This window comes from Streptomyces sp. NPDC005483 (assembly GCF_040606035.1).
GTDB lineage: Bacteria > Actinomycetota > Actinomycetes > Streptomycetales > Streptomycetaceae > Streptomyces.
Genome location: NZ_JBEXEA010000004.1, coordinates 1 through 115,343, shown reverse-complemented (window position 1 = coordinate 115,343; position 115,343 = coordinate 1). Strand labels below are relative to the sequence as shown.

Annotated in this window: 98 protein-coding genes and 5 pseudogenes (1 of these 103 running past the window's edge); 55 read left to right on the top strand and 48 right to left on the bottom strand. The window is 70.8% G+C overall.

The annotated features are described in order from the left end of the window. Both ABZT06_RS09490 and ABZT06_RS09485 read left to right on the top strand, forming a co-directional pair. Window positions 1–37 carry the 3' end of a beta-galactosidase gene (locus tag ABZT06_RS09490; protein ID WP_355737355.1) on the top strand. The gene continues 2,951 nt to the left of window position 1, outside the view, so the window shows 37 of its 2,988 coding nt (coding positions 2,952–2,988); its start codon lies beyond the left edge, outside the window; the stop codon is at window positions 35–37. A gap of 50 nt (window positions 38–87) precedes the next feature. Next, window positions 88–1,860, top strand: a complete 1,773-nt coding sequence (locus ABZT06_RS09485) for an endo alpha-1,4 polygalactosaminidase (RefSeq protein WP_355737352.1) — start codon at window positions 88–90, stop codon at window positions 1,858–1,860. Window positions 1,861–1,878: 18 nt separating this feature from the next. On the opposite strand, the gene ABZT06_RS09480 is transcribed toward ABZT06_RS09485, so the two are convergent. The 5 genes from ABZT06_RS09480 to ABZT06_RS09460 all read right to left on the bottom strand — a co-directional run bounded on the left by ABZT06_RS09480 (window position 1,879) and on the right by ABZT06_RS09460 (window position 7,991). Then, on the bottom strand, window positions 1,879–3,399 hold the full coding sequence (locus ABZT06_RS09480) for an alpha-N-arabinofuranosidase (RefSeq protein WP_355737349.1): 1,521 nt from the start codon (window positions 3,397–3,399) through the stop codon (window positions 1,879–1,881). 21 nt (window positions 3,400–3,420) lie between these two features. Next, a complete protein-coding gene (locus ABZT06_RS09475) occupies window positions 3,421–4,386 on the bottom strand; it encodes an arabinan endo-1,5-alpha-L-arabinosidase (RefSeq protein ID WP_355737346.1) in 966 nt (321 codons plus the stop codon). 460 nt (window positions 4,387–4,846) lie between these two features. Continuing rightward, a complete protein-coding gene (locus ABZT06_RS09470; protein ID WP_355737344.1) occupies window positions 4,847–5,710 on the bottom strand; it encodes a carbohydrate ABC transporter permease in 864 nt (287 codons plus the stop codon). Then, window positions 5,707–6,645, bottom strand: coding sequence for a sugar ABC transporter permease (locus ABZT06_RS09465; RefSeq protein ID WP_355737341.1), 939 nt, complete (start codon window positions 6,643–6,645; stop codon window positions 5,707–5,709). The genes ABZT06_RS09470 and ABZT06_RS09465 overlap by 4 nt, the downstream gene beginning before the upstream one ends. After that, entirely contained in the window at window positions 6,642–7,991 is a 1,350-nt protein-coding gene (locus ABZT06_RS09460) for an extracellular solute-binding protein (protein ID WP_355737338.1), read from the bottom strand. The genes ABZT06_RS09465 and ABZT06_RS09460 overlap by 4 nt, the downstream gene beginning before the upstream one ends. 179 nt (window positions 7,992–8,170) lie before the next feature. Between ABZT06_RS09460 and ABZT06_RS09455 the strand changes: the two genes are divergently transcribed. The 3 genes from ABZT06_RS09455 to ABZT06_RS09445 are packed head-to-tail and all read left to right on the top strand — an operon-like array spanning window position 8,171 to window position 11,389. Further along, complete coding sequence (locus ABZT06_RS09455; RefSeq protein ID WP_355737335.1) at window positions 8,171–8,767, top strand: toxin-antitoxin system, toxin component family protein; 597 nt, start codon at window positions 8,171–8,173, stop codon at window positions 8,765–8,767. Beyond that, the gene (locus ABZT06_RS09450; RefSeq protein ID WP_355737332.1) at window positions 8,764–9,996 is read left to right on the top strand and encodes an MAB_1171c family putative transporter; all 1,233 of its coding nucleotides are present in this window, start codon (window positions 8,764–8,766) and stop codon (window positions 9,994–9,996) included. The genes ABZT06_RS09455 and ABZT06_RS09450 overlap by 4 nt, the downstream gene beginning before the upstream one ends. Then, a complete protein-coding gene (locus tag ABZT06_RS09445; RefSeq protein WP_355737329.1) occupies window positions 9,989–11,389 on the top strand; it encodes an FAD-dependent oxidoreductase in 1,401 nt (466 codons plus the stop codon). The genes ABZT06_RS09450 and ABZT06_RS09445 overlap by 8 nt, the downstream gene beginning before the upstream one ends. On the opposite strand, the gene ABZT06_RS09440 is transcribed toward ABZT06_RS09445, so the two are convergent. From ABZT06_RS09440 to ABZT06_RS09425, 4 genes are all read right to left on the bottom strand, one after another. Continuing rightward, window positions 11,390–12,238, bottom strand: coding sequence for an SMP-30/gluconolactonase/LRE family protein (locus tag ABZT06_RS09440; RefSeq protein WP_355737326.1), 849 nt, complete (start codon window positions 12,236–12,238; stop codon window positions 11,390–11,392). It abuts the gene before it with no gap. After that, window positions 12,235–13,008 carry an IclR family transcriptional regulator gene (locus ABZT06_RS09435; protein ID WP_355737323.1) on the bottom strand — a complete coding sequence of 258 codons (774 nt, stop codon included), beginning with the start codon at window positions 13,006–13,008 and terminating at the stop codon, window positions 12,235–12,237. Before ABZT06_RS09435 ends, ABZT06_RS09440 begins: the two co-directional genes overlap by 4 nt. 174 nt (window positions 13,009–13,182) lie before the next feature. Continuing rightward, a complete protein-coding gene (locus ABZT06_RS09430) occupies window positions 13,183–14,406 on the bottom strand; it encodes a helix-turn-helix domain-containing protein (RefSeq protein WP_355737321.1) in 1,224 nt (407 codons plus the stop codon). Window positions 14,407–14,409: 3 nt separating this feature from the next. After that, window positions 14,410–14,562, bottom strand: coding sequence for a hypothetical protein (locus ABZT06_RS09425; RefSeq protein ID WP_020116177.1), 153 nt, complete (start codon window positions 14,560–14,562; stop codon window positions 14,410–14,412). A gap of 395 nt (window positions 14,563–14,957) precedes the next feature. On the opposite strand from ABZT06_RS09425, the gene ABZT06_RS09420 reads away from it, so the two are divergent. The 10 genes from ABZT06_RS09420 (at window position 14,958) to ABZT06_RS09375 (ending at window position 26,953) form a co-directional block, all read left to right on the top strand. Continuing rightward, window positions 14,958–15,947, top strand: a complete 990-nt coding sequence (locus ABZT06_RS09420; protein WP_355737317.1) for a DUF3068 domain-containing protein — start codon at window positions 14,958–14,960, stop codon at window positions 15,945–15,947. A gap of 193 nt (window positions 15,948–16,140) precedes the next feature. After that, on the top strand, window positions 16,141–17,325 hold the full coding sequence (locus ABZT06_RS09415) for a glycosyltransferase family 4 protein (protein WP_355737314.1): 1,185 nt from the start codon (window positions 16,141–16,143) through the stop codon (window positions 17,323–17,325). 11 nt (window positions 17,326–17,336) lie between these two features. Beyond that, on the top strand, window positions 17,337–18,062 hold the full coding sequence (locus ABZT06_RS09410) for a class I SAM-dependent methyltransferase (RefSeq protein ID WP_355737311.1): 726 nt from the start codon (window positions 17,337–17,339) through the stop codon (window positions 18,060–18,062). Further along, window positions 18,059–22,255: an alpha-(1->3)-arabinofuranosyltransferase family protein gene (locus tag ABZT06_RS09405; protein WP_355737308.1), complete on the top strand. Its 4,197-nt coding sequence runs from the start codon at window positions 18,059–18,061 to the stop codon at window positions 22,253–22,255. Before ABZT06_RS09410 ends, ABZT06_RS09405 begins: the two co-directional genes overlap by 4 nt. After that, window positions 22,252–23,640: a condensation protein gene (locus ABZT06_RS09400; protein WP_355737305.1), complete on the top strand. Its 1,389-nt coding sequence runs from the start codon at window positions 22,252–22,254 to the stop codon at window positions 23,638–23,640. Before ABZT06_RS09405 ends, ABZT06_RS09400 begins: the two co-directional genes overlap by 4 nt. After that, window positions 23,637–24,374, top strand: coding sequence for a class I SAM-dependent methyltransferase (locus tag ABZT06_RS09395; RefSeq protein ID WP_355737302.1), 738 nt, complete (start codon window positions 23,637–23,639; stop codon window positions 24,372–24,374). Before ABZT06_RS09400 ends, ABZT06_RS09395 begins: the two co-directional genes overlap by 4 nt. A 24-nt stretch (window positions 24,375–24,398) precedes the next feature. Continuing rightward, the gene (locus ABZT06_RS09390) at window positions 24,399–25,304 is read left to right on the top strand and encodes a hypothetical protein (protein ID WP_355738258.1); all 906 of its coding nucleotides are present in this window, start codon (window positions 24,399–24,401) and stop codon (window positions 25,302–25,304) included. Then, window positions 25,301–25,558, top strand: a complete 258-nt coding sequence (locus ABZT06_RS09385; RefSeq protein WP_355737300.1) for a Trm112 family protein — start codon at window positions 25,301–25,303, stop codon at window positions 25,556–25,558. The genes ABZT06_RS09390 and ABZT06_RS09385 overlap by 4 nt, the downstream gene beginning before the upstream one ends. Continuing rightward, window positions 25,555–26,388, top strand: a complete 834-nt coding sequence (locus ABZT06_RS09380; protein ID WP_355737297.1) for an FkbM family methyltransferase — start codon at window positions 25,555–25,557, stop codon at window positions 26,386–26,388. Before ABZT06_RS09385 ends, ABZT06_RS09380 begins: the two co-directional genes overlap by 4 nt. Further along, window positions 26,354–26,953, top strand: coding sequence for a hypothetical protein (locus tag ABZT06_RS09375; protein ID WP_355737294.1), 600 nt, complete (start codon window positions 26,354–26,356; stop codon window positions 26,951–26,953). The genes ABZT06_RS09380 and ABZT06_RS09375 overlap by 35 nt, the downstream gene beginning before the upstream one ends. 26 nt (window positions 26,954–26,979) lie before the next feature. Here the strand turns inward: ABZT06_RS09375 and ABZT06_RS09370 are convergent, their stop codons facing one another. Then, a complete protein-coding gene (locus tag ABZT06_RS09370; RefSeq protein ID WP_355737291.1) occupies window positions 26,980–28,032 on the bottom strand; it encodes a MerR family transcriptional regulator in 1,053 nt (350 codons plus the stop codon). Window positions 28,033–28,160: 128 nt separating this feature from the next. Here ABZT06_RS09370 and ABZT06_RS09365 point away from each other — a divergent pair, with 128 nt between their 5' ends. Both ABZT06_RS09365 and ABZT06_RS09360 read left to right on the top strand, forming a co-directional pair. Further along, window positions 28,161–29,033 (top strand): hypothetical protein, encoded by an 873-nt coding sequence (locus tag ABZT06_RS09365; protein ID WP_355737288.1) that lies wholly within the window; start codon window positions 28,161–28,163, stop codon window positions 29,031–29,033. Between the two features lie 80 nt (window positions 29,034–29,113). Beyond that, complete coding sequence (locus ABZT06_RS09360) at window positions 29,114–30,559, top strand: acyl-CoA synthetase (RefSeq protein WP_355737284.1); 1,446 nt, start codon at window positions 29,114–29,116, stop codon at window positions 30,557–30,559. Between the two features lie 225 nt (window positions 30,560–30,784). Here ABZT06_RS09360 and ABZT06_RS09355 read toward each other — a convergent pair whose 3' ends face one another. Further along, window positions 30,785–32,014, bottom strand: coding sequence for a transposase (locus ABZT06_RS09355; RefSeq protein WP_355737281.1), 1,230 nt, complete (start codon window positions 32,012–32,014; stop codon window positions 30,785–30,787). Between the two features lie 419 nt (window positions 32,015–32,433). On the opposite strand from ABZT06_RS09355, the gene ABZT06_RS09350 reads away from it, so the two are divergent. Next, on the top strand, window positions 32,434–33,471 hold the full coding sequence (locus tag ABZT06_RS09350; RefSeq protein ID WP_355737278.1) for a rod shape-determining protein: 1,038 nt from the start codon (window positions 32,434–32,436) through the stop codon (window positions 33,469–33,471). 48 nt (window positions 33,472–33,519) lie between these two features. On the opposite strand, the gene ABZT06_RS09345 is transcribed toward ABZT06_RS09350, so the two are convergent. Then, entirely contained in the window at window positions 33,520–34,149 is a 630-nt protein-coding gene (locus ABZT06_RS09345; RefSeq protein ID WP_355737275.1) for a ScbR family autoregulator-binding transcription factor, read from the bottom strand. A 131-nt stretch (window positions 34,150–34,280) separates the two neighbouring features. Here ABZT06_RS09345 and ABZT06_RS09340 point away from each other — a divergent pair, with 131 nt between their 5' ends. Then, window positions 34,281–35,375 (top strand): Gfo/Idh/MocA family oxidoreductase, encoded by a 1,095-nt coding sequence (locus ABZT06_RS09340; RefSeq protein ID WP_355737272.1) that lies wholly within the window; start codon window positions 34,281–34,283, stop codon window positions 35,373–35,375. Window positions 35,376–35,526: 151 nt separating this feature from the next. Further along, entirely contained in the window at window positions 35,527–36,021 is a 495-nt protein-coding gene (locus ABZT06_RS09335; RefSeq protein WP_355737270.1) for a hypothetical protein, read from the top strand. A 21-nt stretch (window positions 36,022–36,042) separates the two neighbouring features. On the opposite strand, the gene ABZT06_RS09330 is transcribed toward ABZT06_RS09335, so the two are convergent. Next, a complete protein-coding gene (locus tag ABZT06_RS09330; protein ID WP_355737267.1) occupies window positions 36,043–36,957 on the bottom strand; it encodes a DUF4231 domain-containing protein in 915 nt (304 codons plus the stop codon). 202 nt (window positions 36,958–37,159) lie between these two features. Between ABZT06_RS09330 and ABZT06_RS09325 the strand changes: the two genes are divergently transcribed. From ABZT06_RS09325 to fxsT, 5 genes are all read left to right on the top strand, one after another. Further along, window positions 37,160–37,312, top strand: a complete 153-nt coding sequence (locus ABZT06_RS09325) for a hypothetical protein (RefSeq protein WP_355737264.1) — start codon at window positions 37,160–37,162, stop codon at window positions 37,310–37,312. A 156-nt stretch (window positions 37,313–37,468) separates the two neighbouring features. Further along, entirely contained in the window at window positions 37,469–39,658 is a 2,190-nt protein-coding gene (fxsB, locus tag ABZT06_RS09320) for a radical SAM/SPASM protein FxsB, inactivated metallohydrolase extension form (protein WP_355737261.1), read from the top strand. Beyond that, window positions 39,655–40,668 carry an AAC(3) family N-acetyltransferase gene (locus ABZT06_RS09315; RefSeq protein WP_355737258.1) on the top strand — a complete coding sequence of 338 codons (1,014 nt, stop codon included), beginning with the start codon at window positions 39,655–39,657 and terminating at the stop codon, window positions 40,666–40,668. Before fxsB ends, ABZT06_RS09315 begins: the two co-directional genes overlap by 4 nt. Before the next feature lie 86 nt (window positions 40,669–40,754). Then, window positions 40,755–42,086 carry a TIR-like protein FxsC gene (locus tag ABZT06_RS09310; RefSeq protein ID WP_355737255.1) on the top strand — a complete coding sequence of 444 codons (1,332 nt, stop codon included), beginning with the start codon at window positions 40,755–40,757 and terminating at the stop codon, window positions 42,084–42,086. Next, window positions 42,083–46,003, top strand: coding sequence for an FxSxx-COOH system tetratricopeptide repeat protein (gene fxsT, locus ABZT06_RS09305; RefSeq protein WP_355737252.1), 3,921 nt, complete (start codon window positions 42,083–42,085; stop codon window positions 46,001–46,003). Before ABZT06_RS09310 ends, fxsT begins: the two co-directional genes overlap by 4 nt. A gap of 125 nt (window positions 46,004–46,128) precedes the next feature. On the opposite strand, the gene ABZT06_RS09300 is transcribed toward fxsT, so the two are convergent. Together ABZT06_RS09300 and ABZT06_RS09295 are read right to left on the bottom strand one after the other, a co-directional pair. Further along, on the bottom strand, window positions 46,129–47,007 hold the full coding sequence (locus ABZT06_RS09300) for an alpha/beta hydrolase (protein WP_355737249.1): 879 nt from the start codon (window positions 47,005–47,007) through the stop codon (window positions 46,129–46,131). 158 nt (window positions 47,008–47,165) lie between these two features. Beyond that, entirely contained in the window at window positions 47,166–48,095 is a 930-nt protein-coding gene (locus ABZT06_RS09295; RefSeq protein ID WP_355737247.1) for an anti-sigma factor RsbA family regulatory protein, read from the bottom strand. A 343-nt stretch (window positions 48,096–48,438) separates the two neighbouring features. Between ABZT06_RS09295 and ABZT06_RS09290 the strand changes: the two genes are divergently transcribed. The 6 genes from ABZT06_RS09290 to ABZT06_RS09265 all read left to right on the top strand — a co-directional run bounded on the left by ABZT06_RS09290 (window position 48,439) and on the right by ABZT06_RS09265 (window position 57,277). Continuing rightward, window positions 48,439–49,110, top strand: a complete 672-nt coding sequence (locus ABZT06_RS09290) for an ANTAR domain-containing protein (RefSeq protein WP_355737244.1) — start codon at window positions 48,439–48,441, stop codon at window positions 49,108–49,110. Window positions 49,111–49,603: 493 nt separating this feature from the next. Further along, a complete protein-coding gene (locus ABZT06_RS09285; protein WP_355737241.1) occupies window positions 49,604–50,197 on the top strand; it encodes a hypothetical protein in 594 nt (197 codons plus the stop codon). Between the two features lie 152 nt (window positions 50,198–50,349). After that, window positions 50,350–51,882 (top strand): APC family permease, encoded by a 1,533-nt coding sequence (locus ABZT06_RS09280; protein ID WP_355737238.1) that lies wholly within the window; start codon window positions 50,350–50,352, stop codon window positions 51,880–51,882. Between the two features lie 104 nt (window positions 51,883–51,986). After that, window positions 51,987–55,736 (top strand): helix-turn-helix domain-containing protein, encoded by a 3,750-nt coding sequence (locus ABZT06_RS09275; protein WP_355737235.1) that lies wholly within the window; start codon window positions 51,987–51,989, stop codon window positions 55,734–55,736. Window positions 55,737–55,832: 96 nt separating this feature from the next. Further along, on the top strand, window positions 55,833–57,146 hold the full coding sequence (locus ABZT06_RS09270) for a polysaccharide deacetylase family protein (protein WP_355737232.1): 1,314 nt from the start codon (window positions 55,833–55,835) through the stop codon (window positions 57,144–57,146). Then, window positions 57,143–57,277: a hypothetical protein gene (locus ABZT06_RS09265; RefSeq protein ID WP_355737229.1), complete on the top strand. Its 135-nt coding sequence runs from the start codon at window positions 57,143–57,145 to the stop codon at window positions 57,275–57,277. Before ABZT06_RS09270 ends, ABZT06_RS09265 begins: the two co-directional genes overlap by 4 nt. 37 nt (window positions 57,278–57,314) lie before the next feature. Here ABZT06_RS09265 and ABZT06_RS09260 read toward each other — a convergent pair whose 3' ends face one another. Continuing rightward, on the bottom strand, window positions 57,315–58,007 hold the full coding sequence (locus ABZT06_RS09260; RefSeq protein WP_355737226.1) for a hypothetical protein: 693 nt from the start codon (window positions 58,005–58,007) through the stop codon (window positions 57,315–57,317). After that, complete coding sequence (locus ABZT06_RS09255; protein ID WP_355737223.1) at window positions 58,004–58,552, bottom strand: SigE family RNA polymerase sigma factor; 549 nt, start codon at window positions 58,550–58,552, stop codon at window positions 58,004–58,006. The genes ABZT06_RS09260 and ABZT06_RS09255 overlap by 4 nt, the downstream gene beginning before the upstream one ends. Window positions 58,553–58,705: 153 nt before the next feature. On the opposite strand from ABZT06_RS09255, the gene ABZT06_RS09250 reads away from it, so the two are divergent. Then, window positions 58,706–59,062 carry a PRC-barrel domain-containing protein gene (locus ABZT06_RS09250; RefSeq protein ID WP_355737220.1) on the top strand — a complete coding sequence of 119 codons (357 nt, stop codon included), beginning with the start codon at window positions 58,706–58,708 and terminating at the stop codon, window positions 59,060–59,062. 30 nt (window positions 59,063–59,092) lie between these two features. Next, on the top strand, window positions 59,093–59,257 hold the full coding sequence (locus ABZT06_RS09245) for a hypothetical protein (protein WP_355737218.1): 165 nt from the start codon (window positions 59,093–59,095) through the stop codon (window positions 59,255–59,257). Between the two features lie 51 nt (window positions 59,258–59,308). Here ABZT06_RS09245 and ABZT06_RS09240 read toward each other — a convergent pair whose 3' ends face one another. Both ABZT06_RS09240 and ABZT06_RS09235 read right to left on the bottom strand, forming a co-directional pair. Next, window positions 59,309–60,532, bottom strand: coding sequence for a PP2C family protein-serine/threonine phosphatase (locus ABZT06_RS09240; protein WP_355738256.1), 1,224 nt, complete (start codon window positions 60,530–60,532; stop codon window positions 59,309–59,311). 287 nt (window positions 60,533–60,819) lie between these two features. Continuing rightward, window positions 60,820–61,686, bottom strand: coding sequence for a UbiA family prenyltransferase (locus ABZT06_RS09235; RefSeq protein WP_355737215.1), 867 nt, complete (start codon window positions 61,684–61,686; stop codon window positions 60,820–60,822). Between the two features lie 148 nt (window positions 61,687–61,834). Between ABZT06_RS09235 and ABZT06_RS09230 the strand changes: the two genes are divergently transcribed. The 4 genes from ABZT06_RS09230 (at window position 61,835) to ABZT06_RS09215 (ending at window position 65,185) form a co-directional block, all read left to right on the top strand. Then, the gene (locus ABZT06_RS09230; protein WP_355737212.1) at window positions 61,835–62,893 is read left to right on the top strand and encodes a 3-oxoacyl-[acyl-carrier-protein] synthase III C-terminal domain-containing protein; all 1,059 of its coding nucleotides are present in this window, start codon (window positions 61,835–61,837) and stop codon (window positions 62,891–62,893) included. A gap of 24 nt (window positions 62,894–62,917) precedes the next feature. Continuing rightward, entirely contained in the window at window positions 62,918–63,466 is a 549-nt protein-coding gene (locus ABZT06_RS09225; protein WP_355737210.1) for an isoprenylcysteine carboxyl methyltransferase family protein, read from the top strand. Next, entirely contained in the window at window positions 63,463–64,479 is a 1,017-nt protein-coding gene (locus ABZT06_RS09220; protein ID WP_355737207.1) for an FAD-dependent monooxygenase, read from the top strand. The genes ABZT06_RS09225 and ABZT06_RS09220 overlap by 4 nt, the downstream gene beginning before the upstream one ends. 154 nt (window positions 64,480–64,633) lie before the next feature. Beyond that, window positions 64,634–65,185, top strand: a complete 552-nt coding sequence (locus ABZT06_RS09215) for a hypothetical protein (protein WP_355737204.1) — start codon at window positions 64,634–64,636, stop codon at window positions 65,183–65,185. Between the two features lie 82 nt (window positions 65,186–65,267). Here the strand turns inward: ABZT06_RS09215 and ABZT06_RS09210 are convergent, their stop codons facing one another. Then, a complete protein-coding gene (locus tag ABZT06_RS09210) occupies window positions 65,268–66,752 on the bottom strand; it encodes a ricin-type beta-trefoil lectin domain protein (protein WP_355737201.1) in 1,485 nt (494 codons plus the stop codon). 346 nt (window positions 66,753–67,098) lie between these two features. Further along, window positions 67,099–68,559, bottom strand: a complete 1,461-nt coding sequence (locus ABZT06_RS09205; RefSeq protein ID WP_355737199.1) for a benzaldehyde dehydrogenase — start codon at window positions 68,557–68,559, stop codon at window positions 67,099–67,101. Between the two features lie 148 nt (window positions 68,560–68,707). On the opposite strand from ABZT06_RS09205, the gene ABZT06_RS09200 reads away from it, so the two are divergent. Beyond that, window positions 68,708–71,152: a SpoIIE family protein phosphatase gene (locus ABZT06_RS09200; protein WP_355737197.1), complete on the top strand. Its 2,445-nt coding sequence runs from the start codon at window positions 68,708–68,710 to the stop codon at window positions 71,150–71,152. Between the two features lie 227 nt (window positions 71,153–71,379). Here the strand turns inward: ABZT06_RS09200 and ABZT06_RS09195 are convergent, their stop codons facing one another. Together ABZT06_RS09195 and ABZT06_RS09190 are read right to left on the bottom strand one after the other, a co-directional pair. Beyond that, window positions 71,380–73,029, bottom strand: coding sequence for an alkaline phosphatase family protein (locus ABZT06_RS09195; protein ID WP_355737194.1), 1,650 nt, complete (start codon window positions 73,027–73,029; stop codon window positions 71,380–71,382). Window positions 73,030–73,273: 244 nt separating this feature from the next. Continuing rightward, a complete protein-coding gene (locus ABZT06_RS09190) occupies window positions 73,274–73,678 on the bottom strand; it encodes a DUF4345 domain-containing protein (RefSeq protein ID WP_355737191.1) in 405 nt (134 codons plus the stop codon). Between the two features lie 16 nt (window positions 73,679–73,694). On the opposite strand from ABZT06_RS09190, the gene ABZT06_RS09185 reads away from it, so the two are divergent. Beyond that, window positions 73,695–74,351, top strand: a complete 657-nt coding sequence (locus ABZT06_RS09185; RefSeq protein ID WP_355737188.1) for an alpha/beta fold hydrolase — start codon at window positions 73,695–73,697, stop codon at window positions 74,349–74,351. Here the strand turns inward: ABZT06_RS09185 and ABZT06_RS09180 are convergent. Then, window positions 74,338–75,792 carry an amino acid permease gene (locus ABZT06_RS09180; protein WP_355737185.1) on the bottom strand — a complete coding sequence of 485 codons (1,455 nt, stop codon included), beginning with the start codon at window positions 75,790–75,792 and terminating at the stop codon, window positions 74,338–74,340. The two genes, ABZT06_RS09185 and ABZT06_RS09180, sit on opposite strands and share 14 nt — an antisense overlap. A gap of 831 nt (window positions 75,793–76,623) precedes the next feature. Between ABZT06_RS09180 and ABZT06_RS09175 the strand changes: the two genes are divergently transcribed. Together ABZT06_RS09175 and ABZT06_RS09170 are read left to right on the top strand one after the other, a co-directional pair. Further along, window positions 76,624–77,358 (top strand): GntR family transcriptional regulator, encoded by a 735-nt coding sequence (locus ABZT06_RS09175; protein WP_355737183.1) that lies wholly within the window; start codon window positions 76,624–76,626, stop codon window positions 77,356–77,358. 61 nt (window positions 77,359–77,419) lie between these two features. Next, window positions 77,420–78,889 carry an APC family permease gene (locus ABZT06_RS09170; protein ID WP_355737180.1) on the top strand — a complete coding sequence of 490 codons (1,470 nt, stop codon included), beginning with the start codon at window positions 77,420–77,422 and terminating at the stop codon, window positions 78,887–78,889. A gap of 144 nt (window positions 78,890–79,033) precedes the next feature. Here the strand turns inward: ABZT06_RS09170 and ABZT06_RS09165 are convergent. Then, window positions 79,034–79,218, bottom strand: a pseudogene (locus ABZT06_RS09165) (VapC toxin family PIN domain ribonuclease); the annotation flags it as partial. Between ABZT06_RS09165 and ABZT06_RS09160 the strand changes: the two are divergent. Next, window positions 79,197–79,583, top strand: coding sequence for an esterase-like activity of phytase family protein (locus ABZT06_RS09160; RefSeq protein WP_355737177.1), 387 nt, complete (start codon window positions 79,197–79,199; stop codon window positions 79,581–79,583). The pseudogene ABZT06_RS09165 and the gene ABZT06_RS09160 sit on opposite strands and share 22 nt — an antisense overlap. 140 nt (window positions 79,584–79,723) lie before the next feature. On the opposite strand, the gene urtE is transcribed toward ABZT06_RS09160, so the two are convergent. From urtE to urtA, 5 genes are all read right to left on the bottom strand, one after another. Next, window positions 79,724–80,416, bottom strand: a complete 693-nt coding sequence (urtE, locus tag ABZT06_RS09155; protein ID WP_355737174.1) for an urea ABC transporter ATP-binding subunit UrtE — start codon at window positions 80,414–80,416, stop codon at window positions 79,724–79,726. Between the two features lie 5 nt (window positions 80,417–80,421). Beyond that, on the bottom strand, window positions 80,422–81,222 hold the full coding sequence (urtD, locus tag ABZT06_RS09150) for an urea ABC transporter ATP-binding protein UrtD (protein ID WP_355737171.1): 801 nt from the start codon (window positions 81,220–81,222) through the stop codon (window positions 80,422–80,424). Continuing rightward, window positions 81,219–82,352 (bottom strand): urea ABC transporter permease subunit UrtC, encoded by a 1,134-nt coding sequence (gene urtC / locus ABZT06_RS09145; protein ID WP_355737168.1) that lies wholly within the window; start codon window positions 82,350–82,352, stop codon window positions 81,219–81,221. The genes urtD and urtC overlap by 4 nt, the downstream gene beginning before the upstream one ends. Continuing rightward, a complete protein-coding gene (gene urtB, locus ABZT06_RS09140; RefSeq protein WP_037717241.1) occupies window positions 82,349–83,233 on the bottom strand; it encodes an urea ABC transporter permease subunit UrtB in 885 nt (294 codons plus the stop codon). Before urtB ends, urtC begins: the two co-directional genes overlap by 4 nt. A 107-nt stretch (window positions 83,234–83,340) precedes the next feature. Further along, window positions 83,341–84,594 (bottom strand): urea ABC transporter substrate-binding protein, encoded by a 1,254-nt coding sequence (gene urtA / locus ABZT06_RS09135; protein WP_355737163.1) that lies wholly within the window; start codon window positions 84,592–84,594, stop codon window positions 83,341–83,343. A gap of 401 nt (window positions 84,595–84,995) precedes the next feature. Here urtA and ABZT06_RS09130 point away from each other — a divergent pair, with 401 nt between their 5' ends. Beyond that, window positions 84,996–85,493 carry a MarR family transcriptional regulator gene (locus ABZT06_RS09130; RefSeq protein WP_355737160.1) on the top strand — a complete coding sequence of 166 codons (498 nt, stop codon included), beginning with the start codon at window positions 84,996–84,998 and terminating at the stop codon, window positions 85,491–85,493. Here ABZT06_RS09130 and ABZT06_RS09125 read toward each other — a convergent pair. Beyond that, window positions 85,450–86,568: a substrate-binding domain-containing protein gene (locus ABZT06_RS09125; protein WP_355737157.1), complete on the bottom strand. Its 1,119-nt coding sequence runs from the start codon at window positions 86,566–86,568 to the stop codon at window positions 85,450–85,452. The genes ABZT06_RS09130 and ABZT06_RS09125 overlap by 44 nt on opposite strands. Before the next feature lie 406 nt (window positions 86,569–86,974). After that, window positions 86,975–87,208 (bottom strand): annotated as a pseudogene (locus ABZT06_RS09120) (HoxN/HupN/NixA family nickel/cobalt transporter); the annotation flags it as partial. Between ABZT06_RS09120 and ABZT06_RS09115 the strand changes: the two are divergent. Then, window positions 87,198–87,281 (top strand): annotated as a pseudogene (locus ABZT06_RS09115) (ABC transporter permease); the annotation flags it as partial. The pseudogenes ABZT06_RS09120 and ABZT06_RS09115 sit on opposite strands and share 11 nt — an antisense overlap. Window positions 87,282–87,325: 44 nt before the next feature. On the opposite strand, the gene ABZT06_RS09110 reads toward ABZT06_RS09115, so the two are convergent. Further along, window positions 87,326–88,318, bottom strand: a complete 993-nt coding sequence (locus tag ABZT06_RS09110; RefSeq protein WP_355737155.1) for an aldo/keto reductase — start codon at window positions 88,316–88,318, stop codon at window positions 87,326–87,328. A gap of 122 nt (window positions 88,319–88,440) precedes the next feature. Here ABZT06_RS09110 and ABZT06_RS09105 point away from each other — a divergent pair, with 122 nt between their 5' ends. Continuing rightward, complete coding sequence (locus ABZT06_RS09105; RefSeq protein WP_355737153.1) at window positions 88,441–89,061, top strand: TetR family transcriptional regulator; 621 nt, start codon at window positions 88,441–88,443, stop codon at window positions 89,059–89,061. 369 nt (window positions 89,062–89,430) lie between these two features. Further along, window positions 89,431–89,640, top strand: coding sequence for a hypothetical protein (locus ABZT06_RS09100; protein WP_355737151.1), 210 nt, complete (start codon window positions 89,431–89,433; stop codon window positions 89,638–89,640). Window positions 89,641–90,021: 381 nt separating this feature from the next. Here ABZT06_RS09100 and ABZT06_RS09095 read toward each other — a convergent pair whose 3' ends face one another. Next, window positions 90,022–90,645: an NAD(P)-binding domain-containing protein gene (locus ABZT06_RS09095; RefSeq protein ID WP_355737149.1), complete on the bottom strand. Its 624-nt coding sequence runs from the start codon at window positions 90,643–90,645 to the stop codon at window positions 90,022–90,024. A 33-nt stretch (window positions 90,646–90,678) separates the two neighbouring features. Then, window positions 90,679–91,413, bottom strand: a complete 735-nt coding sequence (locus tag ABZT06_RS09090; protein ID WP_355737147.1) for an SDR family oxidoreductase — start codon at window positions 91,411–91,413, stop codon at window positions 90,679–90,681. 142 nt (window positions 91,414–91,555) lie between these two features. On the opposite strand from ABZT06_RS09090, the gene ABZT06_RS09085 reads away from it, so the two are divergent. Further along, window positions 91,556–92,167, top strand: coding sequence for a helix-turn-helix domain-containing protein (locus tag ABZT06_RS09085; protein ID WP_355737144.1), 612 nt, complete (start codon window positions 91,556–91,558; stop codon window positions 92,165–92,167). 1,071 nt (window positions 92,168–93,238) lie between these two features. Here ABZT06_RS09085 and ABZT06_RS09080 read toward each other — a convergent pair. From ABZT06_RS09080 to ABZT06_RS09070, 3 genes are all read right to left on the bottom strand, one after another. Beyond that, window positions 93,239–93,577 (bottom strand): hypothetical protein, encoded by a 339-nt coding sequence (locus tag ABZT06_RS09080; protein WP_355737141.1) that lies wholly within the window; start codon window positions 93,575–93,577, stop codon window positions 93,239–93,241. A 494-nt stretch (window positions 93,578–94,071) separates the two neighbouring features. Beyond that, window positions 94,072–94,470 (bottom strand): PIN domain-containing protein, encoded by a 399-nt coding sequence (locus ABZT06_RS09075; RefSeq protein ID WP_355737139.1) that lies wholly within the window; start codon window positions 94,468–94,470, stop codon window positions 94,072–94,074. Continuing rightward, a complete protein-coding gene (locus tag ABZT06_RS09070) occupies window positions 94,458–94,709 on the bottom strand; it encodes a type II toxin-antitoxin system Phd/YefM family antitoxin (RefSeq protein ID WP_355737136.1) in 252 nt (83 codons plus the stop codon). The genes ABZT06_RS09075 and ABZT06_RS09070 overlap by 13 nt, the downstream gene beginning before the upstream one ends. A gap of 1,105 nt (window positions 94,710–95,814) precedes the next feature. On the opposite strand from ABZT06_RS09070, the pseudogene ABZT06_RS09065 reads away from it, so the two are divergent. Further along, window positions 95,815–96,917, top strand: a pseudogene (locus tag ABZT06_RS09065) (IS630 family transposase). An 87-nt stretch (window positions 96,918–97,004) separates the two neighbouring features. Then, the gene (locus ABZT06_RS09060; protein WP_355737134.1) at window positions 97,005–97,466 is read left to right on the top strand and encodes a S1 RNA-binding domain-containing protein; all 462 of its coding nucleotides are present in this window, start codon (window positions 97,005–97,007) and stop codon (window positions 97,464–97,466) included. An 838-nt stretch (window positions 97,467–98,304) separates the two neighbouring features. On the opposite strand, the gene ABZT06_RS09055 is transcribed toward ABZT06_RS09060, so the two are convergent. Together ABZT06_RS09055 and ABZT06_RS09050 are read right to left on the bottom strand one after the other, a co-directional pair. Continuing rightward, on the bottom strand, window positions 98,305–99,135 hold the full coding sequence (locus ABZT06_RS09055; RefSeq protein WP_355737131.1) for a hypothetical protein: 831 nt from the start codon (window positions 99,133–99,135) through the stop codon (window positions 98,305–98,307). A gap of 157 nt (window positions 99,136–99,292) precedes the next feature. Next, window positions 99,293–100,648 (bottom strand): hypothetical protein, encoded by a 1,356-nt coding sequence (locus tag ABZT06_RS09050; protein WP_355737128.1) that lies wholly within the window; start codon window positions 100,646–100,648, stop codon window positions 99,293–99,295. 821 nt (window positions 100,649–101,469) lie between these two features. Between ABZT06_RS09050 and ABZT06_RS09045 the strand changes: the two genes are divergently transcribed. Both ABZT06_RS09045 and ABZT06_RS09040 read left to right on the top strand, forming a co-directional pair. Further along, the gene (locus tag ABZT06_RS09045; protein WP_355737126.1) at window positions 101,470–102,216 is read left to right on the top strand and encodes an IPT/TIG domain-containing protein; all 747 of its coding nucleotides are present in this window, start codon (window positions 101,470–101,472) and stop codon (window positions 102,214–102,216) included. A gap of 160 nt (window positions 102,217–102,376) precedes the next feature. Further along, window positions 102,377–103,657 carry an IPT/TIG domain-containing protein gene (locus ABZT06_RS09040; RefSeq protein ID WP_355737123.1) on the top strand — a complete coding sequence of 427 codons (1,281 nt, stop codon included), beginning with the start codon at window positions 102,377–102,379 and terminating at the stop codon, window positions 103,655–103,657. A 183-nt stretch (window positions 103,658–103,840) separates the two neighbouring features. Here ABZT06_RS09040 and ABZT06_RS09035 read toward each other — a convergent pair whose 3' ends face one another. Next, on the bottom strand, window positions 103,841–104,080 hold the full coding sequence (locus ABZT06_RS09035; protein WP_355737120.1) for a hypothetical protein: 240 nt from the start codon (window positions 104,078–104,080) through the stop codon (window positions 103,841–103,843). A gap of 345 nt (window positions 104,081–104,425) precedes the next feature. Here ABZT06_RS09035 and ABZT06_RS09030 point away from each other — a divergent pair, with 345 nt between their 5' ends. After that, window positions 104,426–104,662, top strand: coding sequence for a hypothetical protein (locus tag ABZT06_RS09030; protein WP_355737118.1), 237 nt, complete (start codon window positions 104,426–104,428; stop codon window positions 104,660–104,662). Between the two features lie 355 nt (window positions 104,663–105,017). Here ABZT06_RS09030 and ABZT06_RS09025 read toward each other — a convergent pair whose 3' ends face one another. Genes ABZT06_RS09025 through ABZT06_RS09015 form a run of 3 tightly spaced genes read right to left on the bottom strand, consistent with a single transcriptional unit; the run spans window position 105,018 to window position 108,225 of the window. After that, the gene (locus tag ABZT06_RS09025) at window positions 105,018–105,701 is read right to left on the bottom strand and encodes a response regulator transcription factor (protein WP_355737116.1); all 684 of its coding nucleotides are present in this window, start codon (window positions 105,699–105,701) and stop codon (window positions 105,018–105,020) included. Window positions 105,702–105,753: 52 nt separating this feature from the next. Further along, window positions 105,754–106,956: a sensor histidine kinase gene (locus ABZT06_RS09020; RefSeq protein ID WP_355737113.1), complete on the bottom strand. Its 1,203-nt coding sequence runs from the start codon at window positions 106,954–106,956 to the stop codon at window positions 105,754–105,756. A 60-nt stretch (window positions 106,957–107,016) separates the two neighbouring features. Continuing rightward, entirely contained in the window at window positions 107,017–108,225 is a 1,209-nt protein-coding gene (locus tag ABZT06_RS09015) for a sensor histidine kinase (RefSeq protein WP_355737110.1), read from the bottom strand. 209 nt (window positions 108,226–108,434) lie between these two features. Between ABZT06_RS09015 and ABZT06_RS09010 the strand changes: the two genes are divergently transcribed. From ABZT06_RS09010 to ABZT06_RS09000, 3 genes are all read left to right on the top strand, one after another. Beyond that, window positions 108,435–108,836 carry a hypothetical protein gene (locus tag ABZT06_RS09010; protein ID WP_355737107.1) on the top strand — a complete coding sequence of 134 codons (402 nt, stop codon included), beginning with the start codon at window positions 108,435–108,437 and terminating at the stop codon, window positions 108,834–108,836. Window positions 108,837–109,175: 339 nt separating this feature from the next. Further along, complete coding sequence (locus ABZT06_RS09005; protein ID WP_355737104.1) at window positions 109,176–110,504, top strand: hypothetical protein; 1,329 nt, start codon at window positions 109,176–109,178, stop codon at window positions 110,502–110,504. 261 nt (window positions 110,505–110,765) lie between these two features. Next, window positions 110,766–111,494 (top strand): DUF4232 domain-containing protein, encoded by a 729-nt coding sequence (locus tag ABZT06_RS09000; protein WP_355737101.1) that lies wholly within the window; start codon window positions 110,766–110,768, stop codon window positions 111,492–111,494. A 648-nt stretch (window positions 111,495–112,142) separates the two neighbouring features. Here the strand turns inward: ABZT06_RS09000 and ABZT06_RS08995 are convergent. The 4 genes and pseudogenes from ABZT06_RS08995 to ABZT06_RS08980 all read right to left on the bottom strand — a co-directional run. After that, window positions 112,143–113,132, bottom strand: a complete 990-nt coding sequence (locus ABZT06_RS08995) for a magnesium and cobalt transport protein CorA (RefSeq protein WP_355737099.1) — start codon at window positions 113,130–113,132, stop codon at window positions 112,143–112,145. 440 nt (window positions 113,133–113,572) lie between these two features. Then, window positions 113,573–114,058, bottom strand: a complete 486-nt coding sequence (locus ABZT06_RS08990) for a DUF3618 domain-containing protein (protein WP_355737096.1) — start codon at window positions 114,056–114,058, stop codon at window positions 113,573–113,575. Next, complete coding sequence (locus ABZT06_RS08985; protein WP_355738253.1) at window positions 114,055–114,417, bottom strand: phage holin family protein; 363 nt, start codon at window positions 114,415–114,417, stop codon at window positions 114,055–114,057. The genes ABZT06_RS08990 and ABZT06_RS08985 overlap by 4 nt, the downstream gene beginning before the upstream one ends. Window positions 114,418–114,984: 567 nt before the next feature. Further along, window positions 114,985–115,343, bottom strand: a pseudogene (locus ABZT06_RS08980) (carboxylesterase/lipase family protein); the annotation flags it as partial.

Sequence of the window (115,343 nt, the reverse complement as noted above, 5' to 3'; positions counted from 1 at the left end):
AGTGCCGGTGACACCGGTGGACTCCCCCGGCCGCTAGCCTGATGTCCTTGAACTTTCGACCACCCGTACTCGGGAAGGGTGACCGCGATGCCGCTGAGCCCCGGCGATCCGGAGTCCATCGGCGGCTACGCGCTGGTCGACCGGCTCGGCAGCGGCGGCATGGGGGTCGTCTACCTCGGCCGTTCGGAATCCGGGCGGCAGGTCGCGGTCAAGCTCGTGCATCCGGCGTACGCGCTGGACGAGGAGTTCCGCACCCGCTTCCGGCAGGAGGTCGCGGCGGCCCGCCGGGTGAGCGGGGCGTTCACGGCCCCGGTGGTGGACGCGGACCCGGACGCCGCGCAGCCGTGGATGGCGACGCTGTACGTCCCGGGCCGCACCCTCGCGGACGTCGTGGCCCAGGACGGCCCGCTGCGCGGAAGCGCGCTGCGGGTGCTCGCGCTGGGCCTCGTCGAGGCGCTGCGGGACATCCACCGGGTCGGCATGGTGCACCGGGACCTCAAGCCGAGCAACGTCCTGATGGCCGAGGACGGGCCCCGGGTCATCGACTTCGGCATCTCGTACGCCGTCGACAACGAGGCGCTCACCGTGACCGGGCGGCTGATCGGCACCCCGCCCTTCATGTCCCCGGAGCAGTTCGCCGCGCCGCGCGAGGTCACCGCCGCCTCGGACGTCTTCTCCCTGGGGTCGCTGCTGGTGTACGCGGCCACCGGCAGCCGCCCGTTCGACGGCAGCAGCCCGTATCTGACGGGTTACCAGGTGATGTACGAGCCGCCGGCCCTGGACGGGGTCGCGGAACCGTTGCGCGGCATCGCCGTACGCTGCCTGGACAAGGCCCCGTCAGCCCGGCCGGAACTCGGTGAACTGCACGAGCTGCTGCGGGCGTTGCCGGACACCGACGCGTCGGCCGGGTCGGTCGCGCCGGCCGCACCGGTGCCGCCGGGCCCGTCCGGCTCCGCGGCGACCCATCACCAGCTCTCCCCGGCCCGCTCCGGCCCACCCCGCCGAGGGCTCCGGCGGCGCGTCCTCGTCGGTCTCGTCGCGGCCCTGGCCGTCACCGGGCTGAGCATCGCGGCGGTGCGGGCCGGTTCGGACCCCGAGAGCGCGTCCCCGTCACCGAGCGAGCCGGCAACCACCGCCACGGCCCCCGCCGCCGTGACGCTCCCGCCCCGGCACGTGCCCTGGGACTACCAGATCGGCGGCGCGTACCCTCCGGCGGCCGGTGTCCGGGTGGTGAGCCGCAGCTATGAGGACGCGCCCGCGCCCGGGCTCTACAACATCTGCAACATCAACGCCTTCCAGGCGGAGTCGGACGCGGAGCGCGACTGGGACGCCGACCTGCTGCTGCGCGCCGCCGACGGGAAGGTCGTCCACGACACGGACTGGGACGAGGCGGTCCTGGACATCCGTACGGCCGCACAGCGAGAGCGCATCGCCGCCAGGCTGGACACCTGGATCGACACCTGCGCGGCCAAGGGCTACCGGGCCGTGGAGCCGGACAACTACGACTCCTTCACCCGCTTCCCGTCGTACCTCAAGGCCGCCCAGGCCGAGGCCCTGATGAAGCTGCTGGTGGCGCACGCCCATGCCAAGGGGCTGGCGGTCGCGCAGAAGAACACCGCGGAGCTCGTCTCCGACCGTGCCTCGCTGGGCGTGGACTTCGCCATCGTGGAGGAGTGCGCGGAGTACGACGAGTGCGGCACCTTCGCCGACGCCTTCGACGACAACGTCCTCGTGGTCGAGTACACGAAGAAGGGCCTGACCACGGCGTGCGCCGACTGGAGCGGGACCCTCAGCGTGGTGCGCCGGGACGAGGAGGTCGCCCCCGAGGGCGCCGACGGGTTCCTGCGCGAAACCTGCTGACGCCCTCGGGAACCCCGCTCAGCTCAGCCGGATCACGTTCCAGGACAGCGGCTCCAGTACGGCGGTGAGGGTGCCGTCCGTCAGCGCGGTGCCCTCGGCCGCGTGCGGGGCGACCCGGTCGGGGGCGTCGAGGGTGTTGCGGGCGTCCGGGTCGGCGTCGGCGAGGACGCTGTGCTCGACGACGCTCGTCAGGTCGAGCCCGTTCAGGGCGACTTCGAGCGGCAGCGCGTCGTTCTGGCTGCGGTTGACGGCGAAGACGGTGACCGTGCCGTCCTCGGCGCGCACGGCCGTGGCGTGCAGGAGGTCCGTCTCGCCGTACTTCCTCGTCTCGTACGTCGGCGAGTCGACCCGAACGTCGAGGACCTCGCCGCGGCCGTACCGCGAGGCCTGGGCGAACGGGAAGAAGGTCGTCTGGCGCCAGGCCGGGCCGCCCGGCTCGGTCATGATCGGGGCGATCACGTTGACCAGCTGGGCGAGGCAGGCGACGGTGACGCGGTCGGCGTGCCGCAGCAGGGCGATGAGGAGCGAGCCGAAGACGACCGCGTCCAGGACGCTGTAGTTGTCCTCCAGGAGGCGGGGCGCCTCGGGCCAGTCGTCGCGCTCGAACTCCTTGGCGCGCTGCTCCCACTCGGGCAGGTACCAGACGTTCCACTCGTCGAAGGAGAGGTTGATCTTCTTCTTCGACTTGAGCTTCGCGCCCACGTGGTCCGCGGTCGCGACAACGTTGGCTATGAACGACTCCATGTCGACGGCGGAGGCGAGGAAGGAGTCGGTGTCACCGTCCTCGGGCCAGTAGTAGGCGTGCAGGGAGACGTAGTCGACCAGGTCGTACGTCTCCTCCAGGACCTTCGCCTCCCACTCGGCGAAGGTCGGCATGGACTGGCTGGAGGAGCCGCAGGCGACGAGTTCGACGCCGGGATCGATCTGCCGCATGGCCCTGGCCGTCTCCGCGGCGATCCGGCCGTACTCCTCGGCTGTCTTGTGGCCGGTCTGCCAGGGACCGTCCATCTCGTTGCCGAGGCACCAGAGCTTGATGCCGAAGGGGTCCTTGTCGCCGTGGGCGACTCGGAGGTCCGACAGGGCGGTGCCCTCGGAGTGGTTGGCGTACTCCTGGAGTTCGAGGGCCTCGGCGACGCCCCTGGTGCCGAGGTTCACGGCCATCATGGGCTCGGCCTGGGGGCCGACCTTGCGGAGGAAGTCGATGTACTCGGAGAGGCCGAAGCGGTTGGTCTCGGTGGAGTGCCAGGCGAGGTCCAGGCGGCGCGGGCGGTTCCCGACGGGGCCGACCGAGTCCTCCCACTTGTAGCCCGAGACGAAGTTGCCGCCGGGGTAGCGCAGGGCGGTGACGCCGAGTTCGCGGACGAGTTCCAGGACGTCCTTGCGCAGGCCCTTGTCGTCCGCGGTCGGGTGGTCCGGTTCGAAGATGCCGGTGTAGACGCAGCGGCCGAGGTGCTCGACGAAGGAGCCGAAGAGACGGGGGTTCACTTCGCCGACGGTGAAGGCGGGGTCGAGGGTGAAGCGGGCGGTGGGCTTGCTCATGGAGACCTTTCAGAAACGGAATTACTTGACAACCGGCCAGTCACGCACCCAGCCGAGCCTGTTCAGGCCCAGCTTCGGTGTGCCGTTGTCCTCTGCGTCGTAGTAGTGGTACGCCAGCCAGTCCTGGCCGCGGGTGCGGAAGACCGACTCGCCTCCCGTGCCGATGTACCTCCCGTGTCCTGCCAGCAGCAGGTCGCCGCCGCCCTCCAGCAGCGGCGTGCCCGTGCTGTCGACGTACGGGCCCGTGACCGTGGTGGATCTTCCGACCCTGATCTTGTACGTGGAGTTCACTCCGGCACAACAGGCGTCGTAGGAGGCGAAGAGGTAGTAGAAGCGGCCGTGCTTCACGATGGACGGGCCCTCGATCGCGTACGGGGCGTCGGGGCGGGTGGCCAGGTGGTGGACGGTGGCTCCCGGGAGGGCCTTTCCGGTGGCCGGGCTGAGCTCGACCATGCGGATGCCGGTCCAGTACGAGCCGAACGACATCCACAGCCTGCCGTCCGCCCGGATGACCGCCGGGTCGATGGCGTTCCAGGAGTCGGTGGTCTCGGAGGTGAAGACCTTGCCCTGGTCGGTCCAGGTGCCGGGGAGGCCGGACGGGGAGGTGGCCACGCCGATCGCGGAGTGGTTGGTGCCCCAGGACGAGAGGGCGTAGTAGAGCCAGTAACGTCCCGCGCGGTAGGAGAGGTCGGGCGCCCAGGGGTCACCGGTGTCGTTGTACTCGTACCACCAACTCGGCGGCTCGACGAAGGCGTTGCCGGCGTCGGTCCAGTGCGTGAGGTCCTTGGACAGCCGGGCGCCGATGATCCCGCCGGTCGAATAGGCCACGTAGCCGCCGGACTTGAGCGGGATGACGCTCGGGTCGTGGATGATCTGCTGACCGGTGATCGGTCGGGGGTCGGGATAACTGGTGTCCGCCTGTGCCGTGGCCGGCACGAGTGCGATGAGTGCGGCGGTCAGCACGGTGGCAAGTCTGAGGCACTTCAACTGGGGCTCCCTACGTGGGTGACGGCCTGCTGGGACCGGGTGCGGCGCGGCGTCCCGGGGGGCGCGGGACCACCCCGGGAACCGGAAGCGGCGGCCCCGACCAGGACCGCCACCAGGCCACGGCCGGCGACGGGCTCCGAGACGCGCCGCGACGGGGGCACCGGGCCGCAGCGGCGCCAGGCGGCGGACACGGCCCTGGCCCCTCGCCTGCAGCCGCGAAACGACCATCCCGCCGCCACCGCCAAGTCACGGCCGGTGACGAGCTCCGACGCGCGAGACGGGAGCACCGGCTCGCACGCAGCCGAAGCGGCCATGTCCCCTCGGCGGCCGCCGAGAAACGACCACCCGCCGTCTGTCACCGGCACGCCGATGCCGGAGGTGGCCGATGCGGCCATGGCTCCTCGGTGTCCGCCAGGGCGTAACCGCCCCGTCGCCCCCGCCCCGCGAGCGCAGTGCGCCGTCACTGGCCCGCCAGGCCCGTGTGGGCCACGCCTGCCACTATCTGGCGTTGGAAGAAGACGAACACGATGATCAGGGGGAGGCCCGCCATGAGGCCGCCGGCCATGAGCTGGGCCCACTGGATGCCGTAGGAGTTCATGACGGTCGCGATGCCGTTCGGCATGGTCATCAGGTCGGGGTTGTTGGTCACCATGTAGGGCCACAGGAAGTTGTTCCAGGAGGCGATGAAGGTGAAGATGCCCACCGCCGCCAAAGACGGCCTCGCCAGGGGGACCACGATCGTGAAGAAGACCCGCCAGCGGCCCGCCCCGTCGATGAAGGCCGCCTCCTCCAGCTCGCGCGGGACGCCCTGGAAGAACTTGTAGAGGATGTAGACCATGGCGGCGGGGGCGCACTGGGGGAGGATCATGCCCCAGTAGGTGTCGACCATCCCCATCTGCTGGACGGTGGTGAAGAGGGGCACGCCGAGGACCGCCGGGGAGATCATCAGGCCCGACATGACGATGCCCATGAGGACGTTCTTGCCGCGGAACTCGGTGCGGGCGAAGCCGTATCCGGCGAGGGCGCTGACCGTCAGCACCACGGAGGTGACGCAGACCGACACCACCAGCGAGTTGATGAACCAGTTGGTGATGTTGCCGGTCTCCCACAGCGCCTTCCACGCCTGGACCGTCCAGACCTTCGGCAGCCAGTGCGGCGGGATCTCGGCCGCCTCCGCCTCGGACTTGAGCGAGGTGAACAGCGCGGCCGCGATCGGCGCCACGAACACGGCGGAGACGGCGACGCCGAGCAGCGTGAGGATGATCTGGCTCGGTGTCCACGGCTTGCGGGGGCTCTTGCGGACCTGTACGGCGGTGGTGGTCATCGGCCGCCCTCCTCACGGTTGCGCAGCAGCCACATCCGCGCCAGCGCGACGACTGCGATGATCACGAAGAAGATGATGGACATCGCGGAGGCGTAGCCCACGCGGTAACTGGTGAAGCCCTGTTCGAGGGTGTACTGGACGAAGGAGCGGGTGCTGACCTCAGGACCCGGCCCGAAGTCCATCATCACCACGGCCTGGTCGAAGAGTTGCAGCGAGGCGAGGATCTGCAGCGCGATCACCAGGCCGGTGATGTTGCGCAGCATCGGCAGCGTGATGTGGACCATGCGGTGCCAGGCGTTGGCGCCGTCCAGCTTCGCGGCCTCGTAGAGGTGGTCGGGGATGCCCTGGAGGGCGGCGAGGTAGAGCAGGAAGCTGAAGCCGACGGTCCACCACAGGGTCTCGATGACGATGGCGAGCATCGCGTACGACTTGTCGGTCAGCCAGGGCGTGTCGATCCCGAAGGTCTCGTTGATCAGGCCGATGCCCTGGGTGAACAGCCACTGGAACATGTTGGCGGCGACCGTCGAGGGCAGCAGGAACGGCACGAAGAAGCACAGCCGCCACAGCCACTTGGCGCGCTCGATGTTGTGGGCCAGCATCGCGAGCAGGAAGGCGAGGACCGTGATGCAGGGGACGACCAGCAGCGTGAAGTACGCGCTGTGGCCGAGCGCGTCCCACATCGCCTGGTCGTGCAGGGCCTCGCGGTAGTTGTCGAGGCCGACGAAACTCGCGGCGTCCCCGGAGATGTTGGCGTCCGTGAAGCTGAGGTAGACGCCGCGCAGCAGCGGCCAGATCACGAACAGCACGAAGAGGGCGAGGAACGGGGCGACGAACCAACCCCCGTGCTGGAAGCCCTGCTTGCGGCGGACGGTCGCCGTCGCGGTGGCGGTCCTGGCGCGTGCGCCCGGGAGAACGGTCTGAGCGCTGGTCGTCATGCGACCGCACCTCCCTGCGCGGCGGTCCTGCCGTCCATCGGGTTCTTCGAGGCGAGGAGCTTGGTGAGGTGTTTCTTCATCGTCTGCGCGACCGACGCGGGCTTCGCGGAGCCCATCGTCGAGGAGACGACGACCGGGCCGAGGTCCTGGGCGAGCACACCGGTGGAGCCCGCGAACCACACCTTCGGCTCGGTGGCCTGGTGGTCCATGGCGCTCACGTACTCGTTCTGCGGGGTGAGCTTCTTGTACGCGGCCGTGGAGAGCGTCGGCGTGTACGCGGGGATGTGTCCGCCGGCCGCCCACTGCAGGGCGTGGGTGACGACGTACGCGGCGAGTTGGTGGGCGCCCTCGTTGGTGGCGCCCCCGCGGTTCGCCTGGTGGGGCAGGACGAAGGCGTGCGACTCGGCGTGGGTGGCCGGCTTGCCGAAGACGGGCGGCAGCGGGGTCGCGCCGTAGCCGAGCTTGGCGCCGGAGAAGACCGGCACGGACCAGTTGCCCTCCCAGGTGAAGGGGGCGCCGTTGATGAACTGTTCGCCGGTGGGGGCGCCGGGGATGACGTATCCGTCGGTGACGTGCTTGCGGAGGAACTCCAGCACCTGGGTGGCCTTGTCGGGGTCGAAGAGGACCTCGGTGTTGTCGGCGTTGAACCACGTGCCGCCGAGCTGGGTGTAGAAGGCGACGAAGAACCACCACTGGAAGTTCTGGTCGTTGGTCCACAGCCCGATCGTCTGGAGGCCCTTCTTCTGGGCCGCCTTGGCCTTCTTCAGGACGTCGAACCACTCGTCGGTGGAGGTGACCGGGATCATCCGGCCGTCGTCACCGAGCAGGTCGGCCTTCTTCAGCACGTCCTTGCGGTAGAAGCAGAGCTGGACGTGGATGTCGAGCGGCAGGGCGTAGAGCTTGCCGTCGATGACGCCGCGCTTCCACAGCGCGGGGTTGTAGTCCTGCTCCCGTACGCCGTACTTGGCGAGCAGGTCGACGTCCCACGGGTCGAGGAGGCGGCCGGGCGAGAAGCCGGTGACCCGGCCCATGTGCATGACGCCGAGGTCGGGTGCGCGGTTGCCCGCGGCCGCCATGGCGAGCTTGGTGTAGAAGGGGTTGCCCCACTGGAGGGTGGAGTCCTTCACGTCGATGTCCGGATGGGCCTTTCGGAAGGCGTCCAGCATCGCGATCATGTTGGCGCCGTCGCCGCCGCTGAAGAGGTTCCAGTAGCGCACCCGGGTGTCCGCGCCGGAGGCGAGCGCGTCGGCGCCGGTGCCGAGGGCGGCGAAGCCGAAACTCGCCGCGACGGTCAATCCGCCGGCCGCGGTGAGAAGTTGCCTGCGGCTCAGGTCAGGTCGTCCCATTCCCTGCCCCATCTGTTCGAGATCTCGAATTGCGCTCGTAACTTCGAACGGGACCGTAGGCAGGAAGCGCTTTCCAGTCAATGGGGTACGCAGCAAAATCAGATCGGATGACGGGACCGGACGGGGCGCGTAGTCTCGAACAGCCCGTCCTACGGCGGCGGGAGAGCTCAGGGGGTGGGATGGACATCGCGGGCGCGCGCAGGAGTGCGGCCCGGATCGCCTCGGCGCTACGGCGCACCCGTGCGACCCCGGCCATGCGCGATCTGGTCTCCGACCTCACCGACGCGGTCCGGGCCGGCCCCCGCCCCCCGGCCGACGTGCCCGAGCTGTGCCGCATCCTGTGCCGGGAGATGAGCGCGCGCCGCGGCGGGCGCCCCGTCGACCTGCGGTTCGAGCGGTTCCCCGACGAGATCGCGGTGACCGGACTGTGGGTCGAGTTCGAGGACTTCGACCTCGTCATCGTCGAGGAGCGGGCCGAGGAGATGCAGCAACTGGTCATCCTGGGCCATGAGTTGTGGCACCTGCACGCGGGCCACGCCCATCATCACGCGGCCGCCGCGGACGCGCTCGCCGGCCGGCCCGGCTGGGACTCCGTCGCCCTGACCGTCGCCGCCCGCAACGGCTCCCGGGAGGCGGACGAGGCCGAGGCCGACGACTTCGGGCACCGGCTCGCGGCCGCCTTCCGGCAGGTGGCGACGGGACGAGGCGGCAGCGCCCGCCCCGACCCGGTCCAGCGGTCGCTCGGCTACCGGGGACGCGGAGGCGGGGCGCTGTGACACCTCAGCACCTGGCCGAGGGACCGACCGCGTTCTTCACCGGCCTGTACATCTCCTTCTGGCTCCCGGGCCTGGTCCTCGGCGCGGCCCTGGCGATCAAACTGCCCAGCATCGTCAAGCTGTGGCGGGACCCGCTGCTGCGTGCCGTCGGCGGCCTGCTGGTGCTGGCGTGCGCGGTGTTCGTCTTCGCGGCCCCGAACACCATCGCCTGGACCAACCGGGTCACCGGCGTCCCGAACATCGCGGCCCCCTGGGTGTACTCCCTGATCACCGCGCTGTCCGCGTCCTGGCTGCTGCTGGTCGTGCACTGGCGCAACGGCCACACCGACCGCCGCGAGCAGACCCGGCGGGCGACCCGCTGGGTGGTCAGCCTCTACACGGCCGTGGTGGTCGCGCTGTGGGTCCTGTTCGCGCTCGCCGACGTACCGGTGGAGAAGATCCGCGACCTGGACACGTACTACGCCACCACGCCCTTCATGCGCGAGGAGATCCTCCTCTACCTGATCGTGCACACCGCGGCCTGTCTGATCACCGCCCGACTCATCTGGACCTGGATCCGCACCGACGGACTCGACGGCTGGCTGCGCTGGGGCCTGCGGTTCCTGAGCGTCGGCTACGTCACCAACCTCCTGTTCAGCGCGGCCAAGTTCACCGCCATCGTGGCCCGCTGGACCGGGCACGACCTGGACTGGCTCAACACCAACATCGCGCCGTCCGCCGCCTGTATCGGCGCCACCATGGTCGCGACCGGCGTCATCGTCCCGCACGCCGGGCAGTACCTCCAGGAGCGCTGGCTGGTCCGCCGCCGGCGCCGGAACCTCAAGCCGCTGGCCCGGCTGCTGCGGGCCGTCCCGGGCCGCCGCGAGCCCCTCGCCCTGCAGGCCACCCCGGAGATCCGCCTGATCCGCCGCGAGACCTACATCCGCGACGCGCTCCTGCAGCTCTCCCGCCACCTCGACGAGGACCTGCGCCGCCGCTCCTACGACGCCGCCCTCGCCCTGGGTGCCGAACCGGGCCGGGCCCGGGCCCTCGCCGCCGCCGTGACGATCCTGGACGCCGTGGAGACCGAGCGGCACGTCGCGGACGGCGAGGACACGACGGCTCTCGACACCGCATACCTGCTGCAGGAGATCCACGCCGTGTCCGCGGCCCTGCGCAGCCCCGACGAGATCACGGCGGTGCGCGCCCGCGCGGCCGTCCCGGCAGAGAGCATGTCCGCGCATGACTGAACGCCCCTCCCCCGCCAGAGTCGCCGTCGTCCTCGGGGGGTCCCACACCGGCATGCTCGCGGCAGCCGCCCTGGCCGGGCTCGCCGACCGGGTGATCGTCGTGGAACGCGATGTGCTGCCCTCGGGAACCGCGCCCCGCAGGGGACTTCCGCAGGCCCGCCACGTCCACCAGCTGTGGTCCGGCGGGGCGGTCGCGCTGGAGGAACTGCTGCCAGGGGTCACGGGACGACTGCGGGCGGCGGGGGCGCACCGGCTGCCGGTGACCACGGACATGGTGGCGCTGTCGGCACGGGGCTGGTTCCGCCGCTGGGCCGAGTCTCACTTCATGCTGCTGTCGAGCAGGGACCTGCTGGACGCCGCGGTGCGTGCCCAGGTGCTGGCCGACGACCGGATCGAGCTGCTGGAAGGCGCCGAGGTGCTCGGGCTCGACGGCACGGGTGCGGCGGTCACCGGCGTCCGGGTCCGGACGGACGGCGCCGAACGCACCCTGCGCGCCGACCTGGTGGTCGACGCGACGGGCCGCGCCTCCCGCACCCCGCACTGGCTGGCCGAGCTCGGCCTGCCCTCCCCCCGCAGCCGCACCGTCGACTCCGGCCTCACCTACGCCAGCCGCCGCTACCGCGCCCCCGAGCCGGCCCGCGACGGCTACCCCGTCGTCAGCGTCCAGCCCGACGCGCGCGCCGGGCGGCCCGGACGCGGCGGTGTGCTGCTGCCGATCGAGGACGGGCAGTGGCTGGTGACGCTGTACGGCACCCGCGGTGGCGAACCCGCCGCCGACACCGCCGACTTCGCCCGTTACGCCCGCGTGGAGCTGCGCCACCCCGTCATCGCCGACCTCCTCGACCAGGCCGAGCCGCTGACGGACGTGGCCCTCACCCGTACGACGGCCAACCGCCGCCACTTCTACGAGCGGATGCCGGCCTGGCCGGAGAACTTCGCCGTGCTGGGCGACGCCGTCGCCGCGTTCAACCCGGTGTACGGGCACGGGATGTCGGTGGCGGCGCAGGGCGCGGTGGCCCTCCGGGCGGTGGTACGACGGCACGGCTGGGGTTCGCCCGGTCTGTCCCGCCGTATCCAGAAGGCGGTCGCCGGGCCGGTCGGGGCCGCGTGGGACCTGGCGATCGGGCAGGACGTGTTCTACCCGGGCGCCACGCAGGACGGGCCGACGCTGCGGGACCGCCTGGTGGCCGCGTACGTCGACCGGTTGATGTACACGGCCACCGGGAACGGGCGGATCGCCCGCCGCGTCACCGACGTGACGTCGTTGGAGCGGCGGGCGGAGGTGCTGCTGGCGCCGGCTGTCCTGCTGGCGGCGGTGGTGGGGCCGTTGAAGCCGCCGCTCACCGAACCGCCTCTGACCGCCGAGGAGTTGAAGAGGGCGGGGCTGGAGTAGTCAGCCCACGAACGGCTGTTGCGGTACGCCCTTCCCGGCGCCCGGTATCACGAGCAGGGAGCCCGCCACCGGGTGCGGGGCGGCCAGTCCCACCCGGGCGGTCGTGATGTAGAGGTCGGTCAGGTCCGGGCCGCCGAACGCGCACGCGGTGACGCGCGGGGTCGGGAGGGTGATCACCCGGTCCAGCTCGCCGTCGGGCGTGTACCGGCGGACCGCTCCCCCGTCCCACAGCGCGACCCACACACATCCGTCGGCGTCGACCGTGAGGCCGTCGGGGAACCCGGCGCCGTCCTCGATGGCGACGAAGGTCCGGCGGTCGTCGATGTGCCCGTCGTGGTGGTCGAAGACGTCGACGCGGCGGGTCGGTGAGTCGATGTAGTACATGAGGCGGCCGTCCGGGCTCCACCCGGTGCCGTTGCTGACGGCCACGTCGGCGAGGACGGTGTGGTGCGTGCCGTCGGCCGTGATCCGGGACAGGGTGCCGCCGCCCGGTGCCTCGTCGTAGCGCATGGTGCCGGCCCACAGCGAACCGTCGGGGGCCACGGCGGCGTCGTTGGCCCGGCGGCCGGGGACGGGCTCGTGGTGCAGCCAGCGGAAGGAGCCGTCGGGGTCGAGCAGGGCCACGCCGTCCCGCAGGTTGACGACGAGTCCGCCGCCCGCGCGCGGCTTGACGGCACCGATGTGCTGGTCGAGGGCGCGGACCGTGCGGTGGCCGGAGACCGGGTCGTAGGTGTGCAGCCGGGCGCCGAGGATGTCGATCCACAGCAGCCGCTCGCCGTCCCAGGTGGGCCCCTCGCCGAGGGTGGCCTCGGCGCGTACCGCGACCTCGAACTTCGTGTGGCGGGTCATCCCACGCTCCGGTGACCGAGGCGCTCGGACAGCTCGGCGGCGCCCTTGGCGGCCAGCTGCTCCAGCTCACCGAGGCGGTCGTCGCTCCAGCGGATCATCGGCACGGAGATGGAGAGCGCGGCGACGACCTGCCCGGTGCGGTCGCGGACCGGGGCGGCCACGCAGGAGACGTCCGGGTTGGATTCACGGTTCTCGACGGCGATCCCGCGCTGCCGGATCTCGTCGAGGGCCTCGCGCAGGGCGCCGGGGTCGGTGATGCTGTTGGGCGTCATGCCGACGAGCGGAGTGTCCTCCGGAATACGGGAGGCGAGCTGCGGCTCGGGAAGGGAGGCGAGGAGCATCTTGCCCACGGAGGTGCAGTGCGCGGGCAGGCGCCGGCCGGCGGCCGACACCATCCGCACCGCGTGCGTCGAGTCGACCTTGGCGATGTAGATGACGTCGGTGCCCTCCAGGATCGCCACGTGCACGGTCTCGTCACAGGTCTCGGCGACGGACCGCGCGACCTGCTGGCCCTCGGCGGCGAGGTCGAGCTGCTCGGCGTAGCGGCTGCCGAGCTGGTACGGCCGCACCCCGAGCCGGTAGCGTCCCGGCTGGCCGGGGACCTGGACGATGTACGACCGGGCGGCGAGAGTGGTCACCAGCTCGTGCACGGTGGTGCGCGGCAGCTGGAGTCTGCGCACGATGTCGGGGGCGGAGAGCGTCCCGTCTCCGTCGAGGAAGAGCTCGAGAATGTCGAGAGCCCGGGTCACGGCAGGTACGAGGCGTCCCACAACCGGCCCCCTCCCTTTGCGTCTAAGGCGTCTGCGTTCGAAATTTCAACAGACGATCGGAATGACGAACACAGGCTAGCGACAGGCGGTTTCCTCCGGCAATGGTCATGCTGTGTTCGTGTGCGACACGTCACATTGCGTGGCGGGTGTGAAGGCGGCCGGGGCGGCCGTCTCTCACGCCAGTTCCCCCCGCAACCGCCGCGCCCGCAGCACCAGCTCCAGTTCGAAGCGGCGGTCCGGGTCGTCGATCTCGTCGCCCCACAGTTCCCGGATCTGGCGGAGGCGGTAGCGGACGGTCTGGGGGTGGACGCCCAGGCGGGCCGCCACCTCCGGGGCCCCGCCCCGCGTCTCCAGCCAGGCGAGCAGGGTTTCGGCGAGGCGGCGGCCGTGGGTGGGGCCGCAGTGGCGCAGGGGGGCCAGACAGCGCAGGGCCAGGTCGTCGATCAGTTCCTCGGGCTGGAGCAGGACCAGCGCCTCGGTGTGTTCGGTGCAGTAGAGGACCTCCCCGGCGGGGAGCAGGTCGCGTTCCATGAGGCGTACGGCGGCTTCGGCCCAGCGCAGGGACTTGGCCGCGTCGGCGAGGGGGACCGGGGGGCCGATCGCGCCCGCCCAGCCGGTCAGGGCCCGGTGCAGGAGTTCGGGGCGGCCCGCCGCGTCCGGTTCCGGGACGACCATGCGGGGCTGTTCGTAGTCCATGTCCAGCAGGACGCCCTGGCCCACCGCGGGGGGCACCGCCTCACGGGCCGGACGCAGGAGGACGCCGACCGCCACCTTCTTCGGGAGGGCCCAGCCGATGCGGGCCGCGCGTTCCGTCAGGGCGTCCGCCGGGTCGCCCCGGTGGCGTTCGGCCAGCAGTAACTCCATCAGGCGGCGCTGGAGACGCAGGCGCTCGCCCGCCTGCCTCGCCGCCGCCTCCGCGTAGCCCCGGACCGACTGGTCGACCAGGCCGTCCAGGTACTCGTAGCCCGCGTCCACCAGCTCGTACATCGCCGGCGGCGGGATCTCCACGCGCTGGCCGATGTCGGCGAAACGGCGCCAGGCCAGGCGTACGCCCATCCGGTAGATCGCCTGGAGGGAGTCGAGGCTGCGGCCGTTCAGGCCCTCGCCGCGGCCGAACTCCTGGAAGACGCCCGGCGGGACCGTGGGACGTCCCTCGGCCGTCTCCAGGTGCTGGACGAAGACCTCGATCGCGCGGCGGATGCCGACCAGGGCCATCGGCTCGCCGGACTCGTCCAGGACGACCGGCAGGTGCGGGTACTCGCGGCGGATCTCGCGCAGGATCTCCTCCGCGAGGGCCGGCGCCTCGGACAGGGCGATGGCCGCGAAGCGGCGGACCTGGAGACGGGGAACGTCGTGCCAGGCCGAACGGGAGTTCACGGCTGCCGGGCGGGCGGCCACGGGTCAACTCCCCTGGTCGGTCTGCTCGTAGGTGATCAGGGGTGTGTTGGGCTGCTCGGGCGTCGCCTCCAGCAGCGCGACGATGCCGAGCGCGGCACCGAGGGCGAGCAGGGCGGCGACCACGACGGTCAGTGCGGCGGCGAGCAGTCTGGACATCGCAGGGGCAGCCTCTCTCGAGCGGCTCGATCCGGCGTACGTCCCCACCCGGAACGTGGAATCCGTCGGGATTCCGACCCGGTACCCACCTGCCTGTCGGCCCAGTGTCGACAAGACCCTGATGCCCCGTCAAGACGTTGACACTCCGTCAATGAACGCCTACGGTTCCCGGCCCAAGGGCCCTGTCGTCACACTCCCGCCTGCCGAGCGACGCCTGGCACGCCCATCTGCGGCGTTGTCGTCGGTTGCCGACGCTCCGCGTCGACGCCCTCCTCCGCCTTGCAGCTGCACGCACCAGACGCCGCTCGGCCCGCCCTACGGGCGGACGACGGGAGTGTGACGACAGAGCCCAGAGCGGCCCGAACTCCGTCATCTCACGCCCCAGGAGTGTCCGGATGCGCCGTACAGCCTCTCCAATCTCCCTGATTCTGCTGGGACTCGGCACGTTTTTGCTGGTACTGGCGCCACTGCTCGCCTGGTACGTGACCCCACGCGCGGCTGTGAACCCGATCAACATCGACCAGACCGCGGTCTACCGCGGCACGGGCAGCGTCTTCGACACCGAGGAACTGGAGACGGTTCCCGGTCAGCGGATCACCGTCACCCAGCGGGTGCGCGGAAACGTCGAGGACAGTGAGCGCAGCGGCCGGGCCGCGGTGTGGGACGTCACCACCACCGTCGACACCGACAAGTCGCTGCCGGCCTCCGACCCGCACGACGCCCTGGAGTTCGTCCCGCACCGCTGGGTGATGGACCGCAGGACGACCAAGCCGGTGCACTGCTGCGGCGAGAAGCCGTACATCGAGGGCGAGGCCTATCTGAAGTTCCCCTTCGACGTGCAGCGACGCTCCTACCAGTGGTGGGACAACTCCCTCGGCTCGACGGTGACGCTGCGTTACCAGGGTACGAAGAAGGTTCAGGGGTACACGGGTTACAGGTTCACCGGCACGGTCGCCCCGGCGAAGGTCGGGACGCGGCTCGTGCCGGGCACGATCGTGGGCGAGCCCGGGCGGCCGCAGGTGCTGGCCGAGGAGTGGTACTCCAACCACGGCATCGAGCTGGTCGTCGACCAGCGCACCGGCCGGGTGGTCTACGCACAGGTGGGTCCGAAGCGCACCCTTCGGGCGCCCGGCGCGAAGAAGGACGCCGTGGTCCTGCTGGACAGCCGCAAGATCGCGTTCACCACCGCGACCCAGAAGGACGCGGTACGGCTGGCCGAGCGGGACAGCGACCAACTGCGCGCGGTGGGCCAGACGTTGCCCATCGGGGCGGCTGTGGCCGGATTCGTACTGGCTGCCGTGGGGGGCGTTTTGGTGGTACGGGGGCGCAGGCGTCCCGAGTCCACCGATATGAGCGATACGCCCGAGCCCGTTCTCACGATGTGACTGGACGTCAGCTCTAATAAGCCCGGAAATTGTCACGTGGGTGAGTAGCCACGGCGTACGGGTGGGCGAAAACTGTGCCACCCCACCCGAGCACAACCCGTCCACACCCCCCTCCTAGGAAGCACTCAGTCCCCCCACAACCAGCCTGAAAGACCCTGCTGAGTTCCGCACCCTGAGACGAGTTGGAGCACCCATGCCCCAGCACGTGCCCCACCGGCTGCGTGCCGCGCTTCCCCAGGCGTCGCAGCTGCAACCCTCATCGCACAGCCCGCAACACCCTTCGGCGCTCCCCCCACCTCCGCGCCGAATCGTTTTTCTCGCCCATCGTGACCTCGACAATCCGGCCGCCGGCGGCTCCGAGCTCCTCGTCGACCGGCTCGCCGACGGACTGACCCGGCTCGGCCACCAGGTGACCCTGCTGTGCGGCGGGCCCGCCTCCTACCGGGACTACCGGGTCGTGTCGGCCGGCGGCGAGTTCGGCCACTACCTGCGCGCCCGTACGGCCTTCGCCCGCCAGGTCGGCGAGACCGACCTGCTGGTCGAGGTCTGCAACGGCATGCCGTACCTCGCGCCCCTGTGGCACCACGGACCCACCCTGTGCCTGGTCAACCACGTGCACACCGACCTGTGGAAGATGCGGTTCGGCGGGCCCCTGGCCCCGGCGGCCCGGATCGGCCGAAGACTCGAACACTGGGCGCTGGCCGGTGCGGCGGCCCGGCACCGGAGTCTGCTGGTCGCCGTGTCCCCGTCGACCGCGCACGCCCTGCGCGCGATCGGTGTCGAGCGGGACCGCATCCGCGTCGTGCACAACGGCGTCGAGGACCCCGAGCCCCTGGTCCGCCGCTCGCCGGAACCCCTCTTCGTGGCCGTGGGCCGGCTCGTCGAGTACAAGCGGATCGATCTGCTGCTGAGACTGTGGGAGCGGGTGCGGCCGGTGACCGGTGGCCGGCTGGTGATCGTCGGGGACGGTCCCGAGCGGCCCCGCCTGGAGCAACTCGCCGGTCCTGGCGTGGAGTTCGCCGGGCACGTCTCCGAGGCCGAGAAGCACCGGCTGCTGTGTGAGGCCTGGCTGCTGCTTCATCCGTCCGCCGTGGAGGGATGGGGCCTGGTCGTCACCGAGGCCGCCACCCGCAAGACGCCGACCATCGCCTTCGACGTGCCCGGACTGCGGGACTCCGTCGTCGACGGGGAGACGGGAGTTCTGGCGCAGGGTGAGTCCTCGTTCGCCGCGGCCTGGTGCACGCTCGCCCTGTCGGGGCATCGCCGTGAGCTGATGGGCAAGGCGGCTCAGGACCGGGCGGCCCGTTATCGCTGGCACCGGACCGTCAGACAGTTCCGGGCCGTTGCCGCCGAGGCGGTGAGGGGCTGGGGGCCGTGACGCGGCCCCGGATGAAGGACCCTTCCCTGCAGCGCTCGCTCACTCTCTTCCGCGCCTTCCTGCACGAGCAGGACGACCCCGAGTCCTGCTACGCGCTCCTCGCCCGTGACGCAGTCGACCAGGTCGAGGCGTACGACGGTCCCGTCGCCGGCCGTACCGTCGTCGACGTCGGCGGCGGCAGCGGGTACTTCACCGAGGAGTTCCGCAGACGGGGCGCCGACGCATTCCTCTTCGAGCCCGATCCCACCGAACTCGGGGAGAAACCACCCGACTCCACCGTGATCGCCGACGGCTACCTGCTCCCCCTGCGGGACGCCGCCGCCGACGTCACCTTCTCCTCCAACGTGCTGGAGCACGTGGCCGACCCGGAGATCTTCCTCAGCGAGCTCGTACGGGTCACCCGGCCCGGTGGGCTGATCTACGTGTCGTTCACCAACTGGCTGTCCCCATGGGGCGGTCACGAGTGGGCGCCCTGGCACTACCTGGGTGCCGAGCGGGCCCGCGCCCGCTACCGGCGCCGTACCGGAAGGGCCGCCAAGCACACCCTCGGCGAGAACCTGTTCGCCGTGCACATCGGCCCGACCCTGCGGCAGGTGCGTGCCCGGGACGACGTCACGGTCGTCTCGGCGCGCTCCCGCTACTGGCCCTTCCTCGCGGAGACCGTCGTCCGGGTCCCCGGCATCCGCGAGGTCGCCACCTGGAACCTCCTCCTCATCCTCCGGCGGTGTCCACCATGACGACGTCCACGGTCCAGGCCCCTCCACCGGCAGCCGTCCCCACCACCGCGACCATGCCGGGCCCCCCGGAGGGCCCGCGGTCGCGGAGCTGGCTGCTGGGGTTCTGGGCCGTGGTCCTCGTGCTGTTCCTGGCGGTGCACCCGGGCCGGCAGACCTTCGACACCAAGCTGGGGGTCACCACGGACCCCGGGCGGTTCCTCGCCGATCTCGGGCAGCTCTGGCACGACCAGGGCTCCTTCGGCGGGATCCAGGACCAGTACGTCGGCTATCTGTGGCCGATGCTGCCGTTCTACTGGCTGGGCCACGCCCTCCAGCTGCCGGTGTGGCTGGTGGAGCGGCTGTGGCTGTCGCTGATCGTGTCGGTGGCCTTCTGGGGCGCGCTCAGGCTGGCCGAGCGGCTGCGGATCGGCAACGGCCCAGGCAGGCTGCTCGCCGCCGTCGCGTACGCGCTGTGGCCGACCTTCACCATCGTCGTCGGCTCCACCTCCGCCGCCGCCCTGCCCGGTGCCTTCCTGCCGTGGGTGCTGCTGCCGCTGACGAACGAGCGGTACAGCGCCCGCGTCGCCGCCCTGCGCTCGGCGCTGGTCATCCCGTTCATGGGCGGTGTGAACGCGGCCTCCACCCTGGCCTGTCTGCTCCCCGTCGGGCTGTACCTCCTGTCCCGGCCGCCCGGACCCCGGCAGCGCAAGCTGATCGCCTGGTGGGTGCCGGGCGTGATCCTGGCGACCGCCTGGTGGGTGATCCCGCTGCTGCTGCTCGGGTTCTACGGCGAGAACTTCCTGCCGTACGTCGAGAGCGCGCGGACCACCACCGACCCGATGTCGGCGACGGAGGCGCTGCGCGGGGCCGGGAACTGGGTCGCCTATCTGCACCTCGTGGAGGCGTGGCTGCCGGCCGGCTGGACCGTGGCGTCCTCGGTGATCGTGATCCTCTGCTCGGCGTTCGCCGCCGGGCTCGGTCTCGCGGGCCTGGCGCGGCGGGACATGCCGGAGCGGCGGTGGCTGGTGCTGACCGTGCTGACGGCCGTCCTGGTGCTGCTCGCCGGGTACGGCGGCGCGTTCGGCGCCCCCTTCCACGGGCTGGTGCAGGACTGGCTGAACGGCGGCCTCGCCCCCTTCCGCAACATCTACAAGTTCCAGCCGGGGCTGGCGCTCGCCCTGGTGCTGGGCCTCGCCCATCTGGTGGGGGTGGCCGCCGAGCCGCGCGGGGCGAGAGAGATCAGGGGCCGCCGGTACGCCCCGCTGATCGCGGCCGTCCTCATCCTCCCCGGGCTGATGTGGCCGTACCTCAACGGCTCGATCCTGAACCCGGGTTCCTTCCAGCAGCTGCCCAAGTACTGGCACACCACGGCCGACTGGCTGGACAAGTACTCCCCCGACTCGCGCGCCCTCGTCGTCCCCGCGACCGCGCACGGCATCTACACCTGGGGCTCCCCCATCGACCAGCCCCTCGACGTCCTCGCCGAGTCCCGCTGGGCACAACGCGACTACGTCCCCTTCGGCACCCCCGGCAACCGGCGCGCGACGGACGCGGTCGAGCAGGCGCTGATGACCGGCGGCGAGATCCCGGGACTGGCCGACTACCTGAGCCGGGCCGGCGTCTACTACGTCGTCGTCCGCAACGACCTCGACCCCGACCAGATCGGCACCGTGTCGTCCTCGGTCGTCAAGCGGGCCCTGGAACAGTCCGGCTACGAGCGGGTGACGGGGCTCGGGCCGCTCATGACGGGCGGGAAGATCGCGCACGACACCCCGCTCCAGATCGAGGGGCTGTACCCGAGGCAGCGGGCGGTGGAGATCTACCGTCCGGTGGAGTCCTCGGGGGTACCCCGGCCCGGACAAGCCGGTCTGCTGCCGGTCGCCGACACCGCCCAGGTGTCCGGCGGCCCCGAGTCCCTGCTGCCCCTGGCAAGCGAACTGCGGGGCCGGGCAACGGTGTTGACCGGCGACAACCACCCCGGGCTCGGCACCCCGTCGCTCCAGATCGTCGGCGACGGACTGCGGCGCGCCGACACCCGCTTCGGGCTCGTCAATGCGAACACCTCGTACACGTACACCAGCGACGAGCGGAACGCCTCCGGGGCCGCCCAGGACGCCGGAGAGAAACCGCACCAGATCCTGCCGACGACGGGCCAGGACCATCAGACGGTGGCGGAACTGCGCGGCGCCCGCTCGGTGACGGCCTCGTCGTACGGCAACTGGCTGTTCCACCTCCCGCAGTTCGACCCGGTCAACGCCTTCGACGGCAACCCGGACACCGCCTGGGCGGAGGGCGTCGCGGGTTCACCCGACGGGCAGTGGCTGCGGATCGGCCTCTCCGATCCCGCGTACGACATGCCGTCGTCGTTCAAGGTCACGCCCTTGCCGCAGGAGAGCGTGCGGTCGGCGGCGACCAAGGTGCGGGTGGAGACGGAGAGGGGAACACGGACCAGCTTCCTGCGGGCGGACGGATCGACGCAGAACGTCAAGGCGCCGCCCGGGGCGACGAGCTGGATGAAACTCACCATCGTCGACTCGGTCGCGCGGCGGACCGGGCTCGCCGGGGCCGGGTTCTCCGAGATCGACCTGCCGCACGTGCAGGTGACCCGGCTGCTGCGGCTGCCGACCGACGCCGACGGCACGGACTCCACCGCCGAGGTGGTCTCCCTTCACCGGGTCCCCGACCCGGCCGGGATCTCCCCGACCGGCACCGAGGCCGGCCTGCACCGCCGCTTCACCACGGACGCCTCGGGAACGTACTCGGTGCGGGCGAGCGCGGTGCCGGTGAGCGGGGAGGAGCTCGACAGGCTGCTGTACGAGGTCGCCCCCGACCAGCGCAACCGCATCACCGCGACCGCCGACTCCACGGCCGGCCTCGGCACCGGCCTGTCCGCCCGCAACCTCACCGACGGCGACCTCACGACGGCCTGGATCGCGGGCGACCGTCCCACCGTCCACCTCAGCTGGAACGGCAAACAGCCCGTGTCCGAGCTGGTGCTGGCGCCCGCCGGCGGCCTCTCCACCCGGCCCACCGAGGTGGACATCACCTCACCCGACGGCGCGACCGTAGCCGGGGTCGACGAGAACGGCGCGGTGCGCTTCCCCGCGATCACCACGGACCGCCTCGACATCACGATCACCAAAACGGCCCCGCTGGTCCTGCACAACCCGGTCGCGGACGAGGACCTTCAACTGCCGGTGGGACTCACGGAGGCCTACCTCCCGGCCCTCGACCAGTACCGGACCCCGCAGCCGAAGGCCGCCCGGAAGTTCTCCCTGCCCTGCGGCAAGGGACCGGTGCTGGCGATCGACGGCAAGCTCTACCAGACAGGCGTATCGGGCCGGATCCGCGACCTGACCGACCGCCGCGAGCTGACGGTGGCGCTCTGCCAGCAAGGCCGCTCGGGCGCCGAGTTGTCCCTCGCCGCCGGGGAGCACGTCGTCGAGGGTGGCGACGCCGGACCGCTCGCCCTGACCGACCTCACCCTGACCCGCGGCACGATCGCCGAACCGACCTCGCTCACAAGGGAGTTGCGGATACAGGACTGGCTGGGCGACCGGCGCGAGGTGACCGTGGGATCGGGCGCCGCCTCGTACCTCACGACCTACGAGAACTACAACGACGGCTGGAAGGCCACGCTGAACGGCAAGTCCCTCTCCCCGCTGCGGCTCGACGGCTGGCAGCAGGGCTGGCGCGTCCCCGCCGGGGCAGGCGGCACGGTGAAGCTGTCGTACGAGCCCGCGACGACGTACGACGGCGCGCTGATCGGCAGCGCGGTCGCCCTGGCGGTGCTGGTGGGCCTGGTGCTGTGGCGCAGGCGCTCCCCGAACCCCGACGAGCCGCAGCCGGTGCCTCCGGCACCGGGGCTGTGGCTGGGGGTGGTGGCGCTGACTCTGGTGGGCGTGGTGATCGCCGGCTGGCTCGCGCTGCTGGTCCCGGCGCTGGCGCTGCTCGCGTCCCGACGCCATGACCTCCTGGTGCCGATCGCCTTCGTGGCGTTGGCGGGAGGGGGGATCGCCGCGGCGGTGGGGGCGGGTGAACCGGTGGGCGCGGCGGACGGCGCCTTCGGGCACGCGGCCCAACTGCTCGCGCTCATCGGGTTGTTCGCGGCACTGGTAGGTGTCCGGGAGCCGGATACACCTCCCGAGTCCGAGGCACCTACGCAGCAACTCCCGCCGGTCCAGGCGGAAAAGGGAAGGGGCGAACCGGCATGACGCCTCCCGCACGGATCCCGTTCCCGGTCGTGGACGAGGTCTCCCGCCACTGCCTCCAGGAGGAGGAACCGGAGACGGTCCACATCGAGGTGCATCTGCCGGGGCCGCTGGATCAGGCCCGGCTTCGGAAGGCGTTCCTGGAGGCACTGCACCGCCACCCGCGGATTCTGATGCGGGAGGCCCCGGGGGGTTGGTACCGCCGCCGCTATGAATGGGAGCTGACGTCGGAACCGGATGTGGAGGTGGTGAGCTTTTCGGAGCCAGGAAGAGATGCGTTGCGGGACGCGCGCACGCGAGCACTGATGGAGGCACCCCCACTCTCACTGTCCCCACCGATACGACTGGAGGTGGTGGAGGGATCGGGCCCAGTAGAAGGTAGCGAGGCTTCGGACATAGTCGGCCTGCACCCACCTGCTTGGGGCCGCGGGGCTGCATCAATCAGCGGCTCCGCCGCGGGGCGCGACCAGCCCCCACCGGCCCGCACCCGAAACTCAACCGTCCTCTTCCTCACCATCAACCACACAGCCCTGGACGGCCCCGCCTGCCTCCGCATCCTCGCCACGGCGGCCGAAATCTACGGCGGCAAGGACAACTCCCCCACCCCGGCCCCCACCCGTACGCCGGACCCCCCGCAAACCCCGGAAACGCCCTCCAACTGGACCCGCCCGGCCCGCGTAGCACCCGGCACCCCGGAGAACTCCCCCGGCAACGGCCTCCTCGTCACCGAACTCCCCCTCCCCCACCGCCCCAAGGGCTCCCCCTACACGGTCAACGACCAGCTCATGGTCGCCACCGCCCTGACGATCGCCCACTGGAACAGGGAGCACGGAGAAACCCCCCGCCCCCTGCGCATCACGATGCCCGTGGACGACCGCCCGAGGGACACGTCGATGCCGATAGGAAACGGCACCCGCCTGGTGGAAGTCCCGTTCGCTTCAGCGGAGTTGACCGGCGACCCGCACGAGATGCCCGACTTCCTGCGCCGCACGGCCCAGCGGACCCGTGCCCTCAAATCCCTCCCCCGCCCCCAACTCGGCCACGGCGCAGGGCTGCTGACCGCCCCGGTCACCCCGGTGGCCTGGCGCGCGGCGCTCACCCGGGGCCTGCGCAGAGCCGCCGCCCCCTGGACCTCGACCACGCTCCTCAGCAACATCGGCCGCGTCCCGTACCCCTTGGACTTCGGTGAGGAGGCCGGCCGCGCGCACGCCGTGTGGTTCTCGGCACCCGCGAGGATGCCCCGCGGCCTCACGGTCACGACCGCCTCGACCGCGGGCCGGCTGCACCTCGCCCTGCGCTGGTCGCGGGCGCTGCTCGGCCACGGCGACGGTGCCCACCTGAGGGACCTGTTCGAGCATTACCTGCACACCACGGAGGTGGCCCCGTGAACACCACCGCGCCCCCGCGCCGCGGCGGCCTCAGGGACTTCTACGAGGACCCGGCCGTCCCGGTCGCCTCCGGCACGCCCCGTTCCCTGCGCCAGGCCCGCATGCTGGCCACGGCGCTCGGAGCCCCGGGGGAGACCGCGCACACCGTTCTCGACATCGGCTGCGGCGACGGCACCGCCGCCGCCACCGCCGCCCCGCTCCTCACCGGTCACCGGATCGTCGGCGTCGACTGGTCCCAGGACGCCCTGGAGCGCGCCCGCACCAGGCTGCCGTACGCGGTCCGCGGTGAACTCAGTGGTGCGGGGCTGCCGTTCAAGGACGGTTCCGTCGACGCCGTGCTGTTCAGCGAAGTCGTCGAGCATCTCGTCGACCCGGATGCCGCGCTGGACGAGATCCGCCGCATCCTGCGCCCGGGAGGTCATCTCATGCTGTCCACACCGAACCTGGCCGCCTGGTACAACCGCGGACTGCTGCTGGCCGGCGTCCAGCCGGTGTTCTCGGAGGTGAGTCTGCGGGCGATCCACGGGCGGCCGGGCCGGGAGGTCGTGGGGCATCTGCGGCTGTACACGGCGCGGGCGCTGCGGGAGTTCGTCGCGGCGGCCGGCTTCAAGGTCGTACGACTGGAGGGGGCGCCCTTCCACGGTGTGCCGCGTCCGCTGCGCGCACTGGACCGGCTGGCGTGCGCCAGACCCTCACTCGCGTCGATCCTGCTGCTGCACGCGCGTAAGACCTAGGGGGCGTGGACCATGTGGTGGGGAGTGGCGGCGGCCCTGTTGGCGAACACCCTGTACAGCGTCGGATTCGTCCTGGAGAAACGTGCGCTCACCTCCCTGCCGGAGGTGACGATCCGTCAACCCGCGCGGTTGCTGGGGCTGGTGCTGAGGAGTCCGCTGTGGATCGGCGGCTCGCTCTCGCTCGCCGCCGGGTTCGGGGCGCAGCTCGCGGTCTACCGGACGCTGCCGATCGCGGCCGCGCAGGGCATCTTCGTCTCCGGCCTGGTGCTGCTCGTCCTGCTGTCGGCGCGGCTGCTGGGCGAGCGGACGACCGGGCGGGAACGGTACGCCCTGGGCGCCATCCTCGCCGCGCTCCTCATGGTCGTCCTGTCGCTGAAGGAGGGTTCGGACCAGGTCAGCCGGGACGCCCCCTACCAGCTGATCCTGCTGGTGTGCGTGCCGTCGCTGGCGGCGGGAGTGTGGCTGTACGGGTCCGCCGAGCGGCGCACGAGACACCGGCACCGCATGCCCACGACCGGCGTCGAGTACGGCGTGGCGGTGGGCCTGCTGTACGGGGTCAGCTCGCTCGCGATCAAGGGTGTGTCGAGTTATCTGACATCAAGTGGGCTCGGCGGCGCGGTAGTTGAGCTGTTGGGCTCTCCGTATCCGTATCTCCTGTTGTTCACCGGGGCCTTCGGCCTGGTGATGTCGCAGGCGGCGCTGCAGCGCTGCCGGGCCTCGCTGATCGTGCCGGTGTGCACGACGGTGACCTGCCTGTACACCGCGGTGCTCGGCACGCTCTCGTTCGGCGAGTCCCTGCCCCACGACCCGCTGCGGCTCGCGCTGCGCCTCGCGGGCACGGTGCTCGCCGTCGGCGTACTGCTGAGCATGCCCAAGCACGATCCGGCGCCCCAACCTCCCATTCCTGCCAAGGAGTTGACGCCCCCGTGAACCCCGACGACCCGCTGCTGCAGATCCTGGCCTGCCCGCTCGACAAGGGGCCCCTGCGTCTCATACCGCCGGACGAGGCGCTGTCCGTCGAGGAGGCCCTGTACAACCCCCGGCTGCGGCGCCGCTATCCGATCGTCGACGGCATCCCGCAGTTGCTGCCGGACTCCGGCGAGCAGGTGACGGACGACGAGCACGAAGACCTTCTGCTGCGCTGCACCGGGGGTTCCCCCCAAACCCCCGGGACGACTCCATGACCGGACCGGCTCGCACCTGGGCGGCGAGAGTCGCCCCCCTGCTGCCCACCCGCCTCGTCGCGGCGGCCGCCCGGGCCGTGTACCCGCGCTTCGAGCCGGAGCTGGCACGCCTGGCCGACCTGTGCCCGGCGGACTGCGGGACGGCGGTGGACGTGGGCGGCTGGTACGGGCCGTGGACGCGCCGGCTGGCCGGGCGGGCGCGGCAGGTGGTGACCGTCGAACCGGTCCCCCATCTGGCCCGGCTGCTGACCTCGGCGGCCCCGGCCAACGTCCAGGTCGTCCAGGCCGCCGCCACCGACCGCCCGGGCACCGCCCGGCTGTGGCTGCCGCCCGGCGACGAGGGCGACCGGGGGGTGTCCTCCCTGGTCCGGCGCGACATCCACGGCCGGGCGGTGGACGTCCGCTGCGTCACGCTGGACGAACTGGGCCTGAAGGACGTCGGCTTCATCAAGATCGACGTGGACGGCAGCGAACTGGCGGTGCTGCGCGGGGCGACCGGAGTCCTCGCGCGCGACCGGCCCGCCCTCTTCGTCGAACTGGAGTCCCGGATCCAGCCGATCGCACCGGTGGTGACCTACCTCGCCCTCCTCGGCTACGACGGCTGGGTCCTGCCCCGCGCCACCTGGGTCCCGCTGTCCGGCTTCCCCCTGGAGGCCCACCAGGAGACGGCCTCGTACGTCGTCAGCCAGGGCCTGCTCCGGCGGGTCCTGCCCTTCCTCGACCGCCCCCGCTACATCAACTCGGTGCTCTTCCTCCCCGACGGCCGCCGCCCCGGTGTCAGTGCGGTCGGGGACGATGGGGACCATGCCCTCCGGAAAGCCCCCGGCTAGCCCCTTCACCGTCCACGACTTCCAGCTGGTCCTGCTGCGCCGCATGGCCGACCACAACCCCGGCCTGGTCGAGGACGCCCGGCACACGCTGGGCGTGTCGATCGCGGACATGCGGGAGGCCAACAGGCGCTGGCAGGCGATGGTCCGCTCCCCTCGGGCCCGCGCCGCCGCGTCCCGGTACCGCTCGGTCCTCGGTGCCCCGGAGACCGTCCTGACCCGCAAGGTGGGCGACCTGGAGTGCGAGGCCTGGCTCTGGCCCGTCCCGCTCTGGCCCGACCTCCGCTTCGAGGCACTCCTGGCCCCGAACGGCTCGACGGTGTGGAACGAATGGCTGGTCAGAGCACCGGAAGCCGAGGGCCCCGACCTGCGCACCCTCGCCGACCTCACCCCCTGGTCGTGCACGGTCGACGAGGCGGCCCGGGCCTTCCCCCCGGCCCGCCCCTTGGAGGGCACGGCCCCGACCCGCTGGGGCCTGGCGTTCGCGGCCCCGGACGAGACGGGCGTACGGCGAGAGGTGGTCGCCGAGTTCACGTGGGGTCTGCTGCAGCGGCTGACGGTGCGCTGACCGGCCGGCGGCCGGCCTGCGGCGGATCAGGCCGCCGTCTGCACCACGTCCGCCACCACACAGCTGACGTTGTCCGGGCCGCCCGCGGTGTTCGCCGCGTCGACCAGGGTGTGCACGGCCGTATCGGGGGCGGGGGCGGTGGTGAGCAGGTCGCGGATGGTGGAGTCGGGGACGACGGCGGAGAGGCCGTCGGAGCACAGGAGATAGCGGTCGCCCGGCTCCGCGTCGTGCAGTTTCAGGTCCGGCGTGCCGGTCGTCAGGGCCTTGAGGAGCAGGGCCCGCCGGGGGTGGGTGACGGCCTCCTCCGCGGTCAGCCGGCCCTCGTCGACCAGCGACTGGACCACCGTGTGGTCGTGGGTGATGCGGAAGAGGGCGCCACCGCGCAGGAGGTAGGCGCGCGAGTCGCCGATGTGGACCAGGGCGAGCCGGGAGCCGGTCCACAGCAGGGCGGTCAGGGTGGTGCTGCTCTCGTCGGCCCCGGCGGCCACGTCCCGTACCGCCTCGCTCGCCCCGTGCACGGCGTCCGCCAGGAGGTTGAGGACGTTGCCGGCCGGGAGTTCGTCGGTGTCCAGGGACCGCAGCGCCGCCACGGCCGCGCTGCTGGCGGGGGCGCCCGCCGGGCCGTAGCCGTCGGCGACCGCGAGGAGGCGGGCGCCCGCGTAGGCCGTGTCCTGGTTGGCGGGGCGGACCCGGCCGGGGTCCGAGTGGGCGCAGTAACGCAGTTCGAGCATGGTGGGGTCCTTCCTCGGTGCTGCCGTCAGCTCGTCGACGAGGAACGCGGCGAGGTCACGCCGTACGGCCGTCTCCGCCTCGACCCCCGCCCAGTACGCGCGGATCTCGCCGGCGGCGGCAGCGGGCGGGAGCGCGCACACCGTGCGGATGCGGGCCAGCGGCATGCCCAGCCGCCGCAGCCACGCCACCAGCCGGGCCTGTTCCAGCTGGGCCGGGGCGTAGTAGCGGTAGCCCGTCTCCGCGTCGACGCGCGCCGGAACCAGCAGCTCCAGCTCGTCGTAGAGCCGCAACGCCTTCGGGGACAGCCGGCACGCCCGCGCGAAGGCCCCGATCGTCAGCCACTCCATACGGCCTCCTCCGTTCCTCGCCTCGATGGTGGGGCTTCACCGAGGGGGAAGGTAAAGCGGTTGCCGAGGTTGCCTCCGCCGCGGTTAGCCTGCCCGTCGAGCCGAGCCGTATCGGAAAGGAATCCGCCGTGCCCCGAGTCGCCCTCGTCACCTACGACCCCCAGCCGGAGCCCAGCAAGGACGCCGACCTGCCCGTGCTGGTGGCGGCGCTGCGCGAGGCCGGTGCCGACGCGCAGGCCGTGTTCTGGGACGACGCCGACGTCGACTGGGCCGGCTACGACCTGGCCGTCATCCGCTCCACCTGGGACTACAGCTGGCGGGCGGCCGAGTTCGTGGCGTGGGCGGAGCGGTGCGGCAAGGTGACGCGGCTCGCCAACCCGGCGGAGGTCGTGCGCTGGAACACCGACAAGCGCTACCTCGGGGAGCTCGCGGAGGCGGGCGTGCCGGTGGTGCCGACCCGCTATCTCGCGCCCGGCGACCCGGCCGACCTGCCCGGCGACCACGAGTACGTCGTCAAGCCCACCTCCGGGGCGGGCGCTCGGTACGCCGCGCGGTACACGCCAGAGCAGCACGGGAGTGCCGTACGGCAGCTGGAGCGCATGCACGAGGAGGGGCTGACCGCGATGGTGCAGCCGTACATGCGGGGCATCGACGCGGGCGGTGAGCGGGCGCTGCAGTTCTTCGGGGGCCGGCTGCTGCACGCCAGCCGCAAGCGGGCCGTCCTCGCTCCCGGTACGGCCTTCGACGCGGCCAAGGTCGCCCACCCGGGCCTGGAGCCCTGGACGCCGACCCCGGCCGAACACGCCGTCGCCGAGCGCGCCCTGGCCGCCGTACCGAATGCGCCGGAACTGCTGTACGCGCGCGTGGACCTCGTCGACGGGGAGGACGGACAGCCGCGGGTCATGGAACTGGAGCTGGTCGAACCGAACCTCTTCCTGTTCCTGCATCCCGGGTCGCTGCGGCCGGTGGTGAAGGCGGTGCTGGCGGCCGCCGGGCGGTAGGGCGAGCACCGGCCCTGGTGATGGTCGTGCCGGGGTTCGGGTAGGACCGACGGGCGACGACAAGTTAGGAGTTGTGAAGCGTGACCTCTCTCTTCCCGGCCCTCAGGGGCACCACGGCAGATCGCCCCGCCCTGCGGTTCGGCGACCGCTCACTCACCTACGCGCAACTCGCCGCGGCGACCGGCGCCCTGGCCGGCCGCCTCGCACGATACGACCGCGTGGCCGTCTGGGCGACGCCGGAACTGGAGACCGCGGTGGCCGTGGTGGCGACGCTGGAGGCCGGTGTCGCCGCGGTGCCGCTCAACCCGAAGTCCGGCGAGAAGGAGCTCGGGCACATCCTGAACGACAGCGCGCCCGGACTGCTGCTCGCGGCGCCGGGTGTCGAACTTCCCTCGGCGGTCGCGGACTTGGAGCGCCAAGACATCGACGTGCACGGCACCGGTGGCACCATCCCCGAGAGCCGGGCCCAGGACGAGGACCCCGCCCTGGTCGTCTACACCTCCGGCACCACCGGCCCCCCGAAGGGCGCCGTGATCCCCCGCCGTGCCGTCGCCACCACCCTGGACGCCCTCGCGGACGCCTGGCAGTGGACGTCGGCCGACGTCCTGGTGCACGGTCTGCCCCTCTTCCATGTGCACGGCCTGGTGCTGGGCATCCTCGGCCCGCTCCGCCGGGGCGGCTCGGTCCGTCACCTCGGCCGTTTCAGCACGGACGGGGTGGCCCGTGAGCTGAACGACGGCGCGACCATGCTGTTCGGCGTCCCCACGATGTACCACCGCATCGCCGAAACCCTGCCGGGTGACCCGGAGTTGGTGAAGGCGCTGAGCGGTGCCCGGCTCCTCGTCTCCGGCTCGGCGGCGCTCCCCGTGCACGACCACGAGCGCATCACGGCCACGACCGGCCGCCGGGTCGTCGAGCGGTACGGCATGACGGAGACCCTCATGAACACCAGCGTGCGCGCGGACGGCGAGCCCCGCGCCGGGACCGTGGGCGTACCACTGCCGGGCGTGGAGCTGCGGCTGGTGGAGGAGGACGGGTCGCCGATCACCTCGTACGACGGCGAGACGGTGGGCGAGATCCAGGTGCGCGGACCCAACCTGTTCACCGAGTACCTCAACCGGCCCGACGCGACGGCGGCCGCGTTCACGGCGGACGGCTGGTTCCGTACGGGGGACATGGCGGTGCGGGACGCGGACGGGTACGTCCGGATCGTGGGCCGGAAGGCCACCGACCTGATCAAGAGCGGGGGTTACAAGATCGGGGCGGGCGAGATCGAGAACGCGTTGCTGGAGCACCCGGGGGTGCGGGAGGCGGCGGTGACCGGGGAGCCGGACCCGGACCTGGGCGAGCGGATCGTGGCGTGGATCGTGCCGACGGACCCCCAAGCACCCCCGCAGCTCGGCGAGTTGGCGGATCACGTGGCCGGGCGCCTGGCCCCCCACAAGCGCCCCCGGGTCGTCCACCATCTCACCGCCCTCCCCCGCAACGACATGGGGAAGATCATGAAGCGGGCGCTGCATGACTGAGCGCCCGCCCCGACGCGGAGGCCTAGCGCCAGGGCGCGGGCGCGGCATCTCTGACCTGTTCACCACAGCCGCCCCCGTCCGCACCCCGATCGCCTCACTCCTCATCGGCGAGGGCTGCTCCGGCGGCGCACTGGCCTTGGAGGCACCCGAAGCCACGTAACCCACAACACCGGACAGCTACTTCTCCTTGAATCCTCCCCCTCGTGAACGAGGGGGATTCCTGGCTCAGGCTGCCTGGCGGAACAGCGTCCCACCAGGTCTTACGCCATCAGCACCAGCCGGGTTGAGACCAGCCCGGGCCAGCATCACGCGGGCGGAGTTCTTGTCTCTGGGCGAGACGGTTCCGCACGCGGCACAGGCATAGGTTCGTTCCGAAAGTGGTAGTGCGTGCTTGGTTCTCGCTCCGCACTGGGCGCAGTCCATCGTGGTATGCGCGGGATAGACCAGGTGCACGATCCTGCCGTGCTTGCGGGCCATCTCCAACAAAGCTTTCTTGGTGGCGCCGATGGCGGCATCGGCTGCTTTCCTCGCCATGGTCGACTTCGCCAGGAACTTCGGACGGAAGTCCTCCACAGCAATGACGTCGTGGTCGGCCACCACGCGCTTGGCCCATTTGCGGCCTGTGTCCTGGCGTTGCCGCGACACCTTCTTGTACGTCTTGGCCCGCAGCTTCTTCGCCTCGCGGTAGCCGTTGGAGGCTGCCTGCCCCCTGGCGGGTTTGCGGCGGGCCATCATGCGGTCGTACCGCGAAAGCTTCGCCTGGGCCTTCTTCCCGTGCCGTGCGTGGGGGAGATCGTGGGTGTCGCTGGTGGTGGTCGCGGTCTCCCTGACACCCCAGTCGATCCCGATCACCTGGCCAGTTGCTGGCAGCGGCTGGACTTCGGCGGGCACGACGAACGAGGCGTACCAGTGCCCGAGGCTGTCACGGTACACACGCACCGAGGACGGTCCGGCGGGAAGCTCCCGCGACCACACGACCGTCAAAACGATGTTCCCGGCGAGGTGCAGACGGCCGTCCTTGAGCCGGAAGCCACGCTTGGTGTAGTTCAGGCTCGGGACGGCCTCGCGCTTCTTCTTGTACGTCGGCATCCCGGCCCGGCGCTGCTGCAGCGGACGTTCGCGGATGTCCTTGTGCGCCTTCGCGCGGGACTTGCCGAAGTCACGGATGATCTGCTGCTGCGGCACCGACGAGCCCTCACGCTGCCACGGCGTCCTCGCCCGGGCTTCGGTCAACATCGTGTCGAGCCGCGCCGGACCACACGTCGCCTTGTCCATGCCTTCGGGGCGGTCCATGTTCCACAGATGGGTCTGCCTGGACTTGGCGACACACTCGTTCCAGATCCACCGGCAACGGTCCCACTCCGCCCGCAACGCCCGCTCGGCGCTCGACGACACCCGCAGCCGGAACGCCCACCGGGCATGCCCGGCGTCCGCGTCCTCCTTCACCCCCGACACGAAATCCCCCCACGCCCCACCCACTCCCCAAGCTTCGACGGAGAGACCGTACGTGCGACACACGCCCACCCGTACCCCACTACGGCAAAGCCACCCCCACCAGCGAACATGGGAACACCCATTCGCTTTTCGGTTCCCCCTTAGGCGTCTTCGCGGGCACTCCGCGCCCCAAGGCACCGGACACGGCGACGCTCAGGTGATCGCGCCGGAACCCCTTAATCCGCCCCCCGAGTCCGCCCCTGACCCCGAATCAGGCAGACTTATGAAAAACCTACATAGGATGTAGGTCACAAAACCCCCATTCGGCCGCACCCCACCCGGCCCCCTAATGAAGGCGCCCCCTCCCCGACCCCCGCACGATGCCACTAAGCCCGCCACCCGGCGCGGCCTCACGGTCTGTGCTCTCGGGAGGACCTGCGATGACCGCCAGTCTGGAGCAGTTGCGCCGCTGCCACTTCGCCGTCGACCTGGGCGCGGCGAGGACACGGGTGTACGTGAAGGGGGCCGGGCTCGTCGTCGACCAGCCGTCGGCCGCCGCCCTGAACACCAGGACCGGCGCGCTGATCGCGGTCGGCGAGTTCGCCGAGAAGATGATGGGACGTACGCCCGACTACATCCGGGTCGTGCGGCCCGTCTCCGGCGGCACCGTCGTCGACATCGAGATGGCCCAGCGCATGCTGCGCCATCTGCTCGGCGACAAGATCCGCCGCGCGCTGCGCCGCAAGCCCATCCTGCGGGCCGCCGCCTGCACCCCGCACGACGCCGATCCGCTGGCCCAGCGCGCCGCCATCGAGACGCTGGTCGGCCTCGGCGCCCGCCGCGTCGAGCTGGTCGACACCCTCATCGCCGCCGCCGTCGGCTGCGGACTGCCCGTGGAGCAGCCCGAGGCCACCATGATCATGGTGTGCGGGGCCGCCGCCACCCAGGTCGCCGTGCTCTCCCTCGGGTCGATCGTGACCGCCGAGCGCATTCCGGTCGGCGGCGAGGCCGTGGACCACGCGATCGTCCAGCACCTGCGCCACGAGCATGAACTGATGCTGCCCAGCCAGTCCGTACGACCGCTGCAGCTCGCCCTGTCCGGCAACGGCCTCACCTCGCAGGGCCCCGCCTCCACGGAGATCCACGGCCGGGACGTCGCCACCGGCCTCGCGCGTTCCGTGCAGGTCGACACCGCCGCCGTGCGGGACGCGATCGAGACCCCGCTGACCGCCGTCCTGGACGGCATCGGCCGGGTGCTGCGCAACTGCCCGCCCGACCTGGTGGCCGACCTCGCCGACCGCGGCATCATGATGGTCGGCGGCTCCGCCCTGCTCCCCGGCCTCGACCAGATGCTGCGGCACGCCACCGGGATGCCGGTGAACATCGCCGAGCGGCCGGACGTCTGCGCCGTACAGGGACTGGGGTACATGCTGGAGGGCCGGATCGAGCCGCTGACGCTCGACCCGCTGGCCACCTGAGCCACGACGGGGCCCACCGGCCTCGGCCCAGGCGCTCATGAGGCCCCGTCAGACCGTCTCGGGCACCCGGGCGCTGCCCTCGGGGTGGAAGCGTTCCAGCCGTCTCGGCGGCACGATGCTCGGCAGCAGCATCTCCCACATGAGGGTGGTCTCCTCGGTCAGGTCGGCCCGCCCGCTGAGGACCTGGGAGCTGAGCTGCAGTCCGGTCCAGGAGCCGACGATCAGCCGGGCCACCCGCCCGGGGTCGAGGTCCGCCTTGACGTCCCCACGCTGCTGCGCCTGGACGAGGCACTCCCGGAAGAGCTCGATCCACCGGGTGTACGGCTCGCTGACGATGCCCGTCTTGGAGCTCTGGTCGATGACCAGGCGGATACCGGCCCGCACCCGGACGTCCGCCACCAGCCGCCGGGCCATGGAGTGCACGATGTCGATGACGGTCTGCACCCCGGGCTTTACCGTCTCCGTGACCGGTTCCAGGGCGGAGAACTGCTCGTCGACGAGGGCCTGGGCGAGCTCCTCCTTCGAGCCGAAGTGAAAGTACAGCGCGCCCTTCGTCACCCCGGCCTCCTTGACGATGTCCCCGAGCGACGTCCCGTGGTACCCCTCGGCGTCGAAGGCGCGGGCCGCCCCGTCGAGGATGGCCGACCGGGTGACCTCGGCGCGTTCCTGCCTGACCATGCGTCCAACCCCTGCCTGTGTCACGACGAGCTCTCGGGGATCAGTTTGCCTCCCCGGCCATAAAAAAACCAACCGACTGGTACTTTTCTCGACGGAACAGGGAAACGCCCTGGAAATCGAGGGGAGTTCACGTGGCGGACAGGATCCGGGTGGGGGTTGTCGGCGCGCACGCCGAGCGAGGATGGGGTCGCAACATCCATCTCCCGGCGCTCACGGCGCTAAACGATTTTGAGGTCACGGCCGTCGCCGGCACGACCTCCGCGTCGGCGCGGGACGCCGCCGAGGTGTGGGGCGCGCAGAGGTCGTACGACGACGCCCGCGCGCTGATGGCCGACCCGGACGTCGATCTGGTCACCGTCGCGGTCCAGCTCCCCTCCCGGGACGGGCTGGTGGAGGCGGCGATCGCCGCGGGCCGGCATGTCTACAGCGAGTGGCCGCTGGCCCCCGACGCGGCGACCGCCGAGCGCTTCGCGTCGGCGGCGCGGGCGGCGGGCGTACGTCACGCGGTGGGGCTGCAGAGCCGCCACCACCCCGAAGTGCGGCTGCTGCGGCAGGTGTTGGCCCAGGGGCTGATCGGTGAGGTGCTGTCGGCGTCCCTGCTGTACTCGCTCTCGACGCCCGAGGTGTGGTCGACGCGGTACGCGGCGCTGTTCGACGCGACGAAGGGGGTCAACCATCTCGCCGTGGTGGGCGGGCACTCGCTGGACATGTTCCAGTACGCGGTGGGGGACTTCACCGAGATCTCGGCGACCCTGGCGACCCGGATCGACCGGATCACCATGGAGGAGACCGGCGAGCCGATCGAGGTGACCTCGCCGGACCAGATCGTGCTGGGCGGCCTGCTGGAGTCCGGTGCGGCGGCCTCGGCGCACTTCATGACAGGCGGCCCGCGCGGCGACGGCTTCCGCATCGAGGTGCACGGGCGGACGGGCCGGCTGGTCCTGGTCTCCTCCGACGACTCGCTTGTGGGACCCCGCTTCACGCTGACCCACGCACCGGCCGACGGCTCCCCCGCCCGGCAGCTCACCGTCCCCGACGCGCACCGCCCCCTGCTCGGCACCCCGTCCCCGGTCAGCAATGTCGCCCAGGTGTACACGGACCTCGCCCGCGCGATCCGCACGGGTGACGGCTTCGGGCCGGACTTCACGACCGCCGTCCGGGTGCACCGGCTGCTGGACGCGGTCAAGTCGTCGGCACGCAGCGGCAGTCGGGTGCGACTGGGCTGAGTCGACGCCCTCCGGCGAGCCCGGTGTGAGCAGGTGCGCCCCTGCGTGCTCCCCCGCCGAGCGCGCTACGGTGGAGTTTCCGACGGCTGTGGGAGGCTCTCTGGTGACGAGCGGAACCGCGACGACGCGACAGGCCGGAACCTCATCCACCGTGACGGCCCTCACCTCCGTCACCCGGATCGGTGTGACGGGGCACCGCTCCATTCCGGGCTCGGTCCTGCCGGGCGTGCGGGCGGAGATGCGCAGACTTCTCGGCGGCGGTGCCCTGGAGGCCTTCACCTGTCTCGCGGCCGGCGCCGACCAGCTGTTCGCGGACATCGCCCTGGACTGCGGCGTCCCGGTGACGGCGGTGATCCCGGGCATGGACTACGAGGCCCACCTCGACGACGACGCGGCACGCGACGGGTACCGGAGAATCCTGCGCGCCTGCGTGCACCGCGTCGAGCTGCCGCCCGAGCCGACGCACGAGGAGGCGTACTTCGCGGCGGGCCGCTGGATCGTCGACCACTGCGACCGGCTGATCGCCGTGTGGGACGGCCGCCCGGCCCGGGGCCTGGGAGGCACCGGCGACGTGGTGGCCTACGCGCGAAGGACCGGCGTTCCGGTGAGCGTCCTGTGGGAGCCGGACGTGCGCCGCGAGCCCTGACACCCGTACCCTGACGGTCAGTCAACTGCCGAATCTACCCAGCCAGTCGGAGTGCTGCGGCGACACCAGCCGTTCCGCCTCCGCCACCGCGCGGGCCCACCGGTCCTCGGTCACGGTCGTGCTCATCTCGACCCGCAGGGTCTCCAGATCCTGCTCGACGAGCGAGTGCGCGTAGGTCAGCGGCCGGTGCCGGCGCACCTCCTGCCACGCCACCCCGGCCGCCGCGGACGCACTGAACACCCCGGTCAGGTCCCAGCCGCCGAGCATCCCGGCCGCCCTGAGCACGGCGGCGAGCAGGGCCAGCAGGGTCAGTACGGCGGTGACGGACGACCACTGCGCGGAGGCGCGGTGGGCCTGAGCGGCGCGGCGCCGGTACCAGGCGTGCTGCTCCAGTAATCGCTCCCGCAGATAGACGTCCCGCCGCACCGAGAACGCCTTGGCCCGCACATGCCGCATCACCGGCGTGATCTGGCCCTCGCCGCGCGCGCGAGCGCCGTTCCTGGAGTCCTCCCAGCCCACCTTGCGCATCTCCCGGAGCCGCTCCTCGACCCGTTCCGCGAACAGCGCGTCGGCGTTGGCCACCTGGGAGTGGAAGACGCCGCCGTGCACCATGTACTGCCACGCCAGGGACTTCAGCATCTCGGCGACAGCACGATGGGTCTGCCAGCGGGCCCGGGCACGGCGGCGCGTGGTGTGCAGTCCGATGCCGATGGTCAGGGCGTACAGCAGTGCGGCCAGGAGCGCCGGGACATGGCTGTCCAGGCGTTCGGCCAGCATCGCCGAGGTCGTGGCCGCCAGCAGGACGACCAGCTGGGCGCGGACGGCGCGGAACGATTCACTCTGATGGGTGATCGCGAGTTGATCGTTAACGCGAAAGAGCGGGGGCAGATCGTCGTCGTTCCACGTGACACCCGGCCCCGGAATTCCGACCCCCATGGCCCACCCCCGACAACAGGCTCCCCCGGACATCCGAGTATGGGCGCGCACGCGCCCCCTAGCCATGCTCCGGAGCCCTTCGACTGAGGTATCGTCCGCCTAAAACCGGGTTGTCTCTGTCTCATGGTTCGAATTCCGACACCGGGCCTCTGGTCTTTGGGCTGGGGACACGCCGGTCCCCATGAAAGGAGACATCAGACAGATGAAGGCACAGACGGTCACGGAACGCGCTACGGCCGCCGGTTCCGCCCCCCAGGGTCAGCACACCCCGCTGGGCGCGATCGACTCCACTGCCACGACGAAGGCCGCTGACCGGGTCACGGGTGGCCCGGGAAGGTTCAACTCTGCGCTGTAGGGCGGACGGTCCGGCCGCGACCGCGCACGCCGTCCACGACGGCGCGCGCGGTCGATCCGCCGGAGGTTCGGTGTAATACCACAACACACGTGTGCAGTAACCCAATTGGCCGATTCAGGGCGTGCGGTAGTGACCGTGCGCGGTAGCGTGTGCTAGGTGACCGTTCTTCTGGGGGAACACCCACTCCAGCAACTCGTTCTGAAGATCCACAGTCGATGTGATCTGGCGTGCGACCACTGCTATGTGTACGAGCACGCGGACAAGAGCTGGAAGACCCGCCCGGTCGTGATCGGTCAGGACACGGTCCGTCGGACCGCGGCCCGGTTCGCCACGTACGCGCACGAGCACGACCTCGCCTCGGTCACCGTCATCCTGCACGGCGGGGAGCCGCTGCTGGCCGGTCCCGCCCGACTGCGCGCCATCTGCGACGAGTTCAGCAGGGCGTTCGCCGGTGTCGGCGAGCTCGAGCTGAAGATCCACACCAACGGTGTGCAGCTGAGCCGCCGCCATCTGGACATCTTCCGGGAGTACGGCGTCCTCGTGAGCGTCTCGCTCGACGGCGACCAGGCCGCCAACGACCGCCACCGGCTCGACCGCAGGTACCGGAGCAGCTATCACCGCGTCCTGCGCGGGATCGACCTGCTGCGCTCCGAGGAGTACCGCCACCTGTTCGGCGGACTGCTCTGCACCGTGGACGTGGCGAACGACCCCGTCGCCGTGCACGACGCACTGTCCGCGCTCTCGCCGCCCCGAATCGACTACCTGCTGCCCCACTCCACCTGGGACACCCCGCCGCCGCGCGGCTCCTCCGGTTCGGCGACGCCGTACGCCGACTGGCTGCTGGCCGTGTTCGACCGCTGGACGGAGCAAGGCCGCAAGGTGCGGGTGCGGACCTTCGACTCGGTGCTCAGCACCCTGCGGGGCGGGCCCAGCCTGACCGAGGCGATGGGCCTGGCCCCCTCCGACCTGGCGGTCGTGGAGACGGACGGCTCCTTCGAACAGGTGGACTCGCTCAAGACGGCCTACGACGGAGCGCCCGCCACGGGATACCACGTCGACGACCACACGTTTGAGCAAGTGGCCCGGCATCCCGGCGTGCAGGCCCGGCAACGGGGCCTGCTGGGCCTTTCCAAGACCTGCCGGGAATGCCCGGTCGTCCAGTCCTGCGGCGGCGGCCTCTACGCCCACCGATATAGCAGCGAAAGAGAGTTCGATAGCCCCTCGGTGTTCTGCGAGGACCTCCGCGCCCTCGTCGACGGGATTGCCGAGCGGATCACCGACCGCTCCCTCTCGCCCGCCGTCCTCGACCCCGAGGCACTGCGGTTCGCCCAGCAGGAGCTGGACCGGACCCTGCTCGCCTACGCCAACGAGCGGCTGGCCGGGCACCCCGACTGGGACGCGACCTGGCTGGGCCTGCTCCGACTGGACGCGGACCGGACCACCGCGGAGCACCTCAACCGGGTGCTGTCCCACCCCTACCTGCGGGCCGCCCTTCGTCATGCCGAGGCGGCCCATATCACCGCCGCCCGCTTCGCCCGCGTCGCCGTGGCGGCGGCCGTGCACGCGCACGCCCCGCTGCGGCTCACCTGGGATCAGCCGGACCGGGAGCTGCACCTGCCGACGCTGGGCACCCTGACCCTGCCCGCGCCGGGGCGGGTGGAGGCCGTCGTGAGCGCGCGGGGTCTCGATGTCCGCACCGCCGACGGGACTCGGCTCACCCTCGGTGATCAACCCAACGACGCGTGGCGGCCGTTGACGGTACTGAAGGTGGCGGCCACCGAACCGCTGCTCATCGACGACGCCGACCCCCGCCGTGCGGTCTACCCCGCCCCCGTCACCGCCCCGCTGGACCCGGACGACCTCGCCGCGTTCCGCGAGCGGCTGCGGACCGCCTATGAGCTCCGGGCCGAGCAGGGGTCCGCGGCGGACGACGACCGCAACGCCCTGCGGGTCGACGCCGTCACTCCGCTCGTCGCCGGGGCCGGGGTGCGGCTCGCCACCGACGGTCTGGGCGGTCTCGGCGTCGCCGTCGACTTCGAACCCGCCGCGTTCGTCCGGGAGTTGCCGCGTCTCGGACGCCGTGCCCGGCTGGCCGCACTGCGCGCGACGACCGATCTGCATGTGCTGGGCAACCAGGCCGGCCGGCTGCTCACCGAGGCGGTCGAGGGACTGGGTGACGTGACGTACTGGGGCCGCGAGACCCCCGAGGGCGTCCAGGCCCTGGCCCGGGCCGGCCGCGCCCTGGCCGCCCTGAGCGAGCTGCCCGGCCGCGACCTCACCGAGAGCGGCGAGGTACTGGCGGCGGAGCTACGGGCGGAGTGGACGGCGATCGCGGGCCGACCGTGACGAAGCCGGCTGTCCCGGCGGACGCGGCCGCCCCGACCGACACTCCGCCCCGCCAACTCACCGACTGCTACAGCGGATTACCGACCGCGCCGCGCATCGGGCACCCCGAGTCCAGACTGTCCAGCCCGATCGCCTGGCACACCGGCGTCTTCCCGGCCGACCCGGCGACGAGACGCCCGTACACCCCCCGGCCCGCGATGACCGATGGGCCCGCGAGCAGCCCCCGCCATCCGACGAGCGGCGGTCAACTGGCCGACCTCCTGGCCGAGTTACCCATCCGCCCCGAAGCCCCCCTCATGGTCCACGCCTCCCTGAGCGGTACCGGCCTCTCCCCCACCCAGGTCCGTGACGCGCTGCTCGATGTGCTCGGTCCCCTGGGGACGCTCGTCGTGCCTGCCTTCACCCCCGAGAACTCGGACACCTCGCGCGCCCACCGGGCCCTCGTCGCGCACCTGAGCGTGGCGGAGGCCGAGGACTTCCGTGAGTCGATGCCCCCCTTCGAACCGGACGCCACCCCCTGCCCGTCGATGGGCGCGCTGGCCGAGTGCGTGCGGACCACTCCGGGAGCCGTGCGCAGTGACCACCCGCAGACCTCGCTGGCCGCGATCGGCTCACGGGCGGGCGAGTTACTGGCCGGGCACGACCCGCACTGCCACCTCGGCGAACGCTCGCCCCTCGCCCGGCTGTACGCCGCTGATGCCCAAGTGCTGTTGCTGCGCGTGGGATTCGAGGTATGCAGCGCCTTCCATCTCGCCGAGTACCGCATGACCCCGAGACCGCCTCAAAGGCTGTACCGCTGCGTGGTGGGCGACAAGGGAAACTGGATCACGTACGCGGATCTGACCTTGGACGACGGTGACTTCGCGGAGGCCGGCGCACGGCTTCCGGACGAACTCCTCGCACGGCGGAAGTGGGCCGGGAAACCGGTCACGCTCTTCGGAATGCGGGCCGCCGTCGACGACGTACGCGATCAACTGTCCAGATATCGCCTCCGAAACGACCTGAATTGAGTGAACCGCCCGGGCCCTTGGTCAGGCACATTGTTGTTCCGGTTCCAGGTGGCTCCGGCTACGGGGTCATCGACGCGCAGGGGGGCGTGTTGGACACACCTGACGGAGAGTGGGGGCAGGCCCCGGCCGAGGGGCAGCCCTATTTCTTCCTCAGCTACGCCCACACCCCGCCCTGGGGGTCGGGCGGCGGCGACCCCGACCACTGGGTGCACCAGCTCTACCGGGACCTGTGCAACCACATCATGGCACTGACCGATCTGCCCGCCGGTGCCGAAGTCGGCTTCATAGACCGGGAGATGGGTTCCGGCGTGGGCTGGCCGCGCAAGCTCAGCGAGAACCTGGCCCGCTGCCGGGTCTTCGTACCGCTGCTTTCACCGCGCTACTTCACCAGCGAGATGTGCGGCCGGGAACTGTTCGCGTTCAACGAGCGGCTCCTGCACGCCAAGGCCGCCGGGGGACGCGAGGTCTCCGCCATCGTCCCGGCCCTGTGGACGCGCGTCGACTTCCACCAACTGCCGGACTCCATACGCCACATACACCTCGACCGGACGACCTTCGGCGACCGTTACGCGACCAACGGCTTCTACGGGCTCATCAAACTCAGCAGACTGCGCGACGAGTACGAGGAGACCGTGCTCACCCTCGCCCAGCGCATCGTCCAGGTGGCCGAGGAGTGGCCACTGCCGCCCGGCCGGCTGCGTGACTACGAGTCCACCCCGAGCGCGTTCCGGCCGCGCGGCGAGGAACCCCGGCACATCCATCTGACGGTGGCCGCGCCCACCCTCGACACCGTGCCCGAGGACCGGGATTCGCGCCCGTACGGCGAGGACCCGCTGGACTGGAACCCGTACCACTCCGAGTCGACCCGCCCGCTGCCCGCCCTGGCGGAGGAGCTGATCCGCTCGCTGGACTATCGGCCCACGATCTCCTCCTTCGACGACGAGGACACCGAGGGGCCTTTCCCTGGCGGCGCCGGCGAGGAGGGCGGCAAGACCGGCCAGCCGCGCATCCTGCTCGTCGACCGGTGGACGCTGACGGACGAGGAACGGCGGCGCAGACTGAAGGCGTTCGACGCCCAGGCCCAGCCGTGGGTGAGCGCGGTCGTCCCCTGGAACCGCGCCGACCTGCAGTGCCAAGGCGACGAGGGACAGCGCCTGACCACGGAGTTCGAGCGCACGCTCCCGCTGCTGCTGGAGCGCGGCAGACGCACCGACTGCCGTACCGCGGTCAACGGCGTCCCCTCCCTCAAGGCGTTCACCGACGTGCTGCCCGCCGTCGTGGCGCACACCACCCGGCAGTACCTGAAACACGCGGAAGCCCATCCGCCGCCGGGTCCGCACGTGCCCAGGCCCCGTCTGCTGGGCCCCATCCAGCCGCCGTACCCGGAAGGCGGACCCGACCACGGAGGAGAAGCATGACGGGCCCGCGCGACGGACGTGTCATTACCTTTTACAGCTACAAAGGCGGTACGGGCCGCACCATGGCGCTGGCCAACACCGCCTGGATCCTGGCCGCCAACGGCAAACGGGTCCTCGCCGTCGACTGGGACCTGGAGGCCCCGGGCCTGCACCGCTTCTTCCACCCGTTCCTGGACCCCAAGGCGCTGTCCGCCACCCCGGGCGTCATCAACATCATCCAGGACTACGCCTGGGCCGCGACCACCGGCACCCAGCGCCCCGACGACTGGCACCTGTCCTACGCCCAGGTCGAGCAGCACGCCGTGTCCATCCGCCCCGAGCGCTTCGACCTGCACTTCCCCGAAGGCGGCTCCCTGGACTTCCTGTCCGCGGGCCGCCAGGACCGGGCCTACTCGGCGGCGGTCACCTCGTTCGAGTGGGACAACTTCTACGAGCGCCTCGGCGGCGGCACCTTCCTCAGGGCGCTCCGGGCCAGCATGAAGGCGACCTACGACTACGTCCTGATCGACAGCCGCACCGGCCTGTCGGACAACGCCGACATCTGCACCATGGAGATGCCCGACGTCCTGGTGGACTGCTTCACCCTGAGCGACCAGGCGCTGGAGGGCGCCGCGGTCGTCGCCCGCAGTGTCGAGGAGGGCTACCGGCCGCGCCGGATACGGGTCCTGCCGGTGCCGATGCGCATCGACGAGGGCGAGAAGGAGAAGGTCGACGCCGGTCGCGCACTGGCCCGGATGCGGTTCGAGGGGCTGCCGAAGGGTGCGGGCGGCCGGCCGCTGAGCCAGGAGGAGCTCAGCGCCTACTGGGGCAACGTCGAGATCCCCTACCGCCCGTACTACGCCTACGAGGAGACCCTCGCCACCGTCGGCGACGAGAGCGGCATCGCCAACTCGCTGCTGTCCGCCTTCGAGCGGCTCACCGCCGTCATCTCCGACCGCGAGGTCACCTCGCTGCCGCAGATCCCCGAGCCGGTCCGGCTGCGCTGCCGGGACGCGTACCTCAGGCGCCGGCCGCTGACCAGCGTGGCCGACATCGTGGTCGCGTACGCGGCGGAGAAGCGGATGTGGGCCGACTGGGTCGAGTACCTCCTCAAGCGGGCGGGCTGCGAGGTCACGCTGCACGAGATCTCCACCGGTCCGGTCGAGCCGGCGGAGACCACGGCCCACACCGTGGCGCTGCTGTCGAAGACCTTCCAGGAGTCCCGGTACGCCGACTCCGTGTGGCGTGCCCTCGGCGAGCGCACCCCGGACGGCGCACGCGGCTCGGTGGTGCCACTGCGCGTCGAGGAGGTTCCGCTCCCGGAGCCGTGCACCGACCTGCACCGGCTCGACGAGACGGAATGTGTGGCCGCGCTCCAGCGCGCGCTGGAACTGCCCTTGCAGCAGGCGGAGAACAGTCCGTCGGCACCCCGCTTCCCCGGCATCACCCCGGGGATCTGGAACGCGCCCCAGCGCAACACGACCTTCACGGGCCGGACCTCGATCATGGACCGGATCCGCACCCAGCTCGGCGAGCTGTCCGGGCCGCCGCAGCCGCAGGCGCTGTTCGGACTGGGCGGTGTGGGCAAGACCCAGCTGGCCATCGAGTACGTGCACCGGTTCATGGCCGACTACGACCTGGTCTGGTGGGTATCCGCCGAGCACACCGACGACGTGGTCGCCTCGCTCGCCGAACTCGCCCCGCTGATAGGCGCGACGGGCACCGAGGAGGACATGACGAAGGCCAGCCAGGAAGCCGTGCAGCGGCTGTCCCGGGGGTTACCGACCAAGCGCTGGATCCTGGTCTTCGACAACGCGGGCGATCCCGCGGAGCTGACCCGCTACTTCCCCACCGGGGACGGCGGCCACATCCTCGTCACCTCCCGCAACCAGGCCTGGTCCCAGCACGGGGCGGCCCAGCAGATCGACGTCTTCGAGCGCACCGAGAGCATCGAGCACCTGACCCGGCGCACCGAGGGCGGCCTGACAGCCGACGACGCCGGCCGGGTGGCGGAGGCCGTCGGCGATCTGCCGCTGGCGGTCGAACAGGCGGCCGCCTGGCTGGCCGAGACCGCCACCCCGATCGAGGACTACCTGCGGCAGCTGGCCCGCCAGACCACCGAGGTGCTGGACCTCAACCAGCCGCCCGACTACCCGCGGACGGTCGCAGCGACCTGGAACGTCTCGATCGAACAGCTGGAGAAACGATCACCCGCGGCGGTTCGACTGCTGCAGCTGTGCGCCTTCCTGGCGCCCGAGCCGATCTCCCAGCAGCTGCTCTACAGCAAGGAGATGCTCACGGCGCTCAAGCCGTACGACCCCTCGCTCCAGGAGAGTCTGCTGCTCGGCCGGGTCATCCGGGAGATCGGCCGGTTCGCGCTCGCCAAGGTCGACCAGAAGACCAACAGCCTCCAGGTGCACCGGCTGGTGCAGGCGGTGATCCGCTCCCAGATGCCCGAGGAGAAGCAGCGGGAGGCCCGGCACGTCGTGCACACCGTCCTCGCGGGCGCCCGGCCCGACGGCGACGAACCCATCGACGACCCGACCACCTGGCCCCGCTTCGGCGTCATCTGGCCGCACCTGTCCGCCTCCGACGCCCGCAACTGCCGTGCGGCCGACACCCGTCGGCTGCTCATCGACCGGGTCCGCTACCAGTGGAAACGCGGTGACTTCGTGGCCGCGCGGCGCCTCGCGGAGGACCTGCTCCAGCACTGGAAGCCGGTGCTCGGGGAGGATGACGTCTACTACCTCTACCTGCGGTTCCACCTCGCCAACGTGCTGCGTTCGCAAGGGCGTTACGTGGAGGCCCGGGAGATCGGCGAGGACCTGCTGGAGCGGCAGCGCCGGGAACTGGGCGAGCAGCACCCGCACACGTACGCCACCATGTCCGCGCTCTCCAGCGACCTGGCGGCGCTCGGCGAGTACACGAAGGCGGTCGAGCTGGCCAAGGAGGCGCACGTCGGGTTCAGCGAGATCTTCCACGAGTCGCACCGGCGCACCCTCAGCGCGGCCAACAACCTCGCCCTCGCCCTGCAGATGGTGGGCAAATACAGCGAGGCACGCGCCATCAACCAGGACACGCTCGACCGGCGCATGGCCGTCCTCGGACCCGACCACCCGTACACGCTGGCCTCGGCCGAACGCCTGGGTCGTGACCTCAGGGAGGTCGGGCGGTATGCGGAGTCGGTGTCGATCCTGTCGCAGACGTACGCGGCCCACAAAAGGATCCTCACCAGGGAGTTCCCCGGCACCCTGCGCTGCGCCAAGTCCCTGGCGGTGTCGCTGCGCCGCAACGGCCAGCTGGAGGACGCCCGCCGTCTGACCGAGTCCACCCGCAAGCGGTACAAGGACCAGTACGCGGCCCCGACACCCGACTCCCTGGCCTGCGACCTGAACCTGGCGGCGGACCTGTTCGCGGCCGACGAACGGGACCGGGCCCGTGAGGAGGCCAGGGGGGTGCTCGCCGAGTACATGAAGGTGCCGGGCGAGGCGCACCCGTACACCCAGGCTGCCCTGAACAACCTGGGGATCTTCCACTGGGGTTGCCGGGACCTGGACGAGGCGGAGAAGGTGTTCCTGAGGGTGCTGCCCCGGATGGCGGAGGTGCTGGGCGAGCACCATCCGCACGCTGTGTTCTGCAGCGTGAACTACGCCAACGTCCTCTACGACCAGGGCCGCTTCGAGGAGGCGCGGGAGAGGGACGAGGCGGCGCTGCCGGTGCTGCGCGAGGCCCTCGGCGGCCACCATCCCGAGACGCTCGCCGTGGTCACGAACCTGGGGCTCAGCCTGCGGGCCCTGGGCCGGGAGGGCGAGGCCCGCGCCCTGCGGGAGGAGGCGATGGCGGAACTGCGCCTGCTGCTCGGCGAGGACAACGGCATCACCCTGCTGGCGAGCCGGGAGCGCCGGATCTACCGGGACCTGGAGCCCCTGTCCGTGTGATCCGGGTCGGGACGGCGCCACCCTTCGCCCTGTTCAGGCGGCGACGCACCGGCAGGCGGCGCGCCCCCGTCAACGCACCCGCATCGCAGAGCACCCGTACGTCCGCGAGGCCGGCCGCCCACCCCTCAGTGCGCCCTCGCATCCGTCAGCAGCCAGTCCAGCACTGCCGGGAGGGCGCGGAGCGCGGCGAAGTGGGCCGACGTGGGTTCCAGGACGGCCGTGGCACGGGGGATGCGGTCGGCGAGCCAGGAGGCGTGCGAGGCCGGGGAGAAGACGTCGTCCTTGCCGTGCCACAGCAGCACCGGCACCTTGATGCGCGCCGGGTCGAAGCCCCAGGACGCGGTGAGGGCGAGGGCGTCGTCGATCCAGCCGTAGGGCGAAGTGCGCAGCGCCTCGCGGTAGTTGCGCAGCAGCATCGAGCGGATGGTGTTGTCCGAGACAATCAGCCGGTCGTCGGCGGTGAGGTCCTCGCGCAGTTCCTCCAGCAGACGCGCGGGGTCACTGCGGATGGCGGCGGAGCGCGGGATGATCCCGGCGGCGAAACGCTCGGGGTCGGTGGCGGCCGTACTCAGGGCGGCGACGTTGGACGGCGCCATTCCCGCGTACCAGTCCAGTCCCTCGGCGTCGCGCGGTGCCCAGCCCACCATCGCCGCCGCCCTGGTGACCCGGTCGGGCAGCAGCGCGGCGCAGGCCAGGGCGTGCGGGGCGCCGGCGGAACGGCCGGCCACCGCGAACCGGTCCAGTTCAAGTGCGTCCGCGACGTCGGCGACGTCCTGGGCCACGTCCGCCACCCGGCGGCGCGGCATACGGTCCGACCCGCCGTATCCCGGGCGGTCGTAGCTGATGAGACGCGCGCCGCGCTGGTGGAGGAACATCGAGCGGGGTTTGGGCCCCACCCGGCTGCCCGGCATGCCGTGCAGGAGGAACACGGGGCGTCCGTGCGGATCCCCCGAGACCTCCACCCGTAACCGTCGTCCGTCAGCCGTACGCACTTGGTCGGGCACCGCCGCGCTCCCCCCACCCGAGGCCTTGACCGGGCCACGCTGCCCGAACCCTGCCCACGAGGGCGTACGGCGAAACGAACCCGCAGGTCACACGGGGCCGGGCCGCGCAGACCGGCGTACTTCGGCCACCGGGGAGAAGTCGCGCGGCTGACAGCCCGTCAGAGGGCGAACCAGCAGCGGATCGTCGTGCCGTCCGCCCCGGTGTGCACCCGCACGAGGTCGGCGACGAGGTTGACCATGAGCAGGCCCCGGCCGCCCTGCCGCTCCCGGGAGGGCGGCCGGCGTCCCGCCAGCAGGTCGGTGAGGCGTCCCTGGTCGCGGACCTCGCACACCACGTGCCCGTCCTCGGCCCACACCCGCAGCAGGCCCGAACCGCCGCCGTGCACCACGCTGTTGGTGGTCAGCTCGGCGACGGCCAGCGCCAGGTCGTCGAGCCGGGGCCGTACGAGCCCGAACCGCTCGGCCGCGTCGGTGGCGAAGTGCCGGACCTCGCCGAGCACGTCGGCGACGAAGGCGTGGGCGGCCACGTCCGGGGCCGGGTCCAGCGGGGCGTTGTAGCGGGCGTGCACGGCCTCGAAGTCGTACCGTCCGCTCTCCTCCTCCCGGCCGGAACCGGCGTCGACGACCACGGGGTGGGTGGCGTAGGCGTCGGCGACGACCTGCGGGTCGAGGCGCCGGGTGTCGTAGGGGCACAGGATGGTGACCTCGCGGCCCTGGAAGGCGGCGTTGATCAGCGCCTCGTGCTGCACGCACGCGGGGTACTCGGTGGCCGAGCGGCCGGCCCAGATCGGTTCGCCCACGATCCGCACCCGGGTGCCGGGCGGCTGGGCGTCGGCGAAGGCGCGCAGCACTCCCGGGATGATCCGGCCGGGGTTGCGCCCGGCCTCCCGCATGTCGAGGAACCGTACGTTTTCCCCGGCGCCGATCTCCGCCTTGAGCAGCCGGAGGTTCTCGGTGGGCACGGCCACGGCCACCGGTTCCCCGGTGGCGAGCGCCTTGTGCACGAACGGCACGACTCCGGCCAGGTACTCCCGCTCGTCACGGTAGAAGAGCGCGGGATGCACGAACGGGTCCGCGGCTTCGGCCACGGCGTTCACCGCGGTGTCACCGCGCTCCCGCGCCCCGGAAGCCGGCGGCCGCGTGGCACCGCGTACCGGATTCTCACACCGACTCCCCACTGCTGACTGCATCCTGCCCCTTCCGATACGTCTCCCCTCCCGAAACGTCTCCTGTCCATACCTGCACGAGACCGCGTTTACCCCCGGAGTGCGCCCGTCACTCCCCACCGGGCGGGGTGTACTCACCGGAGGGCCGGGCAGGCGCATCCCAGCACCGGCGGATTCCGCACATCCACATCCGTGCTCGGGACCGGAGTCCGGCGGCGATCGGTGACTCAACGTCGTGACGACTGTGGGGAGCAGCGAGGCGGACATGAGGTCAGCGACACACACATCGCTCGCAGGGCGGCTGAACACCCTGATCATCGACAGCAGTGTGGACGGGGGCGCCGCCGTGCTCGTCCCGCGCGGCGATCTGGTCCACGGCTGCGCGGACACCCTGGCCAGGACCCTGGCCCGACTGCCGGACGGCACCGACCGGGTCGACCTGGACATGAGCGGCGTTTCCTTCATGGACACGACGGGACTGCAGCTCCTGGAAGTCCTCGACACCTACGCCCGCCGCCGTCGGGTACGGGTGACGGCGACCGGCTGGAACGAGCAGCCGCGCAGCGTCCTGGAGATGGCCGGTCTCGATCCCGACGATCCGCTGCACGGGCCCGGCACGCGCCGGGAGCCCGTGCCCTCCATGGTGGTCATGGAGCGCACCCAGCAGCTGGACCGGTTGCGCACCGAGGTCGAGCAGCTGAGGCAGGCGATCGCCACCCGCCCGGTCATCGACCAGGCGCGCGGGGTCCTGATGGCCACCCACGCCTGCTCCCCGGACGAGGCGTGGGAGGTCCTGCGGCAGGCCTCGCAGCTCTCCAACACCAAGCTGCGCAAGGTCGCCGCGGAGGTGACGGCCGGTGCCGAGGGCGGTGGCCCGCTGCCGTCGCCCGAGCTGCGCCGGGCGCTGCGGACGGCGATCGACCGTTGCCTGAACTGACCACCGGGGAGGGGCCGATGAGGCCGTCGGCCGGTGGCCGAGAATCAGTACCGAGGCAGGACCGGCGTCAGTACGGCAGCAGCCGTCCCGAAGGGGTCCGGCGGTCGATCTCGGGCTGCCGGGTGTCACGGGAGGACGAGGGCCGGCGGCTGACGCGAACACGGATCTGGCGGTTCATGGCGCCCTCCTAGGGCCTCAATTCCTGTTCCCCGACACGAACCAGCCTCTTCCCCGAGACCCGCCCGCACATCGTGCCCACGGAGGCACCTGCCCTGCCTCCCCGGGACGACCGCACCGCCTCCCGCTACTCCCGGGGGAGGACAACTACCCCTGAGAACGCCGGATCAAGCCTTGCCCGACGGGACGCACAGGAACACCCGGGCGCACGCGAGGCGCACACTGGAGGGACGCGGCGACCGGAAGCCGGTTCCATCGAGGCCGCAGGACCCTGCCGGCCACGCCGCCCCGGACGCCTCGGTCGCCAGGAGGGGCCATGCGCACAGGCACAGCTCCGGACGCGCCCGCGCCCCGAGCCGCACGTTCGCCCGGCGTCCCCCGGTGGCCCGGTGTCCGACGGTGGTTCTCCGCCGTACGACTCCTCGCCGCCGTACGACACCTCGCGGCCGTGGGACCGCTCCTGCGCCCCCTTGTGCGCCCCCATCGGCGCCCGGCCCCGGTCGGCCTGTCGCGGCCGGACCAGTTGCGGGCGCTCGTCGCGGTGCTGGACGAGGCGGTGGCCGCGCAGACGCCGGCCGACGAGGCGGTGGCCGCGTGCGGCGAGCCAGGCCCCGTCTCCCGCGGGACGGCACGGGACTGCGGGCTGCAGAGCATCACCCTGCACCGGCTGCGCACCCGGCTCCAGGATCTGGGGACCACCGACCCGGACCTGATGGCGGCACAGGCCGGCGCCGCCCGGCTGCTCGCCTACGACCTGTGGATGCTGCGCGCCTCGATGAACCTGGCCTTCACCACCCGCCCCGTCGACCGCACCGAGGCGGCCCGCCTGCGCCTCAACGGCCTGGGCCGCCCGGCGGACGACCTGCGCCGGCTGCGCGACACCCTGCGCGCGGAGCTCCCCGAGGCGTAGGGCTCCCGTGGCCGGCGTCCGCCTGTCTCGGCAATACCGTGTCGTTTTCGGCAATACCCGGTCAAGAATTCCCAATGAAAGCTTGTGAGCTTGTGCGGCGGCATCGATCATGGCCGAATTCCGCCTGTACCGCTCATCCGCAGGAGCCCCCGGTGACCGCTGGCCCCATCACCTCAGAGCCGGCCGACGCGCCGCCGGCAGCCCGGTCGGAACGCCAGAAGCTGCGCAAGCACTTCGGCCGCTTCGACATCCTGTTCTTCCTGCTGTGCACCATCGTCGGCGTGGACACCATCGGCACGGTGGCCTCCTCCGGCGCGGAGGCGTTCACCTGGCTCATCGTGCTGGCCGCCGTGTTCTTCGTCCCCTCGGCCCTGCTGACCGCCGAACTCGGCGCCGCGTTCCCCGACGAGGGCGGCCCCTACATCTGGACCAGCCGGGCTTTCGGCCGCCTGGCCGGCGCCGTCAACAACTTCCTCTACTGGATCACCAATCCGGTCTGGCTCGGCGGCACCCTCTCCGTCGCCGCCGTCACCGCGTACACGACCTTCTTCAATGACGGCAAGGACCTGAGCACCCCCGCCTTCTACGTCTTCACCCTCGCCTTCGTCTGGATCGGCGTCCTCGCCGCGATCCTCTCCTTCGACGTCGGCAAGTGGATCCCCACCCTCGGCGCGTGGAGCCGCTTCCTCCTGCTCGGCCTGTTCACCGTCACCGTCGTGATCTACGGCGCCCAGCACGGCCTGCACGGCTTCGGCCTCGGCGACTTCTCCCCCACCTACGCGGGCTTCGTCGGCCTGGTGCCCGTCCTGATGTTCAACTACGTCGGCTTCGAACTGCCCAGCACCGCGGGCGACGAGATGACCGACGCCCAGAAGGACGTCCCGTACGCCGTCTTCCGCAGCGCCGTCCTCTCGGTACTGCTCTACGCCCTGCCCATCCTCGGCATCCTGCTGGTCCTGCCCGTCAAGGCCATCACCGGCCTCGGCGGCTTCCTCGACGCGATCCGCCAGGTCTTCACGGTCTACGGCGGCCATGTCGCCGGCGACGGCACCGCCACCCTCAGCGGCGCCGGGAGCGCGCTCGGGGACCTGGCCGCGATCCTGTTCATCCTCACGGTGCTGTCATCGGGCGTCACGTGGGTGATGGGTTCCGACCGCGCCCTCGCCGTCTCCGGCTACGACGGGGCGGCCCCCCGCTTCCTCGGCGTCATCTCCAGCCGCTTCGGCACCCCGGTCCGCGTCAACATCCTCAGCGGGCTGGTCTCCACGGCCGTCCTGGTCCTGGCCCACGAACTCACGAGCGGCAGCGCGGCGAAACTCTTCGGCGCGGTCCTGGGCCTGGCCGTCTCCACCACCCTGGTCAGCTACCTGGGCATCTTCCCGGCGCTCGCCGTACTGCGTCACAAGGCCCCGCGGGTGCCCCGCCCGTACAAGGCGCCCGCGCCCCTGGCCATCAGCATCGTGCTCACCCTGCTCGTCCTGTACGCCTGCGTGCAGCTGGTCGCGCCGGGCGCCCCCTTCGACTGGTTCAGCTCCGCCTACGCACCGGACGGCTGGAGCCACGCCGAGCGCGGGAAGTACCTGCTGACGGAGTTGGTACCGCTCATCGGGTTCATGCTCCTCGGCGTCCTGTTCTGGGCCCTGGGCGCACCCACCCGCAGGGTGGCGGCCGACGCGCAGCGGTGACCGTGCCGGTGCCTTGTCCGGCAAATGGGCAGCAATTGCCACGGATCGGAGGAGAAACGTAGGTTGGCGGCCGTTCGTGGCAGTGCGGTCGAGAGGTACACCCGGTGGGACGACGTGAGAAGCCGGTGGACCCCGAGGCCGGACCGGTCCAGCGGCTGGCGTACGACCTGCGGCTGCTGCGCGAGAAGGCCGGGAAGCCGCCGTACCGGGAAATGGCCGAGCGGGCGGGCTACTCGACGACCGCGCTGTCCCAGGCCGCGGCAGGCGACCAGCTGCCCTCGCTCGCCCTGCTGCGGGCGTACGCGCAGGCGCTCGACGCCGACCCCGAGGAGTGGGAGCGGCGCTGGCGTGAGGTGGACGCGGAGGTGCGGGCGCCGTCCGCCGAGGAGCGGGCGCCGTACCGCGGCCTCGCCCGCTTCGAACCCGGGGACAGTGATCTGTTCTTCGGCCGGGACAAGCAGGTCGGCGAGTTGCTGGGGCTGGTGCGCGCGCACCGGTTCGCGGCCGTGTTCGGCGCCTCCGGCAGTGGCAAGTCGTCCCTGTTGCGGGCGGGGCTGATCCCGGCGCTGCGCCAGGAGCGGGGCGCCGGGCGCCCGGCGGTGGTACGGGTTCTCACGCCCGGCGAACGGCCCGCGCGCACGCACGAGAGCGCGCTCACCGCGCGGGACGACGAGCTGGACACCTGGGTGCTCGTCGACCAGTTCGAGGAGCTGTTCACCCTCTGCCACGACCGCGGGGAGCGAGACCGCTTCCTCGACCTGCTGCTGCGCGCCCGCGACCGGTCGAGCCGGCTGCGCGTGGCCATCGCCGTACGCGGGGACTTCTACGGCCACTGCGGCAGCCACCCGCACCTCGCCGAGGCGGTCAGCCGCGCGAACCTGCTGGTCGGCCCGATGAGCCGGGACGAGTTGCGGGAGGCGATCACCGGTCCCGCGACCGCCGCGGGCCTGAACGTGGAGCGGGTGCTGACCGCCCGTGTCATCGACGAGGTCGCCGACCAGCCCGGCGCCCTGCCGATGCTCTCGCACGCCCTCCTGGAGACCTGGCGCCGGCGCCGCGGCCGGACCCTCACCCTGGCCGGTTACGAGGAGACGGGCGGCGTGCGCGAGGCGATCGCCGCGAGTGCCGAGCAGCTCTACGGCGACCTCGCGCCGGAGCAGGCCCGCACCGCCCGCCGCATCCTGCTGCGCCTGATCGCCCCGGGCGACGGCGCCGCCGACACCCGCCGTCCGGCGTCCCGCGCGGAACTGGAGCCCGGCGCCGGGGAGGTCCTGGAACGCCTCGCGGCCGCCCGCCTGATCAGCCTGGACGGCGACACCGTCGAGCTGGCGCACGAGGTGCTGATCACCGGCTGGCCCCGGCTGGCCGGCTGGATCGAGGAGGGCCGGGACCGGCTGCGCGCACAACGGCATCTCGGCGAGTCGGCCCGCGCATGGGAGGAGCTGGACCGGGACGCGGGCGCGCTGTACCGGGGGACACGACTGGCCCACGCCGAGGAACTGTTCGGCGGCGAGCCGCCGTCCCCCTCCGAGCCCCAGCCCCAGGACGACCTCACCCGTCCGGAACGGTCCTTCCTCACCGCCTCCCTCGCCGCCCGGGTCGCCGAGCGGGCGGCCGAGGCGCGGACCGCCCGGCGTACCCGCGCGCTCACCGTGGGGCTCGCCGCGTTCCTCGTCCTCGCGCTGGCCGCGGGCCTGCTGGCCTGGCAGCGCGACCGGGTCGGCGAGGAGGAGGCGGCCAAGGCGGCCGCCCGCCGTCTGGCCACGGTGTCCGACAGCCTGCGCATAACGGACCCCCGCACGGCAGCCCTGCTCTCCGTCGCGGCCTGGCGCCTCGCCCCGCTGACCGAGTCCCGTTCGGCCCTGCTGAAGTCCCTCGCCCGACCGGAACGCGACACCTACACCGACCCGCTGACCGGCGACGACGCCCGCCGCTTCCTCACCGACCAGGGCCGCAGCCTGGTCACCGTCGCGGGCGGGAAGGTGACCGTGCGGAACGTGGCCGACCACCGCGTCACCGCCGCTCACCGTCTTCCCAGCGGCGCGGAGGTCTCCGCGCCGGGCCCCGACGCCCGTTTCCTCGTCCTCCTCGGCCAGGAGTCCTACACGCTGTGGAACCTGGCCGCCGGAGAGTCCGCCGCCGACCTGGGCGACACGTCCTACTGGACGGCGGCGGCCGACGGGACCGCCTACGCCACCGGACCGTCGGAAGGGCCGGGCCCCGTGCGGGTGCGCCGGACCGGCGACGGCAAGGTGCTCTTCGCCCGGGACGAGACGCACACCGTGACCACCGCCGCGCTCGGCCCGGGCGGCCGCCTCCTCGCCGTGTGCCCGGCCGGGGGCGCACCACAGGTGTGGGACACCGTGCGCGGCAGGAGGCTGCCGGGCGACTGGACGAAGGCGGACGGCACGGTGTGCGGCACCGGCTCGGGAGCGGACGGCGGCTCCCGGCTGCTCCGGTTCAGCGCGGACGGCCGCCGCCTGGCCGCCGTACACGGAACGACGGCCACGGTCTGGGACGTCTCCGGGGGGCGGACCGTCGCCGACTTCACCAGCGGCGACTACACCGGCTTCAGCGACGCGGTCCTCTCCCCGGACGGGGAGTTCCTGGCCACGGCCGACGGCCGGGAGGTCGCCGTCTGGCAGACGGTGAACGGCGGCGGGCTGGTGTTCCACACGCCGACGGCCGGCGCGGAGGTACGGGAGCTGTCCTGGGACCCGGACCGCGCCGGCAGAACCCTGCGCTACCTCGACGGCGCCACCGTCCACACGGACAACCTGAGCGACCGCCTGAACGTGCCCTGGCGGACCACTCCGGCGGACGCGACCGCGCTCAGCCCGGACGGCACGGTCCTGGCCACCGTCACCGCCGCCTCCAGGCCCGGCAAGGGCTATCACCTCGACATGCGCGCCACGCACGACGGAGCGGTCCTCGCCCATGCCGCGCTCGGTCCGCTGCCCGGTGACGACGACAACAGGGTCCCGCGCCTGGCCTTCAGCCCGGACGGCGGTTCCCTCGCCGTCGCCGACACGGTGTCCGCGCACGGCTCGCTGCGGCAGCGCTTCAGCGTCTGGGACGTCCGCGCCCATCGGGTCCGTACCTCCTTCGAGACCTCCGGCGCGGCGGACCGCACGGTCTTCGCGCTCGCCCTCGGCCCGGGCGGCCGGCAACTGGTGGCCGGGCGGGACACGGACGGTGTCGGCACGGCCGAGCTCTGGGACACCGGCACCCGTCGTCGCACGGCCACGCTGAAGGGCGTCTCGCCGGGCGTGCTCGCCCTGCGGTCCGACGGCCGGCTGCTCGCCGGCTCCGCCGACCAGTACGCCGCGCTGCCGTCCGGCCGGGTGACCGGGCGCGCCCTGGCCGACGGCCGGCAGGTGACCGCCCTGGCGTTCAGCCCCGACGGCTCCCGGCTCGCCGTCGGCGACATCACCGGGCACGTGACCGTGTGGGACGGCGATCTGCGGACCCGCCTGGGCATCCTCACCGGGACCTCCGACACCACCGATCAGGGCGACGCCGAAGCTGTGAACGCGCTCGCCTTCTCACCCGACGGCGCCACCCTCGCCGTGGGCGGCCAGAACGGCACCCTGCGCCTGTGGGACACCGCCGGGCAGCAGCAGCTCGGCACCGACCTGCCCACCCGGGACGAGGTCGGCACCCTCGCGTTCGGCCCCGGCGGCGCCGCCCTCTACACCGGCGGCCCGGACGTGCTGGTCCAGCGTCACCCCGTCGCGCCCGACGACGTCGCCCGGGTCCTGTGCGGCCGGTTCGGTGGCGGGCTCACCAGGGCGCGGTGGCGGACGTACGTGCCCGACGCGCCGTACCGGCAGGTGTGCCCCACAACGGACTGAACCTTTTTTCAGGGTGACGCCGGGGGTCGCTGAAAAACGCCCCTGACCTGGAAGGTCGGGTTTGTTCAAGCCCCTCGACCCTCAGGTACTGATCCCATGCGCACTCACCTCCTCATCCCCTCCCTCCTGCTGCTCGGCTCGCTCTCCATGGCGACGGCCTGCTCGTCGGGGCCCTTAGGGTCCTCCGGGACGGCGAGCGGCACGGCCACCGCGGCGCCCGGATCGTCGGCCACCGCCTCCCCGGTGCGCTCCGTCGACCCCTCGAAGATCAAAGGGCTTCAGATCGTCAGCGACAACAGCGAGAACACCTCCTGCGCGTGGGCGACCAGCTACCCGGACGTGCCCGGCGCGACCGCGGCGACGGAGGCGATGAGGAAGGACGTGGAGGCGCGCCTGGCCCTCTTCCGCGAGTCCTGCGCCGACGAAGCCGACGCCCCCGCCGGCGAGCTCAACATCAGCCACGGGTTCCTGGTCGCCTCCGGAGACGTCCTCGGCGTCCGCCTGACCACCCTGGGCGGCGGCGGGGTGGGCAGCGGACTGGCCCGGCGCACCTACTGGTACGACGGCCGGGCGGGCGCGTACCGCACCGCGCTGGACCTCGTCGACAGCGGTTCCCGGTCCGCCTTCGTCGCCGCCCTGAAGAGCCGGCTCGAGGGCCGGGAGGGCACGGACGCGCAGACCCTGGAGCAGGCGTTCGCCGACCCGTCGCTCCTCGCCGGGGAACTCGACGACATGGCCTTCGCCGCGAACGGCGGCCTGCGGGTGACCTTCGATCCGGGCACGGTCGGCGCCGTCCCCGCCGGCACCTACAGCGTGACCGTGCCCAAGGAGACCGTCACGCCCTGGCTGTCCGACTTCGGCGCACGCGCCCAGCGGCAGAGCGTCAGCCCGACCGGCTCGCTCGACCTCGGGGTGGCCGCCACGCCCACGCCCGCGGTGCCCACGCACACAGCCTCCGGTGACGACGACACCGACTGCGCGAAGGTCACGTGCGTCGCCCTGACCTTCGACGACGGCCCGTCCGCCACCTCCACCGCGACCCTGCTGACGCATCTCGCGCAGTACCACGCGCGGGCCACCTTCTTCACGGTCGGCCAGAACGTCGTCGCCCACCCCGCGCTGGTGCGCGCCGAGGTCCGCGCGGGCCACGAGGTGGGCAACCACTCCTACAGTCACCCCGACCTCACCAAACTCGGCGCCGAGCAGGTCGCGTACCAGCTGAACCGCACCAGCGCCGCGATCAAGGCCGCCACCGGCACGGCCCCCACCCTGTTCCGCCCGCCCTACGGCGCGCTCAACAGCACCGTCCGCCGGCCACCCGCCTCTCCCCGGTGCTGTGGACCCTGGACACCGAGGACTGGAAGTACCCGGACGCCGCCAAGGTGGCCCGGTCCGTCGTCTCGAAGGTGAAGCCCGACGACGTCGTCCTGATGCACGACATCCACCCCACGTCGGTGGCCGCCGTGCCCGAGATCCTGCGCACCCTCTCCGCCCGCGGATACCACTTCGTCACCGTCAGCCACCTGCGCTCGACGATGTGACCCTCGGCCGCCGGCACGAGGTCCGCCTCCGCTCGGGTCACCTGCCGGGATCCAGCCGTTGGGCGAGCTCGTGGGCGGTGGTGCTGGTGAGGTCGCCCATGTAGGGGCCGACGATCTCGATACGGCCGCCGGTGAGCGAGGTCCTGACGTAGGGGTTGCCCCAGAGCTTGCCGTCGATGACGATGGCGAACTCGTTGCGCGGGGCCGGGGCCGACGCGAGGGAACCGGTGAGGGCGGCGAAACGGTCCCGGTCGGCGGAGTCGAGGCGCACGTCGACCAGCCAGGTGCCGTCGAGGCTGCTCTTCTCGGCCTTGGCGGAGGCGACCCGGACGCCGGTCATGCCCGCGGCCCGGTCGACCCGGACGCAGAACGCCGGGTGGGTCGCGCTCGCGGGCACGGTGTAGCCGCCGCTGCCAGGGGCGCACGCCTTCTCGTTGGACGACGTGACCGGCAGGAGGGAGAGCAAGGCCGCCTTCCCCGTGCCCTCCCCTGCCCCCGGCTGCACCACGTGCGCGCGCGGGGTCGCCCCGTCCGCGACGGCCGCCCAGGTGGTGGCGACCGCGACGGCGGCGACGACGCCGGCCCCGGCCCGGACCAGCCGCTGCCGCCGCCGGGCGATCCGCAGCGCTCCGTCGGCCAGACCGGCCAGCTGGGCACCGGCGTCACCGCCGCTCTCTTGGACATGGGCGTGCAGGGCGTCGTGCAGCGGGTGTTCGGTCGAGTCGTTCATGCGACGGCGCCCCTTCCGGAGGCAGTGGAGGAGGCGGCCGACGGCCCCGCCCCGGCCAGGGTGGTGCGGAGCGAGGCGAGGGCCTTGTGGGTCTGGCTGCGGACCGTCCCCTGGGCCACGCCCAGGATCGCGGCGATCTCGCTGTCCGGCCGGTCCTCGAAGTAGCGCAGCACGATCACCGCGCGCTGCCGCTTGGGCAGCCGCCGCAGCGCGGACATGATGTCCTGCCGCTGGACCACGGTGTCGGCCCAGTCGGCGGCCTGCGCGGACGGCCGGTCCGGCAGCGCGTCGGTAACCGTCTCACGCCCCCAGCTGAGCAACCTGAAGCGGTCCACCTGGGCGTGGTAGAGCGCCCGGCGCACATAGATCTCCGGCTGCTCCCGGTCGCGCAGCTTCGACCAGCGCCGAGCGGTGGCGGCGAGCGCGGTCTGGAGCAGGTCCCGGCCCTGTTCCCAGTCCCCGGTCAGCAGGTAGGCCGTGTGCAGCAGCGATCTCGACCGCGCCGCCACGAACTCACGGAACTGGCGTTCCTCGTCGGCGTTCAATGGGTGCCCTCCCTCGTCCCCTGTAGAGACGGGTACGGAGGGGGGTTCTACTGCCCTGCCGGCCCTACTTTTTCGATGGGTGTCACCAGGGCTGATACGGGAACGCGGAGAAGTGCCTTCTCCGGGTGCACCGAGGCGCGAAGGGACCCAAGGATGATCCAGAGTGCGGATATCCGTGAGTGGCGCACTCACGACGTCGTCGACGCGGACGGCCACAAGATCGGCACGTTGGAGGCCGTCTATGTGGACACCAGGACCGACGAGCCCGCCATGGGCACGGTCCAGGTCGGGCTGCCGACCCGCCGCCAGCTGGTGTTCGTCCCGTTGCACGACGCGGTCGTGGGGCCTGGCTACGTCAAGGTCGGCTACGACCGGTCGCTGGTGAAGAAGGGCCCGGCGATCGGCACGGACGACGTACTGCCCGCCGAGGACGAGGCCGCGGTGTTCGCGCACTACGGCCTGCCCTACCAGCCCGGCGCGAACGGCGAGCGGCAGCTCGCCCGCCGCTGACCCCGCCCTGTCGAGGAGGTGCTTTACGCCATGACGCTCTTCCTGCTTCTCGTCCTCGCGGCGATCGTGCTCGGCATCGTCGGCGTCGCCGTCAAGGGACTGTTCTACCTGCTGGTCATCGGCATCGCGGTGTTCCTGGTGGCCCTGGTGTACGTGGGCATGCGCATGGGCCGGCACCGGCGCCCGCTGCGCTGAGGAACCGTGTGGTGGCCGGCGGCCGGCCCCCTGCCCGGCTCTGCTGGCGCGTCAGTCCGCCGACGTCGGCGAGGGCGACGCGTCCGCGAGCTGCGCACCGGTGTCCGCGTTCCGCCGGGAGGCCGTGACGCCGTGCCAGTCCAGGCACATGATGGTGGCGTCGTCCCGCAGGTGGCCGTCGTTCGCGGCGATGACCCTCGCGATCACCGTACGGGCGGCCTCCCGCGGATGCAGGTCACGCGTGCGCACGATGAGGCCCTCCAGGTCCACGTTCCGGGCCCGGCGCTCCAGCATGCCGTCGGTGAGCATCACCAGCCGGTCGCCGGGCCGCAGATCCAGCCGCTGGACCCGGTAACCGCGCGAGAACGGAAACCCGAACGGCATGTCGACCTCGACGCCGAGCCGCTCCACCCGCCCGTCGCGCAACCTCAGCGGCCAGGGGTGGCCCGCGTTGACGAACTCCGTGTTCCCGTCGAGCAGGCTGATGCGCAGGAGCTGGCCGGTGACGTACCCGTGCTTGCCGTGCTCGCGCAGGCTCTGGTGGGCCTGCCGGGCCTGTTCGGCGAGATCGGCGCCCGCTCGTCTGGCCCCGCGCAGCGCCCCGATCGCGAGGGTCGCGAGCAGGGCGGCGTCGACGTCGTGGCCCATGGCGTCCGTGACGGACAGCTGCATGGTGTCGCGGTCGACCACGTAGTCGAACGTGTCGCCTCCGACATGGTCGGCGGGTTCCAGCGATCCGGCGACCGTGAACTGCGCGGCCTCACAGGCGAGGGACGAGGGCAGCAGCCGGTGCTGGATCTCCGCGGCCAGACTCAGCGGCTTGGTGCGGCGGCCCCACTGGTACACATCGGTGTACGACCGGTTCGCGATGACGATGTAGGCCAGTGCGTGCGCGGTCTCGCCGATCTCCCGCATCGCGGCCTCGTCCGGCGCCGAGGGGAGGAAGCACTCCAGGAGACCGATGGCGTCTCCCCGGTTGGTGACCGGAGCGACGACCCGGACCGTGCTCCCGTCGCCCTCGACCTCCGTGACCGGCTGCTGGGTCCGGATCACCTCGTCGTACAAGGTGCCGCGCAGGCTTGTGCGCCTGACCGGTTCGTCGGTCCTGACGTCCCCCGCGGCGCCGAGGCGCACCACTGCCGTACCGGTGAAGTCCGTGATGAGGAAGGAGACGCGCGTCGCGTCGAGGCTCTGCCTCAGCATGTGGGCGACGACGTCCAGCGATTCCACCGGCGCCGCGGCCTCCGCGGCGGCCAGTACCTCGGCGAGCTCCACCATCCGGAGCTGGGAGTCGGCCGCACCGTGAGCGTCCGCCGGATGTGGACTCACCTGATGCGTCTCCTGATTGCTGCTCGTCACCGTCATCCCACCCGAGCGGCAGGACGCCGACGGGGCCGATCGCGACGATGCGGCCGGGCACGCACCGACACCGCGCGGGGGAAGTCTGCCACCCCGGATCCGCGGCCTGCCACCCCGGATCCGGGACCTGCCGGACTCAGGACGAGCACCGGCGGCGACGGCGCCCGGGGCCACGCCGACCGCGACGGGCCCGGCGGACGCGGTCAGGCGATCCCGGTGCCGTGCAGCAGCAGCGTCACGTCCACCACCGCCACACAGACGGCCGCCGCGAACGCCGACCGCTCCCAGCGGCGCCCCAGCAGCGCCCCGGCCACCGCGACCAGGACGACCGCCGCGAGCGCCGCCACGCCGCGGCTGTCAGGTGGCCCGGCAGGACCCAGCACCAGAACAGCGGACGCAACCACCAGCGGCACCGGCAGCAACAGCCGCACCCCGTCCGGTCCCAGCCGGTGCGGCCAGCCCCGTACGCCCGTCGCCAGATCCCCGCGGATGTCCGGCAGCACGTCACCCAGATGGGCGCCGACCCCGAGGAGTGCCCCGGCGGTGACGACCCACCAGGCCGGCCACGGTCGCCCCGGCAGTCCCAGCGCCACGAACGCGGGGAGCGCGGCGAAGCCCACCGCGTACGGCGCCCAGGACCACGCCGTCGCCTTGAGCCGCAGGTCGTACGCCCAGGCCGCCGCCACCCCGGTCAGGTGAACGGCGCCCGCCCACAGGCCACACGCGAGCGACAGCGGCACGCACAGCGCCAGCGCGGCGTACGCGGCCACCCACACCTCTCTCACGCCGACCGTGCCGTCGACGACGGGTTTGCCGCGGCGACCGGCCTCGGTGTCCCGGCCGGCGTCGAAGGCGTCGTTGCACCAGCCGACGGACAACTGCCCGGTCAGCACGGCGGCGGCGGTCAGGGCACTGCGCGCGGCGCCCTGACCCGCGGTCACGGCCAGCGCGGCCGTCAGCGCGGTGACCGCCACGACCGGCCCGGGATGGCACGCTCCGGCCAGGCCCCTCGCCCGGCCGGCCCACCTCGCGGCCGGGAGGCCGGCCGTCGACTGCTCGGGAGTGCCCACCCGGCCGATCGTAGGCGCCCGGGCCCCGCCCGGCCGGTACCCACGCCCCCGGAGGGAACGGCCGGACGGGCGATCCATGGTGGTGGAACCCCGCTCCGGGGGAAGGTGTGGGAACAGCCCACCCAGTCGGTCACCGGACGGGAACCACATGACGCGGATCGCCGCCGTTCACGGCGCCCTCGCACCGCACCGTCACACCCAGCACGAGATCACGGACATGGTGGCCCGCACCTGCCTGCCGGAGGGCAGCGACCGGCGGGTCCTGGACCGGCTGCACCACAGGGCGATGGTCAACTCGCGCCATATGACGCTGCCGCTCGAACGGTACGGGGAGCTGGACGGGTTCGGCGCCTCCAACGACGTCTTCATCGCCGCCGCCACCGACCTGGGCGCCAAGGCGGTCCGGGGCGCCCTGCACGCGGCCGGTCTGTCCGCCACCGACGTGGACCTGCTGGTCTTCACCTCCGTCACCGGCATCGCCACGCCCTCGATCGACGCGGCGCTGGTCGGCCGCCTCGGGCTGCGGCCGGACGTCAGACGGATGCCGTTGTTCGGCCTGGGCTGTGCCGGGGGCGCCGCCGGTCTCTCCCGGGTGCACGACTACCTGCTGGGCCGGCCCGACCACGTGGCGGTGCTGCTGTCGGTCGAACTGTGTTCGCTCACCTTCCAGCGCGACGACGCCTCCCTGGCCAACCTGGTCGCCACGGGACTGTTCGGGGACGGCGCCGCCGCGGTCGTCGCGTACGGCGCGGGCCGCACCGACGAGACGTCCGGCCCGACGATCGTGGACACCCGCAGCCACCTGTATCCGGACACCGGGCGCGTCATGGGCTGGGACATCGGCGACTCCGGCTTCCGGGTCGTCCTCGACCCGCGGGTCCCCGACGTGGTGCGCCGGTATCTCGCGGACGACGTCGAGGGGTTCCTCGGCGACCACGGCCTCAAGCCGAAGGATGTGACCGCCTGGGTGTGCCACCCGGGTGGCCCCAAGGTCCTCCAGGCCGTCACCGAGGCCCTCGACCTGCCCGAGGGGGCGCTCGATGTGACCTGGCGTCACCTGGCCGATGTGGGCAACCTGTCCTCGTCGTCGGTGCTCCACGTCCTGCGCGACACCCTGGCCCAGCGCCGTCCGCCGCCCGGCACGCCGGGTGTGCTGCTGGCCATGGGGCCCGGCTTCGCCTGCGAACTCGTCCTGCTGCGCTGGTAGTCCGGACACGAGGACTCACGACACATGATCTGGTACGCACTGCTGGTGGCCGCCGTCGCGGGCGAGCGCGTCGCCGAACTCGTCGTCGCCCGCCGCAACGAACGCTGGAGCGCCGCGCGCGGCGCCACCGTGAGCGGGCAGGGCCACTACCCGGCGATGGTCGCCCTCCACACCGGCCTGCTGCTCGCCTGTCCGACCGAGGTGTGGCTGGCCGACCGGCCCTTCGTGCCCGCGCTGGCCTGGCCGATGCTGGCCGTACTGGTGGCCGCCCAGGCGCTGCGGTGGTGGTGCATCCACACCCTGGGGCCGCGTTGGAACACCCGGGTGATCGTCGTTCCCGGCCTGCCGCTGGTGACGGGCGGCCCCTACCGGTGGCGGTGGCTGCGGCATCCCAACTACGTGGCTGTCGTCGCCGAGGGCCTGGCCCTGCCACTGGTCCACACCGCCTGGGTCACCGCGGCGACCTTCACGGTGCTCAACGCCGCCCTGCTCACCGTCCGCATCCGCTGCGAGAACCGGGCGCTGGCCGCCGCGACCGCGCCGACCACGCCGACCACGTCGGCTCCGGCGTGATCGACGTACTGGTGGCCGGTGGCGGACCGGCGGGCCTGGCCGCCGCCATCCACGCGGCCCTCGCGGGCCTGGAGGCCGTCGTCGTCGAACCCCGCGCCGCGCCCGTGGACAAGGCCTGCGGAGAAGGCCTCATGCCCAGTGGCGTCACCGCGCTGCGGGCCCTGGGCATCGAGGAGGTCACCGGCCGCGAACTGCGCGGCATCCGCTACGTCGACGGCACCACCCACGCCGAGGCGCCCTTCCGCGGCCGCGGCGGGCTCGGAGTCCGCCGTACGACGCTGCACTCCGCCCTGCACGAACGCGCCCTCGGCCTGGGCGTGCGCGTGCTGGAGGGCAAGGTCGGCGAGGTGCGCCAGAACGCGGACACGGTCACCGCCGCCGGAACCGCGGCCCGCTGGCTGATCGCCGCCGACGGCCTGCACTCGCCGGTGCGCCGCGGCCTGGGGCTGGAGCTGCCGGGCCGCCCCCACGGCCGCTACGGGCTGCGCCGGCACTACCGCGTCGAACCGTGGACGGACTTCGTGGAGGTCCACTGGTCCCCGCACGGCGAGGCCTATGTGACACCGGTCGGCGACGACCTGGTGGGCGTCGCGATCCTCAGCCGCAGCCGACGCGGATACGACGACCACCTGGCCGCCTTCCCCGCCCTCACCGCGTCGCTGCCCGGCCCGGCGACGACGGCGGTACGCGGCGCCGGACCACTGCGGCAGCGGGTGCGGCGCAGAGTGGCCGGCCGTGTCCTGCTCGTCGGCGACGCCGCGGGCTACCTGGACGCCCTCACCGGCGAGGGCGTCGCCCTCGCGCTGGCGACGGCCGGGGCCGCCGTCCGCTGCCTGGCCGCCGGACGACCGGACGCGTACGAGCGCGCCTGGGCCCGGCTGACCCGCCGTCACCGGCTGCTGACCGGCGCCCTGCTGGCCGCCGCCCACCGACCGGCCACCGCCCGCCTCATCGTCCCCGCGGCGTCCCGGATGCCCCCGCTGTTCTCAGCCGCCGTCCACGCACTTCAGTAGCGGTCCGAGCGGGGGCGCCATGCCCCGCGCCCCTACATGAACAAAAAGGAAATGCCGGACGTATCGAACTACAGACCCCGCCCCGCGGCGGGCCCGAGGACCAGCCCTACCGCACACGTCGCGGCAGGAGGTTCCAGAGGAAAGAAGAACTGTCATGAACCGCGCCGCCACCATCGCCGCGGCGGCGACCGCCGTCGCCGCCTTCGCCGCCGGATGCGGAAGCTCCGGCACCACCGGCTCGTCGTCCGCGTCCACCAGCTCATCGCCTCCGCCCAGCAGCAGCGCCCCCGCAACCGGCGGATCCGGCACGCTGCGGACACACAGCTCCCCGCTCGGCCGGATCCTCGTCGACGGATCCGGCCGGACCCTGTACCTGTTCAGGGCCGACAGCGGCACCACCTCGCACTGCTACGGCACCTGCGCCCAGGCATGGCCACCCGACACCACGACCGGACACCCCAGCGCCCACGGCCTGAACGCCACCATGGTCGGCACCACTCCCCGCAACGACCACACCACCCAGGTCACCTACCACGGCCACCCCCTCTACCGCTTCTCCCAGGACACCCAGCCCGGCGACACCTCCGGCCAGGGCAGCACGGCCTTCGGAGGCGCCTGGTACGTGGTCAGCCCCAGCGGCGCCTCGATCACCAGCACCGCACCCAGCCCCTCCTCAAGTGGCTCGGGAGGCGGCTACGGCTACTGACCCCCCCGTGACGCGAACAGCGAAACGCCGTCGGCCTCGCCGTGAGGCGAAGCGCGACGGCGCCGGGTGGTACCGATCAGTGTCAGCTCCTGGTCCACTGCTGGTTGCTGCCGCCGTTGCAGTACCAGACGTCGACCGACGTGCCGTTGCCGGTGCCCGCTCCGGCCGCGTCCAGGCAGAGCGCCGGGTTCGCGACACTGGTCACGGAGAGGTCCGCGTTCACGTTCCACTGCTGTGCCGCCGCGCCGGTGCAGTCGGTGATGACCACGGGGTCTCCCGCCGTGGCTCCGGTGCCTCCGACCGTCATGCACTTGTTGCCGTAGACGGTGAGCTGCTTGTCCGCGTTCCAGTTCCAGGTCTGGTTGCCGCCGGCGTTGCAGTCCCAGAGGTCGAGCTGGGTGCCGTTGGTCGTGCTGAAGCCGGGCACGTCGACGCAGCGGCCCGAGGCCACTCCGCGCAGGACCTCACCGGGAGGCGCGGGCGGCAGGTCGTTGACCGGCGGGGTCTTGCCGAAGCCGTAGCCCCAGCGCAGCAGCGCGACGCCGGTGGCGCTGTTGTCCACGAGGTTGCCGTCGGCGTCCAGCGACTCGATCGAGTAGGAGTCACCGAAGCGCAGCCCCGGCCAGTACACCAGTCCCATCCCCTTGCTGCGGGCGGTGTTGGCCACGGACGCGAGGTACGAGGTGTAGATGTTGCCGTTCCAGGCGCCGTAGTTCAGGCCGATGGTCATCGGGGAGCCGGCCTCGTCGATGATGGTGCGGCCGGTGTACTTGCCGAGGCGCGCCTCGAGGTCGGCGGTCCAGTCCGACTGCTTGGTGTAGCTGTTCCAGAACCCGTAGAAGTGCAACGACAGCAGCGTGCCCCGCAGTTGGGGTGCCGCGCCGACCCCGGTGACGTTGTCGTTGTAGCCGGTACCGCTGATCACGACCCGGCCGCGCGGGACGTCCTTGTGCTGGGCGAGCCAGCCGCTGGTGACGGACACCCACTGGTCCAGGGTGTAGCCGTGCGGCTCGTTCATGGGCTCGAAGTAGACCCGCGGGTTGTACTTGTACTCCCGCACCACGGTGTTCCACATCGTCTTCCAGGCGGCGGTGTCGTCGACCAGCCCGTCCTTGCTGGAGTCGGCCTCCCAGTAGCTGACGATGACCTTGTCACCGGAGGCCGTGGCCGCGTCGATCGTCGCCCGGTACGACTTCCACCAGGTGGTGCCCACGCTCGCCGGGTTGATCGGCAGGCGCAGCGTGTTGGCGCCCAGGTTCTTCTTGAACCCGCTCACCATCTTCTGCGTGGTGCGGTACACGGTGCGGTAGCTGTCGGTCACCTTCAGCCCGCTCGGCACGACGGCGTCACTGGCGTAGTTGTCGCGCGGGTCGGCCCAGTTCACTCCGCGGAAGTCACTGGTACCGCCCTTCGGCGCGGGCTTCACCGACGCGTACGAGGCGTCCTGGCTCTCGGGAGCCTGCTGGGCGACGGCGGGGCCGGGGGCGGTCAGCAACATGAGTGTCGCGCCGAAGCCGGCCATGAGCACGCTGGCCAGTCTTCTCGACCTCGTCGGGGTCTTGGTCATGTCGTCTCCAGTGACGGGAAAACGTGGAGGGGCGGTGCGGGTTCTCGTCACCTGAGCCAAGGCACTGATGAACCTGGTGAACCAGGGTCCGAGTACAGCTGCTCGGACCCGCCGAACCGGCAATGGTTACGTAACCATTGCCGGAGATTGGCACGGCGCCCGCTCGGGTGACAAGACCCGTGACGCTTCCGAAACACGGCGCGGCACTTTTACCGGCCGCGGGAGCGGTTCAACAGCCAGTGGGGGCGATGGCCGCTGTTCGTTCGCTCTCGAGGGAGTTGACGGACAGTCCTGACAGACCAGGGCTCAGGCGTTCGCAGCGCGGACGCGGTCGGCTCCGTAGGCATCAGACCGCCTCGTTCACCGTCATCCAGCGCCACTGGGTGAACTGCTCCAGATTGGCGGTACCGCCGATGCGGGAGCCGTTGCCCGATGCTCCCATCCCGCCGAAGGGGGCGTTCGCGGCATCCTTGGCCGAGACGTCGTTGAGGTGCACCATGCCGGTGCGCAACTGCTCGGCGACGGCCGTGCCCCGCGGCACCGAACGGGAGTGCACAGCCGCTGTCAGGCCGTATTCGGTGTCGTTGGCGATCTCGACGGCCTCCGTGTCGGTGCGGAAGGGAACGACGGGGGCGACGGGCCCGAAGATCTCCTCGGTGAAGGCGGGCATGGTCCGCTCGACGTGGTCCAGGACGGTGGGCGGGTAGAACAGCCCGTCGCGGCGCCCGCCGGCCAGCACCCGTGCCCCGGCGGCCACGCTCTCGTCCACGATGCGCTCGATCCTCGCGGCCTGGCGCTCGCTGATCACGGGACCGAGTGCCACGCCGTCCTCGCGGGGGTCGCCGACCCGCAGCGCCTTGGCGTGCCCGATCAGTGCCTCGGTATACGACTCCATGAGGTCGACGTGGACCAGATGGCGCCCGGCGGCGACGCAGGCCTGCCCCTGGTAGCCGAAGGAACTCATCGCCCCGGCTGCCGCGGCCGCGTCGACGTCCGCGTCCTCGAGGACGACGATCGAGTTCTTGCCGCCCAGTTCCAGGGCCACCCGCTTGAGCCCTGCGCCCGCGGCGCGGGCGACCGCCCGACCCGCCTCGGTGGAGCCGGTGAACGAGACCATGGCGACGTGGGGATCAGCCACGACCGCCTCACCGGTGCCGGGGCCTCCGGGCAGGACGTGGAGCAGTCCCTCGGGCAGTCCGGCATCCTCGAAGAGCCGCGCTACGACGACGCCGCCGGACACCGGTGTGTGGGGATCGGGTTTGAGCAGGACGGCGTTGCCCAGCGCGAGGGCGGGCGCGAGGGCCCGCATGGCGAACAGCAGAGGGGCGTTCCAGGGGTTGATGACGCCGACCACCCCCAGCGGTACCCGCCATGCGTAACTGGCCCGGCCGGTCGGCGGGCTCAGGATCTCGCCGCCGGGCAGCGACGCGAGCCCAGCGGCCTGCGCCAACTGGCTGAGCCCGGCGGCGATCTCGTAGTCGCCCTTCGCCGGGACGCCTCCGGACTCCCTGACGATCCACTCGCGGATCGCCCCACTGTTGTCACGCAGTGCCCGGGCGGCACGGAGCAGGACCTCGGCGCGCTCCTGGGCCGGCACCTCGGCCCAGGCCCGCTGAGCCCGTGCGGCCAGGGCACCGGCCCGGGCGACATCCGCGGGCGCCGCCACGCCCACCTCCGCCAGCCGCTCTCCCGTGGCGGGCTCGTTCACCGGCCGAGCCCCGCCCTCGGACTGCCGCCAGCCGCCGCTGTAGATCTTCCCGGTCCATTCGGCCGCATCCGGCCACATCCCCTCACCGGTGGCACTCATGGCGCCCCCTCCATCATTGATGCATTAGTGGCATTTTGCAGCTATGACCTTATTGATCGTATTATGATCTGCCCTTCCGGCCACTGGTTTGCCCCTGGCCGGACCGGAGCGCACGGTGGAACGACCGAGGCGAGAGCGGATGAGCGCGATGACGGGTTCTGAAACCGCCGCCGGCGACGACCGGGCGGCGTGGCCGCTGGACGACCCCGTCGACGAGTCGGCCACGGCCAGGGCCGGCGTGGATCCGAACGGCATCGTGACCGGATGGAGCGAGGGAGCGCGGCGGCTGCTCGGATACCGGGCCGCGGAGGTCGTCGGCCGGCCTGCGGCGCGGTTGCTCGCCGGGAAGCCGCCCACCGGGACACTGCGGTCCCTGCGGACGCTGCCGAGGTGGAACGGGACAGCGACACTCCTGCACCGGGACGGCCACCACCTCGCGGTGAACCTGCTGGCCCATCGCCGGGAACCCGACAGTGAAGACGGCAACAGGGGCGGCGAGTGGCTCCTGGTCTCCCCCCTGGTCCGCCCGTCGGCGCCTCTCCAGGACGACGCACTGGTGATGTGGGCGTTCACCCGGTCCCCGTCCACGACGGCGCTCTACGACGCCGGCCTGCGGCTGCGGCGGGCGAACGCCGATATGGAACGTGCCATGGGCCTGCCCGAAGAGGCGATGCAGGGGTTGCGCGTGTCGGAGATCGTGGTCCATCCCGAGGGTGACCGGACCGAACAGTGCATGCGGCGGGCGCTGGAAACCGGCGAAGAGCAGCAGCTGCAGCAGATCCTGCACCTGGCGGGCCACGAGCGCGAGAGCGTCTGGGCGACTTCACTCACCCCTTTGCTGGACGCCGGGGGAACCGTACGGGGAGTGCTCCTTTCCGCGCACGACACGACCGAGGAGCATCTGGCCCGGGGACGTCTGGCCCTGCTCAACGACGCCAGCATCCGCATCGGCAGCACCCTGGACCTCGCCCGGACCGCGCAGGAACTCGCGGACGTGGCCATCCCGCGGCTCGCGGACTTCGTCACCGTCGACCTGCTCCCCGCCATCGAAGGCGGCGACGACCCGCGCGCCGGCTCGCCGCCCGGCCCCGTCATGCTGCGCCGTGTCGCCTACCAGTCCGTTCTGGAGGGTTCCCCCGAGGCCGTGGTGAAGCGCGGAACGGTGGCCGCCTACCCGGACGAGTCCACTGCGGCCAGGTGCCTGACCAGTGGCCGGCCGCTGATCGAGAACGTGACCGCCTCCGCGATGGACAAGGTGGCGAGCCAGACCCCGGAGCGGGCCGAGCGAATGCGGCGCTACGGCTTCCACTCGGTGCTGGCCGTGCCGATGCGCGCCCGCGGCATCACGCTCGGCGTGGCCACCTTCTCCCGCCACCGGAGCCCGGAACCCTTCGCGCAGGACGACCTGCTCCTGGGCGAGGAGATCACCGCCAGGGCCGCCGTCTGCATCGACAACGCCCGCCGCTACACCCGCGAGCGCCGCACCTCCCTCACCCTGCAGAGCAGTCTCCTGCCACACCGGCTGCCCCCGCAGGCCGCCGTCGACGTCGCCTCTCGCTACCTGCCCGCCGGCACACAGGCCGGTGTCGGCGGCGACTGGTTCGACGTGATCCCGCTGTCCGGCGCCCGGGTCGCCCTCGTCGTCGGCGACGTCGTCGGCCACGGCATCCAGGCCTCGGCCAGCATGGGACGGTTGCGCACCGCCGTACGCACCCTGGCCGATGTCGACCTCCCGCCCGACGAACTGCTGACCCACCTGGACGACCTGGTCATCCGCCTGTCCGCCGAGGCCGACAGCACGGCCGGCACCGCCGCCGACATCGGAGCGACCTGCCTGTACGCGGTCTACGACCCGGTTTCCCGACGCTGCACCCTGGCCCGCGCGGGCCACCCCGTACCCGCGCTGGCGACCCCGGACGGCACCGTGGAATTCCTCGACATCCCCGCGGGCCCGCCCCTGGGGCTGGGCGGCCTGCCCTTCGAAGCCGCCGAGATCGAGCTGCCCGAAGGCAGCCTCCTCGCGCTGTACACCGACGGTCTGATCGAGGCCCGTGGCCGCGACATCGACAAGGGTCTCGACGCGCTGCGTGAGGCGTTGGCCCGGTCGGCTCCGTCCTTGGAGGACACGTGCGACACCGTGCTCCAGACGCTTCTCCCGGACCACCCCGACGACGACGTGGCGCTGCTGATCGCCCGTACCCGCGCCCTGGACGCGGCGCATGTCGCCACCTGGGACGTGCCGCCCGAACCCTCGGCGGTCGCCGAGACCCGCAGAAATGCCTGCCGGCAGCTGGCCGCCTGGGGCCTGGACGAGGCCGCCTTCGTCACCGAACTGGTCGTCAGCGAACTGGTCACCAACGCCATCCGCTACGGCGGCGCCCCCATCCAGCTCCGGCTCATCCGCGACCGCAACCTCATCTGCGAGGTCTCCGACGCCAGCAACACCAGCCCCCACCTGCGCCGCGCCCGCACCTTCGACGAAGGTGGCCGCGGCCTGCTCCTCGTCGCCCAGCTCACCCAGGGCTGGGGCACCCGCCAGACGCACTCCGGTAAGACAATCTGGGCCGAACAGTCCCTCGCCACCACCACCTGACAGCGGAACGAATCAGGTTTTCCCGGGCGCGCGGAGAGCGGGGCGGGCCGATGCAAAGACGCGCCCATGCACAGCGGACCGCCTGACATCCATGGCCTCGGAGATGGCGCACCGGCTGAGTCCGGAAAGGACGGTCGGGTAGCGGGGAGCGCCGAGCCGTGCGTCGGCGTACCGGACGGCCGTCAGGCGGGACCGGAAGGCCGATCGGCCGGCGTTGGCCGAACGGGTCAGCGGACCGGCAGCACGGTGGTGTGTTCCTCGCGCACGGCCTGCAGGGAGCGGGGGTCGAGGCCGAGCAGGCTCAGGATCGTCGGTGCGATCTGCTTGGTCTGCACGCTCGCGGAATCACGCACGCCGTCCGGGACGGAGGCGCCGGACACCACGAGAGGGACGTCGAGGTCGTCGGAGTGGCCGCCACCGTGCTCGGCGATCTTCTTGGTGCCGCCGGCGTAGACGACGCCGTACTGCGCGACACCGAGGAGGTCCGGCACCCTGGCGTCGCCGGCCTCGACATGGAAGTGGTCGGCCGCGGCCTTTCCGGCGTAGACCTTGCTGAGCCCGCTGCGGGTGTACGCCTTGGGCGCGGCGTTGATGTCGGTGCCGGTGCCGTTCTGCGCGAGCAGGTACTTCTTGGCGAAAGCGGTGGCGGCCGCGGAACGGTCCGAGAGCCAGAGCAGCATGGCGTCGTCGTCCACCGCGTGCGTCACCAGATCGGCGGCGCCGGGGTGGAGCTTCTTCCAGGCGGCGTTGAGGCCGTCCAGCAGCGGACCGTCGTCGACGCGGGTGAGCGCGGCGGGGTCGGTGGGCGATTGGCCGTGCTTGGCGGAGAGGATGACGGTGGTGCTGCCGGAAAGGTGCCGCTTGCCGATCTCGGCGGTCAGGGCGCCGATCTCCTTGTCGACGAACTCCAGGTTCTTGACCAGCAGCGGGCCCGGGACGTTCTTGGCGGTGTAGCCGCCGGTGAGGCCGTCCGAGGCGGGCAGCTTCTGCGCGGTGGAGACCGACTGGAAGTTGAGGCCGAGTATCGCCGGCGTGCCGACCTTGTGGGAGTGGCTGTGGTCGTAGCCGTCGATCTCGTTGAGGACGGCCTTCACCTTGTAACCGTCGTACTGCTCGGTGGCCTTGTTGTCCTTGGTCCAGTCGTCGCCGGCGGCGTAGCCGAGGGCGTCGCTGTTGATCTCCGGGGTGAACAGGTCCTGGATGCCGGTGCCCGAGGGGCCGTTGAGGATCTCGTACGCGGCGTGCTTGTCCGACCAGGCGGTACGCAGACCCGCCTGGCGGGCCACCTCGAAGATCGTGTTCACCTTGAGGTACGAGTGCGGGTACACCGGCTTGCAGGTCTTCGGGTCGACCGGCAGCTTCGACGCGTTGATCAGGCTCGCCGGGTGGCCGGTCATCGACAGGATGCTGTCCGGCAGACCCGCGAGGCCCTGACCGGCGTCGAGGGATGCCTGGTCGGCGTCGAGATCCTCGGTGAGGTCCACCTCGACTCCGGGCTTGACGCCCTTGCAACTGGTGGTTCCCGCCGGGAGGAGTGCGGCGTTGTAGGTGTCGTCGTAGTAGATGCCTGTGGTGCCGGGGCTGCCGCCGGTCGCCTGGGCGACCATGCCGGGGAAGGAGTCGGACGGCGTGGTGGTCCTGGCGTGGGTGTACTCCACGCCGCCGCCGACCAGCCGGGCCAGCGCGGACTTCGGGTGCCTGGCGATGTACCAGGCCAGGTCCGACTGGTGCAGCCCGTCGACGGAGACCAGCAGGACGTGCCGGGCGGCGGCCCGGTGGTGGGTGGCGGCGAACGCGGAGGGCTGGGCGGCGGTCAGTCCGGTCAGGACTCCGGCGGCGGCGAGGAGGGCTCCGGGCCTGGCGTAGCGTCTGGACATCTGGTCTCTCCCATGAGTTCGAGGCGGGCTGCGCGTGCCGGACTCATCAGAGTGGCGCCTTGTGTACCAAAAACGGCGCATGTGTGAACACGCCCGGAATGAGCGGTCGGGTCTTCCCCAAGCAGACCTGGTTTTCCCCAAGGAGGAGTGGCTTCGCTCACCGGCTTCGGTTCATCTGCCGCACTTCCTGGGGAACCGGGTCCAGCGAGAGTCTCGCCGCCCTGCCGCACGGGGGCCTCGACTCTCAGGCGTTCTCCCTCAGCTGCGGGGAGGAGTCCTCCACCCGCAACAGATAGGCCGCAGCGCCGGCGTAGGAAGCCTCGACGACAAGAACGGCGGTCAGCAGCGCATGGGGCCACCCATCCGCCACGATGCTGACCACGCGTCCCACAGCCAGGCCGCTCATGAAGGTGAACATCGTGATGAGCGAAGTCCTGGTGTAACGCGCGTTGAAGGCTCCCAGGCAGAACAAGATCCCCAGGGCTACGAACAGTGATCCGGAACCGCTCCTGAAAATGTTCGCCTCCGACGGCGACTGGATGTCGACCCCGTAGACGTCGAGCAAGAGGTGGGGAGCCAAGAGATAGACCAACCCGATCACGGCGATCCCGAGACCCGCGGAACCAAGAACCATCTTGTTCAGACTCATCGTTCTGATACCTCCGGTGCGGGAGCTCATCGAAGAAGCTCCAGAACATGCGGTCGCCACGAGGGCCACCGGCCGTGTCGCATCGTCGGCTCCCCGGTCTTTTACATTACGTTCATACTATAATAGGCGAGAGGGGGCGAGAGGACAACAGGCCGCGATCCTGGCGCAGCGCCACACCGGCGTGCTGACGGATCTGCGCGGATACGGCGGCTCCGCGAAACCGGTCGCCGGCGCCGACCATGCCGAGTACAGCAAACGCGCCGTGGCCGCGGACCAGGTCGCGGTGATGGCGCGCCTCGGCTTCGACACCTTCGCCGCGGTCGGACACGACCGCGGTGCCCGCGTCGTTCACCGGATGTGCCTCGATCACCCCGCCCTGGTCAGGCGCGCCGCCGTCCTGGACATCGTGCCCGCCCGACACGTCTTCGCCACCGCGGACACCGCCTTCGCGAGGGCCTACGAACATTGGTTCTTCCTCGCCCAGCCCCCCCGGCTTCCCGGAGCGGCTCATCGGCGGCGACCCCGAGTTGACGAAGCGGTCCCTCCGTGGTCCCTGGGCATCCCATCACCCCGCGTGACGGATGCAGCCGTGAAGCCGGTGACGCGAGTCGAGAGCCGCGTCACCGGCGGTAGGGGCGGCCCTGTGCGGACCCGGTCTCCTACGAGGGGGTGATCTCCTCCTGCCGGGCTTTCGGCGACAGCCGCTTGCGGAGGAGCGCAAAGGCCACCACACCCCCGGCCACCAGGGTGGACAGGACAACCTGGTCCCGGCCGCCGCCCGAGGCGGTGTCGGTGAGCATGTAGCCGAGCACGAACACGATCAGGGCGATGGTGGCCCAGGTCAGATACGGGAAGAGCCACATCCGGACGACCAGCTTCTCCGGCGACTCCGTCTGGATGATGCGGCGCATGCGCAGCTGCGAGAAGCAGATGACCAGCCAGACGAACAGGGCGATGGCGCCGGAGGAGTTGAGCAGGAACAGGAAGACGGTGTCGGGCCAGGCGTAGTTGAAGAACACCGCGACGAAGCCGAAGACGACCGAGGCGAGGATCGCGGTCTGCGGCACGCCCCGGCGCTTGGTGCGGCCGAAGGCGGCGGGGGCGTCACCACGGCGGCCGAGGGAGAAGGCCATGCGGGAGGCGGTGTAGAGACCGGAGTTGAGGCAGGACAGCACGGAGGTGAGGACGATGAAGTTCATGACCTGCCCGGCGTGCGCGATACCCAGGGAGTCCAGGGCGGCGACGTACGAACCGTCCTTGGTGATGGCCGGGGAGTTCCAGGGCAGCAGGGTCAGCACGATGAAGATCGAGCCGAGGTAGAACACACCGATCCGCCAGATGACGCTGTTGGTGGCCTTGGTGACCGCGCGCTGGGGGTCCTCGGACTCCCCTGCCGCCAGGGTGACGATCTCGCTGCCCATGAAGGAGAAGACGACCATCAGTACGCCGGTGAGGATCTTGCCGGGCCCGTTGGGCAGGAAGCCGCCGTGCGCGGTGAGGTTGGACAGCCCCGCGGTGTCGCTGTGCGTGCCCGGCAGGACCCCGAAGACCGCCAGGAGGCCGACGCCGATGAACGCGACGATCGCGACGACCTTGATCCCGGCGAACCAGAACTCGAACTCGCCGTAGGAGGCGACCGAGGCGAGGTTGGAGACGGTCAGCACGATCATCACGATCAGGGCCCAGGCCCACTGGGGCACGCCGGGGATCCAGCTCTCCAGGATCTTCGCGCCGGCGGTCGCCTCCACGGCGAGCACCACGACCCAGAAGAACCAGTACAGCCAGCCGATGGAGAACCCGGCCCAGCGGCCGAGCGCACGGTCGGCGTACGCGGAGAAGGAACCGGAGGTCGGGTTCGCGGCGGCCATCTCACCCAGCATGCGCATCACGAGCACGACCAGGGCGCCCACGAGTGCGTACGACACGAGTATGCCGGGCCCCGCGGCGGCGATGCCCGAGCCGGAGCCGACGAACAGCCCCGCTCCGATCACACCGCCGATCGCGATCATCGACAGGTGGCGGTTCTTCAGCCCGGCCTGCAGGCCGGATCCTGACGGGGTGTCTTCGGTGGTGGTGACCGTATCGGGGGCGGGGGCAGGGGGACGTGTGGTCATCTCGGCATCCAGGGGACTGGCGGGGACGGGGACGGTTCCGGCGAGATCGGACGGAGGTGGCCGCATGGATTCCGCCGGGCGGGGCGTGCGAGTGTGCCGGGTCAGGGGCGGGTCCGGGTCGGGGGTGGCGATCACGGTCGCGGGGAGGGCATGGTGGATCACGGCCGCCGACCGGGGTCTGCTGCTTAGGTCGCCCGGTGACGCTCAGGAAAATAGTTCACGGCGATCAAAAAAAACAAGGGTGTCGTCGGTGGGCCGACGGTCTCCGCACGCCGCCCCACGGGGCGCCGGCGCCTCCCGGACGACCGCTCCCGCCCCCGTCGACGTACCCCTCGAAGGCGCCCAGCGAGACGTGAATCCCCTGCTCAGGGACATGGTCACCCGGTCGCCCACCCGGACCTCTCCGCCGCTCCCGAACCGGCCGCCGCTAGGTCTTGTTTAACTGTTCACCTTGCTCTAATTTTTCCTGCATCGCGGCCCGCCGCCCCCGGCGCGACCCCCGCGCCGTGCCGTGGCCCGGCTGTTCCGGGCTGCTGCGGACGAACCCTGCTCCGACGTTCCCCGCCCCTGGGAGCCCCTGTGCACCACACCGTGACACCGTCGCGGGAACCACCGGCGACCCGCGTCGATCACCCCGGGCCCCTGCGGGACCGCGCCCCGGTGGGGCGGACGGCGAGGAGCCGGCGCGGGACCTCGGCCGGGCCGGGACCGCCCCCGGGACACGGGGTCCGGTTCGGCCGGCCGATGTCACGGGCAGGGCCCCGGCCCGACGCGCCGGACCGCTTCCGTCGCGAGCCGCGGCCGCGTTCAGCAGGCCGTTAGGGTGGCGTCGTGGTGAATGCAGCGGGCAAGTTCGGGCCTTACAACCAGCCAGGCCCGGCTCGGACGACACCGGTCACCGACGTGGGACACGCCCGCGCCCTGCCCGGCGCGGGCCAGAGCGGATCCGATCTCGTCCGGTCGAGGATCGCGCTGCGGGTACGCCTGCGTTCCGTGCAGCCGGGTGACCGGCTTCCGGATGCCGGGGTCCTCGCCGAGGAACTGGGGATCAGCGAGATCACCGTGCGGCGCGCGCTGGAGGGCATGTGCCAGGACGGCCTGCTCGACCGTCGGCGCGGACGGGCGGGCGGAACCTTCGTCGCGCGGGACTGGGACACCGTAGTCGCCGTGATGCACGACGCCGAGGAGGCGGCTTCACTGGACGCCTTCCACCTGCTGCTCGAATGCGGCCTCGTGGCGCACGGTTCGGGAGAGGTCCCGGCCGAGCGGCTGGAGGGGCTTGGGACGCTGGTCGAGGAGATGGAACTGACCCACGACCCGGCACGCCTGGCCGAGTTGGAGGCCCGCTTCCACCTGGACCTCGCGGAGACGCTCGGCGGCGCCGGAATGCGCGAGTTCGCCGCCGATCTGCTCGGCCGGCTCTGCCTGCTGCTGCCCGCGCCGCACCCCGAGGTCGTGCGGGCCCAGAACCACTGCCACGCCGAACTGCTCACCGAACTGGGCCGGGGGGCGACCGATCCGGCCGTGCAGGCGGTGAAGGCGCACCAGCGTTCCCGGCACCGCTGACGCCCGGTCCGTCCGTCGAGGACCAGCACTGACCACGCCCCACGCACAAGGAGTTGCCGCCATGCCCCACCCCGGAGCAGGCCCGCTGTCCCCGCCGGGTCCCGTCGGCGACGCGCCCCAGCGGCTGCGGGGCGGCGTCCTCGGCATGGCGGACATCGCCGCCGCCACGATGGCCAACGTCGGCCCGGCCATGAGCTTCTTCTTCGGTTTCGCCTTCCTGGCCACCACCGCGGGCGTGGCCTCACCGCTGACCATCGTCGCCGCGGGCATCGCGGTCGCGCTGCTCGGCAACACGCTCGCGGAGTTCTCCCGGGCGCACCCCTCGGCGGGCAGCTTCACGACCTTCGTGGGCAAGACCTTCGGACCCGTCAGCGCGGTGACCACCGCGCTGCTGGCGGGGCTGGGCTACATCATCGCGATGGCCTCCGTCATCGCCATCTCCGGCGGGTTCGTGCAGATCACCCTGCACCACTACACCGGCGTGGACCTGCCGTGGATTCTCTGGACGCTGCTGCTCACCGGGCTGGCGGTGGTGTTGATGCTGCGCGGGATCGTGGTGTCCACCAAGTGGGCCGGCTACTTCTTCGGGGTGGAGATGCTGGTCCTGGCCGTGGTCTCGGTGGCGGCGCTCGTGGAACACCGCGGCTCCCTCTCCCTCGGTCCGTTCCTGCCCAGCCACATCAGCCACGGCTTCAGGGGGCTCGCGGCGGGCTTCCCCTTGGCGGTGTACCTGTTCGTCGGCTGGGAGAACTCGGCCGCGCTCGCCGAGGAGACGGAGAACCCACGGCGCAACGTCGGCCGCGCGGTGTTCTCCTCCATCGCGATCATGACGGTGAGCTACGTCGTCTTCGCCTACGCGACGGTCACCGGCTTCGGCTACGACGTGCACAGGCTCGGGGCCTCCCCGATCCCCTTCGTCGAGGTGGCCCGGCACACCCTCGGCACGCTGGCGTTCCTCGCCTATCTGGGCGGCCTGACCTCCACGCTCGGCGTGCTGATCGCCGGCATCAACTCCCAGGCCCGCCTGGTGTTCAACGCCGGACGCGAGGGGCTGCTCCCGTCCTTCTTCGGCTACGTGCACCCCACCCGCCGTACGCCGAACAACGCGATCGTCACCTTCGCCGTCACCGCGCTGCTGATCATCGGCGGCTGGGGCCTGGGGCACCTGCTGGGCTCCGGCGGCGGCTCGATGGATCCGGTGGTCTTCTTCACCGAGTCCTCGACCCTCGGCACCATCCTGATCCTGCTGGTCTATCTCGCCTCCAACATCGCCCTGCCGCTGTACTACCGCAGATACCGGCCGCAGGAGTTCCGGGTGGTACGGCACCTGGTGCTGCCCGCACTCGGCACGCTGGCCATCCTGGTCCCGCTGTACTACCTCGCCAAGCCGGGCCAGCCCACGCCGTACAACTGGTTCCCCTACGCGGCACTGGCCGCCCTGGTCGCCGCCGTCGGCTACGCGGCCCTCCTGGTCCGCCGCGACCCGACTCTGGCCGACCGCATCGGTTCCGTGGTCGCCGACGCGGACTGACCGCGGTCCGCGGAACTCGGTATGAGCAGATGCTCGCTCGGCCGGTCGCCGCGGTGTGGGCCTGGTCGAGAGACCGACAAGCAGGCCGGCGCCCGGAGTTCAGGGCCGTACGTCCCGTTGCTGAACTTCCGCTGTCCCGGGGCCGACCCAACGCCAGACGTTCTTCGGAACGGGAGAGAGATGGCACAGTGCGTCCAACTCCTCCGCGAGTTCGTCCCGGTGGGACGGCCCGGTTGCCGAGTGGAGGAACTCGGCGCGTGTCGGCTCGCAGAGGTGGAACACCCCGGCGCGATGTGCCCCTCCCAGGGTGACAGCGCTCCGGGGGCCACGGCGTCGAACCGGGCCGGGCCGGCCGTGTCGACCGCGTCGCCGCCGAACGTACCGCCGCGCCTCGATCTACGCCGACAACAACCGGAAGGCCCGTATCCACCTCGTCGACCTGCCCGGCGCCACCGACGTTCTCGGCCGCGACTCCCTCACCGATCCGTCCGCGCGGCCCGGCCGGCCGGTCCGCAAGACCCTCATGACCGACCTGTCCGACGTACCCGGACTGCCCCGGGTCGACAACGTCGAGGGCATCACCCTCGGCCCCCGCCTCCCCGACGGGCGCCGCACCGTCGTCCTGGTCTCCGACGACAACTTCGCCGCACGCCAGGTGACCCAGTTCATCGCCTTCGCGACCCACGGGATCTGAAGTACCGGTCCCCGGTTCGCGCCCCACCGGGCGGACCCCGATCCCACCGGCCCCAGCGCATCCCGGCGGCCGGTGCGCGCAGGGCCCTCGACGGGGACCGGGTTCTCACCGTCGAGGGCCGCACGTTCACCGGCCGGGACTCACACGCTGAGCGCGGCGCGTACCGTCTGCTCGGCGCCCGTGCCACCCTCGCCCGAGGACGTCACCCGGCCCGCTTCCAGGACGTAGTACTGCTGCGCGGCCCGCATGGCGAAGCCGACGTGCTGCTCCACGAGGAGAACCGACAGGCCGCCGCGCCGGGTCAGGGCGAGGATCGTCTCCTCGATCTCGGCGACGACGGAAGGCTGGATGCCCTCGGTCGGTTCGTCGAGCAGGAGCAGCCTCGGCCGGGTGATCAGGGCGCGGGCGATGGCGAGTTGCTGCCGCTGCCCGCCGGAGAGCAGACCGGCGCGGCGGCCGGACAGTTCACGCAGGGCGGGGAAGAGGTCCAGGGCCTCGGCGGTCGCCTCCTTGCCGTCGGGGCGTCCGTCGGCGACGAGTTGGAGGTTCTCGGCGGTGGTCAGATGCGGGAAGGACTGCTGGCCCTGGGGGACGTACGCCATACCGCGGGCCACGCGCTGGTGCGGGGCGAGGCGCGTGATGTCCTCGCCATCCAGCAGGACGGCGCCGCTCTTCGGCTTGAGCAGGCCCATGGCGACCCGCAGGAGGGTGCTCTTTCCGGCGCCATTGTGGCCCAGAACGGCGGCGACCGCGTCCTTCGGAACCGAGACCGTGACGCCGTGCAGCACAGTGGTGCGGTCGTAACCGGCCTGTACGGAACTGATCTCCAGCATGCGTCTCACGCCTCCTCGGCGACGGCGGCAGGGGCGGCGGGTGTCGATCCCGGTTCGGTTTCGGCTTCGGGTTCGGAGGCGCGTCCGAGGTAGACCTCCTGGACCTTGGCGTCGGCCTGGACCTCGGCGACCGTGCCCTCGCTGAGCACCTTGCCGGCGTGCAGGACGCTGACACTGCGGGCGAAGGAGCGCATGAAGTCCATGTCGTGCTCGATGACGACGACCGTGTGGTCCTCGCTCACCCGCTGCAACAGCTCGCCGGTGGCCTCCCGTTCCTCGTGGCTCATGCCGGCCACCGGCTCGTCGAGCAGGAGCAGCTTCACGTCCTGGACGAGCAGCATGCCGATCTCCAGCCACTGCTTCTGCCCGTGGGCGAGCACGCCCGCGGGGCGGTCGCGCAGCTCGGTCAGGCCCGTCGTCTCCAACGCTTTCGCGACCGGCTCGGGGATGTCCTTGCGGCGGCGCAGCATCGTCCACACGCCCCGCCCGGCGCCCGCCGCGATGTCGAGGTTCTGCAGCACGGTCAGTTCCTCGAAGATGCTGGCCGTCTGGAACGTACGGCCGATGCCCAGGCGGGCGATCTTCTGCACGGGCTTGCCCAGCAGGTCCTGGCCGCCGAAGCGGACCGACCCGGTGGCCTTCACCAGACCGGTGACCGCGTCGACCAGCGTGGTCTTGCCCGCGCCGTTCGGGCCGATGAGGAAGCGCAGGTCGCCGGGGCGGATGTCCAGGTCGACGCCGTCGACGGCGGTGAACCCGTCGAACGTCACCCGTAGGTCGCGGACGGTCAGTCCCTCGCCGCTCATGCTGTCTCCCCAGAGGTACGGGATCGGGTGGCGCCGCCGGTGCGGCGCTTGCGCAGGACGACGCCCAGGGAGGCCAGGCCGCCGGGGAGGAAGCCGACCGCCAGCACGAAGAGCAGTCCCTGGAGGTAGGTCCATGCGGCGGGGAACTCGTCGGACAGCGTGCTCTGCGCCCAGGCCACGGCGATCGCGCCGAGCACCGCTCCCACCAGGGACGCCCGCCCGCCGACCGCCGCGCCGATGACGAAGCCGATGGAGGGCACGATGCCGATCAGGGCCGGGGAGATGATCCCGACGGCCGGGACGAAGAGGGCTCCCGCGAGGCCCGCCATGCCGGCCGCGACGACGTACGCGACGAGCTTGATGTTCGCCGGGTTGTAGCCGAGGAAGCGCACCCGTTCCTCGGAGTCCCGTACGGCGACGAGGAGTTCGCCGTAGCGGCTGACGAACAGCTGGCGGGCGAGGGCCATCAGCAGGAGCAGCACGGCGGCGATGATGAAGTACACCATCCGCTGGTTGACCGGGTCGTCGAGCGAGTAGCCGAAGAAGCCCTGGATGTCGGTGAGGCCGTTGGTGCCGCCCGTGGTCGCCTGCTGGCCGACCAGCCAGATGGAGAGGGCGGCGGCGAGTGCCTGGCTGAGGATCGCGAAGTAGGCGCCCTTCACCCTGCGTTGGAAGACGAAGAAGCCGAGGACGGCGGCGACCGCCATGGGCAGCAGCACGGTCATGGCGAGCGCGAAGCCGGGGTTGGCGAAGGGCTTCCACCACCAGGGCAGCGCGTCGCCGGTGCCGTACAGCTGCATGAAGTCCGGCAGCTTCTCGCCGGTGGCGGCGGCGTCGGTGAGTTTGAGGTGCATGGCCATGGCGTAGCCGCCGAGGCCGAAGAAGACGCCCTGTCCGAGCACCATGAGGCCGCCTCGGCCCCAGGCCAGGCTGACGCCGACGGCCACGATCGCGTAGCACAGGTACTTCGCGAGGAGGGAGAGGCGGAAGTCGGAGAGGGCGAGCGGGGCGATGCCGAGCAGGAGCACGGCACCGAGGGCGAAGCCCGCGGGCACGCGGAAGCGGTTCAGCAAGGGCGTGGAGGGCGGGGCCAGGGTGTCGGGGGGCGTGGTCGTGGTCGTGGTCGTCATGCCAGGCTCCGGGTGCGCAGTGTGTACAGGCCCTGGGGTCGCCACTGGAGGAAGGCGACGATCGCCACCAGCACCACGACCTTGGCGACGCTGACGGTGGTCGAGTACTCCAGCACGGACTGCAGCACGCCCAGCGCGAACGCCGTGATGACGGCCCCCTTCAGCTGTCCGATGCCACCGACGACCACGACCAGGAAGGCGTCGACGATGTAGTTGGTGCCCATCGTCGGGCCGATCGGCCCGACCAGGGTGAGCGCGACCCCGGCCACGCCGGCCAGGCCGGAGCCGATGAAGAAGGTGATCCGGTCGACCTGTCCGGTGGCGATGCCGGAGACCTCGGCGAGGTCGCGGTTCTGCACGACGGCCCGGATACGGCGGCCCAGCGGGGTGAATCGCAGGACGAGGGTCAGGCCGAGGACGCAGAGGAGCGCCAGGCCCAGGATGAACAGGCGGTTGTTGGCGAAGGTGACCGAGCCTGCCGAGATGTTGCCGGTGAGGATGTCGGGTGCGGCCGTCTGCACGTTGGGGGCGCCGAAGACGTCCCGGGCCAGCTGCTGGAGCATCAGCGAGACGCCCCAGGTGACCAGCAGGGTGTCCAGCGGGCGCGTGTAGAGCCGCCGGATGAGCAGCCATTCAAGGAGCGCGCCCATGGCTCCCGCGACCAGGAACGCGAGCGGCAGGGCGACGAGGAGGGAGACCCCGGCGCTGCTGATGGACTTCTGCAGGACGTACGTCGTGTAGGCGCCGGCCATGATGAACTCGCCGTGCGCCATGTTGATCACGCCCATCTGACCGAACGTCAGGGTCAGGCCGAGCGCGATGAGAAGCAGGACGGCACCGATGCTGATGCCGGTGAAGGACTGGTTGAGGACGACCGTCATGAAGCGGCTCCGGGTCGGGTACGGACGTGCGGGCTTGCGGCGTGCGGGCTCGCCATGGGCGTGACCCGGCCCCGTGACGGAGCCGGGTCGATCCCATGGGGCGTGGCTCAGGACAGGCCGGAGGCCCAGGAGTAGCCCTTGAGGTACGGGTCCGGCTTGATCGGCTTGCCCGAGTTCCAGACCTCCTCGATCAGGCCGTCGGAGCCGACCTTGCCGATGCGGGCCGTCTTGTAGACGTGCTGGGTGGCGCCGTCGACGGTGACCTTGCCCTCGGGGGCGTCGAAGACGATGCCGTCGGAGGCCGCCTTCACCTTGGCGACGTCGAAGGAGCCGGCCTTCTCGACCATCGCCTTCCAGAGGTAGACGGAGATGTAGGCGGCCTCCATCGGGTCGGAGGTCGGCTTGTCCTTGCCGTACGCCGCCTGGTAGGCCGCGACGAACTTCTTGTTCGCGGCGCCCGGTGTGGTCTCGTAGTAGTTCCAGGCCGTCAACTGGCCATCCAGGTACTGCGTTCCGATGCTCTTGACCTCCTCCTCGGCGATCGAGACGGAGAGCACCGGCAGGCTCTTGGCGGTGAGGCCCGCGGACTTGTACTCCTTGAAGAAGGCCACGTTGCTGTCACCGTTGAGGGTGTTGAACACCGCGTCGGCGCCGGAGCCCTTGACCTTGTTGACGATGGTGCTGAACTCGGTGGAGCCGAGCGGCGCGTAGTCCTCGCCGACCACCGTCAGGCCCTTGGCCTTCGCGTACGCCTTGATGATCTTGTTGGCGGTGCGCGGGAACACGTAGTCGCTGCCGACCAGGTACAGCTTGGTCAGGCCCTGCTTCTTCAGGTAGTCGAGGGCGGGCACGATCTGCTGGTTGGTGGTGGCGCCGATGTAGAAGATGTACGGCGACTCCTCCAGGCCCTCGTACTGAACGGGGTAGAAGAGCAGCGACTTGTACCGCTCGAAGACCGGCTTGACGGCCTTGCGGCTGGCCGAGGTCCAGCAGCCGAAGGTGGCCGCGACCTTGTCGTCCGTGATGAGGGCCTCGGCCTTCTCGGCGAACGTCGGCCAGTCGGAGGCGCCGTCCTGGCTGATGGGCTTGAGCTTCTTGCCCAGAACACCCCCGGAGGCGTTGATCTCCTTGATGGCGAGCAGCAGCGAGTTGTGGACCGTGACCTCGCTGATGGCCATGGTGCCCGAAAGCGAGTTGAGCAGACCGACCTTGACCGTGCTGCCGGACGTGTCCGCCGTGGCGCCGGAGCCCGACGTCGTCTCGGTGCCGGTCTTGGCGCCACAGGCGCTGAGGGCGGCGGACGCGCCGGCGGCCGATATGCCGGCCAGAAGACCGCGTCTGCTGATGCTGAGCCCGGACATGCACAACCTCCTTGCCCCGAAGGGCGAAGCGAAAAGAGCGGAGTGTCTCGAAAGAGCCGTGGGAGGGAAGGGGAGGGACACGCTTCAGAAGCGGCGGCGTTGGCGCACGGGTTCCCCAGCCGTTCCGGGGTGGCGTCCGGGCTGGTCGCTGAAGTGCGACCACAGCCTGCGAGGAGACTGTTTCCGGTGCGTTTCACGGCAATTGAAGAATGGTTTCCAGTGGAAGCAAAATCGCGAGTAAAACAAAAATGCCCCCGCTGGAGATGCGCGGTTGACGGCATCACGGCGACGGCAATTAATGCTTCCTGCGGAAAGGATCAGTTTCTCGGTTTCCCTTGTCAAGGGCCCAGTGATCACAGGTAGGCTCGGACACAGGCCGACAGCACGAGCGGAGGAGCACGATGGCGAGGCAGCCCCAGGAACTGCTCTACCTGCTGACCCGTGCCGAACGCCTCACCGTGCGCCGAGTGCAGTCCGTACTGGACGAGTTCGACTGTTCGGTCGAGGCGTGGCGGGTGCTCGACCTGCTGTCCGACGGGCAGGGGCACAACATGACGGCCCTCGCCGACCATGCCTTCCTGCCGGCCCCGAGCCTCACCAAGCTGGTCGACCAACTCGTCGACCAGAACTGGGTTTACCGCCGCGTCGACCCCACGGACCGGCGTCGGGTGCTGGCCCACCTCACTCCGCGAGGCATGCAGCGGTGGCAGTTGCTGGTCCGTGAAGTACGGGCCGACTGGGGGGCCTTGGAGCATTCGCTCCCCGGCGAGGAGCTGGACGAATTGCTCGCACGGCTGGCCGGGGCCCTGGAAGGCCCGGGCACCTCGGGCCGGGGCGCCACGGTCCCTGGCGGCGTCACACCAGGTCGTGCGGAGCGCGGAGTTGGGCGAGGACGTTGAAGTCGAGCCCGTCCGCCTCCGCGAGGTAGATGCGCTGGCGCACATGCCGGTCGCGGAGGCGGAGCAGGCCGCGCGGCCCTTCGTAGGAGACGGTCTCGGCGGCGGCGGAGATCGCGGCCACGTCCAGGGTGCGGGCCCGCTCGATGAGTGAGGCGAGCAGCAGCACACCCTCGTAACAGGATTCGCCGAGGCTTCCGGGGGCCGGAGCCTCGATACCGAAGCGGTCTGCGTACTGGCCGTGGAAGTCCAGGGTGTCCTGGTTCGCCAGCGAGGCGAAGAATCCGGCCGTGCTGAAGAGGTCACCGGTCGCCTCCGGACCGCTGGCCATCAGCATGTTCTCGTCCATCAGCGTGCTCAGCCTGAGGCACCGCTGGTCGAGGCCGGAGGCGGCGAAGGCCCGGTTGAAGCGGACCGCGTCGCTGCCGACCAGCAGCATCAGCACGCCGTCCGCGTCCGCGTGCTCGATGCGCCGCAGCACGTCACGGAAGTCCTCGGCGCCCAGCGGGAGATACGCCTCACCGCAGACCCGCCCACCCCCACACGCTCGCGCGTAACGGCGGGCGGCCCGGGCGGTGCGCCGGGGCCAGACGTAGTTGTTGCCGACGACGAACCATCGGCGCACCCGCCGTGTCTCGGCCAGCAGCCGCATGGCGGGCAGCAGCTGCCAGTCGGGCGTCTCACTGGTCATGAAGACACCGTCGGTGCGCTCCCCGCCTTCGTACAGGGCGGTGTAGACGTACGGCACCAGGTGCGCGATGCGCGGCGCCACCGCCTGCCGGACCGAGGAGATGTGCCAGCCGGTCACCCCGTGCACCACACCGGTCGCCACCAGGGCCTCGACCTCCTCGGCGACCTTCCGCGGGTCGGCGCCGCCGTCGACCTCCAGCAGCCGGAGCTCCTTGCCGAGCACACCGCCGGCCTTGTTGATCTCCTCGGCGGCCAGCCGCGCGCACGCCTCACAGGCGGGACCGAAGATCCCGGCAGGCCCCTGCATCGGGTACACGAGCGCGACGTTCAGGGCCGAGTCGTCGGCCGTGAACCACTCGGGGGCGTGGAGGCTGAGCGGCCGCTGCATGGCCACATGATTGCCGGGCGCCCGTCAGCGCCCAAGCATTGGCCGGGATCGAGACCGATTTGTAGGCATGGGGGGGCAGGCCCACTGCGCGGGAGGAGCACGAGGCGGCGTCCGAGGACGGACGAGTCGTAAGACGCGCCCCGCGTCCGGGAAACAGTCTCGCCTGCGGGTCCGGCTTCTCCAGTCGGCGACCACGCCGGTCGTGGCGTCGTAGCCGAACAGGAAGTCCACGGTGGGTACGCAGCGGGAGCGGTGTTCGCCCTGACGGGTCTGGCGGTGCCTCTCGTCGTCCGCTGGACACAAGACCACCGCCAACACGACCGGAACCGGCCTGAGCCGCAGCGCGAGGCACCAGCCGCCTGATCAACTCCCGCAGGCTTTCGGCACCTTGCTCGGCCGTGGCGGGCTGTGCCAGGCCCGCCGTCCACTTCTCCTCTATCCGGCCGACCTTCCACACCACCAGGGCCACCGCCCACATGACGAAGAACAGCCCGACGATGACGTATCCGATGATGTTCAGGTCCAGGCCGGACACCCGGTCCCAGAAAGCGCCGTGCAGATTCGCCTTCTCCGCGATCAGGCCCAGTAGTTCGACCGTGCCGATGATGAGCGCGACGGCGACGGACAGGCCGGTGATCGTGTCGGTCGGGCTCACGCACTGGCTGTCCACCGCGCGGATGGTGCGCCCCGAGGTGATGTCGCTGCGCTCCCGGCTTGGCCGACGGGCCCGGCGTTGCATGCGCGTGTGTCGGCGCGGTCAGTCTGTGGTGAAGCTGGACAGCATCGCAGCGGGGTAACGGCTGCCTGCCGAGCCGTGGGGAAGGATCTCCGTGATGCGGGCCAGATCGGCTGCGGAGAGCTGGACGTCGACGGCGCCGGCGTTCTCCTCGAGGCGCTTGGTGCTGCGGGTGCCGGGAATGGGTGCGACGTCCTCGCCCTGGGCGAGCAGCCAGGCCAGCGCGAGCTGGGCGGTGGTGATGCCCTTGGTGTCGGCCAGGTTCTTGAGCTGTTCGATGGCGTGCAGGTTGTACGTGTAGTTCTCGCCCTGCCAGCGCTCGTCCCAGCTGCGCATGTCGTCCGCGGGGTATTCGCCGGCGGGCTTGATCTGGCCGGCGAGGAAACCGCGGCCGAGCGGGGAGTAGGGCACCAGGCCGATGCCGAGTTCCCGCAGCACGGGAAGGATCTTCTCCTCCACCTCCCGCTCGAAGAGCGAGTACTCGTACTGGAGCACGGAGACCGGGGTGACGGCGTGGGCGCGGCGGATGTACTGGGGGCCGACGTTGCTCAGGCCGAAGTACTTCACCTTGCCCTCGGCGATCAGTTCGCCGACCACGCCGGCGACCTCCTCGACCGGAACGTCGGGGTCGGAGATGTGCTGGTAGAAGAGGTCGATGTGGTCGCTCTGCAGGTAGCGCAGGCTGTTCTCGGCGACCTGGCGGATGTTTTCCGGGCGGCTGTTGTAGCCGGGGCTGTGCAGCGGGGCGGTCATGTCGAAGCCGAACTTGGTGGCGAGGACCACCTCGTCGCGGAAGTCCTTGACCGCCTTGCCCAGGAGGATCTCGTTGCTGCCGGTGCCGGCGCCGTACAGCTCGGCGGTGTCGAAGAGGTCGATCCCGAGTTCGTGGGCGCGGCGGATGGTCGCGATGCCCTCGTCGTCGTTCGAGGCGCCGTAGGCCATCGACATGCCCATGATTCCCAGGCCGAGCGCCGAGACGCGCAGACCCTGAGAGCCCAGATTGCGGTGCTGCATGAGTTCACTCCTCAGTGGTTCGCCGGCTTCACCCCAGAGGCCAAACCGAACTGTTCCGTTTGACTCTACGCGCCGATCGGCCAGATGCCAAACCAAATAGTTCGGTGCTCTATCCTGGGGCCATGTCCCCGTCCCGCGACTCCGGCCAGCCAGCAGCGCCCGCCCTCGCCGGCGACACCACGCGCGAGCGCATCCTCACCGCTGCCATGGAGGAGTTCGCCCGCCACGGCATCGCCGGCGCCCGCGTGGACCGCATCGCCAAACTCGCCAGGACGAGCAAGGAACGCGTCTACGCCTACTTCCGCGGCAAAGACGCGCTCTACGCCGACGTCGCCGCACGGGAGCACGCCGTCATCGCCGAGGCCACCCAGCTGGACCCGTCCGACCTGCCTGGCTACGCGGGCCGCCTGTTCGACTACTTCGTCGCCCGCCCGGACCACCACCGCCTGATCACCTGGGGCCGCCTCGAACTGCTGGGCACCACGGCCGCTGCCGACGAGCACTCCCAGGCATTGATCGCCCGCAAGATCGACCAGCTCCGCCAGGCGCAGCAGGCCGGACAGCTCGACCCCGCCTGGGACCCCGCCGACATCCTCGCCCTGGTCAACCAGATCGCCACGACCTGGGCGGCACAACCCGAACTCAGCGAGGCCGCCGCCGCACACGCCGTGGACCCCACCACCGCCGCCCGCCGCGCCGCGGTGGTGACCGCTGTCGAGCGGCTTTTCCCCCGAGCGCGCTGAGGCCCCGGGCCGACGGCAGCCCTGCCCGAACCTTCCCCGAACGGCGCCCTCCGCCCTTGCCCCTCACCTCTGCCTACGGGCCCGCAGAGCGGCCCACTGGCGTAGCCGCTCGGCGATCTGGGCCATGCGAGTCCCGTGTGGTGCCTGTCGATGTGTTCCTGTCCTTGTGGCCCCTCAATGCCCCGCCATGCCCCTCAGGGCCCTTGCCGGGGACGCTACAAGAGCAGCAGCCGCGTACGGCCCAGTTCGGCCGCTGTCGTTCTCGCCGCGCGGACGTCCGCCGCCGATCCCGCGCGACGCCGGCGACCGCACCCTGCCACTCGACATCAAGGGACGGCTGTTCCAGCGCCGCCGCCGACTGCCGAGTACGTGGCGATCGAGGGCGCCCGGGCCGCCGTGGACTTACGCGGAGAGGCCAACGACGCGCTGCCGCCCATCCTGGCCGAGGAGCCGTTCAGGCGCTCGACCACATGCTCCGCGAGAACGGCGATCCTGGAACGCAGGTCCCGGCAGGCGGCGAAGCCGCTTGAGCGGGGCGGGCAGGCGCCCGGGATCGAGACGCGTGAGCTGATCTACTGAGACGCGTGAGCTGATCTACTGAGACGCGTGAGCTGATCTACACCAATCCCAAGGGCACGGCCATGCGGCGCGTGGTCCACCCGGGGAACTATCGGTGCTCGCAGTTGGTCGCCCAGTCGGCGCACGCCTGGACCGCCCAGCGCCGGGCTACGGCCTTGACGAACAGCCAGACTCATACGCGCGTGATCGGGCTGCTTGCCGAGTTCAGCGACGACCGTCTGGCGGCCCGGGGGGGGCTGGACGCGGCCCGAGCACGGCTGGAGGCCGGTCATCGACCCGAGGGAAGTGATCTTCGCCCTCGAGAAGGACGTGCAGGACCGCTCCCCCACCGACTCGCCACGGGCTCACTTGGCGAGTCTTCTGTGACCCGTCAACGTCTGATCAGACGGAAAGTTCGGTGATGCTGAGGGCGAAGTCCAGGTTCCCCACCCCGTTGTTGGCGAGGCCCACTGTGACCACGCCCGCCCCTTCCAGCCAGTGCGCCATTTTCAGGCCGCCGACGTCCAGCGGGCGCAGCCCGAGGCTCTCGATGAACGCCTCCACACCTGCCTTGGCCTGCGCATTGTCGCCGGCGATGAAGACGTCGGGCCGGCCCTTCTCCAGGACTTGACGGAAGACGGTGTTGAACGCCTTCACCACGCTGGCGCCGGCCGGGGCCGCCTTGGCGACTTCCTGCGCGATCGAGGTCTCCTCGCGGTGGGCCAGACCGTCGAAGGTGGAGTTGAAGGGGTTGCTGATGTCGACGACGACCTTGCCCGCGAGAGCGTCTCCGTACTGGGTGACGGCCGGCACGACACCGTTGTGCAACAGGGCCACGATGACGATGTCCCCGGCCGGGGCGGTGCCCCATTCTCCGGTCGTGGCGCTGTCGCCCAGAGACTTGGCCAGGTCGGCGGCCTTGGACTGATCGCGGCCCATGACCTCGACGGTGTTGCCGCCCGCTATCGCCCGCGCGCCGATGGTGCGGGCCATGTTCCCGGTGCCGATGATGCTGATGCTGCTCACGATGTGTCCTGTCCTGGTTGTGGGTTGTTCGGTTCAGATGGCGGTGGTGCCGCCGTCGGCGACGAGTTCCATGCCGTTGACGTAGCTGGAGTCGTCGGATGCGAGAAAGAGGGCGGCGGTGGCGATTTCGTCGGGGCGGCCCATCCGGCCGCGGGGGATGAGGGACTCGAACTGGCGCTTGGTGGCCTCGTCGAAGAGTTCTTCCTGCTTGGCGGTGGCGACCTGGCCGGGGGTCAGGACGTTGACGCGGATGTGGCGGTCCTTGAGCTCGTTGAGCCAGATGCGGGCCCATGCCTGCTGGACGGCCTTGCTGCCGGCATAGACGCTCCAGCCGGGGAAGGCGCCGAGGGAGGCGTTGGAGCCGGTCATGAAGATGGAGCCGCCGTCGTTGAAGAGCGGGAGGGCCTTCTGGACGGTGAACAGGGTGCCGCGGGCATTGAGCCCGAACCACGTGTCGAACTGGGCCTCGGTGATCTCGCCGAGCGGAGCGGGCTCGCCCCCACCGGCGCTGGCCCACAGCACGTCGAGGCTGCCCTTCTCCCGCTTGACGATGTCGTACAGGCGGTCCAGGTCGTCCAGGTCGGCGGCGTCGCCCTGGACGCCGGTGACGTTACGGCCGATCTGCTTCACGGCCTCGTCCAGGGCGTCCTGGCGGCGGCCGGTGATGAAGACGTGCGCTCCCTCGTCGACGAACAGCTTCGCGCCGGCCAGCGCCATGCCGGTGGTGCCGCCAGTGATGACCGCGACCTTGCCGTCAAGCTTTCCCATGGTTGCTCCCTGAGGTCTGTGGTGCTGCGCACACCTGGGGTGACGGGGTTATGTACACCGCCCTGTGTGCTTACCGTACGGAGCGGGCGGCCGGGACGCAACTATGTACACCGGTCGTTACCCAACGAGGTAGCATGGACCCATGACGGAGTTGGAGAAGGGCCCCACGGGCCGCCGCCGCGGCCGGGGCGCCCGCGAACGCATCCTCAGCGCGTCCCAGCAGCTGTTCCGCGAGCAGGGCATCAACCGCACCGGCATGGACCAGCTCTGCGCGGCGGCCGAGGTGTCCAAACGCACGGCCTACCAGCACTTCACCGGCAAGGACGAACTCGTCGCCGAGTACCTGCGCCGGTTCGACCCCTCCGTTCTGTCCGGCGTGTTCGACCGCACCGACCTCACGCCCCGCGAACGGCTCCTCGCCGCCTTCGACATCCCCCCCACCACCCCCCTGTGCCCCTACATCGCCGCCGCCGTCGAACTCCACGACCCCCAGCACCCCGCATCCCAGTACGCGCGCGACTACAAGAAGGCCGTCGCCGCGCGGCTCGCCGACACCGCCCGCGAAGCCGGCGCCGCCGACCCCGAACAACTCGGCGAGCAACTCGCGCTGCTCATCGACGGCGCCGCGGCCCGCACCCGGGTCCTCAACGCCGACGCCTTCCCCACCGCCGCCGCCATCGCCGCCGTCCTCATCGACAGCGCCATCCCCGCCACAGCCGGCGATGACCGGCGAGGGGAGGAAGTGTCAAGTTGACGTGACACTCCGCGGCCGGGCTGGACGCGCGGCCGCTCGCGCGGCTGCACCCACCGGTACGCGACACCAGCCGCCCGGCACCCGGCCCGGATCTGCCGGCTTTCCCGGAACTGGCCGCCCGCCTGCCTACTGAAGGCCGCAGCCGAAGCCGCCGGGGAGGGCGGCGACCCCCGAAGACGTCAGGAGTTCATGGGCCGTCATCTTGGCCCAGGGCGCTGACGCACCGCCGTTTCGAACAGACGGCTGATCACATAAGTCCGTGCGCGGTGGCTCATGAACTCGTACGCAGTTGGGAGCCGGAGACTTGCCTCCCCGTCATCCACTCCACCGCGGCGCTCTCCTCGCGGGGCAGCACGGCGTTGACTTCTGGACCGAGCCAGCTGAACCACCACTCACGCTGATCATCAGCGAGCGGCTCATCTGGGCCATGGCGGCCCGAAACGAAGGCCGACAGGCGGGCAGCCAACACGTCCGGCTGAACCCGTCGGCGATCAGCCGACTTGAGCCGCGTCCGCAGCACGTACTCGCAGGCGGTCTCAGGTGCTTCGGGGCCTCTCGGACAACTGCCGGCCGAAGAACGGAACCGGCTCAGAGGTCGGCCACAACAGCACCACTCCGTCAGGCCATTTCACTCTCGGGAGCACGATGAGCGAGGGGGCGGCCGCACTGCTCAAGCGTGCCTTGAGACGAGATCGCCTCCCCGCTGCCACATCTCATTTTGGGACTCGAACCCACGGCCGACGGATCATGAGTCCTTTGAGGATCTCGGCGCCCCTTGTCGATCAATGCTCGTGCTGGCCGTTTTCCCAGGTCAGAAGCAGTTTGGCGTCTCAATCCTTCTAGGCCCTTGTCAGTCTTTTCCGATCCTTGTGTCCAACCTGCGTCCAGAACGCGTCCTGGAAGGAGGCGTTAGGCCGACACAGCGGCCGTCCTCCCAGATCGGCAACAACTCCCGGAATGCGAGCTGCGGATTTCCCTTCCAATGCGTAGAGGCTCCGCCCCGGCAGTCGGGGAGGAGCCTCAGCAGCCGTCTCCGTGACGGGACGTCCTCGAACCAGGCCCAACGGACTTTCATGCGGTTGCCGGGCTCCCGTCTCCGTCGGACTCCGGTGCTGCGCCGGCAACTTCCTGACCGGCCAGGTCGGGTTGGTCGGCAACCCAGCTCAGCAGCATCCTGAGGCTCTCAGCCGTTGGTGAGCCGGGCTGCGGCAGGTAGGTGAGCAGTGCGCGATCGGGGCGGGCGGGCACGGTGAGCATGTGGTAGTCGAACTCGAGCGAGCCGACAACCGGGTGCACGATACGGGTGACGCCCAGCCGCTTCTCCCGGACGTCGCCGGTCGCCCACAGCCGCCGAAACGGCTCGCTGCGGATGGCCAGCTCACCGACCAGTTGGGCTGGGCGGTGAGTCATCAGGCTTGGCATTCCTCGGCCCCGGCCCCCGCTTCGATCGTCTGCTCGTTCTGGACAACGGAGTGGTCCCGCGAGAGGTTTTGGCAGCTGGACGAGCTACGAGACATTCCACGCCCTGGACGCCAGGCCCGACCTCGGCGGCTACTCCGCTCGCATTCGCGCCGGGACGCGACCGCGGAGCTGTACGAGCGATCAAGTGGGCTGCTTCATGCCACTGGGCCTCACTTGCAGAAGATCCACCGGCATGATCCGGGCTCGCACCCTGCCCTGCAGCGATGAGCTGAGCGTTTCCGGATCGGTGGGGTATGCGTTCCGGAGCGATCTCCTGGCCACCCGCCGACCTGCGGCGACGGAGTTTTCTACAAGTCCCGCTACGTCGTAGATCCTCCAAGAAGAAGGAATCGTCCTCGTGACCTGGCTCACATAATTCGCGCGTATCAGGCTTGCGGACCGCCATTCCTGCCCGATGTTCCTTGGTCGCCGCCTAATGCCTGTCACACCTGACGTACCCGAACACCGGGAAGGTCGTCGAAGCGGGCCCGCTTGTCGTAGGTGACCACGGTGCGCGCGGTGGTCAGCGCGGTGGCCGCGATGATCAGGTCGTGGGCACCTCGGGGCTGGCCGGCCCTGCGAACATGCGCGAGCAGCCGCGCGTGCGCGCGGGCCACGTCCACGGTGTACTCCTCGACCGGGATGGTGGCGAGGACGGTGTCGACGAAGGACTGGCGGGCGACCCGGTTGGTGTCGTCCGCCAGTTCCACCCCCTGGAGCAGTTCCGCCGCCGTGATGGCGGCGATCGCCGGATCGTCGTCGTCGGCCAGGGCCTGGTCGAGGGAGACCTTCCGGCGCTCGATCGCGATCAGCACGCCGGTGTCAAGGATCAGTCGCTCCACGGATCGTCCAGCGTCAGCAGATCACGGGTGGCCGTCACATCGTCCTCGAAGGTGTCATCAAGGGTGCCGACGTGCCGCAGGAGAGCGTCCTTCACCGCCCGTCCCGTGGCCTTGGGCGCGGGAGCGAGCACAGCCAGACGCTTGCCTCCGCGGGTGATCACGATGGTTTCCCCGCGTTCCGCGCTGTCCAGCACGGAGGCGAAGTTCCGTGATGCTTCGGTAGCGGTCATCGTCTTCATGACCTGATTTTCTCAGAGAATCTGATACCCGACAAGACATGTGGAGGACATCAGGCATGATCTGACACCACAGGTTTCTCCGCCCTTGCCATTCCCTTCCGATCCTTGTGTCCGACGGCATCCCGAGCACGGCGCCGTTCTGCGTTCTTCCGGGCAGCCGCACTCGCCGCCTTCGCCCTCGGGACCGCCGCCGGCGACCTCACCGCCACTGTCGGCTTCGGCTACCCGGGGGTCCGTCGCCCTCTTCGCGGCTTCCTTGCCCCTGCTTCGGCACCCTGGGCGCGATTTCGGCTTTCTGGACATCGCTCGCCGACTGGATGGCGCTCCCCACGCCGCGGCGGCCGCGCTTTCGGCCTGGCGCCGGTCACCCTCGCCTGGAGGGCAGCATCGGATTCGTCGGCTACCTGGCCATGCCCCAACGCGACGGGGGCGCATGCGCCGCGGCATGAAGCAAGTCCGCGCTGGGCCGTTTCCTGTACGGGCCGTTATCCCGACACACGCCTCGGCCACAGCCCCTCGCACGGACCGCCGCACCCACACGCCACCCACGGGGCAGAAGGCCGACCCGAAGATCACCAGACGAATCGGGCGGCCAGCCCCTCGAAAACGTCGGCTACGAAGGCGTGCCCAACGCCCAAGCCATGACATCAGAGCAGGCCAGAGCGATTCTGACTAGCTCCTACGTCCCCAGAGTTGAAGTCACGAGCAGCGGATTCCGTCTCGTTGCCCCAAAGTCCTGGATTCGCACCCCTGATGAGACGTTTCCCCAGGTCACAGGCGTGCACAGTGGGGCGGGTGGGACTCGAACCCACGGCCGACGGATTATGAGTCCTTTGAGGATCTTGGCGACCCTTGTCGATCAATCCCAATCGGGGGCGTTTTTGCAGGTCAAACGCGGGTGCACATTGTCAGCGTCAGCTTATCCTTGCCGGTCTGTTCCTATCCTTGCGTCCCCAAAGCGTCCCCACCACGGCCCTTGAGGACGAAAACGCCAGCGGGGAAGGTCAGAATCGCCAGCTAGTGCTCTGACCGCATAGGTTGGCCGGTTTGGTGATCGCGGCGGTTGGGTGGGGGGGTGACGTCCGTTCCGACCGCTGGAGGTGCGGTGGCCGAGCCTGTCCGTGTGCGCAGACTGACCGACCAGGAAGGGCTCGTGCGCCGGGGCAGCACCAACTCGGTGCGCTACCGGCGCGCGATGATGCTGCTGGCCTCGGCCGGCGGGAACCGGGTGCCCGTGATCGCCCAGCGGGTGCAGGCCGACGAGGACACCGTCCGGGACGTGCTCCACCGCTTCAACGAGATCGGCCTGGCCTGCCTGGACCCTCAGTGGGCGGGAGGCCGTCCCCGCCAACTCAGCCCTGACGACGAGGACTTCGTCATCCAGACGGCTCTCCCGCCCGACCAAACTCGGCCAGCCCTTCACACGCTGGTCACTGCGCAAGCTCGTCGCCTACCTGCGCAAAGTCCACGGCCACGTGATCCGGATCGGCCGTGAGGCGTCACGCTGCCTGCTCGCCCGCCGCGGCGTGACCTTCCAGCGCACCAAGACGTGGAAGGAATCCCCGGACCCCGACCGCGAGGCGAAGCTGGACCGGATCGAGGAGGTCCTCAACCGCATCCCCGACCGGGTCTTCGCCTTCGACGAGTTCGGTCCGCTCGGGATCCGTCCCACCGCGGGCTCGGGCTGGGCGGAGCAGAAGCACCCCGACCAGCTGCCCGCCACCTACCACCGCACCCGCGGCGTGCGGTACTTCCACGGCTGCTACTCGGTCGGCGACGACACCCTGTGGGGCGTCAACCGCCGCAGAAAGGGCACCGCCAACACTCTGGCCGCGCTGAAGTCGATCCGTGCCCCGGCCCGACGGCGCCCCGATCTCCGTGATCCTGGACAACCTGTCCGCCCACAAAGGCGCCGACATCCATCGCTGGGCGGGGAAGAACAAGGTCAAGCTGTGCTTCACCCCGACCTATGCCTCCTGGGCGAATCCGATCGAAGCCCACTTCGGACCGCTGCGGCAGTTCACCATCGCCAGCTCCCACCACCCCAACCACTCCGTCCAGACACGGGCCCTGCATGCCTACCTGCGCTGGCGCAACGCCAACGCCCGCCACCGTGACGTCCTCGCCGCCGAACGCAGAGAACGCGCCCGCATCCGAAGCGAGAAAGGCATCCGCTGGGGCGGACGCCCCCTCAAGACCGCAGCGTGAGCACACTTCCTACCCAGTGCGCAGCTCCTCGTGAAAGCTGGGAGCATGATGGGCGGACCGTCTGAGAACCCAGAACTCTGGGCATTCGTGGCACTGGACGACGGACCCGCCCACCCGGTCTTCCCCGGCGTCGGATTCAACTCCTTCGCTGAAATGTCCTGGCAACGTTTCGAGGCAGCCACCGACGTCGTGCACGTTGGACAGCGCGTCTCATGCGAGTTCCTCCAGTTCGACACATGGAACCTAGAGGCCCGACTGTCCTTGAAAACCACACAGCCGGACCCTTTTCAGGTATTCGCCGACACCATCGCGGTGGGGCAGAAACTGCCTGGCCAAGTCACCAAGCTGATCCCGTTCGGCGTCTTCGTCCAGGGCGCCGACGAAATCGAGGGACTGGTTCACCTGCGCGAGCTCGCCCGGACACCGGTGGAGGCTCCATCAAATGTCGTCCAGGTCGGCGACAAGATCACGGTGGTCGTCACCGAAATCGACCGAGAGCGACGCAGGTTGGCCCTCTCCCGACGACAATGCTCATCCGCCGGAGTGTGATGCGCTGTGTTCCTGCGACAATTCCCTTGTGCGAGTGTTCCTGAACGTCTGCTCAGTCAAAGGAAGGCACACGCCCCAGGCCGGTGCACCTTTGCGGTCAGAGCACTAGAGGGACGGCTCGAACCAGCTCGCAGCGGATTCCCCTCCCAACGCGCAGAGGCTCCGCCCCGGATGCCGGGGCGGAGCCTCTGCGGCCGTTACCGCAGGTCAGACGTTGTTTCACCAACTTACCCCCAGCGGGTGATCCACTGAGCCCTCTAAAGAAGTCACTCCTCCGGGGGAGGGGGCGCATATAGTGCGCTGGGCCGTCCGTGTGAGATGTCACTGATTCCCACGGTTACTGCCGGGGTGCAAATGGATTATTGGAGACGGATCCAACCGGTGGGCCGCCCGTTCTCGCCGGAGGGTGCGGCAGTCGACTGCCTGCGGCTTCCCCGGGAAAGCCCAGGTGATCTCAACGGCATACCGCGATGGGCCCCTTGGTGGAGAAATTGGATCCTGTCAGCCGGCGCCGCTTGCGGCGCCGGCTGACGCCACTGCAGCTCGCATCTACCCCCTTCCCCCCGTCGCGCCTGGCGCGCCTTTGGAACCGACGGCGACGAGACGGCATCGGATTCTGCAACTACCGAGGGACTACCTGGCAATTCGGGATGAGGCGCCTCGCGAGAGCCGACACCCGGCGTTCGAAGCAGGGAGGGGCGGACGGGCGGTACGGGAAAACGCCTGCGCGGGCGCCTTTCTGATGGGGGAACGGTTTGCCGACTGTTACCCGCGGGCCCTGTAGGCCCGGTTGACGTAAGGCGGAGAAACGGCGAGAGCGGAAGCAGGTGCGGGATTCTCAGGTGCCGTCGTGAACGATGCAGCGGGTCTGGCGTTCACTTTGGCCAAGGGGGATTTCGATGCCCGCTCCGGGGTTGCCGCAGGTTTGATTCTGGCGGCCGTTTTGCGCTGTGTTGGTCTCCGGGCCGATCACCTGGCCGCCGTCTGCCGAGGCAAGGCCGCGGTGGGCCTCGCCGGGGTCGTGGGCGGCGTAGTCGGCGGCTGTGCAGGTGGTGCGTCTTTGGATGGTGCCGATGACGTTTACGGTGAGGGTGTCGGAGGAGTTGCCGCAGTAGACGTTCTGGCGGCCCGTCTGGGCGGTGTTGACCTGAGGGCCGACCGTGGTGCCGCCCAGGGCGCGGGCACCGCCCTTGTAGGCGTCCGCGCTGCTGCCGTGCTCGTCGTCGTAGTCAGCGACGGTGCATGTGGTGTCCCAGCTCATCGTCCCGGCTACGTTGACGGTGATCAGGTCGGCGGAGTTGCCGCAAGCCAGGTTCTGCTCCCCCCTCTGAGCGGTGTTGACCTGCGGCCCGAGCGTGGTACCCCCCACGGCTTGGGCAGCATCGGCGTGGGCGCCCTCACGGCGGGTGTGGCGGTCGTCATCGACACACACCTGCTCCCGGTGCACCTCTTGACCGGCATTGAGCCTCACCAGCCGGGCGGAGTTGCCGCAGGCCAGGTTCTGCTCCCCCTGCTGGTCGGTGTTCTGCGCCCCGCTCAGCGGGACGTCCTCGAGGATGTCGGCGAACGCGCTACTGCTTGCGGCGGAGATCAGCGCGCCTGCGGCGAACACCACAGCGGCCGCGCGGCGGACTCTCTGCACGGTCGCGTGCCGCTCCTGCTGTCCCATCGTCTCAGCTCTTTCCTTGTCGGCCTGGCCGGGCCTGCAGCCCGCGCCCTGACTTCAGAGTCGGCGAACGCCCGGCCGGTTGAGAAGCCACGGTTTGTCCACCCGGCAGAGCCCCCCGGAGAGGTCGCGTGCGCACGACTGACCCAGGCGCGGGCGGCTACCGGTTGACGGTGCCAATGTTGGTGGACCGGTCGACGGCGACACATTGGGTCTGCGTACGACTGCCGGCGTCGGTGAGGGTGACGTCGTTGGGGTTGCCGCAGTTGTTGTTCTGGCGGCCTGACTGGGCCGTGTTCTGCTGGAACAGGTCCAGCGTGCTGGAGCCGCCTTTCGCCTCCGCGCCGTCGCTGACCTCCACGGTGCCGACGTTCTTGGAGTGGTCGACCGTCTCGCAGCCGGTTCCCGCCCTGCTGGCGGCCGCGTTGATGACCGAGTTGTTGGGGCTGGCGCAGTTGTTGTTCTGGCGCCCTGACTGGGCGGTGTTCTGCTGGACCAGGCCACCCGCGCTGGAGCCGCCTTCGGCGTGGGCACCGCCGCCTTCGACGCGGCTGTCCTTGGTGTGGGAGGCGTCCTTGGCGGCGCATCCGCTGTCCACCCGCCCTCCCTCGCCGGCGGTGACGACCGCGCTGTTGGGGTTGGCGCAGTTGTTGTTCTGCCGGCCTGACTGGGCGGTGTTCTGCTGGACCAGGCCACCCGCGCTGGAGCCGCCTTCGGCGTGGGCGTCACCACCTTCGACGCGGCTGTCCTTGGTGTGGGAGGTGTCCTTGGCCGTACATTCGCTGTCCGTCCGACCGCCCGTCAGGAGGATGCCGGACCCATTGGGGTTGGCGCAGTTGTTGTTCTGCCGGCCTGACTGGGCGGTGTTCTGCTGGAACGCGTTGGCGCCGGCGCTGGAGCCGCCTTCGGCGTGGGCGTCGCCGCCTTCGACGCGGCTGTCCTTGGTGTGGGAGGCGTCCTTGGCCGTACATTCGCTGTCCACCCGCCCTCCCTCGCCGGCGATGACGGTAGACCCATTGGGGTTGGCGCAGTTGTTGTTCTGCCGGCCTGACTGGGCGGTGTTCTGCTGGACCAGGCCACCCGCGCTGGAGCCGCCTTCGGCGTGGGCGTCACCACCTTCGACGCGGCTGTCCTTGGTGTGGGAGGTGTCCTTGGCGGTGCATCCGCTGTCGACCCGGCCGCCCGTCAGGGCGATGTCCGAGTCGTTCGAGTTGGCGCAGTTGTTGTTCTGCCGCCCGGCCTGAGCCGTGTTCTGCTGAGCCGCAGTGCCCGTCCCGGACCCGCCGGCGGCGTGAGCGTCACCACCGTCGACGACGCTGTACTTGTTGAAGGAGAGGTCACCGCTCGCGCACCGGGTCTCGACACTGCCGTTCACCAATGCGGTCGCGCCCGCTGCAGTCGAAGTACTGGGGTTGGCGCAGTTGTTGTTCTGCCCGCGCTCTTGGGCGGTGTTCTGCTGAAAGAGACTGGCCGCCCCGCTGCCGCCCGCGGCCGAGGCGCCGGGGCCGTCAGCCATAGCAATCCCACAGCAGGGCGAGGCCAGACCGCCCACGGCCAAGGCCGCCAGCGTGGCCATCCTCATCCGGTGCACGCCTATTCCTCCCGATTGCCTTGGCGTCTCACGCTTTCTCGCGTCCTTTCCACAACGACCTGCCGCACTTGTCGGTACTGGTCCGGCAGCACTTGGGACCCGAACGGCCCATCCCGCTCACCCGTCAAGCCTCAGCTGCTACGGGGCGGAATGTGCGCGACGGCAGACACTTGACTCCTCCGCGCAGCGGCAGCTCGCAGCCCAGTACGCCGCCCGGAGGAGGGCCCCAAGCGCGGCTCGTTGCCCAGCGGTTGCCGTAACCGTCCCGCAGTCAGGCTCGTTGCCTCATGACCCGCTTGCGAGGGCGGAAGCGGTCGATGCCTCTTCCTTAAGCTTTCTTCCCAGGTCACGAAGGGTTTCTGGCGCCATCTGCGGCGTGGCTCCTGCGACTCGCCCGAGTGGGGCAACCGCAATAGGGGTTACTCCGTTTGGGTGATTGGGGGTGGAGGTGTCTTGTCACCCGATTGGTGGTCTGGGTTACTGAGAGTGTGAACCGGCGGGCTGCCCATCCCCGTGCCGGGGGAACGTTGAGACAGGCAGCCGTTGCCGGTTTTCTCTTTGCCCACAGGAGAGGCCGGAAGGCTGCCGTGCGCCTGGCCGTGGCCACGGCGGCGCACTGTCTGTCCGTCCTCCTGGCCCCGGCGGTGTTGACCGCGTGATGGTCTTGTCCCTGTGACTGTGCCGCCGCTGGCTGGCCCTATGTGCCGGTTCCTCGCACGTCCCCACCAAGAGCGAGGAGTACAGCCATGCCCATCTCTCCGAATCAGGGTTCCACCGGCGGCGGGACGCTGGTGACCATCACGGGCACGAACCTGTCCAACACCAGCGCGGTGAAATTCGGCAGCAAGTCCGCCACCAGCGTCACCCAGGTCTCGCCGACCCAGGTCACCGCCGTCTCCCCGTCGGGGACCGGCACCGTCGGGGTCACGGTGACCACGCCGGGCGGGACCAGCAACCCGGTGCCGTTCTTCTACGTCGGCGCCCCGTTCAAGTCGTCGCTGGGCACCACCTCCGGGCCGCTGGCCGGCGGCAACACCATCACCCTCAACGGAACCGGCCTGTCGACGGCCACCAGCGTGTCCTTCGGCGGAGTCACCGCCACCCCCACCGTCAACTCCGACAGTTCCCTGAGCGTCACCGTCCCGGCCGGCGCCGCCGCCGGCCCGGTCGGGGTCAGCGTGAGCACCGCGGGCGGCACCAACAACGGCCTGACCTACACCTACGTCGACATCCCCACGGTCACCTCCCTCACCCCCACCTCCGGCCCCACCTCCGGCGGCACCGCGGTGACCCTCACCGGCACCAACCTCGACACCACCGACTCGGTCACCTTCGACGGCACCCCCGCACCGTTCTCCGTGATCAACACCACCACCCTGTCGGTCGTCACCCCGCCCGGCTCCGCCGGCACAGCCGACGTCACCGTCACCAACCCCGCCGGATCCGACACCGCCGTCGGCGCCTTCACCTACGTCACCGGCCCCGGCATCTAAGCCACCCACCCCCAAAGACGGGTGCAGGTCAGGCCATGAACCCCCGTCCGGGCGGAAGTCCCCCCTCCGCCCGGACGGGTCCCGGCCCTTGCAGCCACACCACGAGCCAGTCCGCTATGTGCTATCTACCGCCCAAATGCTTGCCTCAAGGAGTACAACCATGGCTGCCCCTGTGGTCTCTTCGGTCAGTCCCAACCAGGGACCCGCCTCCGGCGGTACCAGCGTCACCGTGACCGGTGCCGGGTTCACCGGCGCGACAGCCGTCCGTTTCGGGACCCAGAGCGCGACATCGTTCAACGTCAACAGCAGCACCCAGATCACCGCGGTGAGCCCCTCCGGCACCGGCACGGTGAACGTAATTGTCACGACAAGCCAGGGGACCAGCACGCAGCAGGTTTCCTTCACCTACGTGACGACCCCCGCTCCGTCCCTGTCCAGCCTGTCCCCCAGTCAGGGGCCGGTGGCCGGCGGCACTACCGTGACGCTGACCGGCACGGGCTTCACCGGTGCGACAGCCGTGCGGTTCGACGGGACAGCGGCAACGTCGTTCACCGTCAACTCCGCCACGCAGATCACCGCAGTGAGCCCCGCCCACGCGGCCAGCGCCGCCGCGATCACCGTGACCACCCCCGGCGGCACCAGCAACTCCCTGCCGTTCACCTACCTCGGGACCCCTTCTGTCACCGGGCTGTCGCCCACCCAGGGCCCGGTAGCAGGCGGCACCACGGTGACGCTGACCGGCACGGGCTTCACCGGTGCGACAGCCGTGCGGTTCGACGGGACAGCGGCAACGTCGTTCACCGTCAACTCCGCCACGCAGATCACCGCAGTGAGCCCCGCCCACGCGACCGGCGCCGCCGCGATCACCGTGACCACCCCCGGCGGCACCAGCAACCCCGACAATCCCAGCGCATACTTCTACTACGCCGCGGTGCCCTCGCTGACCAGCGTCGCGCCTGCCTCCGGAACAACAACGGGCGGCACCACGGTCACCCTGACCGGCAACGACCTGCTCGGCGCGACAGCGGTGCGCTTCGACGCGCTCGCCGCGGCGTCGTTCACCGTCGACTCCGCCACGCAGATCACCGCAATGAGCCCCGCCCACACGGCCGGCGCCGCCGACGTCACTGTCACCACCCCCGGCGGCACCAGCAACCCCCTCAGCTACATCTACCTCTCAGCGCCCACACTCACCTCCCTGACGCCCGCCCAGGGACCCACACACGCCGGGACCGTCATCACCCTGACCGGCACCGACCTCACCACGACCACCGGCGTGCAATTCGGTTCCACCCCCGCGTCCTTCACCGTGACCTCCCCCACCCTCATCATCGCCGTGGCTCCCGCAGGCCTCCCCGGACCGGTCGCCGTCACCGCCACCACCCCAGCCGGCACCAGCAACGGCCTGCCCTACACCCGAACCGCCGCCCCCGCCATCTGACCCACCAAGCACCACCCACCCGTAACAAACCCCTAGCCTCGCCGTTTCGGGCGATGAGGCGTCGCTGAAGGGCAACTGTCGGGTGGCCGACGCGATTTCCGTATGTGGGCAGGGCGGAGTCCCGGCGCGCTGGTCGGGTTCTCCGGGGTCCTTCGTGTCGTGGGCGGACCGGGGTTCGTCCGGTCAGTCGGCGGGGCGGGGCCGTGCGGCGAGGCGGTGGAAGGCCGTGGCCAGTTCGTGGCGCCAGAGCCACGTTGCCGATATTCGTGGGCGGAGGCGTCGGCCGCCTGCGGGTGAGACGGGCGGCGACGTGCAGCAGTCGGTAGCGGCGGTGACGGCGATGGCCGTGTCGTGCGGCCAGACGGCGCCGCAGTGATAGCGCAGCGGCCGAAGCCGCCGGACGCCGACGACATCGTGCGTCACGGACTCGTGGTCCGCCAGTGGATCCCATGCTCTGCTGGGAAGTCGTAGAACGCCAGCGGCTCCTCCCGATCGTCGGTGATCTTCGCGCCGTAGCTCTTGGCGAACGTAGGCCGGGAGCAATCACTCCACCCGGCTTACGACCACAGTTACGCCTCTGGTGGAACGCCGGCAACCACCCTGGTTGCAGGCGCAGTTCAACCCCTGGTTGGGCGAGAGGGAACAGTCCTGCCAGCTGGCTTTCCAGGTACCCGGACAACATCGCCCCGGCCGGCGACCGCACCACCGCTGGGGACGGACTCCCCGGTATCCGGGAACCGAAGGGACCTAGGAATGAAGCGACAGCTCATGAGTGCGTTCGCCATCCTGACCTTGGCCGACTCCGGCCTCGTGGCCACGGCGAACAGCGCCTCCGCCGCCCCGTCCGCGTTGACGTGCGCGAAGGTGTTCGACGACGGCAACCCGGCGGGGATCAAGTGCACCGGCGCCGCCTTCAACGGGTTCGCGAGGTGCAAAAACGGCACATACGCGGTTGGCGCCACTGCGGCTTCCGGTACGACGTCCTACGCATACTGCACGAGCTAAAACTCCTCACTCGCCAGCCCGCGCGTTTGGGGCGGACCGACGGCGTAGCTGTGGGCCAACAGTGGGGCAGCCGATTGCGTGCCGGCCCGAGCGCCAGACGCCGCCCGGCGCTGACGGCCGGGGACGCCCGGAGCTCTGCCGAAGCCCCGGTCAGGGAGGATACGAAGTGCCCCTTCCCGGCAGCTCGGTTCCGGGAAGGGGCACTGGGACGCCGTCCATGAGAAGGCGTCGGGCCCCGCCGCGATGGCGTCGAGGATCATCTCCCGTCTCACCGCGCCAGACCGCGAGGGCCCGGCGGCGGTCGCGCTCCTCTGTCGCTCCCGGGCACCTTTGACGACATGGCAGTTCCAACACCTCAGATGTTGTCCGTGCCCCAGGCTGCGGCGCCGCGGGAGGTCAGTCCGGTCTCGTACGCGAAGACCACCGCCTGGGCCCGGCTGTTCAGGGTGAGCTTGCTCATGCAGCGGTGGACGTGTGTCTTGATGGTCGCCGTGCTGAGCACGAGTCGCTGGGCGATGTCGGAGTTGGACATGCCCGCCCCGACCAGCCCGAGAACCTCTAACTCCCTGGGGGTCAGCGTGTCCAGCCCGAAGTGCGGCTCGGGCGCGGCCGGGCGGGGGGTGTAGGTCTCGATGAGCCCTTTGATCACTGAGGCGCTGAACAGCATGTCGCCGGCGTGCACGGTGTCGATGGCGGCGAGCAGCCGGTCCGGTGGGGTGTCTTTGAGCAGGAAGCCGCAGGCGCCGACCTTCAGCGCGCCGTAGACGTACTCGTCGAGGTCGAAGGTGGTCAGGACAAGGATCTTGGGGGGCGGGGGCGCGGCCTGGGCAAGGATGCGCTCGGTGGCGGTGATCCCGCTGATGCCCGGCATCCGAATGTCCATCAGGATGACGTCGGGTCTGGTCCGCTTGGCGATCTCGATGGCCTCCTCGCCGTCCCGTGCCTCGCCGATGACCTCGATTCCCGGTGCGGCCCGCAGGAGTGCGACGAGTCCCGAGCGGATGAGGATCTGGTCGTCTGCGACGAGCACTGTGGGCATGCGTGGTTTCCGCCTTCCTCGCGGCTGCCCGGCCGGGAGCCGAGACGCTTGTTCACCTGTCGCGTGGCACGGGGACGGTCAGTGCGACTTCGAACCCGCCCTGCGGGCCGGGGCCGGCGGTCACCGTCCCGCCGTAGATGCCGACCCGCTCGCGCATGCCGATCAAACCATGGCCGGCGGGTCCCGCGGTGGTGCCGACGGGAGTTGCCTCCTGTCCGTCATCGGCCACCCGGACGCGGACCGCGGCCTCGTCGAAGTGCACGGTGACGCTCGCGTTCGCCGCCGGCGCGTGCTTCATGACGTTGGTGAGAGCTTCCTGAATGACCCGGTAGACGCACAGATCGACGCCCGGAGGCAGCGCGAACGGGGCACCCGTGATCCGGACGTCGACGCAGACACCCGCGGCTTCGACACGCCGGGCCAGCTGCTCCAACCGCCCGAGCCCGGGGGCCGCGTTGTGGTCGCCCACCCCCTCCTGTGCTCGCTCGGTCCCTTCCCTGAGCACGACCAGCATGCGGCGCATTTCCGCCATGGCCTCGTGGGCGCTGCCCGCGATGGTCTCCAGCGCCGTGCGGGCCGTCTTCGGATCGGAGGTGAAGACGTATCCGGCCAGGCCGGTCTGCACGGAGATCGCGGACACGTGGTGGGCGACCACGTCGTGCAGTTCACGGGCTATGCTCATGCGCTCGGCCATGACGGCCTGCTGCTCCTTCTCCTCCTGCTCCAGGCGCAGTTGCTCGCTGAGTACCGCGAGCCGCTCGCCGCGCTCCGCGAGCCGGCGGGCCCGGTCGCCGGTCACCCACAGAACGGCGACCGTCACGGTCACGAAGACCACACTGAGCGGGCCGATCCCGGGCTCGGCGAGCCGCGTGCCCCACAGCAGCACGAGCAGCGACCCCGCTGCGCACCTCGCAGCGACCCTGCGCGGGCACTGCGCCGCGACGGTGTAGAACGCCAGGCCCAGTCCGCAGACGACGACCACGTGGTAGTAGGCCAGGGTCATATAGCACAGCGTGCAGGCCGCCGTGCTGACGAGCACGGTCAGAGGAGCCCGGCGGCGCACGGCCAGCGGAAGATAGACCAGGGCGATCAACACGTAGGCCCATACATCGGTCTGCCGCCAATAGCCCTGCGAGTTCGGCCAGTTGCGCAGCATCGTGCCCATGATGCCGAGCGACACCACCGCGTAGACGGTGTCTGCCACCTGTGGGAAGGCCCGGCGAACCGCCCCGCCCCACGTGCGCTGCGCGAACATCGTCCGAGCGTAGGCCCCGAGCGACCGCTCCACCCGGCATTCCACCACAGAGACGCTTGTTCACCTGTCGCGTGGCACGGGGACGGTCAGTGCGACTTCGAACCCGCCCTGCGGGCCGGGGCCGGCGGTCACCGTCCCGCCGTAGATACCGGCCCGCTCGCGCATGCCGATCAAACCATGGCCGGCGGGTCCCGCGGTGGTGCCGACGGGAGTTGCCTCCTGTCCGTCATCGGCCACCCGGACGCGGACCGCGGCCTCGTCGTAGTGCACGGTGACGCTCGCGTTCGCCGCCGGCGCGTGCTTCATGACGTTGGTGAGAGCTTCCTGAATGACCCGGTAGACGCACAGGTCGGCGCCCGGCGGCAGCGCGAACGGGGCGCCCGTGATCCGGACGTCGACGCAGACACCCGCGGCTTCGACGCGCCGGGCCAGCTGCTCCAGCCGCCCGAGCCCAGGGGTCGCGGTATGGTCGCCCGCCCCTTCCTCCCCCTGGGCACGCTCGGTCCCTTCCCTGAGCACGACCAGCATGCGGCGCATCTCCGCCATGGCCTCGTGGGCGCTGCCCGCGATGGTCTCCAGCGCCTCGCGGGCCGTCCTCGGATCGGAGGTGAAGACGTATCCGGCCAGGCCGGTCTGCACGGAGATCACGGACACGTGGTGGGCGATGACGTCGTGCAGTTCACGGGCTATCTTCATGCGCTCGGCGATGACGGCCCGCTGGGCCTTCTCCTCCTGCTCCAGGCGCAGTTGCTCGGTGAGCACCGCGAGCCGCTCGCCGCGCTCCGCGAGCCGGCGGAACCGGTCGCCGGTCACCCAGGCGACGGCGACCATCACGATCACGAAGGCCACACTGAACGGGCCGCTCCCGGGCTCGGCGAGCCGCGCGCCCCACAGCAGCACGAGCAATGATGCGGCGGCGCACTTCGCAGCGACCCTGCGCGGGCACTGCGCCGCGACGGTGTAGAGCGCCAGGCCCAGTCCGCTGACAACGACCACGTGGTAGTAGGCCAGGGTGAAGTAACACAGCACGCAGGCCACCGTGCCGACGAGCACGGTCAGAGGAGCCCGGCGGCGCACGGCCAGCGGAAGATAGACCAGGGCGATCAACACGTAGGCCCATACATCGGTCTGCCGCCAGTAGCCGTGCGGGTCGGGCCAGTTACGCAGCACGGTGCTCGAGATCCAGACCGACACCACCGCGTAGACGATGTCCGCCACCTGTGGGAAGGCCTGGCGAACCGTCCCGCTCCACATGCGCTGCGCGAACATCGTCCGAGCGTAGGCCCCGAGCGACCGCTCCACCCCGCTTTCCACCACAGCTACACCCCAGGTTGTACACCGCCAACCACCCTGGTTGCATGCGCAGTTCAACCCATGGGTGGGCGAGGGGGGACAGCCCTTCCGGCTAGCTTTCCTACACCCGGGCACCATCGCCTCGGGCAGGCCCTGCTTCGGATGGGATCAAAACCATGAACCGTGTGCGCAGTCTCGCCACAGCTGCCATTATCACCGGCACCTTGCTGGGCGGTGGCACAGCGACGGCGACCTCGGCGGCCGCTGCCGCACAGTCGATCGACTACATCGCCGGCAAGGATACCTACGCAGGGAGCTGCAAGGGCTGGTTGAACCGTGACTCCAGCAACGGCTACGTACAAGCGCTCGGCCAGTCATGGAACAACAACCAGTGTGTTGTGTACCTGGAGCGCATGCGCCTCGGCTCTGACGGCTACGGCTGGACGCCGGTGTCGAGCAGCTACTTCCTACTGAACTCCACGGCTGCGACCGGCTTCCACTGGAACGGCACGGACGCCGCCTCACACGTGTGCATCGACAACACGACGACCGGACAGAAGCACGTCTGCGGGGACGCAGCTTGGTAGGTCGGTAGGCATTGCGGACTGAAACCGTTCGGGGTCCGGTAGAGGATCTACTGGACCCCGAACGGTTCAACGCCTCGGCATGCAAAGCCAATCCATCGAAACAGCGACGGAAAGTGCCTCCGCGCAAGCGCGCGACCGGAACGGCCGAGAAAGTATCGATGCTCCGAAATCGCCGTCACCTCACCCGGGGCTGGATCGGCAATGTCCCAACGCAATGATCGCGACGCCGGCTCGTATCGAGCTCGAACGCATCGGCGAGCGCGGGAATTCATCCAGCCGCGCGCAGCGGCCGACAATCGGGCCGGCCTGCCATCGCATGGCAGATACGGAGAATGCCCAATGCGAAGTATCCAGAGAACGATCAGAACGCTCGGGGCAGCGGCACTCGCGCTCGGCGGGCTGGCGGCCGGTGCCGGGGAAGTGCAGGCGGACGACACCGACTCGGCCACGGTGCGACCGCCGGTCGCGGTCAACCAGGCGGCCTGGGCCACCGGCACCGACCGGCAGAACGCCGTGATCGCGTACTGGACCAGCGAGGACATGGCCCTGTGGAACGCCAACAACACGGACTACGGCGTCGATGGCCCCAACTACAGCAATCTCGACGAGGGCCGTATCTGGAGCCGCCCCGGTGCCGTGCACCAGACGGTCGGGCGACTGTACTACCGTCAGACGCTGACTTGGCCGGCCACCACCCGGCCCAGCCGGCCGGGGGACGCGACCGGCACGGTGGACTCGACGCAGTGGTTCCATGTCGACTCCACCGGAGCCTACGTACCGGCCGACACCACCGCGCAGCACATCTTCAAGGACAGCACGACGGTGACCGCTGTCGCGGACGGCACCACCACGACGGTCCGTACCGTGGCCTACCCCACCGAGTGCTCGGCGAATGCGGTGGACAGCGCCAACGGCAGTACCGTCCTGTCGGCGGGCCACTGCGTTGCCAATCCGCTGGCCGTGGTCGCGCTCGGCTCGCTCACCGGCACCATCCAGAAGGGTTCGGTGAGCGCCACTGACGACGCGTGGATGTTCATTCCCGGCTATGACGGCACCAAGGTCGGCCTGGCCCAGGCCCCCTACGGGCTCTGGCCCGCGACCACCGTCCACACCACCGCGCAGTGGAACGACTTCGCCACGCTGAACCCCGACACAGTCAACCTGTCCAACTTCAACTACGACGTCTCGGCGCTCACCGTCGCCGACCCGACCAGACCCGGCGTGCGCCTGGCCGATGTCGTGGGCTCCCAGCACGTGGCCTTCAACCAGCCCTACAACCAGACCATGTTCGCCTTCGGCTACCCCAACGAGGGCAGCTGGGACACCGTCAGCACACCCGTTCCGGCGCCGGGCCAGGCACCGCGCACCACCCGCCAGATTTCGCGCTACCGCTACGACGGGCGCTCACTCGTCGAGTGCAACGGCAGCACCTGGAAGGACTTCATCCTGAAGAGCGACTACGAGATGACCTGCAACATGACGGGCGGTGCCAGCGGCGGCCCCTGGTTCCAGGACTTCGACATGGTCAGCGGCACCGGCACCCAGGTCGGCGTGAGCTCCACCAAGTACCCGAACTTCGTCAGCGGCGAGGGGGTCTGGATGATCGCCCCGCACTTCGAGGACAACGACCAACTGCTCTACAACACGGTCCAGCACCTCACGCCCTGACCATCCCCGCGGACCTCCCGCACCTACAACGAATCCCAGCCGCATCATCCACCCCTGACGGCGGCGTCCGGCTCACCACCGCCGAGCGCCGGCGGGTGAAGGGGGCCGGCCAGGACAGCTCCGACGCCGTGATCACACCGAGCACGGCCAGGATCGTCACACGACGAGGACGCAGGAACGGGAGTTCAGCGATCTCCTCGCTGCGTCATCAATTTGCTCAGTTGCACATTCGGACCACATGACTGCACACGGGGGATCATCATGCGTACCGCGCACAAGAGCTGGAAGACCTACGCCCTGGGAGCCGCGGCCCTCACCGGCCTCCTCTCCGCCACGGCCTGCGAGCCGGGCGGCGCGAACAATGGCACGGGCACCACCCCGTCCGCCACCCCGAGCGCGACCGCCTCCACCCAGCCCGGCGGCGGGAGCACGACCCCGAGCGCGACCGCCTCCACTCAGCCCGGCGGCAGCTCGCAGGACTCGGGCGGCGGCTCGGGTGGCTCCGGTGGGTCGGGCAGCACCGACGGCGGCGGGGCGGTCACCGCCGCCTGCAGCGACGCGAACATCTCGATCACCACGACGCTCTACCCACATGACTCGGTCCGGCACCTCCTCCTCACGGCCACCAACACCGGCAGCAAGGAATGCACTCTCTACCGCTACCCGATCGTCCGCTTCGACAACGGGCCGGAGGACCAGGTCGGCCCGATGGAGTCCGAGATGAAGGGAGCCGCGATCAGGCCGGGCGAGAAGGCGTACGCGGGCATGCTCCTCTTCCGGATCGGCGCGCCGACCGAGGCCGTGGAGACGATGACCGTCAGCCTCCAGGGCCGCGTCTCCAACGCCGACCCGGACAGCGGACCGATCAAGGTGGCGCTGCCCGACGAGGCCGACTTCCTCAACATCGACGACAACCCCGCGGTCTCGTACTGGAACGACAGCCGCGAGAACACCGAGAACTACATGTTCAAGGCCGCCGGCGGCAACTGACCCTCGCCCGAAGACCGCTCCCGCCCTCCACCAGGTCGCAGGCACCACGGCTTGCGGCTTGCGGCGTCCTCGGTCTGCCGCTCGTACGGTTCACCTCCGATGGAGCGGAGGTGAACCATCTGAGACGCGTTCGTCGAAGCCGCCGACTGTCACATCGACAGTGACCGGGCACCGGAACACACTCAGCTATCGGCGCGTCTTCACCATGGTGTCCAGGTCGCCGGGCCGGTGCTCCGGCGGCAGCGCATCGTGGCCACGCCTTCACGCCGGACCACCGCGCGCCGCCCGCCTGGGGATGTGTGACCGCGGGCGCCGGTGACGGCGACACGTAGTCGCCCTGGCGACCGCCCGAGGCGCAGTGGCAGCACCTGGGCAGCCAGGGCGTCTATGCCGCCACCGGCGCGCTGTTCGTCCTGACCAACAGCCAGGTCACCCTCACTACTTCGGGCGGCGCATCGCGGAGGCGGTCTTCGGAGCGGTGCCTCGGCATCACGGTCAACCCCCTGGTCCGGCCCCCGTGTACCTGCGTGACACCCGCGCCGCCTTCCAGGACGCCGCCGACGAGGCGCAGGAGATCCCGGATGCGGTGGCTGAGGGGCTGGACGCCCCGTCGCCTCAGCCCCGGGGGCCGACGGAGGCGCCGGGCCTTCACAGCCAGCCGTTGCGGTGGAAGGTCCGGTGCAGCAGGGCACAGGCGCCGACCATCACTGCGACGGCGATCGGGTATCCGTACGTCCAGCTCAGTTCCGGCATGTGAGCGAAGTTCATGCCGTAGATCCCGGCGACGAGGGTCGGGGTGGCCAGGATGGCAGCCCAGGCGGAGATGCGGCGCATGTCGTCGTTCTGCCAGGTTCCCACCCGTGCGAGATGTGCGTCGAGGGCGGAGTTGAGCAGCTCGTCCAGGGAGCGCACTTCGGTGTCGGTGCGGTGCATGTGGTCGGCGACGTCGCGGAAGTACGGCAGCATCTCCTCGGGCCACCCGGCGTGGGGGTCTGCGAAGTCCTGCACCACCGGGACCAAGGGCTGGACCGCGTCGCGGAATTCCAGGACCTCCCGTTTGAGGGAGTAGATGCCCTCGGTGAGGTCCTCTCGCTCCGGGGAGAACACGCGACGCTCCAGGACGGTCAGGCCGGTACGGACCTGGACCGCTGCCTCGGTATAGGAGTCGACCACCGTGTCGAGGACGGCGTGCAGCACGGCGACGGGCCCGAACCGCAGCGTCTGCGGATCCTCACCGAGCCGCCGCGCCGCTTCGGATGTGGGATCAGCCGGGCCATGACGGACGGTTAGGGCGAACCGCGGACCGGTGAAGACCATCACCTCGCCGGTCTCCACCTCGCAGCCATCCTTGACGTACCACAACGTCTTCAGCGCCACCGCGAGAACGTCCCCGTACCGCTCCCGCTTGGGCCGCTGGTGCGCCTCGCCGGCATCTTCGACCGCCAGGGGATGCAGCCCCAGAGGGCCCGAGAGTTCTTCCAGCTCTCTGGGGCCGGGATCGTCCAGATGCACCCAGCAGAACTCGCCTTCCCCCACCCGCTTCAGACTGTCCAGCACTGCCGCACGGCCACCGTCGGCCTGCTGGCAGTCCACCTGCTCCGGCTCGCCCGGCGGCTCGTGGTAGATGACACACCTCATACTTCCCGCCTGCACCGCCGCAGCGATTACATGCCTGTCACCCACCGACAGCCAGCCGCCCGGCATGCGGCCCACACGTGACGGACACGCCTCCTCCACACCGCCAGGCTTTCCGTCTGGCCGGGGGGCGGGGCTACCCGAACGGAGAAGTCATCTCCGAGAGGAGTTCGTAGTGGTCCCCGCCCGTCTTCCTGCTGCCCCCGGGGCTGATGTGCCTTGCCCTGGCACTGGGCCGCTATGAGGAATGCCTACTCGGGCAGAGTGCGTCCCTGCAGCCGGCAGCCCGTGCCAGAGCCAGGCGGCATTTGTCCCTCGTTCCGTGCACGGGCTCCCGGGACTGAGCTTCTTCCGCACCTGCTTGAACGGCGCCAGCGAGGATGCCGCGAGCGCGCCAAGCACCAGGGCGACCGGCTTGTAGGCGACTTTCGATGCCTACACGGCTACCTCCTGCCGCGACGGCGCAGCAGCAGCCACGCGGCCACCGCCACACTGCCGGCCACGATCAGCGCGGTGCGGTTGTCGCGGGCGGCCTGGGCAGTCTGCTGGGTCTTGGCGCGGACCGGTTCGGGTGTCTTGTCCTGCCACACCTGACCGGCCTGTCCGGCCTTGGCCTTCACCTGCTCGGCTGCTGCGGTGGCCTTGTCCTTGAGCGGCTCGGGCAGCTTTTCCTGCACCAGGTGCGCGGCCTCGGCAGCCTTCATCTTGATCTGCCCGGTCAGTTCTGCTGCCTTGGCGCCCGCCTGCTCCGTCAGCACGCCTACCTGTTCCTGGACCGCGGTCGCCTTCTCCTGTGCGCGGGACTTGACGTCCGTCTTGGCGGCCAGGTTCTCGACCGTCTCCCCGAGTTCGCGGCGGGTCTGCTCGACCTGCTCGCGCAACTGCTCGGGGCTGGAGGCGGTGGGCTCGTCGTGGGGCGGCTGGGTCATCGCTGTGCACTCTCCTTGATCTCGGCCACATCGGCCTTGACGCTGTCGATGGTCTGCTCCGGTGTCGGCGGTGCCGCCTGGCTGACCTCCTTCTTACCGGTCAGGGCCAGCACGACGGTGATCACGGCGAGGACGGCGGTGACGATCAGGGCCGCGGCCCACACCGGGAGCGGAACGGCCAGCGCGGCGATGGCGGTGGCGACCAGGGCCTGCGCTGTCAGGAAGCCGGCCAGGCCGGCCCCGCCGAACAGGCTGCCGCCCTTGCCGTACCGCTTGCCCTTCTCCTTCATTTCCGCCTGCGCCAGCCGCATCTCCCCGCGGACCAGCTCCGTCAGCTGCTGGGAGGCCCGCTGGACCAGATCACCAACCGGCTCCTGCGAGCCGCTCGGGCCGCGGTGGGATCCTGCGTGCTCATGAGGGATTTCCGCCTTTCTCAGCTGCCGGTAGTAGTCGTGCCCTGGATGAAGGCGTCTGCCTGTGCTGGTGAGCGAGGCACACCCGCCTCGACGAGTCCCTGGTACCCGCATGCGGGCCTGCCATCCAGCGGACCTGCGGCAATCAAGTGACCTGTGCCTGTCACCGCCAGTCGCATCGCCAGGCGGGGAGCACGATGTACCAGGGCGGCTGCGGCCAGACCGATCGTGGCGCCGACGGCGTGGCGCGAGCGCCTGCGCCAGGACCGCGACGAGTTGGCAGGCCAGCGGCAGAAGCGGGGCCAGCGCCCTGATCCGCACCCAGCCGGGCTTGCGTACCGGCACCGGCACATCCTGGATCTGAAGTGCGTCCAGGCCGCCGGGCCGGGTGACGACGACGGCCCGCATCGTCGCCGGTGCGGCGTCGCCGGCTGCTGTCGGTTGGCTCATACCGAGTTCCTCACTCTGTCTCGCCCCCCTGGTGCGCTATTCCGGATGGCGTCCCGCCAGCCGTCAAGGACGGTCGATGCCCTCCCACAGGCCGAGGGTCTGCTGGTAGTGGGCCGTGGCTTCGAAGGGCGGGTTGCCGACGCTTCCCGAGGTGGGTTTGTCCGTGACAGCGGGCCACAGACGGGACTGTTCACCGGTGGCGAAGTCGAGCACGATGTCGCGGATCCGCGTGTCACGCTCGGCCTGTTCGGCGCTGCGGCCCGGCTGTTCCTGGCCGACCAGGGCGTACATCTCGGTGCCGTGCACGGCGGGTGCGCCCTCGGCGGACCCGATCATCAGGAGATGGGCGTTGCCGCCCGCGGCGGCGTGCGCCAGGGCGCCGCGGGCGGCCGGGAGTGCGAAGAGGTAGTCCGCCATGACCG

Coding starts and splice junctions, on each gene's coding strand:
- ABZT06_RS09485 (WP_355737352.1), top strand. CDS start 88: ATGCCGCTGAGCCCCGGCGATCCGGAGTCCATCGGCGGCTACGCGCTG.
- ABZT06_RS09480 (WP_355737349.1), bottom strand. CDS start 3,399: ATGAGCAAGCCCACCGCCCGCTTCACCCTCGACCCCGCCTTCACCGTC.
- ABZT06_RS09470 (WP_355737344.1), bottom strand. CDS start 5,710: ATGACCACCACCGCCGTACAGGTCCGCAAGAGCCCCCGCAAGCCGTGG.
- ABZT06_RS09465 (WP_355737341.1), bottom strand. CDS start 6,645: ATGACGACCAGCGCTCAGACCGTTCTCCCGGGCGCACGCGCCAGGACC.
- ABZT06_RS09460 (WP_355737338.1), bottom strand. CDS start 7,991: ATGGGACGACCTGACCTGAGCCGCAGGCAACTTCTCACCGCGGCCGGC.
- ABZT06_RS09455 (WP_355737335.1), top strand. CDS start 8,171: ATGGACATCGCGGGCGCGCGCAGGAGTGCGGCCCGGATCGCCTCGGCG.
- ABZT06_RS09445 (WP_355737329.1), top strand. CDS start 9,989: ATGACTGAACGCCCCTCCCCCGCCAGAGTCGCCGTCGTCCTCGGGGGG.
- ABZT06_RS09440 (WP_355737326.1), bottom strand. CDS start 12,238: ATGACCCGCCACACGAAGTTCGAGGTCGCGGTACGCGCCGAGGCCACC.
- ABZT06_RS09425 (WP_020116177.1), bottom strand. CDS start 14,562: ATGTCCAGACTGCTCGCCGCCGCACTGACCGTCGTGGTCGCCGCCCTG.
- ABZT06_RS09420 (WP_355737317.1), top strand. CDS start 14,958: ATGCGCCGTACAGCCTCTCCAATCTCCCTGATTCTGCTGGGACTCGGC.
- ABZT06_RS09415 (WP_355737314.1), top strand. CDS start 16,141: ATGCCCCAGCACGTGCCCCACCGGCTGCGTGCCGCGCTTCCCCAGGCG.
- ABZT06_RS09410 (WP_355737311.1), top strand. CDS start 17,337: ATGAAGGACCCTTCCCTGCAGCGCTCGCTCACTCTCTTCCGCGCCTTC.
- ABZT06_RS09405 (WP_355737308.1), top strand. CDS start 18,059: ATGACGACGTCCACGGTCCAGGCCCCTCCACCGGCAGCCGTCCCCACC.
- ABZT06_RS09400 (WP_355737305.1), top strand. CDS start 22,252: ATGACGCCTCCCGCACGGATCCCGTTCCCGGTCGTGGACGAGGTCTCC.
- ABZT06_RS09380 (WP_355737297.1), top strand. CDS start 25,555: ATGACCGGACCGGCTCGCACCTGGGCGGCGAGAGTCGCCCCCCTGCTG.
- ABZT06_RS09375 (WP_355737294.1), top strand. CDS start 26,354: ATGGGGACCATGCCCTCCGGAAAGCCCCCGGCTAGCCCCTTCACCGTC.
- ABZT06_RS09370 (WP_355737291.1), bottom strand. CDS start 28,032: ATGGAGTGGCTGACGATCGGGGCCTTCGCGCGGGCGTGCCGGCTGTCC.
- ABZT06_RS09350 (WP_355737278.1), top strand. CDS start 32,434: ATGACCGCCAGTCTGGAGCAGTTGCGCCGCTGCCACTTCGCCGTCGAC.
- ABZT06_RS09345 (WP_355737275.1), bottom strand. CDS start 34,149: ATGGTCAGGCAGGAACGCGCCGAGGTCACCCGGTCGGCCATCCTCGAC.
- ABZT06_RS09330 (WP_355737267.1), bottom strand. CDS start 36,957: ATGGGGGTCGGAATTCCGGGGCCGGGTGTCACGTGGAACGACGACGAT.
- ABZT06_RS09325 (WP_355737264.1), top strand. CDS start 37,160: ATGAAGGCACAGACGGTCACGGAACGCGCTACGGCCGCCGGTTCCGCC.
- fxsT (WP_355737252.1), top strand. CDS start 42,083: ATGACGGGCCCGCGCGACGGACGTGTCATTACCTTTTACAGCTACAAA.
- ABZT06_RS09290 (WP_355737244.1), top strand. CDS start 48,439: ATGAGGTCAGCGACACACACATCGCTCGCAGGGCGGCTGAACACCCTG.
- ABZT06_RS09285 (WP_355737241.1), top strand. CDS start 49,604: ATGCGCACAGGCACAGCTCCGGACGCGCCCGCGCCCCGAGCCGCACGT.
- ABZT06_RS09270 (WP_355737232.1), top strand. CDS start 55,833: ATGCGCACTCACCTCCTCATCCCCTCCCTCCTGCTGCTCGGCTCGCTC.
- ABZT06_RS09260 (WP_355737226.1), bottom strand. CDS start 58,007: ATGAACGACTCGACCGAACACCCGCTGCACGACGCCCTGCACGCCCAT.
- ABZT06_RS09250 (WP_355737220.1), top strand. CDS start 58,706: ATGATCCAGAGTGCGGATATCCGTGAGTGGCGCACTCACGACGTCGTC.
- ABZT06_RS09245 (WP_355737218.1), top strand. CDS start 59,093: ATGACGCTCTTCCTGCTTCTCGTCCTCGCGGCGATCGTGCTCGGCATC.
- ABZT06_RS09230 (WP_355737212.1), top strand. CDS start 61,835: ATGACGCGGATCGCCGCCGTTCACGGCGCCCTCGCACCGCACCGTCAC.
- ABZT06_RS09225 (WP_355737210.1), top strand. CDS start 62,918: ATGATCTGGTACGCACTGCTGGTGGCCGCCGTCGCGGGCGAGCGCGTC.
- ABZT06_RS09215 (WP_355737204.1), top strand. CDS start 64,634: ATGAACCGCGCCGCCACCATCGCCGCGGCGGCGACCGCCGTCGCCGCC.
- ABZT06_RS09210 (WP_355737201.1), bottom strand. CDS start 66,752: ATGACCAAGACCCCGACGAGGTCGAGAAGACTGGCCAGCGTGCTCATG.
- ABZT06_RS09205 (WP_355737199.1), bottom strand. CDS start 68,559: ATGAGTGCCACCGGTGAGGGGATGTGGCCGGATGCGGCCGAATGGACC.
- ABZT06_RS09200 (WP_355737197.1), top strand. CDS start 68,708: ATGACGGGTTCTGAAACCGCCGCCGGCGACGACCGGGCGGCGTGGCCG.
- ABZT06_RS09195 (WP_355737194.1), bottom strand. CDS start 73,029: ATGTCCAGACGCTACGCCAGGCCCGGAGCCCTCCTCGCCGCCGCCGGA.
- ABZT06_RS09190 (WP_355737191.1), bottom strand. CDS start 73,678: ATGAGTCTGAACAAGATGGTTCTTGGTTCCGCGGGTCTCGGGATCGCC.
- ABZT06_RS09180 (WP_355737185.1), bottom strand. CDS start 75,792: ATGACCACACGTCCCCCTGCCCCCGCCCCCGATACGGTCACCACCACC.
- ABZT06_RS09170 (WP_355737180.1), top strand. CDS start 77,420: ATGCCCCACCCCGGAGCAGGCCCGCTGTCCCCGCCGGGTCCCGTCGGC.
- urtE (WP_355737174.1), bottom strand. CDS start 80,416: ATGCTGGAGATCAGTTCCGTACAGGCCGGTTACGACCGCACCACTGTG.
- urtD (WP_355737171.1), bottom strand. CDS start 81,222: ATGAGCGGCGAGGGACTGACCGTCCGCGACCTACGGGTGACGTTCGAC.
- urtC (WP_355737168.1), bottom strand. CDS start 82,352: ATGACGACCACGACCACGACCACGCCCCCCGACACCCTGGCCCCGCCC.
- urtB (WP_037717241.1), bottom strand. CDS start 83,233: ATGACGGTCGTCCTCAACCAGTCCTTCACCGGCATCAGCATCGGTGCC.
- urtA (WP_355737163.1), bottom strand. CDS start 84,594: ATGTCCGGGCTCAGCATCAGCAGACGCGGTCTTCTGGCCGGCATATCG.
- ABZT06_RS09130 (WP_355737160.1), top strand. CDS start 84,996: ATGGCGAGGCAGCCCCAGGAACTGCTCTACCTGCTGACCCGTGCCGAA.
- ABZT06_RS09125 (WP_355737157.1), bottom strand. CDS start 86,568: ATGCAGCGGCCGCTCAGCCTCCACGCCCCCGAGTGGTTCACGGCCGAC.
- ABZT06_RS09110 (WP_355737155.1), bottom strand. CDS start 88,318: ATGCAGCACCGCAATCTGGGCTCTCAGGGTCTGCGCGTCTCGGCGCTC.
- ABZT06_RS09105 (WP_355737153.1), top strand. CDS start 88,441: ATGTCCCCGTCCCGCGACTCCGGCCAGCCAGCAGCGCCCGCCCTCGCC.
- ABZT06_RS09090 (WP_355737147.1), bottom strand. CDS start 91,413: ATGGGAAAGCTTGACGGCAAGGTCGCGGTCATCACTGGCGGCACCACC.
- ABZT06_RS09085 (WP_355737144.1), top strand. CDS start 91,556: ATGACGGAGTTGGAGAAGGGCCCCACGGGCCGCCGCCGCGGCCGGGGC.
- ABZT06_RS09080 (WP_355737141.1), bottom strand. CDS start 93,577: ATGACTCACCGCCCAGCCCAACTGGTCGGTGAGCTGGCCATCCGCAGC.
- ABZT06_RS09070 (WP_355737136.1), bottom strand. CDS start 94,709: ATGAAGACGATGACCGCTACCGAAGCATCACGGAACTTCGCCTCCGTG.
- ABZT06_RS09055 (WP_355737131.1), bottom strand. CDS start 99,135: ATGGGACAGCAGGAGCGGCACGCGACCGTGCAGAGAGTCCGCCGCGCG.
- ABZT06_RS09050 (WP_355737128.1), bottom strand. CDS start 100,648: ATGGCTGACGGCCCCGGCGCCTCGGCCGCGGGCGGCAGCGGGGCGGCC.
- ABZT06_RS09045 (WP_355737126.1), top strand. CDS start 101,470: ATGCCCATCTCTCCGAATCAGGGTTCCACCGGCGGCGGGACGCTGGTG.
- ABZT06_RS09040 (WP_355737123.1), top strand. CDS start 102,377: ATGGCTGCCCCTGTGGTCTCTTCGGTCAGTCCCAACCAGGGACCCGCC.
- ABZT06_RS09030 (WP_355737118.1), top strand. CDS start 104,426: ATGAGTGCGTTCGCCATCCTGACCTTGGCCGACTCCGGCCTCGTGGCC.
- ABZT06_RS09025 (WP_355737116.1), bottom strand. CDS start 105,701: ATGCCCACAGTGCTCGTCGCAGACGACCAGATCCTCATCCGCTCGGGA.
- ABZT06_RS09020 (WP_355737113.1), bottom strand. CDS start 106,956: ATGTTCGCGCAGCGCACGTGGGGCGGGGCGGTTCGCCGGGCCTTCCCA.
- ABZT06_RS09015 (WP_355737110.1), bottom strand. CDS start 108,225: ATGTTCGCGCAGCGCATGTGGAGCGGGACGGTTCGCCAGGCCTTCCCA.
- ABZT06_RS09005 (WP_355737104.1), top strand. CDS start 109,176: ATGCGAAGTATCCAGAGAACGATCAGAACGCTCGGGGCAGCGGCACTC.
- ABZT06_RS09000 (WP_355737101.1), top strand. CDS start 110,766: ATGCGTACCGCGCACAAGAGCTGGAAGACCTACGCCCTGGGAGCCGCG.
- ABZT06_RS08995 (WP_355737099.1), bottom strand. CDS start 113,132: ATGAGGTGTGTCATCTACCACGAGCCGCCGGGCGAGCCGGAGCAGGTG.
- ABZT06_RS08990 (WP_355737096.1), bottom strand. CDS start 114,058: ATGACCCAGCCGCCCCACGACGAGCCCACCGCCTCCAGCCCCGAGCAG.